General features: G+C 36.3%; 101 protein-coding genes, 1 tRNA gene and 2 pseudogenes (2 of these 104 running past the window's edge). 47 read left to right on the forward strand and 57 right to left on the reverse strand.

Features of this window, described 5'->3' with window-relative positions:
- Both EDF66_RS11590 and EDF66_RS11595 read right to left on the reverse strand, forming a co-directional pair.
- Positions 1-235, reverse strand: the 5' portion of a protein-coding gene (locus tag EDF66_RS11590; RefSeq protein WP_132842798.1) for a SusD/RagB family nutrient-binding outer membrane lipoprotein. Its footprint begins 1,265 nt before the window's first position; 235 of the gene's 1,500 nt are visible here — the first part of the coding sequence; its start codon is at positions 233-235; its stop codon lies beyond the left edge, outside the window.
- A 13-nt stretch (positions 236-248) separates the two neighbouring features.
- Positions 249-3,476 (reverse strand): SusC/RagA family TonB-linked outer membrane protein, encoded by a 3,228-nt coding sequence (locus EDF66_RS11595; RefSeq protein WP_207898612.1) that lies wholly within the window; start codon positions 3,474-3,476, stop codon positions 249-251.
- A 220-nt stretch (positions 3,477-3,696) separates the two neighbouring features.
- Here EDF66_RS11595 and EDF66_RS11600 point away from each other — a divergent pair, with 220 nt between their 5' ends.
- The 13 genes from EDF66_RS11600 (at position 3,697) to EDF66_RS11660 (ending at position 24,461) form a co-directional block, all read left to right on the forward strand.
- Entirely contained in the window at positions 3,697-5,091 is a 1,395-nt protein-coding gene (locus EDF66_RS11600; RefSeq protein WP_132842799.1) for an aminopeptidase P family protein, read from the forward strand.
- A gap of 22 nt (positions 5,092-5,113) precedes the next feature.
- Positions 5,114-7,282: a S9 family peptidase gene (locus EDF66_RS11605; RefSeq protein WP_132842801.1), complete on the forward strand. Its 2,169-nt coding sequence runs from the start codon at positions 5,114-5,116 to the stop codon at positions 7,280-7,282.
- A 361-nt stretch (positions 7,283-7,643) separates the two neighbouring features.
- The gene (locus EDF66_RS11610) at positions 7,644-10,826 is read left to right on the forward strand and encodes a SusC/RagA family TonB-linked outer membrane protein (RefSeq protein ID WP_132842802.1); all 3,183 of its coding nucleotides are present in this window, start codon (positions 7,644-7,646) and stop codon (positions 10,824-10,826) included.
- A gap of 4 nt (positions 10,827-10,830) precedes the next feature.
- On the forward strand, positions 10,831-12,378 hold the full coding sequence (locus EDF66_RS11615; protein WP_132842804.1) for a SusD/RagB family nutrient-binding outer membrane lipoprotein: 1,548 nt from the start codon (positions 10,831-10,833) through the stop codon (positions 12,376-12,378).
- Between the two features lie 291 nt (positions 12,379-12,669).
- Positions 12,670-13,269, forward strand: coding sequence for a TetR/AcrR family transcriptional regulator (locus EDF66_RS11620; RefSeq protein ID WP_132842805.1), 600 nt, complete (start codon positions 12,670-12,672; stop codon positions 13,267-13,269).
- 77 nt (positions 13,270-13,346) lie between these two features.
- A complete protein-coding gene (locus tag EDF66_RS11625; RefSeq protein WP_132842807.1) occupies positions 13,347-14,543 on the forward strand; it encodes an efflux RND transporter periplasmic adaptor subunit in 1,197 nt (398 codons plus the stop codon).
- 20 nt (positions 14,544-14,563) lie between these two features.
- On the forward strand, positions 14,564-17,752 hold the full coding sequence (locus EDF66_RS11630) for an efflux RND transporter permease subunit (protein ID WP_132842808.1): 3,189 nt from the start codon (positions 14,564-14,566) through the stop codon (positions 17,750-17,752).
- A gap of 25 nt (positions 17,753-17,777) precedes the next feature.
- A complete protein-coding gene (locus tag EDF66_RS11635; RefSeq protein ID WP_132842810.1) occupies positions 17,778-19,202 on the forward strand; it encodes a TolC family protein in 1,425 nt (474 codons plus the stop codon).
- 244 nt (positions 19,203-19,446) lie between these two features.
- Entirely contained in the window at positions 19,447-20,289 is an 843-nt protein-coding gene (locus EDF66_RS11640) for an ATP-binding cassette domain-containing protein (protein ID WP_132842811.1), read from the forward strand.
- Positions 20,273-21,082: a hypothetical protein gene (locus EDF66_RS11645; protein WP_132842813.1), complete on the forward strand. Its 810-nt coding sequence runs from the start codon at positions 20,273-20,275 to the stop codon at positions 21,080-21,082. Before EDF66_RS11640 ends, EDF66_RS11645 begins: the two co-directional genes overlap by 17 nt.
- Positions 21,083-21,084: 2 nt before the next feature.
- Complete coding sequence (locus EDF66_RS11650) at positions 21,085-21,438, forward strand: GntR family transcriptional regulator (RefSeq protein ID WP_132842814.1); 354 nt, start codon at positions 21,085-21,087, stop codon at positions 21,436-21,438.
- Between the two features lie 5 nt (positions 21,439-21,443).
- The gene (locus EDF66_RS11655; protein WP_132842816.1) at positions 21,444-22,187 is read left to right on the forward strand and encodes a hypothetical protein; all 744 of its coding nucleotides are present in this window, start codon (positions 21,444-21,446) and stop codon (positions 22,185-22,187) included.
- 30 nt (positions 22,188-22,217) lie between these two features.
- On the forward strand, positions 22,218-24,461 hold the full coding sequence (locus EDF66_RS11660) for a S41 family peptidase (protein WP_132842817.1): 2,244 nt from the start codon (positions 22,218-22,220) through the stop codon (positions 24,459-24,461).
- Positions 24,462-24,584: 123 nt separating this feature from the next.
- Here EDF66_RS11660 and EDF66_RS11665 read toward each other — a convergent pair whose 3' ends face one another.
- On the reverse strand, positions 24,585-25,163 hold the full coding sequence (locus EDF66_RS11665) for an NAD(P)H-dependent oxidoreductase (protein ID WP_132842819.1): 579 nt from the start codon (positions 25,161-25,163) through the stop codon (positions 24,585-24,587).
- A gap of 43 nt (positions 25,164-25,206) precedes the next feature.
- Positions 25,207-26,232 (reverse strand): saccharopine dehydrogenase, encoded by a 1,026-nt coding sequence (locus EDF66_RS11670; protein ID WP_132842820.1) that lies wholly within the window; start codon positions 26,230-26,232, stop codon positions 25,207-25,209.
- Between the two features lie 286 nt (positions 26,233-26,518).
- Here EDF66_RS11670 and EDF66_RS11675 point away from each other — a divergent pair, with 286 nt between their 5' ends.
- Complete coding sequence (locus tag EDF66_RS11675) at positions 26,519-27,268, forward strand: lysophospholipid acyltransferase family protein (RefSeq protein ID WP_132842822.1); 750 nt, start codon at positions 26,519-26,521, stop codon at positions 27,266-27,268.
- A 53-nt stretch (positions 27,269-27,321) separates the two neighbouring features.
- A complete protein-coding gene (locus tag EDF66_RS11680) occupies positions 27,322-28,251 on the forward strand; it encodes a DUF6268 family outer membrane beta-barrel protein (protein ID WP_243656036.1) in 930 nt (309 codons plus the stop codon).
- A gap of 197 nt (positions 28,252-28,448) precedes the next feature.
- Here the strand turns inward: EDF66_RS11680 and EDF66_RS11685 are convergent, their stop codons facing one another.
- Positions 28,449-29,015, reverse strand: coding sequence for a Crp/Fnr family transcriptional regulator (locus tag EDF66_RS11685; RefSeq protein ID WP_132842824.1), 567 nt, complete (start codon positions 29,013-29,015; stop codon positions 28,449-28,451).
- Positions 29,016-29,195: 180 nt separating this feature from the next.
- On the opposite strand from EDF66_RS11685, the gene EDF66_RS11690 reads away from it, so the two are divergent.
- Positions 29,196-29,975, forward strand: a complete 780-nt coding sequence (locus EDF66_RS11690) for an alpha/beta fold hydrolase (protein ID WP_132770860.1) — start codon at positions 29,196-29,198, stop codon at positions 29,973-29,975.
- 409 nt (positions 29,976-30,384) lie between these two features.
- Here the strand turns inward: EDF66_RS11690 and EDF66_RS11695 are convergent, their stop codons facing one another.
- From EDF66_RS11695 to EDF66_RS11710, 4 genes are all read right to left on the reverse strand, one after another.
- Positions 30,385-31,347 carry a helix-turn-helix transcriptional regulator gene (locus EDF66_RS11695; protein WP_132842825.1) on the reverse strand — a complete coding sequence of 321 codons (963 nt, stop codon included), beginning with the start codon at positions 31,345-31,347 and terminating at the stop codon, positions 30,385-30,387.
- Between the two features lie 66 nt (positions 31,348-31,413).
- Positions 31,414-32,223, reverse strand: coding sequence for a heme ABC transporter ATP-binding protein (locus EDF66_RS11700; protein ID WP_021187834.1), 810 nt, complete (start codon positions 32,221-32,223; stop codon positions 31,414-31,416).
- 23 nt (positions 32,224-32,246) lie between these two features.
- Positions 32,247-33,278, reverse strand: coding sequence for a FecCD family ABC transporter permease (locus tag EDF66_RS11705; protein ID WP_132842827.1), 1,032 nt, complete (start codon positions 33,276-33,278; stop codon positions 32,247-32,249).
- A gap of 5 nt (positions 33,279-33,283) precedes the next feature.
- A complete protein-coding gene (locus EDF66_RS11710) occupies positions 33,284-34,144 on the reverse strand; it encodes a hemin ABC transporter substrate-binding protein (RefSeq protein ID WP_132842828.1) in 861 nt (286 codons plus the stop codon).
- A 299-nt stretch (positions 34,145-34,443) separates the two neighbouring features.
- Between EDF66_RS11710 and EDF66_RS11715 the strand changes: the two genes are divergently transcribed.
- The 10 genes from EDF66_RS11715 (at position 34,444) to EDF66_RS11760 (ending at position 45,658) form a co-directional block, all read left to right on the forward strand.
- On the forward strand, positions 34,444-36,822 hold the full coding sequence (locus EDF66_RS11715; RefSeq protein ID WP_310438266.1) for a TonB-dependent receptor: 2,379 nt from the start codon (positions 34,444-34,446) through the stop codon (positions 36,820-36,822).
- 105 nt (positions 36,823-36,927) lie between these two features.
- A complete protein-coding gene (locus EDF66_RS11720; protein ID WP_132842832.1) occupies positions 36,928-37,683 on the forward strand; it encodes an HmuY family protein in 756 nt (251 codons plus the stop codon).
- 449 nt (positions 37,684-38,132) lie between these two features.
- On the forward strand, positions 38,133-38,870 hold the full coding sequence (locus tag EDF66_RS11725; RefSeq protein ID WP_132842833.1) for an HmuY family protein: 738 nt from the start codon (positions 38,133-38,135) through the stop codon (positions 38,868-38,870).
- A gap of 43 nt (positions 38,871-38,913) precedes the next feature.
- Entirely contained in the window at positions 38,914-39,900 is a 987-nt protein-coding gene (locus EDF66_RS11730; RefSeq protein ID WP_243656037.1) for a hypothetical protein, read from the forward strand.
- A 63-nt stretch (positions 39,901-39,963) separates the two neighbouring features.
- A complete protein-coding gene (locus EDF66_RS11735) occupies positions 39,964-40,533 on the forward strand; it encodes a hypothetical protein (protein ID WP_132842837.1) in 570 nt (189 codons plus the stop codon).
- 117 nt (positions 40,534-40,650) lie between these two features.
- Complete coding sequence (locus EDF66_RS11740) at positions 40,651-41,220, forward strand: hypothetical protein (RefSeq protein WP_132770869.1); 570 nt, start codon at positions 40,651-40,653, stop codon at positions 41,218-41,220.
- A 70-nt stretch (positions 41,221-41,290) separates the two neighbouring features.
- Positions 41,291-42,259 (forward strand): hypothetical protein, encoded by a 969-nt coding sequence (locus tag EDF66_RS11745; RefSeq protein ID WP_132770870.1) that lies wholly within the window; start codon positions 41,291-41,293, stop codon positions 42,257-42,259.
- A 32-nt stretch (positions 42,260-42,291) separates the two neighbouring features.
- Positions 42,292-43,410: a cytochrome-c peroxidase gene (locus EDF66_RS11750; protein ID WP_132842838.1), complete on the forward strand. Its 1,119-nt coding sequence runs from the start codon at positions 42,292-42,294 to the stop codon at positions 43,408-43,410.
- A 282-nt stretch (positions 43,411-43,692) separates the two neighbouring features.
- Entirely contained in the window at positions 43,693-44,973 is a 1,281-nt protein-coding gene (locus tag EDF66_RS11755; protein ID WP_165902427.1) for a S41 family peptidase, read from the forward strand.
- Between the two features lie 121 nt (positions 44,974-45,094).
- Entirely contained in the window at positions 45,095-45,658 is a 564-nt protein-coding gene (locus EDF66_RS11760; RefSeq protein WP_132842840.1) for a biliverdin-producing heme oxygenase, read from the forward strand.
- A gap of 271 nt (positions 45,659-45,929) precedes the next feature.
- Here EDF66_RS11760 and EDF66_RS11770 read toward each other — a convergent pair whose 3' ends face one another.
- The 6 genes from EDF66_RS11770 to EDF66_RS11795 all read right to left on the reverse strand — a co-directional run bounded on the left by EDF66_RS11770 (position 45,930) and on the right by EDF66_RS11795 (position 50,625).
- Positions 45,930-47,435 carry a polysaccharide biosynthesis C-terminal domain-containing protein gene (locus tag EDF66_RS11770; RefSeq protein ID WP_207898616.1) on the reverse strand — a complete coding sequence of 502 codons (1,506 nt, stop codon included), beginning with the start codon at positions 47,433-47,435 and terminating at the stop codon, positions 45,930-45,932.
- A 156-nt stretch (positions 47,436-47,591) separates the two neighbouring features.
- Positions 47,592-48,032, reverse strand: coding sequence for a hypothetical protein (locus EDF66_RS11775; protein ID WP_132842843.1), 441 nt, complete (start codon positions 48,030-48,032; stop codon positions 47,592-47,594).
- An 86-nt stretch (positions 48,033-48,118) separates the two neighbouring features.
- Positions 48,119-49,027 (reverse strand): NAD(P)/FAD-dependent oxidoreductase, encoded by a 909-nt coding sequence (locus tag EDF66_RS11780; RefSeq protein WP_132842844.1) that lies wholly within the window; start codon positions 49,025-49,027, stop codon positions 48,119-48,121.
- 291 nt (positions 49,028-49,318) lie between these two features.
- Positions 49,319-49,720 (reverse strand): glyoxalase, encoded by a 402-nt coding sequence (locus tag EDF66_RS11785; protein WP_132842846.1) that lies wholly within the window; start codon positions 49,718-49,720, stop codon positions 49,319-49,321.
- 11 nt (positions 49,721-49,731) lie between these two features.
- Positions 49,732-50,181, reverse strand: coding sequence for an SRPBCC family protein (locus EDF66_RS11790; RefSeq protein ID WP_021187851.1), 450 nt, complete (start codon positions 50,179-50,181; stop codon positions 49,732-49,734).
- Positions 50,182-50,199: 18 nt separating this feature from the next.
- On the reverse strand, positions 50,200-50,625 hold the full coding sequence (locus EDF66_RS11795; RefSeq protein ID WP_132842847.1) for an SRPBCC family protein: 426 nt from the start codon (positions 50,623-50,625) through the stop codon (positions 50,200-50,202).
- Between the two features lie 137 nt (positions 50,626-50,762).
- On the opposite strand from EDF66_RS11795, the gene EDF66_RS11800 reads away from it, so the two are divergent.
- Positions 50,763-51,740 carry a GlxA family transcriptional regulator gene (locus tag EDF66_RS11800; RefSeq protein ID WP_031286881.1) on the forward strand — a complete coding sequence of 326 codons (978 nt, stop codon included), beginning with the start codon at positions 50,763-50,765 and terminating at the stop codon, positions 51,738-51,740.
- A gap of 58 nt (positions 51,741-51,798) precedes the next feature.
- On the opposite strand, the gene EDF66_RS11805 is transcribed toward EDF66_RS11800, so the two are convergent.
- Positions 51,799-52,305 (reverse strand): GNAT family N-acetyltransferase, encoded by a 507-nt coding sequence (locus tag EDF66_RS11805; RefSeq protein WP_132842848.1) that lies wholly within the window; start codon positions 52,303-52,305, stop codon positions 51,799-51,801.
- Between the two features lie 347 nt (positions 52,306-52,652).
- On the opposite strand from EDF66_RS11805, the gene EDF66_RS11810 reads away from it, so the two are divergent.
- Both EDF66_RS11810 and EDF66_RS11815 read left to right on the forward strand, forming a co-directional pair.
- On the forward strand, positions 52,653-53,060 hold the full coding sequence (locus EDF66_RS11810; RefSeq protein WP_132770880.1) for a helix-turn-helix domain-containing protein: 408 nt from the start codon (positions 52,653-52,655) through the stop codon (positions 53,058-53,060).
- 68 nt (positions 53,061-53,128) lie between these two features.
- Complete coding sequence (locus tag EDF66_RS11815) at positions 53,129-53,893, forward strand: SDR family NAD(P)-dependent oxidoreductase (RefSeq protein WP_132842850.1); 765 nt, start codon at positions 53,129-53,131, stop codon at positions 53,891-53,893.
- A gap of 117 nt (positions 53,894-54,010) precedes the next feature.
- On the opposite strand, the gene EDF66_RS11820 is transcribed toward EDF66_RS11815, so the two are convergent.
- The 3 genes from EDF66_RS11820 to EDF66_RS11830 form a co-directional block, all read right to left on the reverse strand.
- Positions 54,011-54,280, reverse strand: a complete 270-nt coding sequence (locus tag EDF66_RS11820; protein WP_031286882.1) for a hypothetical protein — start codon at positions 54,278-54,280, stop codon at positions 54,011-54,013.
- A 453-nt stretch (positions 54,281-54,733) separates the two neighbouring features.
- Positions 54,734-55,567 (reverse strand): ferritin-like domain-containing protein, encoded by an 834-nt coding sequence (locus EDF66_RS11825; RefSeq protein ID WP_132770882.1) that lies wholly within the window; start codon positions 55,565-55,567, stop codon positions 54,734-54,736.
- A gap of 19 nt (positions 55,568-55,586) precedes the next feature.
- Positions 55,587-56,306, reverse strand: coding sequence for a ferritin-like domain-containing protein (locus tag EDF66_RS11830; RefSeq protein ID WP_132842851.1), 720 nt, complete (start codon positions 56,304-56,306; stop codon positions 55,587-55,589).
- A gap of 437 nt (positions 56,307-56,743) precedes the next feature.
- Here EDF66_RS11830 and EDF66_RS11835 point away from each other — a divergent pair, with 437 nt between their 5' ends.
- Both EDF66_RS11835 and EDF66_RS11840 read left to right on the forward strand, forming a co-directional pair.
- Positions 56,744-56,962, forward strand: a complete 219-nt coding sequence (locus EDF66_RS11835; protein WP_021187858.1) for a DUF4287 domain-containing protein — start codon at positions 56,744-56,746, stop codon at positions 56,960-56,962.
- A 47-nt stretch (positions 56,963-57,009) separates the two neighbouring features.
- Complete coding sequence (locus tag EDF66_RS11840) at positions 57,010-57,735, forward strand: AAA family ATPase (protein WP_132842853.1); 726 nt, start codon at positions 57,010-57,012, stop codon at positions 57,733-57,735.
- 43 nt (positions 57,736-57,778) lie between these two features.
- On the opposite strand, the gene EDF66_RS11845 is transcribed toward EDF66_RS11840, so the two are convergent.
- The 3 genes from EDF66_RS11845 to EDF66_RS11855 form a co-directional block, all read right to left on the reverse strand.
- Entirely contained in the window at positions 57,779-58,276 is a 498-nt protein-coding gene (locus EDF66_RS11845) for a YdcF family protein (protein ID WP_132842855.1), read from the reverse strand.
- Positions 58,277-58,392: 116 nt separating this feature from the next.
- The gene (locus tag EDF66_RS11850) at positions 58,393-58,998 is read right to left on the reverse strand and encodes a hypothetical protein (protein ID WP_243656038.1); all 606 of its coding nucleotides are present in this window, start codon (positions 58,996-58,998) and stop codon (positions 58,393-58,395) included.
- Positions 58,979-59,800: a metallophosphoesterase family protein gene (locus tag EDF66_RS11855; RefSeq protein WP_132842856.1), complete on the reverse strand. Its 822-nt coding sequence runs from the start codon at positions 59,798-59,800 to the stop codon at positions 58,979-58,981. Before EDF66_RS11855 ends, EDF66_RS11850 begins: the two co-directional genes overlap by 20 nt.
- An 813-nt stretch (positions 59,801-60,613) precedes the next feature.
- Here EDF66_RS11855 and EDF66_RS11860 point away from each other — a divergent pair.
- Positions 60,614-61,489, forward strand: coding sequence for an SIR2 family protein (locus tag EDF66_RS11860; RefSeq protein ID WP_021187864.1), 876 nt, complete (start codon positions 60,614-60,616; stop codon positions 61,487-61,489).
- Between the two features lie 72 nt (positions 61,490-61,561).
- Here EDF66_RS11860 and EDF66_RS11865 read toward each other — a convergent pair whose 3' ends face one another.
- Positions 61,562-63,619 (reverse strand): heavy metal translocating P-type ATPase, encoded by a 2,058-nt coding sequence (locus tag EDF66_RS11865; protein ID WP_132842858.1) that lies wholly within the window; start codon positions 63,617-63,619, stop codon positions 61,562-61,564.
- A gap of 60 nt (positions 63,620-63,679) precedes the next feature.
- On the reverse strand, positions 63,680-64,102 hold the full coding sequence (locus tag EDF66_RS11870) for a Fur family transcriptional regulator (protein WP_132770887.1): 423 nt from the start codon (positions 64,100-64,102) through the stop codon (positions 63,680-63,682).
- A 509-nt stretch (positions 64,103-64,611) separates the two neighbouring features.
- On the opposite strand from EDF66_RS11870, the gene EDF66_RS11875 reads away from it, so the two are divergent.
- A complete protein-coding gene (locus tag EDF66_RS11875) occupies positions 64,612-65,958 on the forward strand; it encodes a MutS-related protein (protein WP_132842859.1) in 1,347 nt (448 codons plus the stop codon).
- Between the two features lie 82 nt (positions 65,959-66,040).
- Here EDF66_RS11875 and EDF66_RS11880 read toward each other — a convergent pair whose 3' ends face one another.
- Positions 66,041-66,433, reverse strand: coding sequence for a group III truncated hemoglobin (locus EDF66_RS11880; RefSeq protein WP_132842860.1), 393 nt, complete (start codon positions 66,431-66,433; stop codon positions 66,041-66,043).
- A 129-nt stretch (positions 66,434-66,562) separates the two neighbouring features.
- Between EDF66_RS11880 and EDF66_RS11885 the strand changes: the two genes are divergently transcribed.
- Together EDF66_RS11885 and EDF66_RS11890 are read left to right on the forward strand one after the other, a co-directional pair.
- Positions 66,563-66,919, forward strand: a complete 357-nt coding sequence (locus EDF66_RS11885) for a cupin (protein ID WP_243656039.1) — start codon at positions 66,563-66,565, stop codon at positions 66,917-66,919.
- A 50-nt stretch (positions 66,920-66,969) separates the two neighbouring features.
- Positions 66,970-67,407, forward strand: coding sequence for an RrF2 family transcriptional regulator (locus tag EDF66_RS11890; protein WP_021187868.1), 438 nt, complete (start codon positions 66,970-66,972; stop codon positions 67,405-67,407).
- Between the two features lie 139 nt (positions 67,408-67,546).
- On the opposite strand, the gene EDF66_RS11895 is transcribed toward EDF66_RS11890, so the two are convergent.
- Together EDF66_RS11895 and EDF66_RS11900 are read right to left on the reverse strand one after the other, a co-directional pair.
- On the reverse strand, positions 67,547-67,978 hold the full coding sequence (locus tag EDF66_RS11895) for a nuclear transport factor 2 family protein (protein ID WP_132842863.1): 432 nt from the start codon (positions 67,976-67,978) through the stop codon (positions 67,547-67,549).
- 185 nt (positions 67,979-68,163) lie between these two features.
- Entirely contained in the window at positions 68,164-68,586 is a 423-nt protein-coding gene (locus tag EDF66_RS11900) for an NUDIX hydrolase (protein ID WP_132842865.1), read from the reverse strand.
- A 195-nt stretch (positions 68,587-68,781) separates the two neighbouring features.
- Here EDF66_RS11900 and EDF66_RS11905 point away from each other — a divergent pair, with 195 nt between their 5' ends.
- Entirely contained in the window at positions 68,782-69,108 is a 327-nt protein-coding gene (locus EDF66_RS11905; protein ID WP_132842866.1) for a winged helix-turn-helix transcriptional regulator, read from the forward strand.
- Here the strand turns inward: EDF66_RS11905 and EDF66_RS11910 are convergent.
- Complete coding sequence (locus EDF66_RS11910; protein WP_132842867.1) at positions 69,105-69,560, reverse strand: VOC family protein; 456 nt, start codon at positions 69,558-69,560, stop codon at positions 69,105-69,107. The genes EDF66_RS11905 and EDF66_RS11910 overlap by 4 nt on opposite strands.
- Before the next feature lie 180 nt (positions 69,561-69,740).
- On the opposite strand from EDF66_RS11910, the gene EDF66_RS11915 reads away from it, so the two are divergent.
- Positions 69,741-71,081, forward strand: a complete 1,341-nt coding sequence (locus tag EDF66_RS11915) for a DUF389 domain-containing protein (protein ID WP_132842869.1) — start codon at positions 69,741-69,743, stop codon at positions 71,079-71,081.
- Positions 71,082-71,180: 99 nt separating this feature from the next.
- On the opposite strand, the gene EDF66_RS11920 is transcribed toward EDF66_RS11915, so the two are convergent.
- Positions 71,181-71,525, reverse strand: a complete 345-nt coding sequence (locus EDF66_RS11920; protein ID WP_132842870.1) for a winged helix-turn-helix transcriptional regulator — start codon at positions 71,523-71,525, stop codon at positions 71,181-71,183.
- Positions 71,526-71,617: 92 nt separating this feature from the next.
- Here EDF66_RS11920 and EDF66_RS11925 point away from each other — a divergent pair, with 92 nt between their 5' ends.
- The 3 genes from EDF66_RS11925 to EDF66_RS11935 all read left to right on the forward strand — a co-directional run bounded on the left by EDF66_RS11925 (position 71,618) and on the right by EDF66_RS11935 (position 73,563).
- Positions 71,618-72,256: a peroxiredoxin-like family protein gene (locus tag EDF66_RS11925; RefSeq protein ID WP_132842871.1), complete on the forward strand. Its 639-nt coding sequence runs from the start codon at positions 71,618-71,620 to the stop codon at positions 72,254-72,256.
- Positions 72,253-73,056: a DNA alkylation repair protein gene (locus EDF66_RS11930; RefSeq protein WP_132842873.1), complete on the forward strand. Its 804-nt coding sequence runs from the start codon at positions 72,253-72,255 to the stop codon at positions 73,054-73,056. The genes EDF66_RS11925 and EDF66_RS11930 overlap by 4 nt, the downstream gene beginning before the upstream one ends.
- A gap of 114 nt (positions 73,057-73,170) precedes the next feature.
- Positions 73,171-73,563 carry a DUF1801 domain-containing protein gene (locus EDF66_RS11935; protein ID WP_132842875.1) on the forward strand — a complete coding sequence of 131 codons (393 nt, stop codon included), beginning with the start codon at positions 73,171-73,173 and terminating at the stop codon, positions 73,561-73,563.
- 144 nt (positions 73,564-73,707) lie between these two features.
- On the opposite strand, the gene EDF66_RS11940 is transcribed toward EDF66_RS11935, so the two are convergent.
- From EDF66_RS11940 to EDF66_RS12005, 14 genes and pseudogenes are all read right to left on the reverse strand, one after another.
- Positions 73,708-74,307: an HdeD family acid-resistance protein gene (locus EDF66_RS11940; protein ID WP_132770903.1), complete on the reverse strand. Its 600-nt coding sequence runs from the start codon at positions 74,305-74,307 to the stop codon at positions 73,708-73,710.
- 388 nt (positions 74,308-74,695) lie between these two features.
- Positions 74,696-75,982, reverse strand: coding sequence for a sensor histidine kinase (locus EDF66_RS11945; protein ID WP_132842877.1), 1,287 nt, complete (start codon positions 75,980-75,982; stop codon positions 74,696-74,698).
- 550 nt (positions 75,983-76,532) lie between these two features.
- The gene (locus tag EDF66_RS11950) at positions 76,533-77,324 is read right to left on the reverse strand and encodes a DUF1080 domain-containing protein (protein WP_132842879.1); all 792 of its coding nucleotides are present in this window, start codon (positions 77,322-77,324) and stop codon (positions 76,533-76,535) included.
- Positions 77,325-77,351: 27 nt separating this feature from the next.
- Positions 77,352-78,509, reverse strand: a complete 1,158-nt coding sequence (locus tag EDF66_RS11955) for a Gfo/Idh/MocA family protein (protein WP_206368406.1) — start codon at positions 78,507-78,509, stop codon at positions 77,352-77,354.
- 20 nt (positions 78,510-78,529) lie between these two features.
- Positions 78,530-79,567, reverse strand: coding sequence for a TIM barrel protein (locus EDF66_RS11960; protein ID WP_132842881.1), 1,038 nt, complete (start codon positions 79,565-79,567; stop codon positions 78,530-78,532).
- A 24-nt stretch (positions 79,568-79,591) separates the two neighbouring features.
- Positions 79,592-80,803, reverse strand: a complete 1,212-nt coding sequence (locus EDF66_RS11965) for a hypothetical protein (RefSeq protein WP_132842883.1) — start codon at positions 80,801-80,803, stop codon at positions 79,592-79,594.
- A gap of 24 nt (positions 80,804-80,827) precedes the next feature.
- Entirely contained in the window at positions 80,828-81,892 is a 1,065-nt protein-coding gene (locus EDF66_RS11970; RefSeq protein WP_207898618.1) for an aldose 1-epimerase family protein, read from the reverse strand.
- Positions 81,893-81,894: 2 nt separating this feature from the next.
- Complete coding sequence (locus tag EDF66_RS11975; RefSeq protein ID WP_132842887.1) at positions 81,895-84,576, reverse strand: c-type cytochrome; 2,682 nt, start codon at positions 84,574-84,576, stop codon at positions 81,895-81,897.
- A gap of 44 nt (positions 84,577-84,620) precedes the next feature.
- Complete coding sequence (locus EDF66_RS11980) at positions 84,621-86,102, reverse strand: RagB/SusD family nutrient uptake outer membrane protein (protein ID WP_132842889.1); 1,482 nt, start codon at positions 86,100-86,102, stop codon at positions 84,621-84,623.
- Between the two features lie 10 nt (positions 86,103-86,112).
- Positions 86,113-89,400 (reverse strand): SusC/RagA family TonB-linked outer membrane protein, encoded by a 3,288-nt coding sequence (locus tag EDF66_RS11985; RefSeq protein WP_132842891.1) that lies wholly within the window; start codon positions 89,398-89,400, stop codon positions 86,113-86,115.
- A gap of 551 nt (positions 89,401-89,951) precedes the next feature.
- Positions 89,952-90,332 (reverse strand): hypothetical protein, encoded by a 381-nt coding sequence (locus tag EDF66_RS11990; RefSeq protein ID WP_132842893.1) that lies wholly within the window; start codon positions 90,330-90,332, stop codon positions 89,952-89,954.
- Positions 90,333-91,054: 722 nt separating this feature from the next.
- A pseudogene (locus tag EDF66_RS26615) lies at positions 91,055-91,212 on the reverse strand (IS982 family transposase); the annotation flags it as partial.
- Positions 91,213-91,600: 388 nt separating this feature from the next.
- Positions 91,601-94,102, reverse strand: a complete 2,502-nt coding sequence (locus tag EDF66_RS12000) for a tetratricopeptide repeat protein (protein WP_132842895.1) — start codon at positions 94,100-94,102, stop codon at positions 91,601-91,603.
- Between the two features lie 492 nt (positions 94,103-94,594).
- A tRNA-Pro gene (locus EDF66_RS12005) sits at positions 94,595-94,671 on the reverse strand.
- 342 nt (positions 94,672-95,013) lie between these two features.
- Here EDF66_RS12005 and rplS point away from each other — a divergent pair.
- The 7 genes from rplS to EDF66_RS12040 all read left to right on the forward strand — a co-directional run bounded on the left by rplS (position 95,014) and on the right by EDF66_RS12040 (position 103,559).
- Entirely contained in the window at positions 95,014-95,361 is a 348-nt protein-coding gene (rplS, locus tag EDF66_RS12010) for a 50S ribosomal protein L19 (RefSeq protein ID WP_021189535.1), read from the forward strand.
- 156 nt (positions 95,362-95,517) lie between these two features.
- Positions 95,518-96,618 (forward strand): carbohydrate-binding family 9-like protein, encoded by a 1,101-nt coding sequence (locus EDF66_RS12015; RefSeq protein WP_132842896.1) that lies wholly within the window; start codon positions 95,518-95,520, stop codon positions 96,616-96,618.
- Positions 96,619-96,799: 181 nt separating this feature from the next.
- Entirely contained in the window at positions 96,800-97,924 is a 1,125-nt protein-coding gene (locus tag EDF66_RS12020; protein ID WP_132842898.1) for an acyltransferase family protein, read from the forward strand.
- Between the two features lie 163 nt (positions 97,925-98,087).
- Entirely contained in the window at positions 98,088-99,722 is a 1,635-nt protein-coding gene (locus tag EDF66_RS12025; protein WP_132770917.1) for a CTP synthase, read from the forward strand.
- Between the two features lie 15 nt (positions 99,723-99,737).
- Positions 99,738-101,549, forward strand: a complete 1,812-nt coding sequence (gene yidC / locus EDF66_RS12030; RefSeq protein ID WP_021189531.1) for a membrane protein insertase YidC — start codon at positions 99,738-99,740, stop codon at positions 101,547-101,549.
- A gap of 131 nt (positions 101,550-101,680) precedes the next feature.
- Positions 101,681-102,469: an META domain-containing protein gene (locus EDF66_RS12035; RefSeq protein WP_132770918.1), complete on the forward strand. Its 789-nt coding sequence runs from the start codon at positions 101,681-101,683 to the stop codon at positions 102,467-102,469.
- A gap of 202 nt (positions 102,470-102,671) precedes the next feature.
- Complete coding sequence (locus EDF66_RS12040; protein WP_132770919.1) at positions 102,672-103,559, forward strand: helix-turn-helix domain-containing protein; 888 nt, start codon at positions 102,672-102,674, stop codon at positions 103,557-103,559.
- Here the strand turns inward: EDF66_RS12040 and EDF66_RS12045 are convergent.
- The 14 genes and pseudogenes from EDF66_RS12045 to EDF66_RS12110 form a co-directional block, all read right to left on the reverse strand.
- Positions 103,556-104,359 carry a DUF2490 domain-containing protein gene (locus EDF66_RS12045; protein ID WP_132842900.1) on the reverse strand — a complete coding sequence of 268 codons (804 nt, stop codon included), beginning with the start codon at positions 104,357-104,359 and terminating at the stop codon, positions 103,556-103,558. The genes EDF66_RS12040 and EDF66_RS12045 overlap by 4 nt on opposite strands.
- A 106-nt stretch (positions 104,360-104,465) precedes the next feature.
- The gene (locus EDF66_RS12050) at positions 104,466-105,362 is read right to left on the reverse strand and encodes an urea transporter (protein ID WP_021192444.1); all 897 of its coding nucleotides are present in this window, start codon (positions 105,360-105,362) and stop codon (positions 104,466-104,468) included.
- A 50-nt stretch (positions 105,363-105,412) separates the two neighbouring features.
- Positions 105,413-106,204: an urease accessory protein UreD gene (locus EDF66_RS12055; RefSeq protein WP_132770922.1), complete on the reverse strand. Its 792-nt coding sequence runs from the start codon at positions 106,202-106,204 to the stop codon at positions 105,413-105,415.
- A 1-nt stretch (position 106,205) separates the two neighbouring features.
- On the reverse strand, positions 106,206-106,844 hold the full coding sequence (gene ureG, locus EDF66_RS12060) for an urease accessory protein UreG (RefSeq protein WP_045755017.1): 639 nt from the start codon (positions 106,842-106,844) through the stop codon (positions 106,206-106,208).
- 14 nt (positions 106,845-106,858) lie between these two features.
- Entirely contained in the window at positions 106,859-107,548 is a 690-nt protein-coding gene (locus tag EDF66_RS12065; RefSeq protein WP_132842901.1) for an urease accessory protein UreF, read from the reverse strand.
- Between the two features lie 5 nt (positions 107,549-107,553).
- Complete coding sequence (locus EDF66_RS12070) at positions 107,554-108,051, reverse strand: urease accessory protein UreE (RefSeq protein ID WP_132770925.1); 498 nt, start codon at positions 108,049-108,051, stop codon at positions 107,554-107,556.
- 2 nt (positions 108,052-108,053) lie between these two features.
- Positions 108,054-108,644: a hypothetical protein gene (locus EDF66_RS12075; RefSeq protein WP_021192447.1), complete on the reverse strand. Its 591-nt coding sequence runs from the start codon at positions 108,642-108,644 to the stop codon at positions 108,054-108,056.
- A 61-nt stretch (positions 108,645-108,705) separates the two neighbouring features.
- Positions 108,706-110,427, reverse strand: a complete 1,722-nt coding sequence (ureC, locus tag EDF66_RS12080) for an urease subunit alpha (protein ID WP_021192448.1) — start codon at positions 110,425-110,427, stop codon at positions 108,706-108,708.
- Between the two features lie 65 nt (positions 110,428-110,492).
- Positions 110,493-110,798, reverse strand: a pseudogene (locus EDF66_RS12085) (urease subunit beta); the annotation flags it as partial.
- 21 nt (positions 110,799-110,819) lie between these two features.
- On the reverse strand, positions 110,820-111,122 hold the full coding sequence (gene ureA, locus EDF66_RS12090; RefSeq protein WP_021192450.1) for an urease subunit gamma: 303 nt from the start codon (positions 111,120-111,122) through the stop codon (positions 110,820-110,822).
- A gap of 177 nt (positions 111,123-111,299) precedes the next feature.
- Positions 111,300-111,686 (reverse strand): hypothetical protein, encoded by a 387-nt coding sequence (locus tag EDF66_RS12095; RefSeq protein ID WP_132842903.1) that lies wholly within the window; start codon positions 111,684-111,686, stop codon positions 111,300-111,302.
- Between the two features lie 124 nt (positions 111,687-111,810).
- Positions 111,811-114,249 (reverse strand): TonB-dependent receptor, encoded by a 2,439-nt coding sequence (locus EDF66_RS12100; protein ID WP_132842905.1) that lies wholly within the window; start codon positions 114,247-114,249, stop codon positions 111,811-111,813.
- A gap of 79 nt (positions 114,250-114,328) precedes the next feature.
- Complete coding sequence (locus EDF66_RS12105) at positions 114,329-114,892, reverse strand: GNAT family N-acetyltransferase (RefSeq protein WP_021192453.1); 564 nt, start codon at positions 114,890-114,892, stop codon at positions 114,329-114,331.
- Positions 114,892-115,343 carry the 3' portion of an ABC transporter ATP-binding protein gene (locus EDF66_RS12110; RefSeq protein WP_132842907.1) on the reverse strand. Its footprint extends 328 nt past the window's final position, so 452 of the gene's 780 nt are visible here — the last part of the coding sequence; its start codon lies off the right edge, out of view; the stop codon is at positions 114,892-114,894. The genes EDF66_RS12105 and EDF66_RS12110 overlap by 1 nt, the downstream gene beginning before the upstream one ends.

The following is a 115,343-nucleotide window of genomic DNA, read 5'->3' on the forward strand; positions in this document are numbered from 1 at the left end:
TTTGGTTGGCATTTTCACCATCTGTTTGCACAATCATTTTTAATGCATATAAAGGCGAAGTTCCATGCCAAGTCCTAAAGGCATCCCATTCAACTTTTGTCAATAGCGCCTGCGGATGTGTTGTAGATGCTTCATTTGGATTAATATTGACATCTGTCAATTTTTTACATGACTGCAATCCTATTACAGTAAGCAGACCAAACCCTAGTATTATATGTTTGAAAACAAGTTTCATCTTATAGAATTGTTTAAAATTTAAAATCAAGAGATAAACCAATATATCGTGTAGATGGATCTTGCAGATTACCGTCATTCCCCACTCCAAAATCTGGATCTAGGTATGGTACTTTTTTCCACATGGCTAAGTTGTAACCAAATACAGACGCGTCTAATGTTTTCAGATGCTTTAATTTAAATAGTTTATTAACATCATAGCTAATCGATACTCGACGTAGTTTGACAAATGAACGATCAAATACATTGGCAAATAGTTTATTTTCGGCTTCTGAGACACGAGCTTGATAAGGGTAATTTTGACTCCATGCCTGCCAATCTACTGCTCTGCTATTTTGAGCATAGGTACGTGTATCAGAGGTAATATTACCATTAACATCTCTAGTCAGCTCACCGCCGGTTACAACAACACCTTCAGGTACATAAATAGGTTTTCCAGCATCATATTCTTCTTGTCTGTACAATACTGAAGAAGGGTGTTTTCCTCCCCACCACATCTTTTCAATAGTAGTCGAATTCATAACCCCTCCAATTGATCCGTCGATATCTATATTGACCGTAAAATCTTTAACCTTAAATCTGTTCGCAAAACCAAATTGCCAATCGGGTTGAAAGTATCCTAGATACTGGGGAAACGGATTACGAATTGGCATACCTGTATTGGCATTAAGGACCAATTGTCCATCAGCTGATTTCTCCCAGACTGTTGCATAGTAGCTATCGGCACGATCACCAATTTTTAAGTTACCCATTTTAACCTGGTCTTTATAAATCTCTTCCAGTCTCTTTACTGCTCTCGACCAATTAACTGTTGAAGTCCATGAGAACTCTTGTTGTTTTATAATATTACCGGTTAAAGAGATCTCTAAACCTTTAGTGCGAAACTTGTTTGCATTAACTTTACGGGATGTGAAAGCTGAAGCTGCAGAAATACTTAAATCAATAATTTGGTTTTTATCAATAACCTCATAATATGTTACATCTGCTGATAATCTATTTTTAAATAATGCAAATGCGGCACCTATTTCTAAAGAATTAGATTGCTGTGGTAAGATATTAGGATTCACAATTCCTGCAGGATAAGTCACTGAAGGTGTAGAACCATAAGTTACATCTTTTTTATAAGTCGCTAAAATGCTATACGGATCTAAATCGGATGAAACTGATGCCCAAGAACTATATAGTTTAATAAAATCAATTTGCTCAGGTAGTTTAAAGTAGTCCGACACTACGGAACTTAGTGATACAGAAGGATAGAAAAAGGATTGGTTTTCTTTTGAGAAGGTAGATGACCAGTCATTACGTCCTGATAAATTAAGATATGTTGATTTAAATAAATTAAAATTTACAGTGGCATACGCACTTCTGACTATTTTTTCACTAAATGCACTTTCTGCTTTAACAGGTCCTTGCGTATTCCCTAAGCTGTATATAAAAGGTACTACTAATCCATCGGTCGTTTGATATAACTGACGGTATGTTTTTTTGAAAGTTGAAGCACCCGCATTGACGGTAAGCCCAAATTGATCTGAGAACTCCTTATTGTAAGTTGCCAAAACATCAGCATCAAAATTTAACTGATTACTATCCCAGTTTTTATAATCTCCATTTCTTGAATCACCATAGTTCATATAAGACTTAGGGCTTTGCATATCCTGAAAAACATTTTTTTGTCTGGCAGAAGCACGACCTTTTATTGTAAAATCGGGTGCTACTTTCCAAGTTAATGCTGTCTGACCTTGCAACACGTCCTGGTCATATATTTGATTAAGTTCGTACGCTGCGAAATAAGGATTATTATACCATGCATAATTATAATTTGCTTGACGATATCCTTCTTGATCAGGAATATAATGATGTTCGTTAAGCTCTTTGCCATTGACATCATTACCCATCCACAATAAAATGGTATACATATGATTTTTGGGACCATAGTTATACCGAGGATAATTAGGTGATTTAACTTTATTATAAGAAAGATTCAAATCCAACTGCACTTCTGGTCTAAAACGAAAAGATGTGTTTAAATTCAGACCTCCGGTCGTCAATTTTGTATTCGGCACCTGCCCTTTTTGAAAGGCATATTTTCCAGAACCAAATATGCTTACTTTTTCAGAGCGGTAAGATACCGTAGCATTATTTTCTGTAATCAATCCTGTTCCTAAGAAGTCTTCCAAGTTATCGTGTGACACCCAATCTGTTGGTATTCTTTCATAGCGTGATTTATCGTCGTATTTTGTACCTTTTACGTCGCCCCACCATGGTGTCACTTCACCTGTAACCTTATCTCGGATCGGACTATTCCATTGCGGTACTTTAAGTCCTGCATTTAGCTTTGGACCCCAAGCCATATCACCATCAGAAATACCCCCGTCTGCTCCATCCCAAAATTCGTATTTTCCATTTGATCCACTTCCAAATTCCTTTTGTGATTCAGGAAAAACGGTAAATCCTGCAGAAAACATGTTGGTGGTACCAAAAGAAAACTCTAAGCCTTCATTTTTAGCACTTTTTGTAGTAATTAATATGGCCCCATCCTTACCTCGTAAACCGTAAAGTGATGAAGCAGCTGTACCTTTCAACACATTGATGTTCTCAATATTTTGACTTGGTATATCAAAAAAATCTGTTTCCACAGGAATACCATCAACCACGATCAATGGGGGTTTTCCACGCAATTGAAAAGAGGGTGCTTGGAAGATCCCCGTAGGATTATTTACAATCAAACCTGATACCTGCCCTGTTAGCGCTGTACCGATGTTCATGGTTTTCGACTCTTTTAAGACATCGACCTTCACCTCTTGTGTTGCATATCCAATTTGTTTTTTCTGTTGCTTGATACCAATAGCTGTTACAACTACTTCATCTAATTTTGATGCATCTTTTTCCAAGGTTATCTCTAGAGTAGCGTTTCTGATCTCTACAAATTGAGTCTTATACCCCAACGAAGAAATTCGAAGTCGATCTCCAACTTTTCCCTTAATAGAAAAATTCCCATTAAATTCTGTCCTTGTACTTTGTTTATTGGCTTCGTTTATGATGGTTCCCCCGTCTACAGGATTACCTTGCTGATCACGAATTACTCCTTTAATGAGTTCTTGATCCATTACTATTCCAACAGGTGAAACAGAAGCAATTTTGTTTGCCCAAACCACTTCTGTCTGCACAGCATATAGAAGTGCTACACAGAGTGTCATTTGGGTACTTTTCTTAAATAATTTTAATGAGTATGGTTTCATCATGCTAAGCGATTTGGCGCAAAGTAATGATCTACATATTAAAGAAAAATGAAAGCAGTATTAAGTTTAAAAGGATAAAATTAAAGCAACGATAGGTTAACATACCAACCGATTTTTAACATTTAACAACCGTAAAATAGCACAATCAGAAAAATAGGTGTCTTACATGTTTTTGTTCAAGTCTATTTTCATAAATTTATACTTTATTAAAAAGCATTCCATCATGTTTGAAAAAGAAATATACGTCCACAGAAGAAGAGAACTAAGCTCTAAATTTTCATCAGGTGTTCTCCTTTTTTTAGGAAACATTGAAAATCCTATCAATTTTGAACACAATACCTATCCTTTCCGTCAAGACAGTAGTTTTTTGTATTATTTCGGGATCAAGAGTCCGAAATTAGCGGCTGTTGTCGATATCGATGCCGGAGAAACTCTTTTATTTGGTGATGAAATGACCATTGATGATATTGTATGGATGGGTCAACAACAGACTTTAAGAGAAAAAGCGCAATGGGTAGGAATCGCAGCAGTTCGACCTTTTCATGAACTCCAGCCGTATTTGGAAAAAGTGCTTAAAAATAGTAATCAGGTACACTACCTACCACCTTATCAAGCGCACAACAAGTTATTACTTCAACATTTATTAGGCTTATCCATTGACCAGATCAAACCATCTGTCGAAATGATCCAAGCCGTCGTAACACAGCGCAATATAAAAGCAACAGAAGAGATCGCAGAATTAGAAAAAGCGGTGGACGTAGCTGTGGATATGCATCGCCTAGCAATCAAAATGACAAGGCCGGGTATGCATGAGTATGAAATCAGTAATGCTATTCAACATCTTGCACAAAATAGAAAAATGTCATTTTCATACCCTCCCATTGTGACCAAACATGGGGAGATATTACACAATCATATCCAATATCATAAAATAAAAGCTGGTGATATATTGCTAAATGACTCTGGTGTTGAAACTGCGCTAGGATATGCATCAGATTTAACACGTTCATTTCCTGTAGGAAAAAGATTTAACCCGCTACAAGAAGAATTATACGCTGTTGTTTTAAATGCATTTAAAACTGCTGAAGCAGCATTAAAGCCAGGAGTTGCTTTTAAAAACATCCATTTAAAAGCCTGCGAAGCACTTGCTGAAGGATTAATCCAAATTGGTTTCATGAAAGGAAATGCGCAAGATGCTGTTGCGGCACATGCACATGCTTTATTCTTCCAATGTGGTTTGGGTCATATGCTAGGACTAGATGTACACGATATGGAAGATCTTGGCGAACAATATGTGGGATACACCGCAGACGAGCCAAAAGACACCGAAACCTTCGGTATAAAATCCTTACGATTAGGAAAAAAATTAGAGGCAGGTAACGTCGTGACAGTAGAACCCGGTATCTATATCATACCTGAACTCACTCAAATGTGGGCACAGCAAAATTTGCATCACGAATTTATTAATTATGATCTGCTCAATAAGCACCTGGACTTTGGAGGTATACGAATCGAAGATGACTATGTTATTAAAGATTCTGGATATCATCGTTTAGGAAAATATCTAGAACGTGAACTCAATGAGATCTATGATCTCAAAGATCAAGGAACAGATTAGAAGCACCTAAGTAAAAATATACATGAAAAATATACGTATTATAATACTATTACTAATAGTATGCTACTTTCCAAATCTGCTATTGGCACAGCGATTTTGGGCAGAAGATGATGGACAATATTATGAATTCTCTGAAAAGGGTATTGAACTCATCAATCCCAAAAGTGCTCAACGCACGCTATTTCTAGCAAATAAATTGCTTGTACCTACAGGTAAAACTAATGCATTAGAGATAAGTCATTTTTCCATTTCGAATAATAAAGAACGTATTTTATTGTACACCAATAGCAAAAGAGTCTGGCGTGAGGAAACGAGAGGCGACTATTGGGTCTTTGACAAGAAAACAAACCAGTTGACTCAACTGGGCGCATCTTTCCCTGTGTCTCAACTGATGTTTGCTAAATTTAATCCACAAGGTACCAAAGTAGCATATGTGGTTAAATCCAATCATAATATTTATGTTGAAGATCTTGCAACAGGGGCAATAAAACAAATTACGACAGATGGTACTGATCGTATTATAAATGGAACATTTGATTGGGTCTATGAAGAAGAATTTGGATGCAAAGATGGTTTTAGGTGGTCTCCAGATGGAAATGCTATTGCATACTGGAAACTCGACGCACGCGCTATTCGTAATTTCTTAATGATCAATAATACCGATAGTATCTATTCTTATACAATACCTATTGAATATCCAAAAGTGGGTCAAGCACCTAGCGCATGCACCATTTGGACTTACCAATTAGCTACAGATGCGACGACACAGATACAAGTTCCTGGAGATGCTATTCAGCACTACATTCCAAGGATGGAGTGGAGTCTAGACAGCAAACAAGTCATCTTACAGCAACTTAATAGAAAGCAAAACGAAAGTAAAATTTATTTAATAGATGTTGCTACTAATAACGCTAAAAATATCCATAGTGAAAAAAATGATTCATGGATAGATATTAAATCACGTTGGAACAATAACGATCCAACCGGATGGGACTGGATTCAAAATGGCAAAGCTTTCATTTGGGTTTCAGAAAAAGACGGTTGGCGTAAGATCTATCAAATCGATCTTCAAGGCAATGAGAAATTAATCACGCATGCAGACTATGATGTCATCGATATTGAATTGTTCGATGCAAAAAGAGAAATGATTTATTTCAGTGCTTCACCAAATAATGCAACACAAAAATATCTTTATTCGGTATCAACCAAAGGTGGAGCTCCAAAAAGACTTACACCAGAAGCATTTTCAGGAACTTGTGAATATGATATTGCCAAAAATGGACAAATCGCGATCTTCAATTTTAGTAACAACAAAACAGCCAAGAGCAATGCTTTAATTGAATTACCAACCCACAAAACTTTAATCGATTTTAGAGGTACAATAAGTAAAAAGCCTGAAGATGGGGTAACTGAATTTTTCAAAGTAACAACAGCAGATGGTGTTAGTTTAGATGGCTGGATGGTCAAACCTTCGGATTTCAATCCCAACAAGAAGTATCCCGTAGTTTTCATGGTGTACGGCGAACCTGCTTCACAAACTGTATTGGACAATTTTAGAGCTGGTATGAACAGCTTATATAGTGGCAATATGTCTAAAGACGGTTACATCTACATTTCACTGGAAAATAGAGGTGCACCTGCGCCCAAAGGTACAGAATGGCGTAAAAGTATCTACCGCAAAATCGGACAGCTCAATATCAGAGATCAGGCATTGGGAGCAAAAGAAATACTTAAGTGGTCTTTTGTAGATAGTTCGCGGATCGCAGTATGGGGCTGGAGCGGTGGAGGTTCCAGTACTTTAAATCTATTGGGACAATATCCCGAAATCTATAAGACAGGTATAGCTATTGCTGCTGTTGCCGATCAATTATTGTATGATAATGTTTATCAAGAAAGATATATGGGTTTACCACAGGAAAATTTAGAAGATTTCCAGAACGGTTCACCACTAAAATATGCCAAAAATATCAAAGGTAATCTTTTGTACATTCATGGTACTGGAGATGATAATGTACATTACCAAAATGCAGAAGTTCTCATCAATGAACTCGTTAAAAATAATGTGCAATTTCAGTTCATGTCTTATCCAAATCGAAGTCATTCCATCAACGAAGGAGAAGGAACTTCTCAACATCTGAAAACTCTGTTTACAAATTATTTAAAACAGCATTGTCCTCCAGGTGCAAGATAAAATAGATAAACTGAGTATAAAAAAACATTTGAAAAAGTCGATATCTTGAGATATCGACTTTTTTTATAAATCATAAATAATGGTGAAAAAGATTACATAATTAAATCCAACCAATTTTATCAAAGTTGCATTTAAATGCAACAAGAGCACATTTTAACATTTTTTTAACAAAAAATACAAAAACAAAGACTACTTATCAGGTGGATTTTATATATTTGCATCATTAACAAAAAATAATGAAAAAACACACTACCTGTATGTACATAAAACGAATGCTTCTAGGAGGTACTTTAGCTTAATGATATACAATTATCTCCTATAACAAAAGACTCCCTAACTTCATATATTACATTTTATCAACATGACAAAACATACAACAAATTTTGTCGTCGCAGCAGCGCTTTGCCTTAGCTCAAGCACACTGTACGCACAATCTACCATAAAAGGAAAAGTAGTTGATGAGCACAATACTGCCATTCAAGGTGCTACGATTACTGATATTTCAAGTAAAAAGCAGGTTCAAACAGATGTAAATGGTTTATTTGAATTTCCGTCAAACGAAAATACGGTTACACTACAAATACAATACATTGGATTTGAAACTAAAACGATTCAAGCAAATATTTCAGGCTTAAATACGATACAGTTAATTCCTACAAGTTCACAGCTTAACGAAGTTGTTGTAACTGCATTAGGTATATCAAGAGAGAAAAGATCTTTGGGATATGCTGTACAAGAAGTAAAAGGAACTGAGTTACAAACTCGTCCTACCAATGCGTTAAGTGCATTATCAGGAAAGGTTGCTGGTCTTCAAGTTACAACTTCAGGTGGAAATATGGGCGGCTCATCCTCCGTCTTGCTGCGCGGCATCAATTCAATCTCAAACAATAACCAGCCTCTCTACGTAGTTGATGGTACGCCTATTGACAACACAGACTTTAATTCAAGTTCTACGATCAATGGTAGCGCGGGGAAAGATATAGGTAACATGATTCAGGATCTTAATCCAGATGATATTGAAAATATCTCTGTATTAAAAGGGGCGACAGCAGCGGCACTATATGGATCGAGAGCAGCAAACGGTGTTATTATGATTACTACAAAACGTGCATCAAAGGGTGAAAAGGTTGAAATATCTCTTAATACTGGTATTGACTTTGAGAATATTACCCGATTGCCCAAAAGACAACATCTTTACGGCCAGGGTTATTCGACCAATTTTCAAACTCAGAACATTAATGGAAAAGATTACAAGATTGTCGATTATGCTTCCGATGAAAGCTGGGGGCCAAAACTAGATGGAACACCGGTGTTACAATGGTATAACCTCAACCCTGAAGATGAAGCGAATTATCTGAATCCAACACCTTGGCTTTATCCAAAAAATGATGTTAGTTATTTTTTCAGAACTGGAATAGCTAATACCAACAATTTTGCCATTGCAGGTAACAGTGGGAGCACCAATTACCGTTTTTCATACACCAATAAAAATGTAGAAGGTACCACCCCAAATTCAAGTTTGACAAGAAATGCATTTAATTTTTCTGGTGGCACACAATTGGGGAAAGTCAAAATAACCTCCAATTTCAATTACATCCGCAACTCTTCTGTAGGCCGCCCATGGACTGGTGCTTCCAATAGAAATATTATTCTTGAAGCTTTCCAGTGGGGTGCGGTACAAGTCGACTATAAAATACTTGAAAACTACAAACGTGCAGATGGAACACCATTAGCTTGGAACCGTACAGGCTGGCAAAATACACCTGCTGCTGAAGCAACTCGTTTTATCGACAATCCGTACTGGTCAGCATATGAATCTTACATGGAAGACAGTAGAGATCGTTTCTATGGAAATATCGGAGCCGAATACAATGTGAATAGCTGGTTAACCGTGGGTGCAAAAGTACATGGTGATATCTATTCATTGCAAGCACAGGACCGTATTGCCGTATACTCGCGAAGCACATCGCAATATGAAGAAACAAACAATAAACTCAATGAGTATAATTATGAGTTTATAGCGACTGCTAAAAAGAACTGGGATAAATTTTCACTTGTGGCATTTGCTGGTGGAAATATCCGAGACAAAAGCTGGCAAAATAACTATGCTATAACCCAAGGAGGATTAATTCTACCTAATTACTATAATTTAAAAAACGCAAATTCTGTTAAAATAGATAATTTCAAGTATCACAAACGCATCGCTTCAGTTTTTGGAAGTGCTTCGTTTGGGTATAATGATTTACTCTATTTAGATGCTACAATCCGCAATGACTGGTCTTCAACACTTCCTTCTTCTAATTGGTCCTATATTTATCCTTCATTAGCGGGAAGTTTTGTTTTTAGCAATTTAGAACCATTTAAAAATCTACCATGGTTAAGTTTTGGTAAAGTTCGTTTGGGTTGGTCTGATGTTGGTAATGATACAGAACCATATCAACTTGCAAAACTGTACGAGGCTGAACAATCTTTTGAAGGCTCCCCTTCTTATACAGCACCAGCAATAAAACCAAACGATCAACTGGTTCCGGAACGGACAGGATCATGGGAAACAGGTATCAACTTTCAGTTATTCAAAAACCGTCTAGGTTTGGACGTTACGTATTATAACAACACAACAAGAAATCAAATTTTCCCAGTTCCAGTATCTTCGTCTTTTGGATATGAATCCAAATATCTTAATGCAGGTAAGATGAATAATAAAGGTATTGAAATTGTTCTTAATGGTACTCCGATCAAATCAGAAAACTTCAGTTGGGATGCATCGGTAAACTGGGCAAAAAATAAAAACAAAGTTGTTAAACTAGACGACCAAGTCAATACTTTAAACTTAAGTAGCGGCTTAGTTCAATTGGTAGCAAGAGAAGGAGAATCTTACGGTCAATTTTTAGGAAATGATTTCGTTTATGCGCCAGATGGCCAACGTGTCATTCAAAATGATGGTACTTACATGAAGACCTCACAATTAGTCCCATTAGGATCTATTCTTCCAGACTTCACCTTTGGCATTCAAAATAGTTTCCGTTATAAAAACTTCAATTTAGGATTTTTAGTATCTGGTCGTGTCGGTGGTAAATTCTTCTCACAAACCTATAAGGTCGGTATGTATTCCGGTATCTTGGACAAAACAGCGGCTAACAATATCCGCGAGACAGGTGTTGTACTTGATGGTGTAAAAGGAGATGTTGCATTCAATAGTGATGGAACGTATGATGTAACGAATATCCAACAAAACACCACCAATATCACCGCTCAACAATGGGCACGTAATGAATACAATGGTCCAACCACATTTTCCATCTTTGATGCTACTTTTGTTAAATTAAGAGAAGTAACATTAGGTTATAACTTCAAATTGACTAACCCCAAGGTTATTAAAAATATTGGCGTCAATGTCTATGGACGTAACCTTTGGAATATTTATACCAAAAGTAAATACATTGATCCCGAGTTTACTTCCAGTGGCGGTAATGTCCAAGGCATCGAAGGAGGAAATATTCCTTTGCCTATAACCTATGGTTTCAATTTGAATCTTAAATTCTAAAAAAATGAAAATAATTAATATATTATATACTTCAGTAATCGGTATTTCACTTGTTGCATCTTCATGCTCAAAGTCTAAATTTGCAGAGATCAATACCGATCCCAATCGTCCCACTTTTGTAACAACACCGACATTATTGGTTACCGCTGAAAAACAATTAGTAAATGCCTTGCGGAGTGAAGATATCAGCTTAAGAGGAGCACAATTATTTTCGCAATACTTTGCACAAAATATTTACACCGATCAGTCACGTTATCAAATACCAACCAGCTATTCTGATAATTATTGGACAGCAACATATAAATCACTCAATAACCTGAATGAAATTATTAAACTCAATTCAGATGAAAAAACAAAAGCAACGGCATCGGCAGGAACGGCAGGTAGCAACGTCAATCAAATTGCCGTTGCCCGTATTTTAAAATCTTATGCTTTCCATTCATTAACTGATGTGTTTGGTAATATTCCATATCAATCCTTTGGTAACGCTGATCCAGATTTTGAGGCTTTGCAACAGAACCCGGATAACTTGACTCCGAAATATGCTAGTCAAGAAAAGATTTACAAAGATATCTTAACTGAATTGCAACAAGCTGCAGATACCTTGATCAAATACCAAGGAGATAAAACATTTGGTACTGCTGATGTTATTTATAAAGGTGATAATGGAAAATGGGCTAAATTTGCCAACTCTTTACGTTTACGTTTAGCAACACGCATCAAAACTAAAGATGCCAACTTAGCGAACACTCATATTACTGATGCGATCAAAAAAGGCATTTTCACCTCCAATAGTGACAATGCGACTTTTAAGTATTCCAAAACTTCACCTAATGAAGCACCATTATACCGTGCCACTGTTACGGCAAATCGAAAAGATTTTGCGCTTTCCAATGTCATAGTAGAAGCATTACAAGGGAAAAGGGGGCCATTTACAATCGTAGATCCTAGACTACCTAAATATGCAAAACCAACAACTGAAAATGGCAGCTATTTTGGACAGCCATATGGATTACCTTTAGCTGCCGGCAATTTATTTCCACTAGAAAAAATTTCTTTACCAGGAGATATAATCAATGCGGCCGATTATGCTGAGGTATTATTGGAGTACGCAGAAGTAGCCTTTTTGCTATCCGAAAACAACAATTGGGATCAAACTCAATATATCAATGGTACCCGTGCATCTTTAGAAAAATGGGGAGTAGTTGCCACAGACGTTACAGCATATTTAGAAAAGCTACCTGCAGCTAATAAAGAGCACGTACTATCACAAAAATACCTAGCTTTATTCAATCAAAGCATTGAATCTTGGTCTGAAGTGAGACGTACAGGATATCCGTTATTCCTGATCAAAAAAGGAGATGTGGTCTGGAGTGGAACTGTGGATGGAAAAACAGTAACTTATACTTTCAATCCTGAAATAGGGAATGCTATCCCTAGTCGTTTGGTTTACCCAATTAAAGAGCAGAGTACCAACAAAGCTAACTATCAGGCTTCGCTAGCACAACAAGGCGATGATGTAATCACGAATAAATTATGGTGGAACAAATAAGCAATTCATAATTTTCTTAAGACAAAGCCATCCTTTTAAGGTTGGCTTTGTGTTTTTTAACAAGTTTTCTAATTATTTCTCTATGAAATCTTGGCATTTTCAGAAATAGGTTTTTCACTAATTTTATACAACCTTTCTCATAACATCAATAAATGCTGACAAAAACAGGTTTACCTTAAATCAACGATGATTTACTACTATTTTTTATTTAATGACTTTTAGATGTCACAAATGAAAAGTAAAAATCAGAATTTTGTCCTAACACTGTTAAATCATTTATGCTAATAAAGCATGGCTAGTAAAGATCGCATACAACGTCTTAAGGACGAAAATAGAAGCAATATTCTTGACGCCTCTCTTCAGATTGTAAAAGAAGAGGGATGGCAAGCATTGAGCATGCGTAAGATCGCCGATATCATAGAATATACGGCCCCCATGATTTATGAATATTTTGCAAACAAAGATGCTATCTTAACAGAACTTGCTAACCAAGGCTATAGATTACTTGCAAAGAAGGTAAAAGAAGCGAAATCGAAAGAAACTGATCTTGAAAAACAATTAGAAACCATGTGGTTTAGCTATTGGGATTTTGCCTTTGAAGAACGCGAACTTTATCAATTAATGTTTGGTGTTGGAACCGCCTGCTGTGGATTTGAAAAAACTTATAAATGTGCTGAATCACACGGGAAGATGATCAGTGACGTTATCCGAGAAATTATGAAAGAAAAAAATCCTTCGGAAGAACTGATCTGTAGAAAGTACTTTACATACTGGTCTATTATACATGGATTAATATCGATAAATCTGGTGAATCAAGGTAATGGAGATGTTACCAACCAACAAGTTTTAAAAGACGCGATTTACGGAATTACACGTTCGCTTACTGATTAGTTTTTTTTACCTTAAATAATACAACGTTAAAGGATTTAACAGCGTTAAATATACCATACCTCAATTTTTAATATAACATGAAAACACATCTATTACTAGATTTTAAGAGAATTTACGTCTTATCACTTAACAGTGTTAAACAACTTAATGTAGTAAAGGCGCTTTATTTTTTACCTGCAATTTTCCTGTACAGCTGTACCACAGGAACTAGCAAACCAGCACCTCCTCTCCCTGCTAACTTACCGGTAATGACCATATCAAACGGTGAGGAAACAGTCTATCAGGAATATCCTGCTAGCATCGAAGCATCGGCCAACATTGAAATCAGACCTCAAGTAGAAGGTATTTTAGACCGCATTTTTGTTGATGAGGGAGCAAAAGTCAAGAAAGGTCAGGCGTTATTTAAAATCAACGACCGCCCGTACCAAGAACAACTGAACCAAGCCCAGGCCAATTTGCTTTCTGCGCGAGCTGCGCTAGAAAATGCCGCTTTAGAAGTAGAGAAAAAAACACGTCTCGTCAACAACAAAGTATTGACCGATTTCCAACTCAAAACAGCAATTAGCGCCCGAAATGCAGCACAGGCAAACGTGCAACTTGCTATTTCAGCAATTGAATCGGCTAAAATCAATGTAGGATATACCTTAATTCGCGCTACAACAGACGGTTATATCGGAAGATTACAGAAAAAGCAAGGAAGTTTAGTTAGCCCATCTGATGCACAACCATTGACCGCTTTGTCCAATGTACAAGATCTGCATGTTTACTTCTCTCTTGGTGAGAACGATTTTATCGCATTCAAAAACAACACTGCTGGCAGTAATTTGCAACAAAAATTGAATAATCTTCCTCCGATCAACTTAGTCCTATCCGATCAAAGTATTTATGATCAAACCGGCAAGATCGATATGGTAGATGGTCAATTTGACAAAAACACCGGAGCCATTACGCTACGTGCAACATTCAAAAATCCAGAAGGCATATTAAGAAATGGAAATACTGGACGTGTCAGATTACAGAAAAAATATGACAATATGCTCCTTGTTCCTCAAATGGCAACCCTTGAGATGCAGGACAAAATTTTTGTTTATACGGTTAGCAAAGAAAACAAAGTGGTGCAACAGCCTATCACGGTCATCGGCAAAAGCGGAGCCAATTACTTAGTGAGTAATGGCCTCAAAGAAGGAGACCGCATCGTCTACAAGGGAATCGATCTGCTTCAAGATGGCCAATTGATCACCCCACAAGCACTACCGAAAGACAGCATCAACTAAAACATAATACGACAAACAAAATGTTTAAAAAATTTATAGAAAGACCCGTACTTGCTACAGTTATCTCCATTCTGCTCGTCATATTGGGGATCATCGGGATCCTAAAACTTCCTTTACAACAGTTTCCTGATATTGCTCCACCCGCAGTACAAGTGACGGCACTTTATCCCGGAGCAAATGCCGAGACAGTACTTCGTGCAGTAGCCCCTTCTTTAGAAGAATCTATCAATGGAGTTGAAAATATGAGTTACATGAGCTCCACAGCCAGTAATGATGGATCTCTCATGATTACCGTTTATTTCAAGTTAGGAACCGATCCCGATCAAGCAGCAGTCAATGTTCAAAACCGTGTATCCCAAGCCACCAGCCAACTTCCAAGCGAAGTCGTACAGGCAGGGATCACGACTGCAAAACAGCAAAACAGTTTGATCATGGTACTAGATCTGTATACAGAAGATGAGGGTAAATACGATCAAACCTTTATCACCAATTATGCGCAAATCAATATTATTCCAGAACTTAAACGTATCCCCGGAGTAGGACAAGCTTTGCCTTTTGGAGGAAGTAAAGATTATTCGATGCGTGTATGGCTCAAGCCTAATCAGATGGCGACTTACAAACTGACACCAGAGGAAGTAATGGCTGCCATTCAGGATAAAAACGTCGAAGCTGCTCCGGGTAAATTCGGTGAAAGCAGTAAAGAGGCTTTCGAATTTGTTATCAAATATAAAGGAAAACTTAACCAGCCAAGCGATTACGAAAACATCATTATCCGCTCTAATACAGATGGATCTGTATTAAGACTTAAGGATGTTGCCCGCGTTGAATTGGGTTCTTACACCTATGCCAGTCACACACGCATCAATGGTAAACCTGGACTTAATATCGGTGTAATGCAATTGGCGGGATCCAATGCCAATGAGATTCAGATTGCCATTCAGGAATTTATGGAAAAAGCATCTTTAAGTTTTCCAAAAGGTGTCAAGTACTTGGTGCTTTACAATACCAAAGATGCTTTAGATCAATCCATCGATCAAGTTAAACATACTTTGATAGAAGCTTTTATACTGGTATTTTTAGTTGTATTTCTATTCTTGCAAGACTTTAGATCAACGTTGATTCCTGCCATTGCAGTTCCTGTAGCGATTGTTGGAACCTTCTTCTTCATGCAGTTATTTGGTTTCTCGATCAACTTGCTGACACTATTTGCACTTGTCCTCGCTATCGGTATTGTGGTCGATGATGCTATTGTCGTCGTCGAAGCCGTACATGCTAAGATGGAGAATGAACATCTGTCTCCAAAGCTGGCAACCACATCAGCCATGAGTGAAATCACAGGAGCCATTATTTCCATTACATTAGTTATGTCGGCGGTATTCCTTCCCATTGGATTTATGGAGGGATCAACAGGTGTATTTTATCGGCAGTTTGCTTTTACTTTGGCCATTGCCATTGTTATTTCAGCGATCAATGCTTTGACTTTGAGCCCGGCACTCTGTGCACTCTTTTTAAAGCCTACGCATCATAATCAATCTGATAAAAAGCAACTGAACTTTAAAGAACGCTTTTTTACAGGATTCAATGTCGGTTTTGATCGATTAACTAAAAACTACATCGGTAGCCTGCGTTTCTTAATTCGTTACAAATGGATTGCATTTAGTGCCTTGGGCGTTATTTTACTCCTTACTGTTATCATGATTCGCAAGACTCCAACTGGTTTTATTCCTTCGGAAGATCAAGGTTTTATTGCAATATCTCTTTCAATGCCAGCGGGGGCATCTTTAGACCGTACATCAAGTGCATTAGCCGAAGCAGAACAACAGTTACAACATGCTGATTTTACAAAAACATTGAATGTTTTAGCTGGTTTTAATATTTTGACACAGTCAACAAGTCCATCTGCTGGGGTCGCTTTTATCCTTCTCAAGTCACATAAAGAACGAGGTGCTATAAAAGATATCAATGCTATTATGGCAGATGTTAACCAGAAATTATCCAAAATTAAAGGTGCAAACTTTTTCGTCTTCACCTTCCCTACTGTACCTGGATTTAGTAATGTTGATGGACTCGATATGGTTTTACAAGATAGAACCGGCGGTCAACTTGGTAAATTCAGTACTGTAGGACAACAGTTTATTGGAGAACTGATGCAACGTCCTGAAATCATGATGGCCTTTACCACATTCAAGGCCGACTATCCTCAGTACGAACTGCAGGTAGATGACATCAAGGCTGAACAGCTCGGTGTAAGTACCAAAAGCATTCTGCAGACTATGCAAGCGTACTTCGGAAGCTCACAAGCTTCAGACTTTAACCGATTCGGGAAATATTACCGCGTTATGGTTCAGGCAGATGTAAAAGACCGTACTGAACCCTCCTCTATGGATGGAATTTTCGTTAAGAATCGTCAGGGAGATATGGTACCTATCAATACGCTGGTTACCATGACACGTGTATATGGTCCGGAAACAGCATCACGTTATAACCTATTCAACTCTATTGGTATTAATGCGATTCCAAAACCTGGATACAGTTCAGGAGACGCTATTCGTGCGGTAGAAGAGGTGGCAAAACAGCATCTCCCTACAGGATATACTTACGAATTCTCAGGTATGACCAAAGAGGAAATTGTTTCAGGGGGACAGTCTACTCTTATTTTCATCTTATGTTTAATATTTGTTTACTTCCTGTTAGCTGCGCAATATGAAAGTTATATCATTCCGTTAGCGGTTATTCTATCTATTCCTACAGGAATCTTTGGCGTATTTGCAGCAATTAGTCTAACAGACATATCCAATAATATCTATGTTCAGGTTGCCTTGGTTATGCTTATAGGCTTATTAGCCAAAAATGCCATTCTTATCGTTGAGTTTGCCATTCAGGGACGTAAACGTGGGCTTTCGATTGCAAGTGCTGCTCTAAAAGCTGCAAAATTACGTTTGAGGCCGATCATTATGACCTCACTCGCCTTTATTGTAGGCATGATCCCGATGATGACAGCAGTTGGTCCCTCAGCACAAGGAAATCACTCCATCAGTATTGCCGCAGCAGGCGGTATGCTCAGCGGAGTCGTACTTGGTCTTTTTATCATTCCGGTCCTCTTCATTTTCTTCCAATACATACAAGAAAAAGTAAGTCAAAAACCTACTGGAAAACAAGAATTTGACCAACCGGAAGTTGTTAGAGTAACAGCACATACTAACGTTTAGTGAAACAATGACAAAATTGAAATACATGAATATAAAAGTAAACATACTGATGGCTTTCATCTTGCCCCTTGTTGTATGGTCTTGTAAAACCGAAAAACTGATCAGCAACAAGGATCTTGCTCCTGCCCTTCCTACACAATTTCGTGATCAGGAAGAAGGAGCAAAAGAAACGAGCATCGGTTCCATTCCATGGCAAGACTTTTTCAAAGATCCCATTTTACAAAGCCTCATCGATAGCGCTATTCATAAGAATGTGGATATGCAGCTAGCTATCAAAAACATCGAGTCATCACAATTGATGTTAAAACAGGCAAAAGCTAACTATTTGCCCAATCTGCAATTACAGATCAAAGCCAATAGTACCAATCCATCCAACAACAGTATGAATGGGCTGAGTCTAGGACAGTTCCTAGGTCAAAATCATGTTGAAGATTATTCCGCATCATTAGGACTATCATGGGAAGCCGACCTATGGGGAAAGATCAAAAGTCAAAATACAGTAGCATTGGCTTCTTATTTACAGACCGAAGAAGCAAAAAAAGCAGTGCAGACCCAATTAATTTCTCAAGTAGCACAGGGATATTACCAATTGCTGATGCTTTATCAGCTACATGAGATTGCACAGCAAAATCTACTACTTAGTGACAGCACCTTACGCATTGTCCAACAACAATACGAGGTTGGTGACATCAGTATGTTAGCTGTAGAGCAGGTGGATGCACAACGTCTGGCGGCGGCCAGTCTCATTCCAGATTTCGAACAGCAGATACATTTACAAGAAAATGCCATTCAAATTCTTAGTGGTCGATTACCACAGGAGATAAAAATAAAAGAAAAATTGGCAAATATCCAACTTCCAGACAGTTGGTCTGCTGGAGTTCCTGCCGATTTATTGAGCCGTAGACCTGATGTTAAGCAAGCAGAACTTGCTGTTACAAGTTCTAAAGCCTATCAGCAATATGCTAAAGCTAGGATGTATCCATCCTTAGTGATCAGCGCCGAAGCTGGAATCAATGCTTTCAAAAGCAGCAATTGGTTCAATATACCAGCTTCCCTATTTGGCGCTATCGCTGGTAGTATCACACAGCCTATATTTCAACGTCGTGAACTCAAAACACAATATGAAATCGCACAAATTGATCAAGAAAAAAATGTTATCCGATTTAGACAAACAGTGATCACAGCAGTTGGTGAAGTTTCTGATGCTTTAATTTCAATACAGAAATTAAAAGAAAAGCAACGCATCACTTTAGAAAGAACCAATCGATTGAAGAAAGCTATCAAACATGCCGATCTGCTTTTCGAAACTGGCATGGCTACTTACTTAGAAGTTATCACAGCACAAAGCAATATGCTACAAAGTGAACTGGAACTTGCACAAGTCAAGAAAGCCGAACTTGCAGCTGTTGTAGATTTATACCGATCACTGGGCGGTGGTTGGAATCAATAATAATACATACAAGTATAAACTAAGCTAACGACAGCCAAAGATTCAATAAAAATATACGTTAGTAATAAAGGAGCTTAGTATATATTCAAACAAAGCCTGAGACCACTAGTGGTCTCAGGCTTTGTTTATTTCACGAAAAGTCATCTTAAAAAAAATTGATGTAATTCTTTAATAATGAATTGTTATTAAAGAATAAATTTCTATCTTTGAGTGTACTACTGTTACGATACACCAAAACTTAAATATGATTACAATAAACCAAGTTAGCTTTAGCTATAAAAAAAATGATCTGGTTTTACATGATTTAAACTTTGATCTCAACACCCCTGGTGTTTACGGATTATTTGGCAAAAATGCAGCTGGAAAATCCACATTGATGAAATTGATGTCTGGTTCATTATTTCCTACACAAGGATCTGTCTATATCCAAGGTACATCTACAGAAGATCGGAGTGTAGCAAGTCTACAACAGGTATATTATCTTTCCGAAAGTATCGAATCTCCAAATTGGACAGCAAAACAACTGGCAGCTACTTATGGTAAGCTTTATCCAAATTTTGATATGACATTATTCTTTGAAATATTATCTTCATTTGAAGTAAAGCCAGATATCACCCGAAAAAACATGTCCATGGGACAACAAAAGAAGTTGGAAATTTCCTTCGCCCTAGCGACGCAAGCCCCATATCTATTTATGGATGAAGCGACAAATGGTCTCGATATTCCATCTAAAAAGCAATTCCGAAAATTAATTAATCTTTACATCTCCGAAGACCAGACTCTCATATTATCTACCCATCAATTTCGGGAGATTGACCAGATTATTGACCATATCATGGTACTTGACAATAAACAGCTTGTCCTAAATTTATCCACAGCAAAACTCAATCAACATTTTATCTGCACTAACCAGCCTTTGACAGGAGAACAGCTCCTTTACAAAGATGCAGGATCTCCAGGGAATTATGGTTTATATAACAATCCACACCACCGTGAGTGTCAACTAGACATTGAACTACTATTTACAGCCATTTCCACTGATTCACAAATTTTAAAAAACACAACCATCTATGAAAATGAATATTAGTATCGCTCGTCTCTCTATAGGCTTAAAAGCATTCTTTTTTGAATACCGGAAAGATATAAAAACCATACTACTCATCGTATTAGCCTGGTTTATCGTGACCAACATCTACCCTACAAGTGTACTTTATCAATATTTTTTAGCTGAGGATCCAAAAAGTGTGATGCCACAGTTGGCAGAAAAACTTGTTTTTGGCAACTATGCATTCACACGTCAAATTACCTTTTTACCTATATTATTTTTATTACTGATCATCTATAATTTTATTTCAAATCAGACATCCCGTGTTTCCAGAAATCTATTACCATTATCCCCTTGGGAAAACTGTCTGGCGCTAACTATTGGTAGTATTGGCATCACGCTACTTATATTTATAGAAATCTACCTGCTAGACGCTGCGACAACTCAACTTTACCGATCCTTATTTTATAAGGAGACATTAGCTATCCTACAACAAAAAGGTCAGCTTTACCCCTACATTACCACTTTCTCCTATTTTGAACAGATTCCATATAATTTCTACAAAACCACAGGTACCTCCATATTTAATCTGTTTTTAATATTTACTATAGGTCTCCTATATTTTAAAAATCAAAGTTTCCTTAAACTGTTTATAATTATTTTATTGGTCGGATTCATCATGATATTCACCTGGTATTCTTCGAGCCGTACTTACAATCAGGGCATAAGCATATTACCCAATGGGTCGTTCCTATTCCAGTACTTTTACCAATTTCTATATTTTACTTTAGGTTTATGGATCATTAAAAATCTCTTTCAGGAAAATCAAGTTTAAATATGTTATTCACATCCGACAAACCCATCTACCAGCAGTTAGTAGAACTGATTCAGATCGATATACTAGAAAACAAATGGCCCGAAGGTGAACGGGTACCTTCTGTCCGCGAACTGGCAGGCAATCTGGAAGTCAATCCCGGAACAGTAATGCGTGCTTATGAGCAACTGCAAGAAGAACAGATTTTATTCAACCTCAGAGGACGTGGTCTCTTTGTCGCTGAGCACGCAAAAGCGATCATTTTAAAGAGTCAGCAACGCTATATGATTGAGTTGGAAATGCCAAATTTTATTAAAAAGATGAAACAACTTGATATCAGTATTGAAGAATTTATCAAACAACATAACCAATCGTAAAAAAGATGAAAAAATCAACAAAACTACTATTACTAGCGTTAGCTCTGTTATCCGTACGCTTGTGGTTTCCACAACTATTCGGTCAAATACGATGGAAAACATATGACAATAAACCCGCAGATCTCCTATCCCAATTTTGGGGACAATTCAATTCGACCATCAGATTAATGCAAGATACTCCACAAGATATCAAGTTCATCAAATTTTCAAACGGTTCAGAATTCAATCATTTGGTATTTATAGCATCCGATAGTCTCAAAGTTATGAATCCCTATCCTGAGAACTTTGATCTTATCCTAAATCAGGATACCCTTTTAGTTGAACTCCATCCCAATTACTATAAGCAAGAGTCCTACTTTTGGATCAAACCCGATGTACAGTTACTATTTGAATCATGCGATGCAACTGTTAAGATGGGGAAAAACGACAAAAATTCCAGTTATGCAACTCAAAAACCAATTCTCGCTAGTCAAAATTCTCATGTGCAATTTTTGAGTTCCAAAGACAGTATAATCACTCCAAATACAAATCTAGAAGTTCATATTTCAGATCGTTCTTATGTGATCTTATATCACTTTTCCTTAAATAATCTTCAAGTAAAAGTTGACAATAGCCAACTAGATTACGGATTTGTCAATATCAATCAAATTGACGCAGAAATCAAAGGACACAGCATTATCAATAGTATAAACAAAGATGCAAGTATAAATACAATCGGAAAAATAAATAAAATACAAATCAAAGATTAAGTTCCAATCCAAAAATAAACCATTAAAATTATGAAACCAGTAACGCATTTTTTGAAGTATTACCTACTTCAAACGCTCTGCTATTGTCTACTCACGTTGAATGCATTAGCACAAAAGACACATACGCCCTTAGATTTAAACTTGGACTTTGAACAGGTAAATAAAGGTATTCCTCTCAACTGGAGTCTCTCTTTAAACAATAAATATGAAAGCAAAATAGACTCAATCAATGTGAAACAAGGCAAATATTCAATTTCTATCAAACACAAAGAAGGAAGTGGTGGATTTGGTCTTTTTTCATTAACCATTCCTTTAAGCTATCCTGGAAAAAAAATAACTCTTTCCGGGTACATGAAAACCGAAAATGTTGAAGATGGATTTGCTGGACTTATGCTGCGGTTAGATCCACAAGTAGCATTCGACAATATGAATAAAAAATCTATCAAAGGCACAACAGATTGGACTAAATACGAGATTACGCTAGACCTTGATCCGGAAAAAACGACAGCAACTACTATTGGGGGAATATTAGTTGGAAAGGGAAAAGTATGGATGGACAATCTGACTGTACAGATCGATGGTAAAAATATTAGCACATTAACGCCAATCTTAAAAAAAACATATCCAGCCGAATCCGATCACGAATTTGACTCGACATCAAAGATCATCCCATTCGCATTAGATAAAAACAAGACCAAAGACCTGCAAGATCTAGGACTTATATGGGGATTTTTAAAGTATTATCATCCACAGATAGCTGCAGGGAATCACAATTGGGACTATGCATTATTCCGCATTCTACCACAAGTCATTGCATCTCCCAGTCAACAAATCAGAGATCAAATATTGACTACATGGATTAAATCCTTAGGCGATTTTGAAATAGACAGCTTGCTGACATCAGCAGGTACAGAAGATATCAAAATAGTACCCGACCTTGATTGGATACAGACCTCTGGATTTTCTCAAAATCTGCAAAAAGAACTTCTTCGTGTAAAAAAAGCCAAGCGTAAAGGTGACCATTTTTACATCAGCCAAAACCCCACAGTGGGAAACCCTGTAATCAAAAATGAAAATCCATACAGGAATATTTCGATGACTGATGTCGGTTATCGTATCTTGAGTCTATATAGATACTGGAACCTAATACAGTATTATTTTCCATATAAAAACCTTATTGATCAAGATTGGAAAGAAGTACTGCACGATTATATTCCCAAAATGATTGCAGCAGATGATGTACAAGCGTATACGTTAACCACGTTGCAACTCATTGGAAACATTCATGATACCCATGCAAACATTTCGGGTAATAGCGTATTGAACAATTTCAAAGGCACTAGATATGCACCCCTAGAAATTACATTTATTGAAAATAAAGCAGTGATAACAGGATTTCATGATCAACAAAAAGGAGTACAAACAGGACTTAAAATTGGTGACGTACTGACCACAATCAATGGAATTGCAGTCGATCAAATCATCAGAGCAAAATTAAAATATTATCCGGCCTCTAACTACTCAACACAATTACGCGATATTGCAAATGACCTTTTACGTACTAATGACACACTGGTGCAAATAGGATATCTCCAAGATCATAAAATTGCAAATCAAACTATTAAAACTTACAGCACGGACGAAATTAATATCTACAAGAAATATCAATTAAAAGATGTTAGCATTCGCATGATCTCCCCGGAAATCGCTTATATCAATAATGGAAAACTAAATCGTACATCTCTACCACAAGTAATAGAACAGCTAAAAAATACTAAAGGTATGATTATCGATTGTCGTAACTACCCCAGCGATATACCTATGATCTATGAGTTTGCTAAATATTTATTACCAAAAGCTACATCATTTACCAAATTTACAGCCGGTAGTCTTACAACACCAGGAGAATTTACTTTTATTAATGATATATATGTCGGTATTAAAAACGATGATTATTATAAAGGCAAGATTATGATTTTGGTTAACGAGACCACGCAAAGTGCTTCCGAATTCTATGCTATGGCCTATTCCATACACCCAAATGCACAAGTTGTTGGCTCGACAACAGCTGGTGCAGATGGCAATACATCATCTTTTTTCTTGCCAGGTGGTATTAACACTGCTTTTAGCGGTGTTGGTGTCTATTATCCTAATAAAACTGAAACGCAGCGTGTCGGGATCAAGATCGATATCGAATCCGCACCGACTATTAAAGGAGTAAAAGCAGGAAAAGATGAAGTTTTAGAAAAAGCCCTATACCTCCTCAAACAATAATTTCATCCGAAATCGATCAACAAAAAAGCCTTATGTTTTATATATGGCTTTTTTGTTTTTATTATGCTTAGCTATCCATCAAATTTATCTTTAGAGCATTCAAAAAACCATCCAGACAAATCCTCAGTTCTCTCTTCTCCCCATACCCTTAACTTTTTCGATCCACTTTCGCCGCAAATTTTCATTTGCAGTTTTTACGATACCGATGTAGCTTACCTTTACTGGAGTAACACCGCAAAACTGTAGTGTTGATTTTTTCAACTGATTGACACTTGGCCTTCCATAGATAAGACGGTAATACCAGCCCGGCTGATCCAATGTCGTAATGATATGCCCAGTCTTACCTTTCAGCAGTCGATCCCAAAATATCGAGTCAGGTCGATACTTAAAAGCCATACCCGGTAGAAACAAACGGTCTATAAATCCCTTCATTAAGGCAGGCAATCCGCCCCACCATACCGGATGTACCCATACAAGATGATCTGCCCACAAAATAATTTCCCAAGCTTTGATTAAATCTGGTTCTAGGTCCATACGTTTGTGATAACCATATTGGAGATTAGGATTAAATTCCATATCTGCTATTGTAATCTCTTTTATTTCGGCTCCTGATTGTTCGGCTCCTTCAATATAGGCTTTTACAAGAGCAAAGTTTAGCGCATCTTTATTAGGATGTCCATTGATAATTACTATATTTTTCATTAGCGTCATTAAATTTGTAAACACTACATTTTAGCCACATCCATTAATATATTTTTACACTGATGGTTTTATATTCCACTAATTGTTGCTGCAAGTCCTGTTTTGTATGCAATTCATGCGCAAAATAGATACGATTATTAAAAACATTTTTGCAAAGAGATTCAATATGTATAACTGTTGATAAGGCAGTCAATTCAGCCTGCCCTTTCTCACTGAGCACACTAATTTTCTTAAATTTTCCATCATTAGTTGATAAAGTAATTTCGAAGACTGCTAAATCTCCATTTCCACTCGATCCGAAAACTTTCTTCCTAGTATTAAGAGACAGGCTATTAAAAATTCCAAATTGTTGCATCGTCCCTAATAACCAGGTTATAAATTTAGAATTATAGGTCATCTTGACAGAGACATCTGAGATTTTTTCAACTTTATTGAGGATATACAAATCTGGTACGTCGAAATTATAAACTTGCCGACGGCCGATTCCGAACCCAAAATTAAAATAATCGGTATCCAAAAAATGTTTAATCTGTACGGGCTGATTGTTCTGGTATCGGACAAAAGGTTTGGCAACATTTTCTGCCATAAAATGAGCTGAACTTTCTCCTGCAAGATCTTTAACAGAGTAGTAAACGGCTACATCAACTTTTTCAATATCAGTCATGCTGTTTACATTCGTCTTGATCAAACCAGCAATTATTCCTCCCATCCAACCCGATGAAAATACAATTCGGCTATTGATATCATGACCTAAGAGCGAGTGGTAGGCTTTCATCAATGCTGGAGTGGGTTTTGTAATATCAATATAATCCAAATGGTGTTTTACCGCAAAATGTAAAACATTGTCTTCGTTATCATTTACACTCAACACAATAATATCTATTTTTTTATCTAAAATAGACTGAAAAGTATCTGGTTGGTTGACATCAATAGTTAGTTCATTATTTTCCATAGCAACTTTCCGACTTCCCACGAAGAGATCAGCATCAGGATTTCTGGATTTAAGTATCCGATAAATAGTCTTCCCTACTAATCCTTTACCTCCAATAATTAAGATATTTTTTTGCATATTTTTTTTATACAAAAATATCACTGAAAACTTAACCTCTACAGGACATATGTCTAAAAGGTAATTGTGACATAAGAACATGTTCTGACTATAAAGATTAATTTTCTGGTTAGTATTATATTAATCTCCGACCTCTTCTTTTTTCAAAAATTAATAAGGGTAAGGGAGCATCCGGTTGTCAGATATAAAAAGGGATACTTGTTGAAGTACTGAAATAACAGGATTTAGTTCTTCCACAAATTACGGCATAGTATTAAAATTTCTCGGAACATTAAAAACAATCAATATGTTAGGTTATTTCATTGGAAAGATTTGTAAATATCGGCTAAGCGTATGCGTACAAAATCTCGCTCGCGCCTTCCCTCACTTGTCCTATCAGGAAATTAACATACATCGTCATAATTTCTACCAAAATCTTGCCCGTATTATATGGGAAAATTTTCATCCTCGTCCGGTAAAATTACATTTATCAGAATCAGCCCTTGAAACGATCAATAGGCTCCAAAAACAACGAAGTCAAGCTATACTATTATTAGGTCATTACGGAAATTGGGAACTGATAACGAAAATACCACAATTTACCAACATGCCTACACAAGCTCTATATAAACCTTTAAAAAACAGATTTTTAAATTATTTAAGTTATAAAAAAAGGACCAAGCATGGTATGCGCCTGTTGCCTGCTCAACATGCTTTAAGGATACTTTTACGGGAAAAACAAACTCCTTCCATTACATTTTTTATTGCAGATCAATTTCCTGGACATGACAATGGAATTGCTGTTGAGTTTTTACAGCAAACTACCTTCATGTTTTCTGGTGCAGAAAAGCTAGCAAGGCAACTAAATACATCTGTAGGATATGTTTCCTTACAACCTTTAAATAAACTAGAGTGGGAACTTGATATTATACCGATATGTGATCATGCAGCAGCAACTTCAGAAGGATTGATAACTAAGCAATTTGCGTCCATGCTGGAAAAAAGCATACAAAAAGACCCTAGTTGGTGGTTGTGGACACATCGCCGTTGGAAATAAAAATAAAGGGTAAAGTACCTACCAATTGTCTTAATAAAAATTAAATACTTCATATGATCAGAAATTTTGAAATTAAAAAAACAGTGCTTTTCGCATTTATAATGGTTATTTCCTGCCAATTTGTGGATGCACAAGTACAAATAGAAATGAAAACCGAATATATTGGAAAATCGGACTACCGAAAATCAGAGAACGAAAAAAGCGAAAAAGTAGGTGATAGCCAAGGTGCTGCTATGGTTCACCAGGCTAACATTACGATTCCTCTATCTTTAAAATTGAACGAAAATAAACGTCCCACACTCTGGGCTATAAGTGCGAATGGTGCTTATGCAAAGCTGGACAATAAAAACTTTACAGCGCCCTTAGTCGTAGATGAAATATTAAATATTGGGATGAATCTAACTCATTTGAGACCTTTGAACGACCGGTGGTCTATACTAGCGACTATCGGTGGAGGTATTTTTATGTCTAATACTGATTTTTCACAAGCAGGATTCAAAAATGTACTTGGCAATGTCGGAACTGTTTTCATTCGTCACTTAAAACCAAATTTGGATTTAGGTGGTGGTATTATGGTCAACAATTCTTTTGGTTTCCCAATGGTCTTCCCCGCCCTTTATCTCAACTGGAAAACTGAGGGGAAATATGCTTTAAAGATAGCTCTTATGCAAGGATTAGAGATGTCGGTAGGATATGATTTGACGAAAAATTTCCGATTAAATCTTATCGCAGAAATGAATGGACAGACAGCACTACTACAGCAAGAAGGAAAAGATAAAATGTTTTCACATTTATATATGATTACGGGTTTTCGCCCAGAAATAAAAATAGGAAAAAACATATCAATACCGCTAACCGTTGGAATGAATGTTTGGCGACCAGCTCAGATCACAGATAGAACATTGAAAAGTATGTTTCAAGATAAAGAATATTATTACAGAGCATCTGCCTATGCATCTGCAGGCTTAAAGATAAATTTATAATAAAAACAAAACGAGCCAGATATTATCACTATAAATCTGGCCCTTTAACATAAGATAAGAGGTAATCTATATTCAAAGATACAAGACAAGGAATAGCTATAATAAGTTTCTAAAAATTATTAATATACCTATCTAAACCTTAGTGATTACTTTTTATTCACTAAGGTCACATTGATAAATCAACATCACATTGGTGACTAAAAAGTAATCTCTTTTCGTATACGACTCAGATGTCTTTGCGTAATACCAAGGTAGGAAGCGAGATAATGTAATGGGATTTGCAAGATAAATTCTGGTTGATTTTTGAGCAACGATGCATAACGTTGGGCGGCAGTTTCCTTCTGCAATTGAAAAACTCGTTTTTCCAATTCTAGATATTGCTGTTCTGCTATAATCTTAAGAAACATAGTCCATATCGGCTTCTCAAGAACCAATTGATCAAGTTTATTTTTCTGAATCACATATAATTCTGTCGGCACAATAGCCTGTATGGCCTCTACACTTGGACCACCAGTTATAAAAGAAGAATAGGCAGCCATCAAATCATTCGGAAATCGAAAACAATAGGTAATATCGTCACCATTTGGAGTCGTATAAAAGGAACGAAAGATTCCCGATTGAATAAATGCAACTTCATTACTTTTTTCGTGTTCACGTGCAAAATAATCTCCTTTACTCAACTTTCTGATCGTAAAAAGTTGAATAACTTGTGCTATATCCTCTTCCGAAAAAATTCCAAAATCACGAAAAAATGCTGTTATCATTTATGCTCTATATCTAATGTCTATAAGTTCTAATAAAACTATTCTTACAAAGCTACATTTAATCTTTTGCAGATAGATATATTCATTCCTTATAGGTATTCCTATCACATTTAAGCCTATAAAATTTATTTTTTGTAATTTTGAATCAATAACAAAAGACTCATTAAAACAGAATATACATTGGAAGAACTACAGTACAGCAAGATATATGGAGCAGAAAACGCGGGTATCCCGTTAGTAGTTATACACGGCTTATTTGGCATGTCCGATAATTGGGGAACATTTGGCCGCAATTTTGGAGAAAAAAGACAAGTGCATCTTTTGGACCTTCGTAATCATGGGCGCAGTTTTCATAGTGAAGAGATGTCTATCGAAGTTATGGTTGATGATCTATCTGCCTATATCGCATCCATTGGAGCGGATCAAATTGATCTTATTGGACATTCATTAGGTGGTAAAGTTGCCATGCAATTTGCTATAGATCATCCTGAAAAAGTAGCTAAATTGATTGTAGCTGATATTGCCCCTAAATCCTACCCTCCGCATCATGAAGATATATTCAATGCACTAAGTGCCGTTAATATTGAAACTGTCGAAAATCGTAAAGATGTACAGATAGCACTTGAGCACTATATTAAAGAACCAGGAGTTGTCCAGTTTTTATTAAAGAACGTGTATATCAAAGAAGACCGAAGTCTAGGGTGGCGCTTCAATCTAGACGTTCTGAAAGGTAAATACACTTCGTTTATCACAGTAGGTGTCAAATCAGGTATATTTAAAGGACCTACTTTATTTTTGGCTGGTGAAAAGTCACAATACATCCTGCCCGAAGACAAAGCAACTATCGAAAAGCAGTTTCCAAAAGCCATAATAAAAACAATCCCTAATGCAGGACATTGGGTGCAGGCAGAAAACCCACAAGCATTTGATGCTTTTGTTGCCGAGTTTTTAAATCAATAAAAAGAAGTTTCTTATAACTTTCTTTTCTAAAAAAGGTTTCCAAAACAGGAAATTCTAGTAAAATATAAAGCCTCTTGAAAAAATCAAGAGGCTTTATAGTATTATTCTTCATCTCTTCATCAAGTATACACCTAAAAATTTAGTCTCTTATCAAAAGTACTCCTTCTTGAATACCAAAATCATTCTTCTGGTCTGATTTTAATATTGTTAGACACGCATTAAGATATACTCCTATTTAACTAAGACTAGTGAAGTAATTATACAGATATTACATAGAGATAAAATAGAGGATATATAGAGCTTTACCTCTACGAGCCCTCTAGAAACCCTCTATTATGACTCAATAAAATCTATATAAGATATAGATCAGCTCATCACATGTGTACAAGAAAGTCTAGCTGAAAAGTGCTTACATTTTTAATTCTCCGGGAGAAATACCGTAATATTTTTTAAATGCGCTACTGAAGTTATTTTGATGTCCATACCCCGTCAACAATGCTACTTCATATACTGTCTTTTTATCCGCTAACAAATAATTTTTAGCTTTTTCCATACGTACACGTGTTAGATAATCATGAATAGTTACTGAGAAATATTCTTTAAAATCTTTACGCAGTTTACTTTCACTGGTTAACACTTCTGCAGCCAGTTCTTTTTGGGTCGGTGGATTTGCGATACGTTGCTCCAGGATGTGTCGTGCCATTTCAAGCCGTTGAATATCTTCCTCATGAAACAAGGAATCGGTATTTCCTTTCTGTTCGTTGTACTGTTCAAATTGGTACATCAGCAATTCAACAATCCGAGATTCGGTATGTAATCTTCTTATTTCTCCTTTTTTCTTCGATTCAATTAATTCAGAAATGGTATGTTGCATTTCGTAAGTAGCAACAAGATCTTCTTCAGAAAATGAAGCATATTGCCCTTTTTCGATCTCATGCACAAACTGTTGATGGAGCAATGAATCTCTCTTAATTAAATTGAGGTAATATTCTTTAGATATAACTGCTATAAAATAAATATATTCAATACCAGGTTCTACTTGATGGGTCGTTCGCACAGAAGGAATGTAACGAATATTATGTCTACTCATGCCATAGGGCATTTTTGCATCTTTTGGTTTAAAAAATATAAATTGACTTGTAATCGTTTCACCTTCTATTTCAGTGAGGATCTGTACAGGTCTATCAAAGTTCATTTTAGAATGTAATATAAAAAGACCAGAAGTTGAAAGTTGAAAATTCTCCATATGTACAGGCCCCATTTCAATAATGGTTTTGTTTTCAACCAGTGGTTTCTCTGGCACATAACCGTCCGGGATTTCTTCCTCAAAAAGCCAATCTTCCAACTCTACTATTTTACTTTTCACTAACATGATTACAGTTTAAAATAAGCTTTGCGCAGTTAAAATTAATGAAATAAGCTGGAATATTAAAATTATTTATAATCTTTCTAAATAACTATCAAATTCAACATGCATTTCTTCAAGTTGAACATAAGGTTTCAAAGTTCTTGGATTCATCGTCACATTTGATTCGACTGAAAAAATAGTATAGATTTCTTTCTTATTCAAAACCTCCACTGGCGTACCATCAAATAGCTTTCTGCCATTTTTGAGCATCATAATGCGATTGGCATATGTAGCTGCAAAATTAACATCATGTACGATCAAAATAACCATGAGTCCTTTGCGCGCCAATGCTTTGGCAATACCTAAAACTTTCTGCTGATAATGTAAATCCAATGCTGAAATAGGCTCATCTAAGAGCAAGAGTGCATCTGGATTATCCCATATCTGTGCTAAGACCCGAGCTAAATGGACACGTTGCTGTTCACCTCCTGATAAACTTAGAAAATCACGGTCTGCAAATGATGCTACACCACAAAGTTTCATTGTTTCGGCTACAACTTCGAGATCATGCGCTTGAGGTACATTTTTATAATGCGGATAACGACCCATTAATACAATTTCATCGACTTTAAAACTTAAAGTCATTTGCTGTTGCTGACTCAATAAAGCTCTACATTGTGACAAAATATATGGAGTATAATCCGACAGTAGCTTTCCATTTAAGTGAATGCTCCCTGAGCAGGGTTTCTTTTCTCCGCAGAGTAATCCCATCAAAGTAGATTTTCCTGCGCCATTGGCACCTAACACAGCCAATACCTCTCCCTTCCGTACTTGAAAAGTAACATCTTTCAGGAGTTTTCTTCCCTTGATTTCGTAATTAAGTTTCTCTACACGTAACATAACAGACCCTATATTTGAACTAATTATTTTTCCTTTATCAAAATATATAAAAACAAAGGAGTTCCCAATAGGGCGGTGATCACGCCAATTGGAAGCTCTATTGGAGCAACCGAAACCCGCGCTATAACATCTGCTAGCGTCAACACCAAAGCGCCAAACAGCAACGATCCAGGTAAAACAAATCGATGATCTGCCCCACCCATAAGACGAATAATATGAGGAACAATCAAGCCTACAAAACCGATAATGCCTGAAACTGCTACAGAAGCCCCTACAGCTAAAGTTGAAAGGACTACAACCCATCTTTTGATACGGTCGGTTTGTACACCTAATAAATCGGCCTGCATTTCACCGAGAGCGAACGCATTTAATGACTTTCCAAAAAAAGGTAAACAGATTAAGGGAATAATTATAAACGGAGCAACTGCCAACAAATTTTCCCAAGTAGCTCCTCCCAGACTACCAAGCAACCAAAATGTAATGGTACGTAATTGCTGCTCGGTCGAGACATAGGTCATCAAGCCCGTAAGTGCTCCTGCAAAAGCATTAATTGCAATTCCAGCCAATAACATGGTTGTTACGGATGGCTTACCATTTTTACTAGCTATACGATAAACCAAAAATGCTGTTAAACCTGCACCTGCAAACGCTCCAAAAGCTAACACATAGTAACCGATCCAAGCTGAAATTGAGGTGAAAACCAGTGCTTCAAAAGCAATGATCATGACCGCAAATAACGATGCGCCAGATGATATACCGATGAGTCCGGGTTCTGCTAATGGATTACGAAATATTCCCTGGATAGCTGCACCAGAGATACCTAATGCTGCACCTACAAGTATTCCCAGCAATAAGCGTGGTAATCGAATTTCAAAAATGACATCCTCATGCATACTGTTGATGGGTGTTGCTGATGCTAAATGCGTTTTTTGCATCAACAAGGAAAAAATATCTTTGGGGGGAATAAAATAAGCCCCTAATCCCAAGGAAATTATACACACGACAATTAAAATTGATACAAGTGCCAGTAAAATTAGCTTCTGTCTTTTATACACATCGATTACTTTGAATCCATTATTCTTACAAAACCTCGGTGCAATTCCAAAATTGCGTCAGGTAGCCGATTACTAAAATTGACTAATAAAGAAGCATTCATTGTAAGAATACGTTTATTTTTTCCTGCATTGGTAATTCTCATACCGGGTAACTTCAAAATCGCTTCTTCACCTCCTAAGCTACTTGCTCCAAAATCAAACAGCAATATAATATCAGGATTAGCTTGTACCAGAGCTTCCGTCGTATAAGGTTTAAAATCAGAAAACTCTTGAATAGCATTCTTTCCTCCAGCTAAATGGATGATTGCATCTAAACTACTCCCCTTACCGGCGACACTCATAGTGCCCGTACCGCGTGCATAAATAAAAAGAACTTTTGGAGGAATTTTACCCTTATTTTCACTTTTAACCACTTCAGTAATACGGTTCAGACTTAACTTTGTTTGGGATACCACTCCTTTTCCGAGCTCAGGTTGACTAATGGCATCAGCCACTTGTTGGATATAATTTAAAGCGCCTGGAATTGTATAGTTGGGTTTTAAGGCTATATATTTTACACCAGCTGCGCGTACTTGTCGAATGATTGCTGCAGGAACTTCACCTTCATTTGCTAAGATGATATTCGGTTCAAACGAAAGTAATCCTTCTGCTGAAACTGAACGATTTTTACTTACACGTGGCAAAGCTGCGGCAGCCATAGGTGAGACACTGGTCACGTCGGTAGCAACAACACGATTTCCCACACCTAATCCAAATATCGTCTCAGTAATGGAACTGTTCAATGTAATAATCCGTTGCTGTGCATGTACGCTAAAAGGCAAACATGTGAAACAATGGATTATTATAATAAAGCAAAATCTACTCATTCTTTTTTCTTTAATTCAAGTTAAACGCATCATGACAGGAAAACTTATCTAACGCTTTTCAACACAAAACAAATCAATAATCAGTCTAAATACAAATTAATTTAAATTTACCTTTTGCTTGTACTTTAGATAAAAACAAGTCAAACACCACTATAAATCAGTCAAATACATCAATTAAAAAATTATTATAGGATATAATCAAATCGAATTAAATAGAATTAATGCCAGTTTTCATAGAGAAAAGTTCAATTCAATTGCCTTTTTTTGTAATATTATTTAGATTGATTAAAAATAACCTAGTGTTTACAACAAGATCCTTACTACGAATAAGTTCTCTCCTGATATTTTGTGCATGCAACTTAATAGTAGCTCATGCCCAAGATAAATTACAGATTAGTGGCACTGTAAAAAACGAATCTAACAAAGCGATACCAAACGTAACGGTTTATTTATATCCTGATAAAAAGGCTATAAGGACAGACACTTCGGGCCATTTCTATTTTAAGCAGCTTTATGCAGGTAGCTATGATTTAGAAGTTCAAGCTCTTGGCTATAAGAAGTTCCAACGAACCATTGATCTAGAAAATAAAAAACAACATCTGAACATTGTATTGGAGACCGATAACCGCCATATTGATGAGGTACAAGTAAACCGTAAACTGGAAGCGGTAGACAATCTTATTAAAGCGGAAAATGCAGCTATGCCTGTTAAGATTATTACCAAACGTGAAATCGAATTGATGGGTAGTCGCCGACTGGATGAAGTACTGAAAGAACAAACAGGGATAGCCATAGTCAATGACATTGCTGGGGGATCAAGAGCTGTCGGCGTACAGATACAGGGTTTTAGTAGCAACTATGTGATGGTATTGGTCGATGGACAGCCCATGTTGGGGAGAAACAGTGGAAATTTTGATCTATCAAGAATTTCAGTTACAAATATAGAACGAATAGAAATTATTAAAGGGGCTTCATCTTGTCTCTATGGCAGCGATGCTTTAGGCGGTGCTATTAATATCATTACACGACATGGTGCAGTGACGCCACAGCTACACAGTTCATTTCTATATGGCACATTAAATACGGTAGATGCAACTTTAGAAGCTGAAACACCTTTTGACAATCAACGTGGAAGTATTGTTTTATCCGGGAACTACTACCGGACTGATGGATTTAATACCGACAAAAACTATCTGCAGTCAAATAGTACCACTTATCCCCCATATACCAATTACAGTTTTCAAGGACGCACACGTTATCGTATCAGTAAAAATGGAACAATGGGTATTACGGCGAGGTATGCTGGCCGAGTATCAAAGATGATCAATGCCTGGTCTGAACAGACCATATTGAAAGATACCCAGAAAGATCAGGACATCAACATAGCAGCAAGTTATGATCATAACTTTGAATCAGGGATTCGGAGTATGTCTCGCTATTATTATTCTCGTTTTCACTCAGAAATTGCGGCACAGTGGCTACAACAAGGAGTATTGGCCGGCGCTGAAGAATTTGGTCAAGATGTACATCGCATAGAACAACAATTTGCTTATAGTCCAATTACAAAACTAAAATTTACTGCCGGTATCGGTGGAAGTCTAGAGGTAATGGATGATCAAAAACTGGATGCTAAAAGATCGCTAAATACCGGTTTTGTATACCTACAGACCGAATGGAAACCGGTTGACAGGCTACTGACCACATTGGGACTACGCTATGACCAAACGAATGTATATAATGGTCGTCTCAGCCCAAGTCTTGGTTTACAATACCATATTAATTCAACTCTTGTTGCCAAAGCAGGTTTTGGGGCAGGATTTAAAGCTCCTGATTACAAAATGCGTTATCAGGTATTCTACAATCCAGCGGCAAACTATATGGTAGTTGGTACTGAACGCGTGGCAGATGTTATTTCAGCAATGGATGTGGCTGGTGAATTGAGCTATAAAAACAGTTATATGTTGAATTTAGTCGCAGGAAATCTAAAAGCGGAAACTAGTCTGTCTAATAATATTGGTTTAACATGGAATGCTAGTCAAAAAATTCAAGCTGATATTTCCGTATTTTATCATCGCATCAATAATCAGATCAATACGGTCAGTGTCGGGAATGGGACGAATGTTGCTCAGATCTACAGTTACCGCAATCTGCCGAAGGCGATGAACAAAGGTTTCGAAACTTCAATTACTTATCAAGCAAACAAAGTTTTACAGTTCTCTGTAGGCTATCAATATTTAATAGCAAAAGATTTAAGTGTCTTAGACAGTATAGCAAGCGGAAACTTTCCCTACAATCAAATCAATAATCCTGAAACAGGAGAATATCGACAAAGTAAAAAATCAGACTATTGGGGTATTGAAGATAGATCAAGACACATGATCAATTTTAAAACCCAGTACGCATATAAACCTTGGGATATGAATATCAATGCAAGAATTAATTTCAGAGGAAATACGCCATTTCAAGAATACAATGGAAATCAATTCATAGACAAGAATGATATTTTCATTCCATACCATACGCTTTTAAATATGACCGTTGAAAAAAGTCTGATGAAAGGAAAACTCACTTTTCGTCTCATTGGAGATAATCTGTTTAATTTTACTAGCCGCTATTTACTCGGACAACCAGGTCGTGTCATCATGGGTGGACTGAGTTATCGTTGGATCAAAGAATAAATTTTCCAAAACCACATAACATGTAGACATAGGAGAACTGCAATTAAGTTTTAAATGCTAGCTAGCTCTCCTTTCAAGATGTTTTATAATTAAAATTGCTACAAAATGAATACGATAAAACTAATAATAGCTGAATGCAGCATATTGATTTCTTTTCATAAAATAGGTCGTTGTATTTTCTCTACAGTTATCGTATTTCTTATTGCCTCATGTGGCAAGGATAAGGAATACAATATTGTACTTGAAGATGGTAAGAGTATCGTCATTAAAGATCTTGCAGGGGATACCGATGCTTCTATGGGGGATGGTACAGAAGGTAAAGAAAAGCGCAACTTTTATACTTTTCTATTTCGTTTCAAGGATCAGAAACAAATTTGGATTAAGACAAAAGCAGATTCGACTCAATGGCTGAAAACGAAAGATTGGGACTTAGCTTTTACTGGCCCCTATAATTCTGAAGTTTTTGTCAACAATTCGCAATACCAATATAATCCAGGATATCAAGGAGAAGCAAATAATACCGCAGTCATCTTAATTAAACAGCCCTATCAAAGTATCACCGTCGCACCTTCGGATGACGAATTTAATAAAAGTGAAGTTAACAAAATCGGATGGGCATCATCAGAAGGTTCAGATGGGTGGTTTCGTTATAGCCTGAACAATCACATTATGCAAGCGCTACCTAACAGAACATATGTCATTCGACTTCCTGATGGAAAATATGCTAAGTTACAACTTATCAATGCCTACAAAGGCAATCCATTTGCCGTTACAAATATGAACTGGCCAGCTCCCTATTATACATTCAAATACTATGTACAAGAGGATGGTAGTAAGGCGTTAAACACAAACACGCTCTAAAAAATGAAAATTAATTATCCGTTAATAGTATATTCTGCCATAAATTTTATCAAATAATATTTATGGTAAAGTAATTTTCATAGATGCTGATCATATCATAAAAATAAAAACGCAATTATACCATAGTGTATTAATGAGTAAATGATTCCAAATCTCTTAATAATCCACAGGCTAGTGATTATCCTTAAAAAAATATTAAACTTCTAATTAATAGCTATTTAACAAGAAGTATTTGTTGATTATTACAACTAACAAATAAGCTTAAAAGCTAAACTCTAAAAAGCAAAAAGCATAGATTAAATATCATTTTTAATATACAATGGATAAGCTAAACTCATTACCTTTACTATTATTTAGAATTAATATAAATAAAGATAGCAATCAAATAACCTGATCATATAACCACAGGAATAATTGAAATTATAGTATTACAATATATAACACTAAAAATGAAAATAACAACAAGCAATAACCTCTTAAAATTCATCGCAATATTTGTTTTTTTAACACTACTAGGGGCCTGCAGCAAAAGCGATCCTAAAATAGAACCAGAACCTAATCCAGAAATTTCAGAAGGAATGTTCAATCGCTTAATTTCAGTAAAGAACTTTGGAGAGGACTTACCAACGGGAACTTTACCCACAACGAAGCAATCGCCTATATATTATAGTTTAGAACAGAATAAGGCTATTACGCCAGATTATAGGCTGACAACACGTTGGGATATTTCTTTCGCAGAGATATACAGGAGTTTTGTCAATTGCAATAATAGTTCAAATGGATACGGAGTAGGTGGACCTGGTAAAGGTGGAATTTACCTAGTCAAGAAAAAATTTGAAGATGTTATAGATATTCCCTCCGATGCTGAATTCCGTAGAGGAGAAAAGGCCTATGGAACAGATGACTCTGGAACTTTTGGAGAAGGTCTGGGATGGTATCTATATGATTTTGGTGGAGACATCAAAGGTGGTGGAGCCGAAAACAAAAAGCATGTTTGTTATCCAATTGAAGGGCATACCTTGGTAGTACGCACAGCTAATGGCAATTATGCAAAAATCAAAATTCAGAGCATCTACAAAGACTTATTAGATCCAAAAGATTGGTATAAAACTTCACCCACACCATTCTTTACTTTCCAATATGTATTAGTGAAATCCGGGAGTACCAAATTTGAAATCAAGAATTAAATAATAATATCCATAAAATACGATAGTTCAATATTTAGATAAAATGAAAAGAATATACACTTTTATAAGCATACTATTCCTAGGGTTACTGTTTAGTAACTGTACTAAAACGGAGGATCTGCCTTTACTTCCCAGCGACAAAATACTGGAATATAAGGTGACCAACCTCCCGAATGACGATGTTATCTATGGTGCTATAGATAATGGGGAAAATACCATAACGGTTTACTTACCCTATTATTATGGATTATTAGTAATTGATCCTACAATCCAGGTATCATCTGGAGCCAAAATCGTGGAAGAGATTCTGCCCGTTAAAACGGATGAAAAGGATAAAACATATACTGTAAAATCCGCAACAGGAACAGCACGTACTTACAAATTAAAGATTGAATTACAAAGTACACCTTCTTTTGAAGCGGCTTTTGCATCAACATCTTCCATTGCGCTGACACAAGGACCAGGAACCGCTTTCCCTGCAATAAACGGAACTTTCATGCATACAAACTCTACTCTAGTCAGTATAGTACTCATCAACCAAGAGACGAAGCAACGTGTTCAGATGCCAACGCCGAATAGTTTAAAAGTTTCTCCTTTAGGATATCAACTATCTTATTCTGGCACAGAACGGGAAAATCGTATTCCTTCGGATATCCTAGCGGGCATATACGATGTCGAAGTGACCAATCTTAATCATACCATTAAATTAGCCAATCCGCTCAAGATTACTTATCGACAACCAGATGTGGCTTTAACATTATCAGGTTTAAAACTAGCTAAAAACACGGATTGGACAATCAAAGCCTATTTAAGCAAAGTAATACTTGATCCTACAGCAGTTATTATGACACTTAATGGCAAAGATTATCCGCTTACAATCAAATCCCATACCCGTAGCGAAATGCAGGTTTCGTTACCGGCAAACCTTCCAACAGGGAATTTCGAAAATGTTCAGATCAAATTCCAGTTCAAAGACTGGACTGATATCGTGAAAACACAACAAAATTCAAGTACGATAACAGAATCATAAATATGCATTCACAGTATGCCAAGGTGGCATCAACATTAAAAAAATAAAAAACAGGAGGTCAACGTGAAATTAAACATTAAAACAATCTTACAATCAGCAATGGCTGTAACAGTGCTTTCGGCAACAGTGTGGGCAACAACTCCAAAAACAGAACAGGCTACAGCTGCTTTGCCTCTTACTCAAACAAAAGCAAATACCAACTTCACCGTAATAGGTCAATGGTGGACTCCTTCAGATGTTGCAAACTGGCCTGTTATTTATTTAGATCTTACTACAGGTAACCAAAGCTTAAGTAATGGTGGACAAATCATATTATCCCGTTTTGTCAATGCAACTATTCGTGCCAATGCAGGTTTCGAAATTAGAACAGTAATGGCAGACATGTCGGCTGTTTCGGCATCTGATTGGTCTGCTGCTAATGTAGTAACATCACTAGAAAAAAACGAGTGGTATGAATTTGATTTATCAACAATTAGCATCCTACCAATTCAACCAATTACTGTAATGGTTGGCAACAGTTCTGGAGCGTTGTATGCATTAACTCTAAATAGCTTCAATGATATACAACAAAAAATAGTTAATGGCCAAATTCAAATGAAAACTGATCTAAACATTGAATATAAAGTTTTATAAAAAACTTTATATTATTAAAATGTATTTTTCAAACATATGGTTTAAATAGTAATAACATGCATTCACAGTATGCCAAGGTGGCATCAATATTAAATAAATAAAAAACAGGAGGTCAACATGAAATTAAACATTAAAACAATCTTACAATCGGCAATGGCCGTAACAGTGCTATCGGCAGCGGTATGGGCAGCAGCGCCAACAACAGAACAAGTAACAGCGCCTTTGGCACTTACTCAGACAAAAGCGAATACGAGCTTGACGATCAATGGTCAATGGTGGAGTCCAAGAAATGCAGCAAACTGGCCTGCTGTTTATGTAGATTTTACAACAGGTTCTCAAAGTCTAGGTAACAGTGGACAGGTTGCATTCTTTAGCCATGTCAACGGATCGATCAAAGCCAATGCTGGTTATGAAATCAGAACAGTAGCTGCGGACATCTCGGCTGTTTCTGCATCCAATTGGAGTACCGCTACACCAGTAACATCACTAGGAAGTGGTACTTGGTATGATTACGATTTATCAACCAATGCAAATGAGGCAATTCAACCATTAACTGTTTTGGTAGGTAATTCTTCAGGTGCCTTATATGCCGTAAAACTCAATAACTTCAGCAATGTAGGTCAACAAACAGTTGCTGGTCAATTGCAGGTAAAGGCCGATGCTAATATCGAATATAAAGCGCTTTAAACAACAATAATTTCTTAAAAGATGTCGCAACCGGTGAATGGGTTGCGATATCTTTTTATAAAAAAAAATCATGCTACTTTCAATATCTAAAAAACAAATACGTACATTCCAATTGTTGGCTATTTTCATGCTGACTATGGTATCTTGGTCTTGCAAAAAAGAAACCCCCAATCTACCATATAACGAAATCGAATCGTTTAGCATCAAAGATGCCTCGGGCAAGACCTTGTCGGCAAGTATTGTGGAAGACCGTATTATCCTATACTGGCCACCGCTGGTGGACCAACCAGAAAGCATCACACCGACCGTAAAGATTTCTGACCTAGCCACTGTGACTCCTGCTTCGGGTACGCCAATACAATTAAAGTCTGACAAACCCATTATCTATACCGTAAGAGCACAGGATGGTTCCAGCAAAAACTATACATTATCTTTTCAAGTCAACCAACCCTTATTACAGGTGAAAATTAACTTCCTTTCGCCTTATCGTCTCTATTTACCAGGAACAAACCCATTTGTTTTAGTTGGAGAAAACATTATACCAAACGAAGCTCAAACTAAAGGGTATATCGTAGATAATGATGGTAAAGAAACCTTACTTTCTTTTAACCAGCCCCCAAGCACTTTCGCAGTTAATTTTACTCGTCCAGATGATCTTAAGCCTGGCACATATCGCCTGAAATTGGTATCGGGTCGTTATACTGTATTAACTGATCCCTTCGATGTATTGTTACCCGAGTTCTACAACTTAATCAAATTGGGCAACTACACCGTAAAAAAAGGAGAAAATCTGGTGATGCCGATTGCAAATAAATCAATTTATGAATTATTCTTCAAAGCAGATTTTGATCATTTTATTGCTATTGATAACCTCAACAACACCTACAAATTAAACAATGCAATATTTGACGTAGCAAAAATGACTGTTACAATACCGATACCAACAACTATACAAGGTAACCAGTTAACAAGATTGAAAATAATAGATAAATCTGACAAAGTAATGACTGAATACGAACAGTCCATTACATTAAATTAACATCTTATAATAAAGCTTTTTTGATGTTGTTAATGAACTTATACTTGCCAAAACAGGTAATCCTTGCAACTTTACTAACCACTTTTTTATACAGCTGTAGTAAGGGTAAGTCATCGCCGGAGGAGCCGACAATTACACCTACCCCAGAAGAAACGCTACGAGAAAAATACAGTAAAAGTAGCGCACAGTGGCCAGTCGCAGAATGGTATAAAAATATTGAGATACGAGAACTAGCAGCATTGCCCAAAAATCCTTCAAATGATAAGGTTGAGCTTATTGCTTTGGGAAAAGCGCTTTTTTTTGATCCCCGTACAGGTAATGGCTTGAAGACCTGTGCTTCGTGCCATAATCCGGACACCTACTGGATCGATCAGAAAACAACAGCTGATGGTATAGCTTTACATCACCGTAACACACCATCCATGGAAAATGTCTGGTACTTGGAAGGGAATCTCTTTCACGATGGGCGTGCGAAAACCTATCGTGAACAAATCGCAGAAGCTATCAATTCTCCAATTGAAATGGGTGGAAATACGAGTTCTTTATCTTCCAAACTAATGTCCATACCTGGTTATGTAGATCTATATGAATCGGCTTATAATAATAAGAATATGACAATAGAGGGGTTACTTGATGCAATTGCTGCTTATTCTAGATCCATTAATAGTGGACAAACCGCATTTGATCGGTTTGTCCAAGGTGAATATAAAGCTTTAAATGACCAACAATTGGAAGGGTTGCATCTATTTCGTACGAAAGGAAAGTGTATTAATTGTCACAACGGCCCGTATTTTACAGACTTAGATTTTCACAATCTCGGATATGCCGTAACGAACAAAGGTGCATTGGACAACGGACGTTTTGAGTCTTCTAAATTAGAAATTGACAAAGGTAAGTTTCGTACACCCGGATTACGGAACATTTCAAATACTGCACCATATATGCACAATGGTAGTATTGCTACTTTGAGTGAATTAGTCAACTTACTAAGCCAAGGAATGCCTCAAAAGACTGATCAGCAGATTAATGGCATATTATCACCACATATACAGAATTTAAGACTCAGCAGTAAAGAGCAGGAAAATATCATTATCTTTCTATCAAGCTTATCAAGTGAACCGATAAAAACTGAAAGACCAATATTGCCGTAACAAAAAAATCCCAAAGGAGGTCGCCTTTGGGATCTTTGAGCATCCAAAGATGTGGAAGCATCAATATTAAATAAATTGGTACAAAAATAGAAATTTAAAAGGAAAAATAAAGTTAAAAAAAACTAAAGATTGATTAACTTCTCATTTATAGCCAGTGGGACAGCAAAATTAAATCAATTGATTCTCAAGCGGATTCAACATCAGTAGTATAAAGTCTATTTGGCGTAAAAGAATCATTTAAGTAAATATATGGGCAAATCAACTAAATTTATTAGGAAACAAATGAAACTATTGGGTCATGCCGCTCCTATTGGTATTTGTTTATTATTACTCTTAAGTGCCTGTAGAGACCATGGAAATAAAACTATAACACAAGATGAGAGGCTAAGTCCTGACATTGGAACAAAAAAAGAACTGATTCTCGATTCAATTTTTTTGTATGCTCAACAATTATACCGGTGGCAGGAATCACTTCCCTCCTATACAGATTTTACTCCTCGTAAGAAGTTTGGAAGCATTAGTCCCGAACAGACTGCTTATGAACGTGAGCTTTTCGCAATAAGTCAATACTCATTGGCCCATAATGGCAAACCATATGAATGGTCTCCAATTGAAGGAAAACCCAAATATTCGTATCTTGAGCGCCGTAGAAACACAAAAAAAAGTAGCGGGCATCTTGCAAGCATGGAGCACCAATATAAATATGCTACACACCTGTCCTATTGGACTTCAGGTAAAAAATACATAGCCTACCTTTACATTGCTTCATTTCCCGAATTAGCTATCGTTAAGACAGAACTCGATAGACTTTTTAAAGAGCTTTCGAATAAACAAGTAACTCATCTGATTTTAGATCTTCGTCACAATGGCGGCGGATATGTTGAGACAGCGGAATATTTGGCCAATTTGATTGTACCTCAAAAACTGGATGGGAAAATCATGTTCAGTGAACAATTTCATCCGAATGTCCAAAATGGCAAGGCTACTCTTTTAGGTAAACAACCCTATTTAGATGCAAATGGAAATCCTGTACAATATAAAGGCCGTTCCGCAACTTTGGCCGATGTAGACTATAGTGAAAAAGCCAATACACATTATTTCGTCAAGAAAGGAGTATTCAACACATTACAACACTTATCATTTATTGTATCCGGACGTACCGCATCAGCTAGTGAACTTCTTATTAGTAGTTTTAAACCTTACTTTCCGGTGAGACTTATTGGTCAGAAAACTTTTGGAAAGCCAGTAGGATTTTTCTCTCTTAAAATTGATGCTTTCGACATTTATTTTGCATCATTCCTGATTCGTAATGCTAATGGTTGGTCGGACTATTTTGATGGAATGTCTGTCGATATTTCCCTAGCCACCCCAAAAACAGACCTACATATAGGTAATCCGAAGGAGCCTTGGCTAGCATCTACACTGCAAGACATTGTTTCTATTACAGACTCTAAGCTGGAAAAAGGTGTTGATAATATTAAAGATAATCCTCCTTTCGTCTTTTGGCCAGAAACAATAGGTGAGAATCTGCTGTTTAAAACAAATTTTCAATTAAAAAACTAAAAAAATTATGTACAATTTAATTCAGATCGTTTTTCATAGATGATAAATCATTATACAGCATAAAGGTTTTAAAATAAATACGAATATTTGTATAGAATAATTATAACTAAATACTAGAAAAATGCTTAGTCAACATATTAAAGAGCAAACACATGCTGCTCACCAAAACGTAGAAGGTACAATCGTACGTCAATTAAAAAGTATTCGTTCAGATGCAGATTACGCAAAGGTTCTAAAAGGTTTTTATGCCTATTTCCGTGCTGTTGAAGATCGTATTGCACCTTTTGTAACTTCGGATATTTTGCCCGATCTAGCAGATCGTCGTAATTCTTCTTATATAAAAAAAGATATCGAAGCATTGGGCGGAAGTGTAGAAAATCTTCCAGAAGCTAATGCTCCTCTAGTTAACAATGTGTTAGAAGCCCTAAGCTCACTTTATGTTCTTGAGGGATCCATTATGGGGGGGCCATACATTGTGCAGATGCTGAATAAATATGGAATCACTAAAGGCACTTCGTTTTTTGAAGGGTATGGTGAAAACAGTCGTGAAATGTGGGCAGGATTTACGACTGTCTTAAATAAACATGCCGAAGATCCTGCAAGTTATGAGCTTGCGACAGAGAAGGCAAATCAAACTTTCTACAATTTTGGAAACGTATTTTCCCCAATTGTAAATGTAAACTAAAACACAGCATTATTGTTTATATTTACGAATGGAGCAAAAAAATGATAAAACAAAATGGTTAAAACGCTTAGGCGTAGGCGCTTTTCTCTTTTTCCTTTTTAAAGGTTTAATTTGGTTAGCGGTATTCTTCTTTGCCGCAAAATCTTGTAACTGGTCGTTCTAAACAAAACCTGCTCATATCATTTAATGATACATGTTAGTCTCGATTTTTTATTGGGACTAACAAATTATAAATTTTTGTGAATAGTGAGTCTGGCTAATAATTACCAGATTAAATATACTTGCCTATTAATGGTATATTTTTTAATTCCTTCCTCTCCATTTTTACTATAAAAAAAACATAAAGTATCATCAGAATAAAAGCAACAGGAATACGTAATAAAAGTTGCATATCTTGAGTCCAAGAATCGGAATATACATCAATGCTCCTTTTCATAAAGAAACATAGCAACATTGCCAATAGATATATTCCTATTTTTTTTACAGGATAGGGTATATAGTAATAATTTTGACCAATGAAATAAGTCACTAACATCATGCTCGCATAACAGATCAAGGTAGTCCATGCGGCTGCATACATGCCCCAATAGGGAATAAAAAAATAATTACCAACGAGCGTAATAACAGAACCAAATATCGTGATATACAAACCTATACGCATCCGATCAGTCAGTTTATACCATACTGAAAGATTGTAATATATTCCCAAGCATATGTTAGCACATAAAAGTATCGGTACGATGCCCAAACCGGAACGATAGGAAGCCCCGACCATATATTTCCAGACGTCAAGATATAAAGCAGAAAAAAGAAAAGCTAAAGAAAGTGTGATTACAAACCATTTCATCACATTTGCATACAGAGCTGGTGCATTTTTGTCTTTGGATTTATTGAAGAAAAATGGTTCTGCAGCCATTTTAAATGCTTGTATAAATAACGTAATAAAGATCGCTAATTTATAGTTTGCTGAATAAATCCCAACGACACTTTGCGCATCGACATCCTGTGGCAGCAATTTCGCCAGCATTTGCCGATCCATTACTTCGTTTATCATGCCCGCTAACCCAATAAAAATCATAGGAGCGCAATATTTAAAAAGCTGTTTCCAAAGACTGAAATTTATCTTAAACCTAAAACTCTTCCATTCTGAAAATAATAATAAGAATACAAAGAGATTTTGGAGCACATTTGCTAAGATTAAAAACCCTATCCGGTTATTATTAATGAACCAATGTACAATAGCATCATCCGGATGATGCACCGCATATTTGGGCAACCATATTAAGAAAAATAAAGTAAACAGTATATTGATAATAATACCAGATAATTTTACAAAAGCGTATCTTTTGGGACGGTTTTCCTGTCGTAGTTTAGCAAATGGAATAGCAGTTATTGCATCTAATCCAACCAGATAAAGACACCACAAAATGTATTCTGGATGTCCATCAAGCTTCATAAAATTGTTAATTGGAACAGTAAAAAAAGAAATAAACGTAATGAGTAATGCGGTACTGAGCAATATTGAACCAAACGCTGTTTGAAAAAGTGAGTGTCGGTCTACACCTTGTGTATTTGAAAAACGAAAATACCCCGTTTCAAAACCATAGGTAAATATAATGTTGGCTACAGCAATCCAAGAATACAATAAACTGTAACCACCATAATCTCGTACACCTGAAGAATCTATCATCAGGTAAGTAAGAATAGGTGTCAGTAAATAGTTTAGAAATTTTGCTCCAATGTTACTTACACCATACCACAGGGTTTGTCCTGCCAATTGTTTTATAGCCGTCAATAAATTATAGATTTTGACACAATATTAGTGAAACTTTCTTAATTGCTATAATACAAAACGAAAGCATATGGTAAGATAAAAAGCTGGACTAATACTAACAATAATCAACTATTGGCCACGCCATTTAAAGTAAAGATCTTATTTTGACAGCCCATTTATAATTCGCACCTGATAAGCTCCGTTATAATGATCACCAACCATAAGATTCTCACTAACCGTAATATAATATTGGCCTGTGTCTTTAAATCGATATTCCAGGACTTTTCCGAATGGACCATCAGCACTCCCGTTTGGAGAAAAAAGCTGACCAATACGGATATTTGCCGTATTGGTTGGACTTTCAAGTATAATATGAGCGGAATCCGGTTTATGGACAGATATAAAAATAGTGTCTGTAATACCTGATTTTTTCTCCATTTTATGAGTAAGACCTCCCTCTAAAAAAGTAATTCCGGACTGCCGATGCAATTCGGTATCCTGAGACTTGTCTTTCACAGCTGGCCTCTGATGAGAGGTATTTGGTTGGCATGCAACAAAAGTGAGAAATATAAAAGAAGTAATGACGAACAATCTAGACATAGTTTTATTATTATAAACAAATAAGAGAATAAAATAGTTTACACCCAATTATTTGGTTAAAGTAAATCGTCCTTTAAGATTCATCATCAAAACTCTTCCTGTGTTAATTCCATATTGACCATCGCTCCAGCTGTATTTCCAGTACTTACAGCACTTGCTACGGAGCGCATCATTGTGGTGGAGTCACCACAGGCAAAAACACCTGGAATATTGGTTTTCTGAAAACTATCAACTTTGATATGCCCAGCCTCAGTAAGCTCACATCCCAAACTCACCGGCAGGTCTAAATGCTGCACGAAGGGAACTGGAGCATACACAGCATCAAAAGTTTCTGTTCGACCATCATCAAACACCAATTGCTTAACATATCCGTCTTTATGAACAATTTCTACTATTTCAGTTTCAATTATACCAATTTGATTTTTAGCTAATTTATCTTTTTGTTCTTCTTCAAAATTTGCGTCACCTCTTGTCAAAACCTGTAATTGATCAGTGAGATTATGAACTAATGAAGATAGATGGATTGCCTTATCCCCTTTTCCAATAATACCGGTTTTTTGATGTTTAAATTCATAACCGTGACAGTAAGGGCAATGAATAACTGAAATCCCCCAGCACGCAGAAAAACCCTTTATATCAGGAAAAATATCCTTAACTCCAGTTGCAAAAATAAGTTTCCTACCGATGTAAATATTCCCTTCTTCAGTACAGATCTCAAAACCTTCTGACGCAAACCTACCATCTGTCACGACACCATTTTCAAAAATAATGCTTTCATATTGCTCAACCTGTTGCTTTGCTATGGTAGCAATCTCCAAGGGTGTCTTACCATCTTGTGTCAAGAAATTATGGGAATGTGGCGTCTGTCGATTGCACGGAATTCCACTATCAATTACCAACACATCTCGCAAAGAACGTCCTAGTGCCATGGCTGCAGAAAGACCTGCATAGCTACCTCCAATAATGATGACATCATAAATTCTATTTTCTTTCATAATAAACCTTTAATACACCATCCAACAATTACTTTTGTGGGATGATGTATTAAAGGTAATAACTATTGCAACTTAATTGCAATAACATTGACAGATATTATTATTTCTTACTCTTTCATGACAGATGCATTTCTATCAAAATTTGGATGGATAAATTAACATGCCTACAAACCATATAATTTCAATTATTTTACAAAATACTTGAAAACACTACTCAATAAAAAAGGCTATCTTAAATTTTAAGTTAACCTTTTTTCATTTTTGCAATACGAATAAATTAGAACCTATCTTCTAAATAGCCAATATCCAACGCACATCAAATGCATCCGTTATTTCAATCAAGCTTTGTTTAATTTCATCTGGAGTATAAGTAATCTTTCTATTAACTTTCAATTTATGAATTAATAATTTGCGATCTCCCGCATCATTACAATGCAGAAATATAGATAAATAATTTCCGACCTGACGACCTTCATTATGTACCAAATCTGAACCATGAATTACAATCATATCAGAAATTAATGAGCCAATAACTATAGGTGACTCCGGATAGTTATTCATCTCATTTTTAAATGCTTCAAAATACAACCTACCACCAAAACAAGTTTGGTAAAATTGAAGTGCTTTCTTACAATTTCCTGAAAATGTAATAAAAACACCATTCATCATTTTATCGGTTCTCTGAAATAACATATTGCTATAAATTATGCATCAGGTATTTCAGGTTCAACCAATCTCTTCATTTTATCTAATGATTCCTGCCAACCTAAATAGCACATTTCAACAGGTATTACATCTGGAATATTTTCTTGCACAATTTGAAGTTCAGTACCACAGGACACCTTATTCAGTGAAACTGTCGTTATCATTTCTCCCGGAAGATTAGGATCATCAAAACGATCACTATATTTAATTGATTCATTCGGTAAAATCTCTAAATATTCTCCACCAAAAGAGTGCCCGTTGCCAGTGCTGAAATTTATAAAAGTCATTTTAAAGTTACCACCTACTTTAAAGTCCATTTGTTGCACTGTACATATAAAACCATAAGGAGGTAACCAGGTGGCATGTGCTATTGGATCAGCAAAAGCACGAAACACTTTTTCAGGACTGGCCTGAATAATACGATGTAAGGAAACTGTATTCTTTTTCATGACATTAAATTTTAGGAATTAATAATTTTTTGATTCTACATATTTTACAAAACTATTCAAGATGGCTTGCCATCCTTGTTTTTGAACTTCAACCTCATTTTCGCTCTCCGCATCAAAAACTGTCGAAAGAGTTGTTTTACCATCCTTTTCCGTAAATACGGTACGTACCTTTCTTCCATCATTCATGCTGTAAGCCAACTCCTTAAACAATTCGACCTTATCATAAATACCTTCAAAATCAAAGCCAAAACTACCATCTTTAGCTTCCATTCTATTTTTAAATTTTCCATTTACCCGGACATCATTTTCACTTGCAGGACAGTGCCAATTTGGATCTGCACTATTCCATTGCATGATATCACTAGGTGTATTCCAAGCGTCCCATACGATCTCGATGGGAGCATTTACTATTGCTGTAACGTTAATTTTTGTTGATTGTATCATTCCTCTTTTCTTTATGTTTATAATGCTTATACAAAGATGGAGATCATTTCAAAATGTCACATGTTGTAAAAACGACAACTATAGGGGTGGATAACGACAAAAACTATTTGTACATTTATCTAACTAAATTAAGAGATATGCAAATTTCCATTTTCGTCCCACAACATGGTACAATAGAAGGCATTACACCCGCATTTCGTACTTTTCAAACCGCCAATGAATTTCTTACCTTCTTTGGCAAGAGACCCATTTTCAATGTCGAATATGTTGGCTTAAATGAATATATCACCGCAAATAACGGAGAGTATACCATAAAAACAAACCGCTTATTATCTGAAGTTACTAAAACAGACCTCCTCATTATCCCTCCAACATTTGGAGATATGGATAAAGGGATAAAAGCAAATGAAGAGGCTTTACCCTATTTCAGAAAACTTCATTTAAAAGGAACAAGCCTTGCAAGCTTATGTGTAGGAGCTTTTTTACTAGCAGAAACAGGATTATTAGATGGAAAAAAGTGTTCCACCCACTGGGCATACATAAACGAGTTTAAACAAAGATACCCTGCAGTCGAGATCGAAGATGGAGCTGTGATCACCGAACACGAGAATATCTATAGTAGTGGCGGTGCAAACAGTTTATGGAATTTAATACTGTATCTGGTCGAAAAATATTCAGATCGAGAAACAGCTGTCATGATATCAAAATATTTTGCATTGGATATCGGAAGAGATAACCAGTCTCAATTTGCAATTTTTAGAGGTCAAAGAAACCATAACCACACTGATATCCAGAAAGTACAGGATTATATAGAAAAAAATTACGAAGAAAAGATTACTGTAGAAGATTTAGCAAAACTCATCAATATTGGTCGTAGAACGTTTGAAAGAAGATTTAAAGATGCTACAAACAATACACCTATCGAATACATGCAACGCGTACGCATAGAAGCTGCAAAAAATCATTTTGAAGCCTCACGAAAGAATGTCTCCGAAGTTATGTTTAACGTAGGTTATACCGATACAAAAGCGTTTAGAGATATTTTCAAAAAAATAACAGGCTTAACCCCAATAGAGTACAGAAACAAATTTTCAAAACTTGGAGATGAAATATAAACCTAAAAATTATAAACCAATCCAAAGATCACAAATCACTATTATCGATTATTTACATTTATAGCCATAAGCAATACATCAATTCCTCAGCCAATAAACCATCCGGCCATCGTGATTCTTTTGAATAAGTATACACAAAACCACATCGCTGATTCGCCGCTTTTGAAGCTTCATTACCCGCCCGATGTGATACAATAACCTGAGCACACTCCTTTTGCCTAGCCCATTCAATTCGTGCTTGAAAGAATAATTGAGAAAGTCCTCTGCCACGATAAGCCTCTTTGATGAACGAAGAAATTAAAATGGCCTCAGATTGATTATCTCTATTCAGCACTACACCACTTAAACCAATCAATAAATCAAAATGATATAAAGCAAAAATTGCCCGTGCATCATTTTCCAGTAAAGCAATCCAATCATCCTGACTATACAATACTTCTTTTGCATATGAACTACCAAATAATTCAGGATTTGTCTTTAAAGCCTCAAGTCTGATTAACTTATAATCTTGCCATTGAGATGGGGCTATCCGCTCTAGCTTATAATCACTTAAATTAATATTCATTTTTCATTAACTAGTTTAATTTTTCATTTTTCGAGAGAAACAAGTTACTGATGGAAATTTTAAGTTTGATATGTAATCCTATAATCCACCTTAGTAAGCAGATCAATATAACAATTTTCTAATTATTTTTACTTTTCACAACTCATTTAAGACCATTAACAACAACGTGAAAAGTCAATAAATTTGACGCTATCTTAAAAAGATCTAAGTAATTACAAACATACATAAAAAAAAATTTTTATTGCTACATTTAGATTAGCAAAATTTACATTCGAGCTCAACAGTACTTTTATTATTTTAAAACAGAAAATAAGGGATACTTTTATTAAAATTACATTTTCGAAGACATGAAAATTCCAAAAAAGTTTTTAAGCCGTCAACATGAAATAACTGCTGATTTTTTAAGAGAAGTAGATAACCATCTGACAGATATATTATCGGGCAAAAAGGATCAAATGTTTGAGATTAGAGATTTTGCAGCTTTGCTTTACATTCACCCTATTCACCTCAGCAATACAATCAAATCCGCAACAGGGTATTCACCTTGCTATTTCATGGAAAATAGATTAACAGAAATATCAAAATCACTCTTACAAAATAGCGATATGTCAATTGCCGAAATTGCGCGCACATTAACCTATGACCCCTCCAACTTCACCAAATTCTTTAAGCGTTTTTCAGGAAAAACTCCAAAGCAATATCGGGTAGATTATTTCCAATCATTATCATCCGAAGTTAATAAGATAGCGATATAATACTTAAACTGTCACCATTTTAATCAACATTTGTCATTTAACTTTGTTTTCAATAAAAAAAGGAACAAATGGAAACAAAAAATAAAATTGCACTTGTAACCGGTGGTAGCCGTGGACTAGGAAAAAATACCGCTCTCAAAATCGCATCAAAAGGAATTGATATCATCTTAACCTATCAGTCACAAAAAATTGAGGCAGAAAACACCGTACTAGAACTTAAAAACTTAGGTGTAAATGCTGTGGCTTTACAACTTAACGTTGCGGACAGCAAAACCTTTGACAGCTTTTTCACTGATATCCAATCGACACTTGTATCGGTATTTAATACCGATAAGTTTGACTTTCTAATCAATAACGCAGGTATCGGTATCCATGCTTCTTTTGCAGAAACGACTGAAGAACAATTTGACAACTTGGTAAACATTCATTTTAAGGGAGCCTTCTTTCTAACGCAAAAAGCTTTGCCACTGCTACGTGACGGCGGTGCTATTATCAATGTATCGTCAGGCTTAGCTCGTTTCGCTACCCCCGGCTATGCGGCATATGCAGCAATGAAGGGAGCAATGGAAACTTTAACTAAATATCAGGCAAAAGAATTAGGAGTAAGAGGTATTAGATCCAATATAATTGCACCAGGAGCAATTGAAACTGATTTCGGAAATGGTTTAGTACGAGACAATGAACAAATTAACGAAGCAATTGCTTCACAAACAGCACTGGGAAGAGTAGGACTTCCAGACGACATCGGAGGTGTAGTTGCTTTCATGTGCACAGATGACGCAAGATGGATCAATGCACAGCGAATCGAAATTTCAGGTGGCATGTTCTTATAGAGGAATAAAAAAATTCAGCTACTAAAACCTGCGTATTCAAATATCATTTTGAAACATGCAGTATTAGAAATCATTAATTTAATACCATTTTAAATTAATGATTTCTTTTTTCTTAGTCTAGTCAACTTCAAAATCAACAAAAACAGCTCCATCAAAATGTTGCTCTTTAATATTCCTAAGGGCATCTTCGATAACAATTAGTGCTGGTTCCCCAATTCCAGAAGTATAGTCCAAGCGAACGAGATAATCCCATACATCAGAAACTTGGATTGGATAGTAACTTGGATTTTCATGATCAATACCTTGCGCAGAGGCTAATATATTGTAACCTCTAATTTGCAATTGCAGTAATAGGTTCTGATTAACAGGTAAAAATTGCATAGTCATTTAATAAAACAAAATGTATTAAGCTTAATCAAATCAAAAACACATCTTTTAAAAGAATTCTTACAAATACTTATTGAGTGAACCTATGAAATAAACTATTTAAAGACATATCCTTCTAGCTTAACTAAGTTTTTATCAGATATTTTTTGTGAAATATCCTAACTGATTCGATCGCTACATAATAAGTTACATCCAGCACAAGATAGCATTTAATCTGATTTGTAATGTTTTTATAGTTAAACAAATAATTAGAATAAAATGTTTTAAGAATCAAATTGAAAAATACAATTTTTATGAATTTATACAAGGCAAAAAAGCGGCACCAGAAAAAATCATAACCAATACATTAAACCTCATATCTGTTAAGTTTCTCACTTCAGAGCACTGAAAATAGTATCAAAAAAAGCTCCCTGTTCATAACAAACAAGGAGCCTCACTTCAAAGCATTATACACTAATTTTTAATAAACAGACTTGCAATATTAAGAACAGCCTCAGCTCCTAAAGGCTCATCAAAAGATTGAGTAGCCGCAGCCAAAGATAAATTACCTGTAACACCTTTCAAAGTTGTAATATCAACATTTGCTTGAACTTTATTATCTTCCCCCATATAAACTGGATCTACAACAGCACCAATTCCACTATCATTTGCACCTGTTATCCAAGGTTTTTGATTTGCAGCAGCACCCCCTCTTGCTCTACGCATCTGACGTATATGCGAAGCATGACGAGCCTCTACCGAATGTATCTGTAAAGCGGCGGTTAGCACAACTTTATTTCCGAGCAAAATACCTGCCTGTCCCTTATATGCACGGACACCAGTATCTTCAAAAGCTTGAGCAAGAGCTAAGAATGTATCATAATCACTAAAAACATTTCCAAAGGTACCTCCAGCTGTAAAATCAAAAGTAGGTTTAGAAACTGCCTTATCCCCTAATACCTGCTTAAGAAATTTAACATGCGCATTTTCATGATCACGAATGGTTGTAATAGCTCCCAAAGGTCTACCTGAAGGAATTAGATTGGGGGCAGCAACCCCTTTAGTATAATATTCCGCTTCAAGATATTCCAACGTTAACGCATAATTCAACACACCATTAACATCTGTAGGAGCTGTCGCGCCATAAGCTTTCTTAAAAAGATCACTTATAAGGAAGGGTAATGCGGCCAAAGTAACCTTTTTTCCAAAAGAAGTCATATTTCGAATAACTTCTCTGCGTGGACTAATGCGATCAGTGAATTCTGGATCAACATTATTTATTTCGTCAAAAACATTTAATAGATTCATAACAATAAGATTTAGAAGGTTAATAAGTAGGTAAATCCTTTACATCAATTTTAGATTTGATAAATGGGGAAGCCGCCTGAAGTACCATTGTGGGGCTTTTAGCAACATCTAAACCATTTGAATCAATAACTTCCATATTCGCAAAACTTCCGTTATCGATCAAATCTCTGATCAATGCAGCATGCCTAGCTTCAACAGATACAATTTTACCTGCTAAGGCAAGATAGTTGACATCTTTGATCAGCCATCCAGCACCATTATAGGCAGAGACACCCAGATCTTCAAATGTTTTGGCGGTGCTAAGCACACTTTCTCTACTTGAAAAGTTAATACCGGAAAGATTAAATTCTAAATTTGAAATAGCTTTCCCACCTAAAGCTTTTTTAAAGAATTCGCGATGCGCAACCTCATGATCTCTGATATCTGTTAAGTAAGTCTTTTCCAAATCTGATATACCAGAGTATGGACTATTTACAACCTGAATATAAAAAGCCGCTTCAAGTTGCTCAAGTGCGTAGGCATAATTTAAAATAGCGATGTCACCACTGCCAAAATAAAAACCATCTGCCCCCATATCTTCATCATGGCGGTCCTTTTTACAACCAGTTACCCCAAGTAGGGCAAGACTTGCCACGCCTGCACCGGTAAATTTTAAGAAATCCCTTCTCCGAAGGTCTTTTTTATCGAGATGTTCGTTTCCTTCTACTAAACACTCTTTTTGAGATGACATTTTTTCCATAACATATTCGTTTTTAGTGTATAATTTTTTAGTTTATGAATTTATATACGACAACTTTTTATGAGTGGATTGGAAGATTTTCTTTTTTTTCAATATTTTCTCAAAACAAGTATATACCACATATTACAAGCGTATTAATTCACCCTGCTTTATTTTATGTAAGCTTTAGAAAATATATGATACTATTTCGATTCATAAAAGAGGATACTACTCCTAGATTCTCATCCCCTATTAGTAAACCTGTGCAAACGATACTTCCTGCATAAAAAAATAAAGTATCGTTAATCTCCGATAGAAAATCAATGCTTATTTTTTAAAAAAAGGCAAAATTGTGGTATAATTTTAGCTGCGATATAATACAGATCCAACAGCAAAATATAAAAAAGCTAGTTGATAAATGTACCAGTAATTAGAAACCGAAAATTAAATTTAATAGCATGTCTTTTCACACATACCTAAAGAATATTGAAGAAAAAACCGGAGTAAGTCCCGAAGCATTTATAGACTTAGCAACCCAAAAAGGATTTATAGAAAACAATAAAATTAAAGCTGAAATAAAAGCTAATCAGATTATCAATTGGTTAAAAGAAGATTATCAGCTAGGACATGGTCATGCACAAGCAGTGTATGCTTATATCAAAGGGAAAAGAGATTAATTCGCATTAGCACTAACTTAATATTTGTTTTTATATGATTGATCAATATGTTATACCTAAAAAGTGTTGAAAATACTAAGCCACATGTGGATCGTATATCTTACCCATACAACATTCCATCCATCCACAGTTTAGATAAGCTTACTTTCCGTAGCCCAGTCACTTTTATCGTAGGAGACAACGGATCAGGAAAATCTACTTTTATCGAATCAATTGCGATTAAGTCAGGATTTAATGCCGAAGGTGGAAGCTTAAATTTTAACTTTTCAACGAAAGAATCACATTCGAGCCTTTATGAGGACATTAAACTGATCAGAGGTCCATACCGCTTTAGAGACGGTTATTTCTTAAGAGCGGAGAGTTTTTTTAATGTTGCCAGTGAAATAGATAACCTTTACGAAGGCGATCAAGCGAAATTAGAAGAAGCATATGGTCAATCATTACATCAATGTTCACATGGAGAAAGCTTCTTAGCACTGATGCATAATAGATTATCAGGAAAAGGGTTTTATATTTTTGACGAACCAGAATCAGCACTTTCATTTGACAGTCAACTCAATATGATGATTCGGATAAAAGAATTGGTCGATCAAAACTCTCAATTTATTATTGCAACACATTCCCCTATTTTATTATCCTATCCCGATTCAGAAATATATAAAGTAACAGATAGCGGACTTGAATTAACGCATTATGAAGAAACAGAACAGTTTAAATTGACCAAGCTTTTTATTAATAATTATCGACAAATATTAAATGAACTGGGACTATAAATTTCCCATAAAAATAGAAATGGCTTAATCCCTTAATTTTAGACTAATATATTTTAAAATTATTTTTCTCTAAAGCCTTAATAGCGTTCCTTTCATGTTCCTCAAGCATCACTAATTGCTGTGTATCCAAGCTTGAAACTGCAGGGATAAAAATAATCGGAAATCGCTTAGGTGCTATAATATCCCATAAAATTTTTATACGCTCCATGTGAAAATCTGAGGTGACTAACATCACCAGGTCTGGTCTTTCTTCCTCCAATATTGGTAAAGCCTTCCTAATATCATCAACTGAATGCGCCGAAAGGGCAAAAGGTAAAAAAAAATGATTTGGGATTCCTTTTGAAACGAGATATGCTTTGCTGTATGTTGCATGTGGAAGATCTGTAGGATTAAAACCTCCAAATCCGCCTGAACATAAAATCTGGCAGGAATCATTATACCTGCAGAGTTCAAATACACAATTAAGTCTGTCAGTTGCAATTTGACTCAGATTTCCCCTTTCATCATTTGGCGCACCCAAAACCAAAATTACTTTCTTCATGAATTAAACTTAAAAAAAGTATCTGAGATTTTATAATCTAATAGCGACACCAACATAAAAACGACTGAAAACACCTACTAAAATATTCAGAAACAATCCTTTTTTAGTTTAAAAGATTAAAACTTAAATCGTATACCTACCCCAAGCTGAAAAACATCAGCAAGAGAAAGTGCTTTTATATTCTGAAAATAATTAATAATATAATAGTCATTTGAATTGAATTCAGTATAAATTCCAATCTTTTCTATTCCGATTTCCTTCCATATTTTATTCATATTGAGTTCAATTTCATTAGATAATGAGATGTGAGGTCTCAAAGCAGGAGACCAATAATAATAACCGGATGGATATTCCGATGAATTAAATTTAAATGATAAATCATCATGAAAAGTATAACTGAGAAATACACCTGGATTAAGCGGATACAATTTCCCCCAATTATTTAACTTAATTTCAAAAGGCTTGTAAGCAAATTTTGCGGTTATCGAATGTAGCTCTCCTCCCTTAGAAACAGGTACATAACCATAATTAAAATCAATGTTACCTCTCTTATTTTTAAAAATATCATATCCTGCGCCAACACTTATATAACCAATGCTTCCAGCATATTGAATAATTGCCACATCTGGGATTAAAAAGTTCTTTTTCTGTGCATTACTCGGATTGACTGTGCCAATTAAAAAAAGGACTAGTATGCTTAATTTAAAAAGATATTTGTTCAAAGCTCAGTTTATTATTTACAATTTCGACTAATAAAAATTCATTTTTTCCAATTGCACTCGTGACCACAAAAGGTGTTTCAAAGTTTCCAACAGTAAACTCCTCAAAAACATGATTATGAGCATGAAAGGATGTGAGAAAACCTCCGGCGTTGCTAAATGTTGAAGCATAATCGTATTCCAGATTTTGATCAAAATCTGGAGAAGTAGGTGGAACATGAGAAATAGCCACATAACTCTCTACATGAGGCTGTGGCTCTAGCTCCTTTTTAAGCCAGGGTATATTAGGTACCTGACCATTAAAATTATACTCCCTACTGTTCGTATCATGACAGATAAATTTAACTCCCCCATATACAAAAGAATAATTGAGCTTTCCATACATATGCTGAAATGCATCTCTGCCACGTGAAGTAAGATCATGGTTGCCAATAACCGCAAGAAATGGTCTATTCAGCTTAGTAAGGTTTTCGGCAACCCATTGCATTTCTTTAAGATTACCAAACTCAGTTATATCGCCAGCCACAATCACAAAATCAATCCCTGTCATCGTATTTACTTTCTTATAAAAATTTACTGTTTCATTATGTGACCGCTGCGTATCTCCTGTTATTATAAACCGGACAGTATCATCTTGCTGACCATCCCCCAACTTATTTAAATTGATTGCGTTGAGATCGCGATATGAATTTTTACTAAAAATCTGATTTGGACTATATTCAAAATCACTACAACCGGAAAAAACCGAAATGAATAATATAAAAGTGACCTGAATTGCCAACCTGATTGCTTTTTCTCTAATCATTGAAAAATAATTGAAAGATTAAATAAGAAATAAAAGCACATTAACACCATTTGTGAAAACGATGAATCACTATGCAGTTTCGAATATTATAAGATATTGAAGGCATTTGTATGTCGCCATAATATTTATTACGTTTCGAAGTAATACAAATATTAAAATATAAATTGACCTTTTGACTTAAAAAATCATAAATAGTTTTATTGAGACTTTTAAATGACAAAAATGACCTTTAAAAGAAACAACGAGAGATCGTTCTTCATACTTTTATTAAGTAGCTTTTCGATATGAGTAAAACTGAAATAAATGAAACATTAGAATACTAAACAACTAATAAATCAAACTTAATATTAATACATAAAACTATATTATTGATTTATAAATCATAAATTAAATAAATGACACCAGCTACCTTACGAAATAGTTGTTAATAGCAAATAGTATTTACAGATTAAAATTTCTTGTAATTCGATCATCAATAAGTTTTAAAAACGCAATAATGGTTATATAAAAATGACCGATTAAAAATCTAAAATTAAACTGACCATATTGGACATATATAGGAAATATAAAATTTTACATTAAATTATTGATGCATTAAATACAGTAAAAATACCACAATCAACCCATCGTACATTCCTCATATGGCTCAATTAAAAAATTTAGAACACGCTAAATGCTTAGGCAAATACCATCTTGGATGAAAATCTTACAGTGCAATAAAATATGCGTCGCTGAATATAGATTAGAAGAAAATAACGATATTAGATTTAATAAAATGCAGTAACCAAGCGATTATCAAGACCCTTAAAAACTATGACTCATATAGCACTGCTTATTGGCAATGACATCAACAATATCAACAAGGGAACAAGTTGGAATGATCTGTTAATGAGCATTAAAAAAAAATACCATGTTCAATCCTTAGAAAATGGTCAAAAACCATTCCCTATGCTTTACGAAGAGATATTCCTGAATGCCATAAAACAAAAGCATGTGGATGAAAAAGAACTTAAAACTTTCATTGCAGATGCCGTTTCTGCCATACAACAAAATGAAATCCATGAATTGATCAGAACATTACCTATTCAAAATATCATGACAACCAATTATGATTTCAGTCTAGAAGGCATACATCCGAAAATAAAAACAAGTTTAGTGAATGAAACGACCTATAGTGTATTTAGACAATATCAATCTTTAAACAAAAACTACTGGCATATTCACGGAGATTGCAATAATCCGTTTTCTATTAACCTTGGCTATGAACATTATTGCGGACAATTACAAAAAATGCGTGAGTATGTTGTCAATGGACCAAATTATGCCCCGAGCACAAAAGTATATAAAACATCCCTTATTAGAAGATTACAAACAGGCAGACAAATGGTTTTACAATCATGGGTTGATCTGTTCTTCACAAATGATCTACATATTTTCGGTCTCTCCTTGGATTTTGTCGAGATCGACCTATGGTGGCTTTTAACCTATCGAGCAAGAAACAAGTTTTACAAGAAGAATACCTTTATCAAAAATCAGATTTATTATTATATTCCTAAGAAATATGTAAAAGATTCGGCAGACAAAATACAGCTTTTAGCCGCCAATGACGTTAAAGTAAAGATCGTTGATGATGAAAACAAAATCAAGTATTACAAAGCCGTTGTAAAAAGTATTAAGGATAAATTGTAGGATAACAGTCTAAAAACTAAAGTACACAAAAAGTGCTCGCTTTACATCAAATCACGAGCACTTTCAACAAATTTAAAACTTCATTTTCTGAATTCTTACAGCATTCAGTATAGCTATCAAAGATACACCGACGTCAGCAAAAACTGCTTCCCACATTGTTGCTATCCCCCCTGCACCCAAAATCAATACAACTCCCTTGACCACAAAAGCTAAGGTAATATTTTGCCATACGACGCGCTTAGTTTGCTTTCCGATCCGAATTGCAACTGGTATCTTGGACGGTTTATCGTCCTGTATAACCACATCAGCAGTTTCGATGGTCGCATCGCTACCTAGACCTCCCATTGCAATACCTACATCACTTAGAGCCACAACAGGAGCATCATTTACACCATCACCAACAAAGGCAACGCGTTGATTTTGTGCTTTGATTTCTTTAAGTTTATTGACTTTATCTTCCGGCAATAAATCTCCATATGCCTGATCAATTCCCAATTGATCAGCCACATACCGAACCACTGTACTTTTATCACCACTTAGCATAGTTGCTTTTACATTTAGTTTGTGTAATTGCTGAATGGTTTCTAATGCATCAGTCTTAATGCTATCTGCAATAGTAATATATCCGACAAACTTACCGCCATATGCAACAGCGATCAAAGTATACACAATCGTAGCGGGATCAACATCATAACGGATATTAAACTTATCCATTAACTTAAAGTTGCCGACCAATAATTGCTTTCCGTCCACGGTAGCCTGCAATCCATGCCCTCCTATTTCTTCCACTTGATCTAAGCGAATATTATGATCAACCTCACCTACATATTGATGAATAGCTGTAGCTACAGGATGAGTACTGTTACTCTCCAAAGCATTCACCATCTTTAATATTTCAGCTTGATCAAAATTAGTATCAAAATTAACCTCTTGCACCTGAAACACACCTTCAGTCATCGTTCCAGTTTTATCCATGACCACATGCTGAATATTCGCTAGTGTATCCAAGAAATTACTTCCTTTAAACAAAATTCCATTGCGGCTTGCAGCGCCAATTCCTCCAAAATAACCCAAAGGAATAGAGATTACCAGAGCACAAGGACAAGATATAACTAAAAATACCAATGCCCGATACAGCCAATCGCTAAATACATAATCTTGCACAAACAGCGCAGGCAATAAACAAATACCGATCGCCAGAAAAACTACTATTGGCGTGTATACTTTAGCAAATTTACGGATGAATAATTCAGTTGGTGCTTTTTGAGCAGTTGCATTCTGTACCAGCTCTAGGATCTTACTTAATTTACTATCTGTATAAGCAGTTGTTACTTTAATCAAACTAACCGTATTCAAATTAATCATTCCAGCAAGAACCGTCTCTCCTTTAGATTTACTATCAGGTTTACTCTCCCCAGTTAAAGCGGCCGTATTGAAAGATGCGACATCAGATAACAATTCACCGTCCAAACCCAGTTTTTCACCTGGTTTTAGCTGAATGATTGAGCCGATTTCTACATTTTCAGCTTTTATGATCTGGGGTTGATTATTGATTAGAACAGTCACCTCATCTGGACGTTGATCCAAAAGTGCTTTGATATTCCCTTTAGCCCTTGATACAGCTAAAGTTTGAAAAACTTCCCCAACAGCATAAAATAACATGACCGCCACGCCCTCAGGATATTCTCCGATAGCGAACGCACCGATAGTAGCTATAGCCATTAAAAAGAATTCGGAAAAAACATCACCTTTCCGTATACTGACTATTGCATCCTTAATGACCGGAAAACCTACCGGAATGTATGCTATTACATACCATACAGACCTTATCCACCCTTGAAACCAACTCTGTATTACCCAGTTATCGAAAGCAATAGCAAGCATCAAAAGAACAAAAGATATAATCGCAGGAGTAAACAGCTTCAAAGGGCTACCTTCTACATGAGCGTGATCGTGTCCATCATCATCAGTATGTTGAGCTTGACCATCTCCATTATGATTATGTCCTTCACATTTACCCTGATGACCGGTGAGTTCCTGAGCACCAGCCTGATTATATATTTTTGTTGTCTGTGTGCAGCAAAGCTGCGTACCAGCTTCGTCGTACTTGTGTTTATGTTGTACAGTCATTGTATAAGATTCTTTAACTTAATTAATAATATCAAAGATAAGCGCTCATGCTATGCAATACTATTGCATAGTTTCATTCATACAATTTTCGCAAATACCTTTAGCAAAAAGTCGGACCTCATCAATTCGAACCGAATTATTATTGGGCGCAGAAAAATTAATATCTGTCCGGCAAGTGGTATGCTTACAGATCTTACAGTAAAAATGAAGATGCCAGTCTTTATGTGTTTCCTCATTACAATCATCATGACAGAGGATATATTTGCTCGTATTATTTTCCTGTATACTATGAACAATACCTTTTTCTTCAAAAGTTTTGAGTGTACGGTATAGGGTTATACGGTCTGCTGGATAGAAGTGGGCCTCCATTTCAGATAAGGATAAAGCAATATGTTGAGAGGCTAAAAAATCGTATACTAATATCCGCATACTTGTTGGCTTTGTATTTTTATCCCGCAGTTTATTCTCTATTTCATTATTCATGCACTTGTAATTTAAGCGAATATTCTATTTGTTCTCATTAAAATAACAATTAGAAATCCTTAACAGCACTTAATATCTTGTATTTTTATCATTGATTTCAGCACAAATAAGTATTAAAAACTTCTATTATCATACCAAAATATACACATAAATATATGAAATTTAACTCCAAAATAAGTTTAATTTCTCTCGAAATAAGATTAATGAGGTATCAAGAACAATAAAGAGTCAACTTCTACAACTACAATACTGACCATAATTTTACATTTTACTAACTATTTTTAAGTGGCAAGGATAACGGACTGCATAATGTAATTCATCATTTTGGGAATACAGGCCCACTTCTATAAAAAATAACTATTGTACTACTCAAACTTATTTTATCCTGCGTAACTTATTAAATTTTAGCACACAAACTGATTCTATTAACCACATTTTGTATCTTAGTTTAGATTCAGCAGTAAAAAAGAAACAATTCGACAAACCATTAATAAACAATTTCTAAAGATATGTTCACAATTGATAAGCAAACCCTCAGTGACTTAAACGCTATTGATCATAGAGATTTTAGTTTATGTAATTTCTTTGACAATACCAGCACTTTAGGCGGACGGTCCCTATTATACAGCTACTTCATTAATCCATTAAAAGATATAAAAGAAATCCAAGACCGAAACGAAGCAATCGAATACTTATCAAACGTAATGGATAATCATCCATTCGATAAATATATGTTCCAAGATTTAGAAAAATATTTAAGTATTGGAGTAGAAACTGATTCAGCAAATCTATTTCGTTACTACTCAGAAAAATTATCTTTCAATTTCTGGTCCGCAGAAAATCAAATGGAACGCGTATTAATCAAACGCTCTATTGCCGAAATCGCCATGTTAATCACATACTTGACAGAATTATTAAATAAAGCAGTAGAACAGGAAAAACCAGTAAGACGACTCAGGGAGATGCTTAAATCTTTAAACAAATTAACATCAGATTTTGATCTATCCGAATTAAAAGTAATAGCAAGTAAAAAAATATCGCCCGCTTTAATTCTCAAATATGATTATAAATTCAGAAATTTAAATAATCACAATATTAAAAAGATTTTTACTATTATCTACGAACTAGATATCTATCAAGGAATTGCAAAATCAATGATGCAAAATCATCTTATTTTTCCCACATTTCACAATAAAACCGATGTAGATCATATGTTAGAGATAAAAGGAGCCTATAATCTATTTTTAAAAAAGCCTATAAAAAACGATATCATAATATCACAAGAGAAAAACATCTGGTTTTTAACTGGAGCAAACATGACTGGTAAATCGACCTTGTTAAAAACCCTAGGAGCATGCATTTATTTAGCTCACTTGGGCTTACCTGTTCCTGCAGAAAAAATGGATACACTTTTTTTTGATGGCCTTTTAACGACAATCAATCTTGGTGATGACCTTAGCTCTGGCCGCAGCCATTTCTACAATGAGGTACTTAGAGTAAAAAAAGCAGCTGAACTACTTGCTTCAAAGAAGAGAATGATTATTTTGCTGGATGAATTATTTAAAGGAACAAATTATGACGATGCTTATCACGCTACTTTAACATTAGTAGAAAGATGTGAAGAATTAAACAATTCTATTTTTCTGATATCCTCTCATATAACTGAACTAAGTACGAAATTAAACAAAAATCATGTTGAGCTAAAACATTTAGAAACATTAATTAATGAAGAATCACATATTACCTTCACTTATCGATTAATCCCAGGTATCTCCACAGAAAAGCTGGGTATGCGTTTACTCGAGAGAGAAAAAGTATTTGAATTATTTAAATCAATTCCATCTCAAAGATCTTAATTTTAACAATACCACACTAAGGTTCAAATATTTTAACGAAATCCGATTGATCAGTACTAACACATGTATATAGTAATAAAGTTCAGATTAATGGTTTGGTATTTAAATTATTAAAATAAGTGATTTTAGATAAAAACATAGTTGCCATTTTATCTCCTCTATGAATAGCTTCATCAGCCTTCTCTCCTTCAAAAAATTCATGGACCGTACTATACCAAAGCTTTAGCCAAGTGTCAAAATGAGCATCAGTAAGAGCCATAGTAGCATGTGGTGGAAATGGACTTCCAAAGTAAGTATGCTTTTCCAACAAGATAGTTTGCCAAAAACTATACATTTTTTTCAAATGATCTTCCCAGCGGCCAGCCAATAGATTATTGAAGATAGGGCCAATGAGAGCATCCTCACGTACCCTGCCGTAAAACGTATCAACAAGTAATTGAATATCTGCTAATGAAGTTATATCTTTCTTTTCCATATTCCTAATACACAAATTGATAAAGGGTTATTTTTAAAATTATATCGACAAACAAATATAGCCATAATTAAAAGAGTTAAACATCTTTTATAACTATATTTGTACTAATCAAAAAAAACTGACATGGAAATGAACAAACAAAACACTCCGGTATCACTCTATAAAGAAGTGTCATATAAAGAAGAAAAACCATCAGTAACAGTCTTATTCGAAACATCATCGACCAAAGAGATTCGAATATGTCTAGCAGAAGGAGTAATTATGACCGATCACAAAAGCCCATTTCCCATTGTCATACATATCCAAGAGGGTTCCATAATTTTAAATGTAGCAGGAGTTATACATAACATGGAAAAAGGAGATCTCATTGGCTTAGAAGGTGCCATCATGCATAATCTTACAGCAAATAAAAACAGTATCATAAGACTTTCTATACACAAGCAGGATCATGTCCAACGCGTGCAAAATGTTATAAATATCAATTAGAACAGTATCTTTGCACATAAGATTACAATTAAAGAAAATATAATTTAAAAATGGGTGTTTTTTCTAAAACCTGTGAATATGCCATGCGTGCAGTCTTTTACATCGCTCAAAGTTCTCATGAGGGTAGAAAAGTAGGCATTAAAGAGATTGCTGAAAAAGTAAAGCTACCAGAACCCTTTCTAGGTAAGATCCTTCAGAACCTCAGCAGAGTAGGTGTAATACAATCTTCGAAAGGACCTAATGGCGGATTTTACATTGATCCTGCAGGGTTAAAAAAACCAATTGCCGACATCGTTTTAGCTGTAGACGGCGAGCAGATCTTTATCGGATGTGGCATGGGATTAGATTATTGTTCTGAGAAAAACCCATGTCCACTGCACAACGATTTCAAAAAGGTAAGAAATCACCTTAGTGCCATGCTTAAAAATACAACAATTGGTCAATTTAATCTAGAACTCATAAAAGGTAGCTTAACATTATCTAAATAATAATTAACCTGAATTCTTAATAACAAGAAAACAAATGCCTTCATAATATCAGTAAAAGAATCAACTATTATCGGAAAACAAAAAAGTCCTATCTTTCGACAGGACTAACATAAACATATGATACTTAATTAAACATTTTCTATTGATAACAATTAATAGATTTTGAAACTTTCCAGGCTCCGCCGTCATTAACTAAAGTAACCAAATCTGTTTTAGTAAAATTTTCAAATTGCATAGTAACTTTCGCTACCATATAATGTGCAGACTGTTCTAAGATCAAAGTTGTCGTTTTACAATTTAACTTTTCTCCTTTTTGTTTTTTCAAAAAACTGATAACGTCCGAACGGCTATTTGTTCTTGCAATTTTACCCTGGACTTTCTGATTATAATCAGCAGTAAATAACTGCTCTAAACCTAGTGACTGCCCTTCAGTCATTACATCTATATAATGATCGATTGCAAAATTTGCAGTTGACAAATTGATTGTCTTTTCAGGATTTCCCGAAGCCATTGTAAGTGTACTGATTGCAACCAATACTGCTACAGTGAATGTTTTTACTAGCGTTTTCATAATGTCTTTATTTTATAAATTTAGTTTTCTTGAGTTATCAGTTAGTCAGTTAAATACCCCATTCTTAAAAAGTATTTCTTTTAACTTTCTGACTCAAAATTAAGACAAGGAACACGCTCTTTTTATTACATTTAGATCAACAATATAAAAAACTCGGTGAATAGCAGGAAAATAAAGGTAAAGTATCAGATCTCTATTAGCTTGTCTGCTTCAAGTTTATCAAAAACCATTAAAACACCAATCACTTGAAACTGCTCTTTCATATATGATGCTCTCGAAAAATACTGGACCGCCCCGATTTCATTGCTAGGATTAATTTCTTCTCTAAGATCATATATAAAACAATCCTGCTCCATAATAACCACAGGATTTTCGCCATATGCAGGAGCAGTTATGTGACAATAAAAATCCAATCTATCATCGTTCAGGTCAATCATCAGTTCCTCTCTAATCTCCCGCTTTAAAGACGTTAATGAACTCTCTCCACGATCAACCTTACCGCCAGGCAAATACCATGCTTTTTTATTATTACTATAGGCCAACAAGAGTTTATTATCTTTTAAAGTGATTAAACCTGCTGTAAGAAGACTTGAATTAAGCGTAGCCATATCAAAAATTTTAAACGTATATAACGCGTAATCTAATAATTTTTAAAGAAAAATCAATACTCAGATTTACTTATTAAAATGTGCATAAAGGAAAAGCATCATTTTCTACAGGTATAAAAGCATCAAAAGAATTTCCGTTAAGGGGAAATGAATAATTTATCCATAACTTGTCCTTCTCATCGATCAATATCAACTATGCGTAAAGAAAATTCAACAAATTCTATAAATGAAAAATCCCTATTAGAGTTTTGCAAAGCCCATAAAGCACTCGCTCAAATCAGTGGTAGATGGAAATTATCTTTACTATTTGCTCTCCATGAAGAAGATTTATATTACGCAAGTTTTAAATCCATACTTCCAGATATTTCCGATCGGATACTCACCAAGCAACTGAAAGAATTGGTCGAAGATCAAATTATAGATAACAAAAAAGATAAAGTCAAATCGCTTTACATCCTAACCGAAAAAGGAAGGAAAATTGTAGCCGTATTGACCGCCTTAGGTGCTATCGGTGAAAACTAGAAACTCACCTGTTCTAAAAATTCTATAACCTCACCATTTGGACTATAAACCAAACTATTATGAACACCGACAGATTTAGATTTATTTTTCAACTGAATAGCAAGCACTCCGTTGCTCAGGTCTATAGCTCCAGCTTTTAACGCTTCCACCCTTGCTTTAGCCGCGTCCTTCACAACAAAACAGATATGAAGAATAGAATTTTCGACCATTTCCTCCCCAAACCTTCTCTTTCTTCCCTGAGCAGGCATATCAGCATCACCATCGCATATTTCAACATATACATTAATCTGTTCATGATACATCATGACACATTTTTCGAGATTAAAATCAGGTAATGACCAAGAATGCACAATTACAAATCCCAATTGTTCGTAGAACTTTACTGTTTCATCAAATTGAGGAGCCTTTAATGAATAATGATGAAAACCGACAATATTTTCTGATAACTTCATAATACATATTTTAGACAAACCTATGAAAGCTTATCGCTGAATAAAAGAACTTACAAAATTGTTCGTTGGCCGCATCATAATATTTAGAAAAAAAACACATCAAGGATATAAATAAGAATATCCTAACATTTATCAAACGATTTTTAACAAATACTGTTATTGAGTAATAATAGAGAAATTATGGCAAACTCCAAATTCATACGATTTTTCAATTTACATACTGGCGAAGACAAAAAGGAAAATGTCTTAGAAAATGTCGTAAATAATATTTCATTTCGAGGAGCTAATCTTTGGATACTAGCCTGCGCCATAGTCATTGCCTCCGTAGGTTTGAACGTAAATTCTACAGCAGTCATTATAGGAGCTATGCTTATTTCACCTTTAATGAGTCCAATAGTAGGAGCCGGATTCGCATTAGGAGTTTACGACTTTCCGCTGTTAAAAAAATCATTAAAAAATCTTCTTATTGCAACCTTTGTAAGTTTATTGGTTTCTTTCTTATATTTCACATTAAGTCCTTTCAAAGATGCACAATCCGAACTCTTGGCACGCACCTCACCTAATATATACGATGTACTAATTGCCTTCTTCGGTGGTCTCGTTGGTGTTATTGCCATCACCCGTGTCGAAAAAGGAAATCCAATACCTGGAGTTGCTATAGCAACAGCATTAATGCCTCCTTTATGTACTGCAGGCTATGGGCTAGCAATTGGCAATCTTTCTTATTTCGCGGGAGCATTGTATCTCTATATGATCAACTGTTTTTTCATATGCCTTTCTACTTTTATCATTGTCAAATACCTCAACTACCCAAAGGTTAACTTTGTAGATGCAAACCGTGAAAAGAAAATAACACGTGTCATTTCACTGATTATTCTCATACTTATTATTCCCAGTGTCTACTTCGCATATACATTGTTAGAACAAAAACAATATTCACAAAAAGTCAATAAATTTATTCAGACAGCGTTTACAGACAAAGGATATACAGTCGTTTTTGAAAGAACGAACTATAATTCTAATCCTAAAAAATTAGAATTAGCATTCTTAATCAAAAAATTCAGCAAAGAAGAGGTCGACAGAATAAAAAGAGAAATGGAAGATTATGGAATTAAAAATACAGAACTAGTCATCCGTCAAGACAACAATGATCTTAAAGCAGATATTTTAAACGAAATCAACAAAAAAGAGCAGAATCTTTCTGAAAAAGATATTAGAATAAAACAATTAAATGCCGAATTGAACAAATACCAGATCAATACGCCAAATTTACAAGAGAATATCAAAATCTTATTTCCGCAGATAACGAGCTACAGCATAGGTGTACAGAATAAAATAATCACTGCGGATAGCGCTATCAATACCATTTCTTTAATTTATATAGCAGATAAAAAACTAAGCGAAGAAGAATTTATCAAGCTCCAGAATTGGATGAAGATCCAATTTCCGGAAAGAGAAGTAGCTGTTATTGCAAACCAGAACAGTGATTTTGCACTGCCACGAAAGGAATTGACAAAGTAAGCTTTCCATTTCCCTACAGGGAAATGGCTTCAATCATGGTTAAAATTGTTCCTTTATATCGTGAAGCGACGCTTCATCAGTTCATTATTAGTGAACCTATCACTTAAAATCCGATTTTTCCTGCAACAGTAATTCTCCCCAAGCATTTAATTTCCATAGTACCTCCACCAGTTTTTCACCGAGAGGTGTAAGCGTATATTCAACACGAGGAGGTAACTCATTAAAGCTTTTTTTACTTAAAATACCATCTTCTTCAAGCTCCTTTAATTGTTGATTTAACACGCGGCGATCCACCTTAACTATTCCCCTCAACATTTCACTAGGACGCTTTTCACCTTCATTGATCCGCCAGATAATCGGAATTTTCCATTTACCACTTATCGTATTCACCGCAAATTCCAATGGACATATTTTTTCAGATATAGCTTGCACCTTTGATTTCATAAAATTGACTTTTTTATCCCATAGGGATAATAATATGCGGTATTGTCATTATGAATTTACTTTTAAATATTTGCAAAAACAAATCATATCGCATGACAAACTTAGCAAAGAAAATAGATGAAATTAATAAAAACTTAGCCGCACAGTTGCCGGCTGACATTATCGAAGTTTTTAGTCAATCTATTCAAGAATTAAAGAGCAGTAAAATTGAAGAAAATAGCACACAGGTCGGTAATAAATTCCCCAATTTCAGCCTAAAGAATACCAGTAATCAAATCATCCACTTAAATGAATTACTAAAAAAAGGCAAAGTAATTGTAGCTTTTTTTCGTGGTAGCTGGTGTCCCTATTGCAATGTAGAATTAAAGGCATTACAGGACCATATAGAATTTTTTAAAGAAAAAAACATTTCGTTAGTTGCTATAGCTCCACAATCGGAAAGTTATAACAAAGAATTAGAAGTGAACCACATGCTCCATTATGATATTTTGACGGATCAGGATAATACACTAGCCAAACAACTCGGCATTTCATTTGAGCTACCAAACTACGCCGTCACCACCTATGAAAAGTTAGGGATTAAACTATCAAAATATAATAAAAATGATCATAACGAATTACCAATACCAGCAGTATACATCATTGATACAAATTATAACATAACCTATCAATTTGTTGATAGCAATTATATGAACAGAGTAAATATTCAAGACCTTATCGACCAATTATGATCGAAGTAAAAAGAAAAGGAGCAAGATCAACTAAAGATCTATCTCCAGCTATTTTAAAGCAATTAAATTGTGGAGAAGTCGAAACAGCAAATCTGGTTGAGTGGTTAGCAATTGATCAACGATCTTTACTGGTACACATATTAAAGCAACATAAACGCATAGCATATCTAAAACCCGTTTTAGTGGCTATTGATGAGCTAAAAAAACAAACAGTCAAAACGATCAATGAAGCTATCGGAACAGCGCTCTTTGAGCAGTCATTCAAAAATGGAGATCAGCAATTTCTAAAAATATTATCCCAACATCAGGCCGATATGGCTCGCTGTTGGGCAACATACACAATTGGCAGAAATCATGAATTGAGCATTGAGCAGACGCTAGAACAGATTAAGCCATTTGCTGCAGACACACATTTCGGAGTAAGAGAGATCAGCTGGATGGCGGTAAGACATAAAATTAAAGACAATTTATTTTCCAGCATCAGCATCCTTTCCAACTGGACTTCGCATGAAAACAAAAATGTAAGAAGATTTAGCAGCGAGGCTACAAGACCACGCGGTGTATGGTGTCAGCATATTGATCTACTCAAAAACAAACCTGAGCTAGCATTAGAAATTTTGGAACCACTTCGATCCGATCCAGATCGTTATGTACAGGACAGTGTTGGCAACTGGCTCAACGATGCCAGTAAGACAAAAGCAGATTTCGTGCGCTCACTTTGTGAGCGCTGGGAAAAAGAAAGTGGTACAAAAGAAACAAAATATATCATCAAAAAAGCATTAAGAACAATTGGATCATAAATAACCAAATACTATTTTTCTTGTCATTTGCAAAGTAGAAACTAGTGAAAATTATTGTAAATTCAGTCCGAAAGACCAAGAATTATCAAACACATAAAATTATTCACATAAAATATGGATCCCTATATTAGAATCTACAATAGTCAACTGAATCAAGAAGACCAAGCCATATGTGATATGCTAGCTGAGGAAATTTCCCAACATTTACCAGATGCTGAAAATAAAATATGGCATGCACATCCTGTATGGTTTATAGAAAAAAATCCGATTGTAGGATACAGCAGACAAAAAGCTGGAATAAGACTGATGTTTTGGAGTGGTTCCGATTTTGAAGAAGAAAAATTAAAGATTATAGGAGCTAAATTTAAAGACGCATCGATTTACTATAATTCCATTTCTCAAATCGATAAAAACGATTTAAAACGCTGGTTAGAGAAATCAATGAAAATACAGTGGGATTACAAGAATATTATAAAACGGAAAGGAATATTGATCCGATTGAAGTAAAGCCATAATTTCAAAAGCCCACAAATAAAAATATGTGCAAAAACATTTCACATCAACATCTTAACACAACCAACTCCCTTATTTACAATAACTACTGGCTTAAAACAAAAAGCGCAATATAATTTGCACTTTTTATTCCAAAATCTAATTTATTTCGCTATAGCGATTGTCTCTATTATCCAGATTTTCATTGATTTTCTTTAATCTTCGACCAATAAGGCTTAATACCACATGCATGACCCCTACCGTTATTAATCCTATCCCCATCCAGATACCAATGGTAATACCTGCTATTAAGGGGTTCCAAAGCAACAAGAATGAAAACAAAACTCCCAAGATACCGGTAAACAAGATCCAGCCCCAATTACCAATTCCAGCACGTTTGATCTCAAATGCATTAGCTATCGTAGCAATAGATCTAAATAATAACCAAACTCCAATAAATACCGATAACATCAATGCTGTCAATCCCGTATTGGCAATAAGCAATACACCAATAAACAAATTTAGCATACCACCAACCAAATGCCAACCCCAATTATCACTGTTCTTACGGTTCGATAAGGCATAAAACAATTCAAATACGCCACTGATCAAAATCCCGACACTTAAAAATATACTCAAAGCCAGAAAAGAGCTAAAAGGTGCAGCCGCTGCATAGACACCCACTATAATATACAATATGCCAGCAATCAAAGGTAAATACCAGAATTTTAAAACCTTTTGAACAATACTTTTCTCCATAATTCGTGTGTTTTTAAATGTTAAATATAAATTGGTAGATCATTACTTGTAGATCTACACTGACTATTTACATTAGATTTAGTTATTTTGTTTTAATGATTAAAAAAAACTTTTTAAAAAAAAGTTCAAATACTAAAAATTTTATTTTCATATCTCAAACGAATAAATACTCAATTAACCTTAAAAACCTTTTTTCCATATTGAAGATTTTCATATAACTAGATTCCTTAAATAATAAATTTATACATTTATTCTCACAAGAGAGAAAAAATGCAAGTTAATAAACCCCAGTTATTCAAAAAATGGAAAATGAAATTATCGCTTGAAGTGGTTTTATATGTCAATAAGTCTCTATTTAATATATTGATACCCCATTAAAAAAGGACTACTAACTATTTTTAGGTAATGAAACGGCAAATACTGAACCTTTATTCAACTTACTTTCTACCCGAATATTTCCTTCATTCAATCGGATAAATTCAGCACAAAGAATTAACCCGAGACCAAACCCCCTTTCTCCTATCGTCCCTTTTGTAGATAACTGAGAGGAGGTAAACAACATATTTATTCGGCGGTCATCCATTCCCATTCCCTCATCTTTAATAAAAATATCAATCATGTTGCCTTTAACATCGGCAAAAACCTTTACACGTCCGCAAACCTCACTAAATTTGATCGCATTGCTCAATAAGTTTCTTAAGATAACAGCCGTTTGATCATAATCAGCAAAAAGACTCATGGACTCAGGTATATTTATATCAACCGTAAGTTGTTTTTGTCGTACAAGGAAATCAAAAAAATGGAATAATTCCAGCACTAAAGGCCGAAGTAAAAAAGTAACTTTTATAGTTTGAATTCCCTGCATCCCCCGCACACTCCATCGTAATAAATTGTCCATAACCGAGCCCAATTGGGAGACTTGATCTTTCAAAAGACCGATAGTTTCGATTCTTTCATTATGCGTCAGCAAATCCTCATGAAACATCTGCAGTAAATTTTCAAGTGTTACCATAGGACTGCGAATATCATGTGCCAAAATTGAAAACATCTTTTCTTTATCCTTATTTAAAGAAAATAAGGCTTGACGCTGTTTTTCAATTTCTTGCTGATAGGTACTCTGGATACTTTTAAAGAAACTCACCACACCGACTATCAATAGAATCCCTACAATCATATTAGCATAAGCCTGTTCTGGAGGAACGGGAGATCCCAGTAAAGGTGGTTGAGGAAATAAAATCACGGCCCCACATGCTATAAAAATTAAAAAACATAAAGAAAACCTGATCCATTTGTTATCAATCATCAAGCTGGTCGTGATCAGCAATGCCACCAAAAAGTATTCGCCACCGTTATGAAAATACAATCCAGCCACAGTATAGATAATTAATCTTGAGATCACCATTACTAGTCGTGCACTCAGATACTTTCGATACTTATTTAATATAAGCACTGTTGTCGCATCGCAAACATTCAATAAGTTTAGAAAAGAAAGAAAATAACGTTCATTACCGAAATTAACAATAGCATAACTAAGCATACAGCACATTCCTATCCAATTTAAGATATTGATCAGCTTAGTATACTGAGATTCAACATAAGACATTTCAGGGTCAACCCCTACATTACTAAGCCGATATAGGATATTCTTTACATATACAGATAACGTATTGGCCATTAATTTTTGATGGTTAATTTGGATATTAAATCTAGTACAATTTTCTATTTAGGTATTTTCCTGCTTTATTAAAATAGATATGAAATACTCCCCCATTACAAGAGAACTTCATTATCCGAATTCATTCAAATAGAACATCTACTAAACTAATGAAATACTTTCCGGGTATGATCTCTTCATTTGAATGGAGAAAGTAAACGAGATTCAGAATTTACGAAACAAAACTAGTAAAATTTATAAGGTCTTTCCAACTTTTTATAACTGAACTAAAATTCGACAAAAACACTTCGTATTAAGAGATAAAGAGAGCTAGTCCTATTTCAATGGCCTATGAGAGGAACCTAAAAAATGAGAAACACAAATAAACAAAAAGCACAACGTGAAGTTGCGCTTTTTGTTCTTAAACCTAATTTCAAATCCATTGGCAATTAAGGTAAATTAACCAAAAGATTGTTATGCATAAAATCTATTTAAATATGCGGCATATAACACAGATCATAATGACCATATAATCATTTTTTAAAAAATTATTTAAAATGATTATGATAATTTAGTCCAACATTTTAATTTTCATATCCTTATATTCGATTTTCATCGGTGGTCCCACATGGACCTGCACACCGATCAATCCACGCTGCTTCCGATGTTGCTCATCATTATCCACAACTTCAGAAATCAATTTTCCATTGATATAATGGGATAACTTATTGCCCTTTGCAACAATTTCAATTTCATTCCAATCGCCCACTTTAACCGCATCCGCCAATTCTTTAGCAGTCGCCAAAGTATCTCGCACGATCAGGGTACTCCAGGCATTTCCTTTGGAAGCGCCGGGTTCATCTACCGTTGGATTCGGTATCTCTGTCTGCTGTCCACGATAAGCTAGCGTAGTACGATTACGTTCCTCATAATTCTGACCTGTATAATGATGTTGACCATCAATATCAGCCTGATACCCCTTCAGTGCATAGGGTAATTCCGTAAGACGTTCACTACGATAATTGATACCACTATTGCCATCAGCAGAAATTCGGAATTGGGATTTCAGTACAAAATCCCCCGGTTCACCACCTTTCCAGATTAAAAAAGTATTATTCTTTAAAGGTTCTGCATCAGATTTAATTTCACCAATCAATATACCACTCTCCATACGCCAATAGCTACTGTCTCCCTCCCATCCTTTCAATGTATTAGAATCAAGCATTGCGACAAACCCTTCTTGTACTGAACTATCAAGAACGGTATGCTGCCCCTGATCATGTTTCGTATTTCCGGCATTGCAGGCCAGCATGAAAAGCGAAGCTGTAGCAGTCAGATATCCATATTTTATCATCTTGTTCATTGTTATGAGCTAAAAGTTAATTTAACATTAATTGTTCCAATCTACATCAGTGTCCGCCCAACATTTGTTTTTAGCAGACAATAAAACGGCTTCACACACCTTTTGGGTCTCATAGGCATCTCGAAAATTAGGATGACATTCTTCACCAGTTTCTACACTTTTTAGAAAATCTGCTACTTGATGAACAAATGAGTGTTCATAACCGATGGATAATCCCGGTACCCACCATTTATCCATATAAGGTTGATCACCATCGGTCACATGAATCGAGCGCCAACCTTTAACGATTGACTCATCCGCATTATTAAAATATTCCAATTTATTAAGATCATGCAGATCCCAACGTAATGAGCCTTTTTCACCATTAATTTCAAATGTAAAGAGCGCCTTATGTCCTCGAGCATAGCGGGTAGATTCAAATAATCCCAAGGAACCATTATCAAAATGACAGTGAAATATACAAGCGTCATCAATTTTGACATCTTCCATTTTCCCAGTCTCCTCACGTAGACGTTGCTTCACAAAAATTTCTGTCATTGCAGAAACATCTTTAATACCACCATTAAGCCACATGGCCAAATCAATACAGTGCGCTAAAAGATCTCCTGTCACACCAGAACCTGCAGCTTCGGCATCCATACGCCAAAAAGCTCGGCCTCCCTGTGGTAAATTTTCATTTATAGTCCAGTCCTGCAAAAAGTTCGTCCGATAATGAAAAATCTTACCCAACTTTCCACTTTCCACTAGCTGTTTAGCTAGAGTAACAGCTGGCAGCCTGCGGTAATTGTACCATACCGTATTCTTAACTTGACTTGTTTCCACAGCCTTGACCATCTGCGCCCCTTCCTCAAGATTTCTAGACAAAGGTTTTTCACATAAAACCATTTTTCCTGCCGCTGCCGCAGCTACAGCTATTTCCATGTGCATATTATTCGGAGTACAAATATCAACAGCATCAATATCATCACGACTGATTAATTTTTTCCAATCCGTTTCATAAGATTCATAACCCCATTGCTCAGCAAAAGCGATAACCTTATCCTCACTTCTAGAACAAACCGCTTTCAAAATAGGTTTGTATGCTAAATCAGGAAAGAAATCACCAACCCGCTTGTACCCATTGGAATGAGTTCTTCCCATAAATCCACAACCGATCAATCCTATTCTAAGTTCTTTTTTCTTCATAACAATTAGTCTATAACCTTTTACACCGACCATCCATGTGCATTTCGCACTTTAATCATGGTTTCCAGAATTGAATTCCAGGTCTCTTGTTTATGCATCACTTCATTTGGAAACATACAGCCATCCCAACAAATGTGGTCGAAAACTTTGTTTGGGTTACCATTCTCATCGCGCAACCAATATCCAGCATCCTTTACAATATCCAGCTTACCATTCGGATCAGTCGGCAAACAATGTCTTCCCGTTTTATCATGCGAACCCGAGCCAAATACGGTTCCATCATTCTGAGCAACATGAAAATCTATCGTCCATGGACGAAGCTTATCTGTCAAGAATTGAAGACCACGTTCCAGCTCGGCTCTATCTTCCCATTGAAAATCAGTTTTAAGAATCCGGTCCTTAGGTTCATTATACCCCAGTAGATATAAAAAAGTATGAGACATATCTGCCTGAAACCCCATATTATCCCTATCCACCATCTCCAGCGTTTCCAGCATCGTTCTCCAACTTTGCATGCCACCCCAGCAGATTTCCCCTTCCGCGGCAAGTCGTTCTCCATACGTAGCTGCTACGTCACATGCACGTCTAAATGTTTCCGCAATTATTTTGGTATTTTCAAGAGGATTTTTAGCCCATTCACCTACGCTTGTAGCCGAGTCGATCCGGATCACGTTATTAGTTCGAATACCTTGTTTTCTTAGTTTATAACCAAACTCACTTGCCTTTTGCACAACAGCTACAAAGCGATCTCGATCTGCTTGAGTACCCATTGCAGAACCACCATCTGGCGACCAGATGGGTGCCACTAAAGTACCGATTTCTAAATCATAACGACCCACTTTATCTACTAACCAATTTACATTTTCATCTGTAGGATCTAGTTTAACATGTGCACTGAAAAGACCTAAATCAATACCGTCAAATTTGACACCATCAACATTAGCATGAGCTGTTTTTTCTAAAAGCTCATCCAAAGAAATAATAGGTTCATGATCGCCCTTGCCTACAATACCTGGCCAGGTTGCATTGTGCAATTTTGGAAAATTGTTCTTGCTCATCTGTACGTTTTTTATCTTTAGTAATTAAGACTCCATTATCAAATCCGGATTATCAGGTCCAAAATGTTTCAACATGACTATCGGATCTGTTTTCGAATCATTTTTAATGATGACACCTTTCATCGCAGCCGATTCTGAAACAAAATATTCGTCGTAGGTCAACTGCCCATAGCGGATCAGAGCCGGTGTTTCTAAAGTCCAATCATTTAACTTTCCGTAACCCTGCATCATAATCAATCCATAAGCCGCACCATCAGTGATCGTAACAGTTTGACCAGGAAAAACGGTCAATTCTTTTGCGCTAAATGCTGTCGATTTATAGCATATCCATTTCTCACTATAACCAGATTGCTCCATTTCAGCAATTGCCTTGACCGGTTTAGGGTACATAAATCGGTTCTCCATCATATTGGGATCGACATTTAGATCCCAATCTATAATGTCCATTAAAGCATCATAATCACCCTGCTTATTATCAGGAACTCCTTTCCATAACAATTCCTCTGGAATGATCGCCTCATTAACCAAGGATTGATACATCGCAAAAACATCAGAAGCTTTTTGTGGTTCATAGGTACACATACTACCTGGAGCATGCAATAATCCAGGAGGGACATCCCAGCCGGTTCCCGGTTCTAAACGGTAGGCTTGCGAGTAATTTGTGATCTTATTATCTCCTTTACTGAAATTTTCCAGGCATTCTTTGATCTGTGCTTTTGAGGTTCCGGGCGCTATACCCATAAAAGTATAAGGAAAATCGCCTCCATGGTTATTTAGCTGTGGAGGAAAATAGTACGCTTCAGGTTTGCCCGCTTGCCCAATCAAAGCCGCTTTCTCATCGTTATGGTGAATATGGTGAGGTAGTGGCCCCATGTTATCAAAGAATTTGGAATACATAGGCCAGCTTTGGTAATCAGACCAGATACGATTTCCAATCAATCTTTCTTTGAGATAAGAAACGCAATCCGACAACAAAAGTTGTTTAATCTCACCTTCATGTTCATACACCACGAAACTAAGACCTTCAAATTCACCCGTCAAAGGACCATTTTTCGCAGGAGTTGTAGAAGACAGCCACCGCTCATCAATACCGCCACGTTCACCACCCAGCACATAATAATCGTCTGGATGAAGTTTTATCCTTCTTCCAGGTACACAAAATGACCTAGGCACCCAGTTTGGCGCCAATCTAAAAATCCCTTTACCTTGTTCAAAAGCTTTTTCTATATTTTCCATTCCTTCGTATTTATGTTTTATAATCTACATGTTATCCTTAAAATCCTGAATTTCTTCACGTGTATCTAATATGTTCAAAGAAAGTTGGTATACTTTTTTTTCCTTAGGTTTAAGAAAAATCAGTTCTTTACTTTCACGCATCAACTTTTGCCCCAACGGTGGATTTGTACCGGGCTCTAATCCTGTCACATATTCTCCCGGACCCCAGTGTTGCCAATTGGTCAACCAAGGAAGTTGTTCCTTTTTAAAAGTTAGCGCAACCGCAAAACCCAGCTTTTCATTAAACAGCCCACAATGGCTATTTCCTTTCTGATCGCTTTTAGGAGATATAAACACCGCTTCTTCTCCTGCCCCCCGATGATCTTCACGAGGTTCTTGACAGGTTTTAAAATCAAGACCTGCTTTAAATATTTTATTAGACTCACCAGATTCCCGAGGTTGCCATTTTCCATTCCACAGTAATTCAGTACCAGCATCCACAAGGGGCCAACCAAAGTTAAAGTGATAGAGCAGCATATGTGGCACATCCATATTACCAACATTTTGGACCACATCTTCAATATGTATTGTAGGATCCCCGAGGTAACATCGGATTGTCCGAATCAACTCAATATAATATCCAAGAGGATGTCCCTGTAGTATCCTCCCAGTGATCGATATTTCAAGATCTCCATTTAACAAATCCGGTTGTTTTATATGAATAATTTCTGCGGGAATATTACTAATCTGATCATGTAGTCCTCGACTTCCAAAAACATCCGCTTCAGGACCACCAACATGAGTAAGTCCACAAGTAACCAACAATCCACCACCAAAAGTGCGTAACCAATCTGCTCCCTTATCCGAAAAAGGTTGCGGTGCAGTTACCCCCAACTTACTGATCCAGCTCAAATTAAATTGGTTGAAATAAGCATCCGCAATATCCATAGCTCGATCTATAACAACTTTAAAACGCAATCCCGTACCTGTATTTATCCAGGCAATACGGGTACCACGTCCCCTTCCATTATCCAAAACCGAAGTCTCGATACCACCGACCTGTGCCACGTGCGACACTTTTTCCAACCAATCTTTCTTTGAAAAATCCACTTTTATTTATTTTTCTTTTTATAAACGTCATTATTCTCATTCCCTCCCGACATGAGGTATGCCATTAAATCACGCAGTTCCTCTGGATTCAAGACATTTAATGTTCCGGGAGGCATAATGGAAACTTCGGAGACTTTGATGTCCTGAACATCTTTTTTTGCAATTTCCTTCGTTAACTGCGGTGCATAAGGATTTTGCGAAATGGTATAACTCTTTTCACTTTCACCCATCAGTCGTCCCATTTGCTTAGTTCCATCTTTCAGATGAAAAACTTTAGATTCATATTGATCAGAAATCACTTTGCTGGGTTCAATCATCGCTTCCAACATATCTTTAGGAGAGAAACGTGTTCCCAGTTGAGTAAGATCAGGTCCAACCGAACCACCCGAACCTTTCATAGTATGGCAAGAAGCACAGCGCAAGGCAACAAAAAGCTCACCCCCTCGTTTGAAATCACGTATCTCAGTATTATCATTAATATATTTGAGCGCTGTATCGATCTTCCAATCTCTTCCTGGCCCTTTGGCATTCTGAACTTTTTCGGCTAGTCTATTACCCGATTGATTAACCAATGAATCACCAGAAATCTTACTGTAATAGGCCAATTTATCCTTATTTACATGACTCAGTGCAATTTTTCGGGCTTTATCAATAAATCCGATGTAGCTATTGCCTCCTTTGTAACCAAAACCTTTATAGAACCACTTGAAATATTCATCATGCAATTCTGGGGTCCAACCCGTATGTGCAGAACTCAACATCGTTGCTAAAAATATCTGTTGCGCAGGAGGAATATTGGCCAACATGTCAGCGATATCCAGACCATACTGTGGATTACGCAAAATAAGATTAGAAGAACTCATAAAACTGGTATTGGTCGAATCATCCTTTGCTGAGTATAGTAATGGTACAGTCTTAGGTACAACACTCGCATCGCCAATAGCTACCAATACTTTTCCCAGTTCACGATTGACAAGGTTTATCTTCGAAGGATATAAACCCGCTAATCGCTCCGAAAGTAGAATACGTTGCGATTCAACAGGTGTCCCCATTCGAGCTATACTGACCTCATAAACACGCAACAGATTTAAAAGCATCTGTTGCGGAAGCTTCCTGATGTCAATAGTTGCCAGCTTATTAAACATGTCTGCTTGTAATGATTTATCTCCATTTCTTGCCAGAGCCAACATCGCTTCGGTAAGACGGAGTACATTTTTTTCCTGAAAAACAAGATGCTTCCATGTATCCACGGGTTGATGCTCCACTGCAATACGTGCAGCATAACGGATAAAACGATCTGGATCACCAAGGTATTTCCACACTTTCTCAGCTGTGCCTGGTGCAGAAGGTTTATGAAATTGTTCAATCTCGCGACGCAAGGCAATCCCCTTAGGAATTTCATTTTTTGTTTTCTTAGCCTCAATATCAGCATGTCCCTTATAATACACGCGATAAAGATCAGACTCCAACTTTCTCCCCCCTGTCAAAAAGTATAAAGCACCATCAGGCCCAATCTCTCCAGATGTCAATGCAAGTGGAGATCCCGATATAAATTCTTCCGCTTTTGCCTCATAAGTCGCTCCTTTTGGTGTTAACTGAACAGAATAGATAATACCAAAACTCCAGTCAAATGCCAGAAGACTATTTCTATACTTATCAGGAAATTTCGCTTTGCTTGCATAGAGTAGATTCGTTGGCGAGCCCTGTCCAATATTCAACGTACCAGGTAGGTTATCTGGGTAACTGGGATCCCATTTGGCATTACCAGTCCTCCATCCGTACTCAGCACCACTTGTTACATGACAGATCCGTGTTGGACGATACCAAGGCATCCCAAAATCCCATTCCATATCCGAATCGTAGGTGAACATTTCGCCATCATCATTAAAAGTAATATCAAATGGATTTCGATACCCACCACTAATCATCTCCCAGTGTTTACCCTCAGGATCGGTTTTAGCAATCCAGCCACCCGGTTCTTTACGATCGGTGGCATGACCCTGTGGATCTACGATATGAGGTAACAAATTATCGTGATGCCAGTTTAAAGGTAAACGATAGGCATCCATCTTGGGCAAATCAGTATGATTACCCGCAATTAAATATATAGCAGAATCTGGCCCAAGTACAACACTATGCGGCCCATGCTCACCTTCACCATTTAAGACCAATAATTGTGTTATCTTATCCAATTTATCATCCTGATTTGTATCCTGTAATCGGTACAAGCCACTACCTTTCGAAAACTGCTCATCAGGATTATGGTTTACGACGACATAAAGACTATTGTGCGCCCACAACAAACCTTGAGCAAATCCAATTCCTACTTTCGTTGAACTGGTATCAGCGGGATTATCTAATGGAAAATCCAACTTTTCAATCTTAGGCTTCATCGTAGTATCCGATCCTATCGGTGGCAGTTCGATACGGAACAATGCTCCATACTGATCCGAGGTAATCATCCTCCCCTTATCATCAAAGGTCATCGCGACCCATGATCCCTGTTTATTATCCGACGGGCTATAGATATGATCTACAGCAAACCCCTCAGGTAAAACAATTTTCTTAGTCTTCGGATTCTCATCCTTAGTACCTTCATCTTTAATTTGTTCACGACATGCCCCCGCCAAAATGAGCAGGAAAATGGCAAACAACACGAGCTGCATGTTATTAATTTTTCTCATTGTTATTTGTTAAGCTGATATATTGTTTTGATTTAGATCATGGATTAATACCCCGTGTTTTGTGAAATTCCATTGGTTAGCACTTCACGCTGTGGAATAGGAAACAATAACTTAAAGGGCTGCACATTATAGGAAGCCGAGCTTAAGCGCGAAAGACGTTTTTTCTCTGCCGCTCCGTGAGCATTTAAGACTTCCTCTGCCTTTCCCATACGTAACAACTGGTACCATCTATGGCTCTCAAAAGCAACCTCGACACGCTGTTCCTTTGCAATAGCATCCCGTAAACCTTCCTTGGTCAAACCTGATAAAGGTTCCAATCCTGCTCGTTTACGTACCAAGTTTAAGTTTAGATAAGGATTTCCGACTCCAGACTCATTTTGCGCCTCTGCCAACATCAATAAGACATACCCATATCGGTATACTGGCCAGTTCTCATTGGACCGTCCATCTTCAATATAAGGTGCATGATAAAATTTCTTGATGAAGGGCATTTTTCCACCAAAAGCGATTGCCTCTTGATAGGACGCATTTGAAGGATCATCGAACAAGGCTATTGATTTATCCTTCCGCAAATCCCCCGCTTCATATAGGTTATATATACTTGGCGTTGGAATATTAGATCCACCAAGATTTCCAGAATACCCCACTAACTTCAACTTGCCATTTCGGGGTCCGAACATATAAATAAAATTACTGTTCTCACCTTCAACAGATTGATCATATTGCACTTCGAATATTGACTCCTCATTGTTTTTATTATTTGGGCTGAAACAATTCGCATAATCAGGCAATAAAGCATAGCCCAGTTGTGTAACCTCCTGAAAAGTAGAAGCTGCTTCAGCAAATTGCTTTCTTGTTAAGTATACCTCACCCAATAGCGTTAAAGCAGCGCCCTTAGTAATACGTCCGGCATTATTCTTATCATAACTATTTGGTAGATTAGTAATTGCATCCTTAGCATGTTGCACAATCACCGCATACACTTCTTCGACCGATGCCTTACCTTTGATAAAAGCATCCGTTGGATTCGCAACTTCCTTCGTGTGTAATGGAATTTCTCCGAATAAGCGTACCAAATGAAAGTAGGTGAAAGCCTGTAAAAACTTCACTTCACCTACATATCGCTTTTTCAAACCTTCGTCGGCAAAAGAAACCTGATCAATTCGGCTAAGGATAACATTAGACTCTTGTATAACACTGTATAATGTTGCCCATACAGTATTGATATAATTATTTGAAGAGGTTATCAAAAATTCATCTATCTCTTCCCTTTGTTGCGCCCCTCTATCGGTTTCATCATATTGATAGTTGGTATTATCAGCAACCATTTCAGTCATCGCCCAAAAATCACTGGTATACAAACCTTGTAAGCGACCATAGACCCCGTTCACAGCGCGAAGGACTTGTCCTTCATTTTCATAATAATTATCACCGCTGGAAAATGTATATGGTTTAACATCTAATAGGTGATTACATGAGGAAAGGATAAGTAGTCCCAAACTCAATAAAATATATTTTATGTTCATAATAGTAGACTTAAAAATTGAAATTTAATCCGAGTGTATAGATTCTTGGAACTGGATAAGCAGAGTAGTCAAGTCCTTGCACCAATGGACTAATATCACCTCTATTAATGTTGGTCCCTTCTGGATTACCATCATACCCCGTAATCAAGAAAGGATTTTGAATATTTCCATAGACTCGAATGTCCTTGATCACTCCCTTTATACTTTTAGGAAATGTATAACCGAAATTGATATTACGGATCCATACATAATCCGTTTTCTCTATAAACAAGGAATGCGTATCGCGATACATAACACGACCCCTGCCTGTACCATTTGTCGTCGGAACTAATCCACTACCAGGATTTGCTTCAGACCTCCAACGATCTGCGACCTCCTTACGTACATTAAAAACCCCATCAATATTATCCGTGTAAAAACGCGTGGCATGCAACATCTCTTGTCCCATTGATCCGACCATCAGCACACGCAGGTCGAAATTTTTATAAGAAAATGTATTGGTCATACCCCACGTAAAATCAGGATACGGATTGCCTATGACGTCAAAATCATCGTTCGGTGTAATCTCTCCATCACCATTCACATCCCGCATCCGAAGATTGCCTGGAATAGCCCCTGGAAATGAAGCATATTTCTCTAGGTCAGCTTGATTTTGATAAATTCCATCAACCACATAGCCGATGATCATACCAACAGGCTGTCCGATTCGGGTAACATTAGTAAAGTTTCCTTCCGAACTTGCCCCAGAGAAAATCGGGTCAGTGCTTCTTCCTAAAGCAATCACTTTATTCCTATTGAAGGAAATGTTGAAATCGGTATTCCATTTAAAGTTATCATTGGTAATATTGATGGAACTCACGGAAAATTCAAAACCGGTATTTTCAACATCCCCTCGGTTTTCTGTTACAGAAGAAAAACCAGAGGACTGGGGAATCGGCGTATTTAACAATAAGTCTAAGGTATTACGCTTGTAATAGTTTGCTGCAATTATCAGACGGTTATTTAAAGTCGCAAAATCTAAACCTATATTTAACTCTTTCATCTTTTCCCAACCTAAGAAACTATTACCTAAACTGTTCATAATACGACCTGGTGCCAAACTACCACCAAAGACATAATTACCCGTTCCAATACTACTTAATGGCGCATAATTAGAAATATTGAAATTACCACTTCTACCGTATGATGCTCTAAGTTTCAATTCATCAACCCAAGTCGCATCTTTTAAGAATTTTTCTTCTGACAGCCGCCAGCCTAGTGCAACAGACGGAAACGACCCCCATCGATTATCTTTACCAAATCTCGAAGAACCATCCGAACGGAAAGATGCGGTCAGGATGTATCTATCTTTAAAAGTGTAATTTACACGGGCCAAGTAAGAGATTAATGCCCAATCTTCAATGCCCGTACCACCTGTGATCCTAGCCGCTGCATTTAAGGTTTGAATATCGTCATCCGGGAATTGCGACCCATTGAACCCTGCTGACTTATCTTTTTGGGACTGAATGGAGTAACCCGCCAGCGCACTTATTGCATGACCATTATCCGAACTGTAATCATAGGTTAATGTATTCTCATTTGCCCAATTGATATATTGACCACGTGTATAATTTCCACTGGGAATCGACGGTCCTGGAGCATTTTGATTTGCTAGAGTTGAAGGTCGAAAGTATTCACCACTTTCATCCTGATAATCAACGTTAAAAGTTGTCTTAAATTTTAGTTTAGGAAGAATGCTATACTCCGCATAGGCACTCATCAACATTTTCATTTTGCTGCTTTTATCAACACGTTCATTCAAGAACATAACTGGATTAGGATTCCCAAAAGTACCCGGTGAAACGATATATGGATTGTAAGTACCATCTGCATTATAAATGGTAGAAACGGGTGTGGAAATTTCGAAAAATTCATCCCTACCCTGCCCACTAACACCTCCTTTGAGATAAGATAATGTAGGTGCAATATTCATCCCCAATTTTAATTTATTAGAGATATTGGCATCTACATTACCCCGGACGGAAAACCTTTCAAAACCAGTGTTTAACATCACCCCCGATTGATTCAGGTAACCTGCCGAAACAAAAGAGCGTATCTGTTCATTTCCACCACTAAAACTCACATTAAAATCAGACATTGGTGCAATTCGGGTAACTGCATCATACCAATCTACACCAGCTCCTAAAGTCTCAGGATTACGATATTCTTCCGGAATATCATTTAATGTAGGTTCTCTACCTTCCTCATATCGGATTTTATCTTCTATAGCCTCTTTACGAAACTGAGCAAATTCCATAGCATTCATCATATTGGGACGACCTTTTTTTGGTACTTCCTGAATACCTGAACTCGCCGCAACATTGATCTTCAATTTTCCAACTGTACCCTTTTTCGTATTGATCAAGATAACACCATTAGAACCTCTCGATCCATAAATTGCTGTTGCAGATGCATCTTTTAATACAGTCATAGATTCGATATCACTGGGGTTTATTGCCGTCAAAGGATTTGAGCGTTCGCTTGAAGAAGACGGAACCGGAAATCCATCAATAACATATAATGGCGATCCTCCTGCTCCGATAGCACCAATTCCACGTATACGAATCCTAGGACCACCTCCTGGTGTTCCATTGGAGGTACTTACCTGCACACCTGAAATTTGGCCAGTTAAGGCTTGATCAGGACTAGCAATAGCTTGCCCCCGAACATTACTCATCGATACCGATGCGATAGATCCAGTAACATCCTTTTTCTGTTGACTACCATATCCCACCACCACAACTTCATCTATATCTTGTGACATACTGATCAGTGTAATGTGCTGCTCACCTGCTTTTGTAATCACAATTTCTTGGCTAGAATAACCTATATTCCGAAAAGACAAACTTTGGCCTTTCTTTAAAGTTATGACATAGCGCCCGTCCTCAGCAGTAGATGTGGCAACATCTGTACCTTTGACCTGTATAGTAACACCCGGGATAGGAAGTCCCTTTGCATCACGTACGATACCGCTAACAGTGATTTGCTCTTGGATATTGCTACGGGTAATTCTAGCTGAATTATTATTAAAAAGCATTCCATGATTTTCCTCCAAATCAAAGACAGGAGCCGAATACCCCACCACTGAAGCTTGAATCTGAGATAGTTGAATATAAAATATTCCAGACAATAATAATGATGCTTTCAAAAGACTAGAACGTCCTAGTAGCGGATTTGAAAATTTTTCAGTCTGCGTTCTACATAAATTTTGGACTGTAAAATTCTTAGTTATTTTTTTGTTAAATTGATCATATTGCATAACTTTGCAAGGTTTGATGGTTTTAAAATTAAGAGTTTAGACGCTCTCTATTAATTTAAAATAAGGCCTTAAATGCATACCGATGGTGCTAGAACACTATCGGTTTTTTATTCAAGCTCGTTCTTAGTACGATTCTTCTCCCATACCTAAACCTCCTTTTTTATTAAAGTTTTTCATTCTATATTCTATTAAAGATATTAGGACCCAGGATAAAAGGCACCTATAAGTTGTTTATAATCAAAAGTATAAGGGTTGCTTTTTTTAGCTACCTCAAATATAAAAATCCGATATAGCTTAAGCATCCTGCACTATCCTGACTGCTAATAAAAAAGTAAAAGCAATTTGTTAAAAAGGGCTAATCAACGAAAGTAGAAGCATGTTTTTATAGAGAATCACCCATTTTCATTTCACAACAGGTAGATTGATGACATACTAAATATGGTTCTTTTAATGTCACAAATAGCCACATAAGATTTCTGTAGGGCTACATTAATCTTTTTGATGGATTCCATATTGTTACTTTAAGCTTATGTGGAGAAAAGATGGATAATCTATCGAATAGTTACTTGAGCAGTCTTTGACCCTTGTGAAGGTGCAACATAGGTAATATCCTCAAAAACCAGGTTTTTAACAAAGAGAACTACTTGCCACTTATCTCCTGCAAGTCTTTCGAAACTATAGAAGCTATCAATAATAAGTTCACTATCTAGAGGATTATCTACTATATATTTCAACATTTTATTCGCGTCATCTAGCTTAAATACATTGGGAGATCCCAATAGTTTTTTTTCGCGCGATCTACCATTTGATTCCATACTATTACTTGTTAAAACTTCCTGTTTCAGGGAGTCACCTTTGTTTGCTCCTCCGGGATTTTGACAAGCCATAAATCCCAAGGTAACGACATACATCAAATATTGCACGTTAATCATAACAGTCCAGTTTTATTTTTAAAATCAATTTCTTGATATACTAAAAGTATTTAAAATAGCAGACGCTTTGGTATAGTAACTTGTCGAACCAATTGCTGCTATATAACCGGTCCAACACTATCAACTTCTGTACTTATTTTTGTTACACAAAAGTAGGTTCCTCTCTTTAATTTTTAGGTGCAGCAAACGAAGATCAGATGATTACCAAATTATACTTTTTAACATTACTTCTTCAGTGTTTGTTCAGTGCTTGCTCAGTGATTACTCAGTGTAGACTGTATCAATATTGACTGATTACTGTCTAAAAATTGATTAAAAATTGCTATTAGCTAAAATTTGGTATTAGGATGTTCCCGTTTTAATGTTTATCTTGATTATCTATAAACTAATCAGGTAATTATGGCAATCATCAAAAATGGCGTTAAGGGGACTGTTTCCTGGAAAGCAGGTTCTGTGGTGTTTGTCTTAAAGAAAACAGGAAATTATTTGCGTTCTCTTCGTCGCGTTAAAAAATGAGCACCTACACCTGAGTAACTACTGAGTAGAGCACGCTTCAAAATTGTTAGGTCGCATATTAGTATGTTAAATCCCATTATCAATATTGGTTATAAGGCATACAGCTATCCTAAGCGGGTATATGATGTGGCGATGTCTTATAATTTGAACGAAACACTTAATACTTTTACTTGGTATAGAAATTTAGTAATAACCCGTTGTGCATTTTAAATAATACTGATTTTTAAATTATTGATATTTCTGATGAATATATTTTTGCCTATGTATTAAATGATGTTATAGCTATAATCTTGGTCAAGATTCTGGTTTTGAATCCATCGAAAGATTTAGCATAATTAAGCCTTATCATGAACTGATCACACATTTAATGAAGGTAAGCGTAATTGGATAGCAATGTTATAACAATATGCTAACTTAGCTATATGAAAAAGATAACTTTAATACCTTGTTTATTTTTGTTTCTATTTTTGTTTTCTTGCCAAAATGAAGCTAAAAAAAACAGTGATGTTGCTATACAGTGGCATTTGTAAACCTACTATTCACTTGCTATTCACTTTATAAGTCCTCATCGCACTTTCAATTTGACTCTCTTCTGTTATGTCAGGATATAAAAATAACTCGGCACCTGAATGCTATTCACACCGGACACTATTTTCAGTCCTACTGCTATTGGTCCTTTGGGAAACATAACTATACTTGTTACGTCTACCTTTAGAAACGAAATGAATTTTTTTTTATTTCACAAGCGAAGGTTACTTATTGTTCAATTTCTGTAAACGTTCTTTTGCTGACGGGATGATATCATCTTTTTCTTCATAATTTTCAATTACACTTTCTAACGTACTCTTAGCCTGCAAAGCATTGCCTTTACGCGCATAGCTATCAGCAAGCAATAGGAAACTCTTGGCTTCCCAGTATGCATTTTCTTCCTCACTATTAATCACCTCAAAGGCAGTTTCAATGGCTTTGTCGTATTCCTTGTTATCATACTGCAGTTGCCCAACACGGTATCGCGCTTCTGCGCCAACCGCCTTTTGGCTCTTCAGAGCAGCCAGATTGAGTTCCTTCATGGCAGACACGATGTTCTTTTGTTGTAGTAATACCCTTCCACTGTATAAATGAGCTTTAGCAATTTCCTCCTGCGATGCGCCATCGTAATCCTTTATCAACTTCGCATACTTGGCCATCTGCTCCATGTCGCCGAGTTCAAAATAACAAATCATCAGGTTACTTATTGCGTAACCATAGTTCTTTTTATACTCTGAATTGAGTTCCAATTTTTTGAGGTGCACAATTGCCTCGTTGTATTCTTTTAGATCAAGATATAGCGCAGCCACTGTCAGCAAGGTGTTTTCCGTATACTTGCTTGTCCAGTCGTTTAGGATGATATTCAGATCGTGCAGTGCTTCCTTTGGATGCCCAGTGCGGTACGAACTCACCCCGCGGATGTAACGGGCATATTTTTCTTGTTTGGGTTTCGGAAATTTATCAAAATACGCATTGATGGCTTCCACCGAAGCTGCGTATTGCTGCTTGGCAAACAGAGATTGGGCTGCTTGAAAAGCCATATTATCTTGCTCCGCAGGGCTCAGGTTACTGACATTGGTGCCGATTGCGTAATGAATATAGCTCGTAGCGTCCCCTTGGTCTAGGTAGATGTTTTCAATAAAACGCATCGCTTGCTGTGCCTCATTGGTTTTGGAATATTTCTCCACAACACTTTTGAAAGTGGCTTTCGCCGCTTCGGAATCATCTTTATTATACTGCACGAGCCCTATGGTCATCAATGCGCGGGGCACATAGCTGCTGCGCGGGTACTTTTCGATCATCCGTTGCAAACCATCGATAGCGCGATCATAATCTCCCGTAGTGAAATAGGTATAGGGGATCTCAAAGGCGGCGTCATCTGCATAATTCGAAGCCGGAAATTGTTTCAAAACAGACTGCAGGATCTTTAGCTTGGTTTCATGGTCTCCCTGCAATCCAAAGATAACACCTCGTTGGAACAACGCATAGTCCTGATTGGAAGTTTTACTGTTGATAAGCTGATCATAATATTGGTTGGCACGGTCGTAATTGCGCATAGACAAATACGAATCGCCCAAACGTGCGATTACGTCATGACGTATATTTTCATCTAACGAACTTCCCTCGACAGCCAAAAAGCGCTCAAAATAATCGGCCGACATACTAAAACTGTTATTTCTGAACGCGGCATAAGCCAGCCCATAATTTGCATAATTATATACGTCGGTATTTTTTGCAACAGGCAACCGTAAGAACCGGGAGAAGTTTTCTACCGCCTCCCCATATTTGCGCACTTCATACATCGCTTCCGCTTTCCAATAAGTAGCCAGCGCGGCCATTTTTGCATCGATCGGGAATTTTTCAGATCTCATGAATGTCGATATGCTATTTTCGAAAGCGCGCTCGTTATAAAACTCCAATCCGCGATAGTAAGTTGCTTTTTGATAAGTAGCATCGACTTCCCGCCCTCTATCTTTCAACGACTCCAACAGACTTACTCCAGTATGGAAGTTACTCGTCCCCAACAGGATTTGAGCCGATAATATTTCCGCACTTTCCTGTGCTTGAGCGCCTAGTTCACGACCCCCATATTCTTGAGCAATATATTTTTCCAGAACTTGCTGAGCGGCTTGGATGGAGTCCATTGCATACAAGATTTTGGCATAGTTAAATTGCGCATCTGCTTTCAATTGGGGGTCGAAATCTAGTCTCATCGCTTTGACAAATGCATTTCGTGCGCGTTGCTTATCGCCGGTTTCCAGTGCAATATGACCCAAAGTTATGATCGAACCCTGATAAAAGGCATCCGAAGCTTCCAGCGACTCCAAAATAGAGGCCGCTCTTGGATATTCACGTGCCTGGTAAGCCAGATAGCTGATACGGTAACTATCAATATTGCTGCGTGAAGCGTTTGGATGCTGTTTAAGCAATATCGTGTAATAAGCTTGTTTGAACGTCTTATTTGCAAAATAGGTAGCTGTGGCTATTTGACGTAGCTCCGTCTCAATGGCTTCCCGATTGATATGACTCATATCTGGGCTCCTGCGAACCTTTACGGCATCGGCCAGAACAGGTCGGTAGTCGCGTACGACATCAATGGAATCCATCGTTTGCACTTGCTCTGCATTTAGTTGCTTCTCTACTTCCTGCCCATAACCCGTAACCACCAGAGCGGAAAGCATCCCGGTAAACAGGTATTTGAAGCCAATTATTTTTTTCAATATCATTATTCGTCCGTATTTCTGAGTTTTTCCAAACGTTCCTTTGCCGAGGAGGCAATAGTGTAATCTTCCTTAGCTAACAAGCCAAAACTAAATAATTCCAACCATATTGAGTAAATCGTCATGGAAAAAATTGAATCCTAAAAGTCAATTTATAGATCATCACCATCTCGTTTCCGCGATTTCCAATTTCTTTGATTGCTATCGGCAACTGAATTGACACAATAATGGAGCCAAGAAGACAGATCGAGGGAAAGAGATCACTTTGTGACAAACAGCACAAAAACGAATGTTAATTGTTGAGCATATTTCAAAAATCAAAGATTAGTATAGAAAATGAGTAACCGAATTGGTCATTTTCTTAAGGTTTGAAGTATATTGATCGGGAGGCTAGAATACTTTAAGCCTGTTGGTCACAAGCTTATTCCAAAAGATGCTGCGATTCGAATCTACACGTAAACAAAAAAGCCCTAACTTTCGTTAGAGCTTTTATTTTCTTGGTCGGGGTGGCAGGATTCGAACCTACGACCTCCTCGTCCCAAACGAGGCGCGATACCGGGCTACGCTACACCCCGAAAAGGTATCCCCTTTTGTTTACTGTGATGCAAATATACAGCGTTTTTTCAATCTGTCAAGTATAATTTTAACATTATTAAATAAAAGCCTGATTTATTGATAAATAAAATATCAGCATTCAATTCGATAGCATTTAAATTCACATCCTAACCTCGATGTGTAAAACTTTTTAAAATATATCGTGAGCAAGGGTCTAAATATTAAAAGTGTTTTTCTATCTTTGCAACAAACTAAGGCAGCTCAATATTTTTTGAAAAAAGTATTTCTTAAAGTAAAAAAAAAGCTGTAATATTGCATTCCGATTTTTACAGGCTAATAATCGTATTTAATTACTCATAATCATGGATTTAGTAAAATTTGTAGAAGAACAAGCGGTAATCAGAAATGAAGTTCCCGCATTTAAAGCAGGAGACACCATAAGCGTTCATTATAAAATTCGCGAGGGAAATAAAGAGCGTATCCAAATTTACCAAGGTGTGGTTATCCAATTGAACAGCGAAGGTGTTAATTCAACTTTCACTGTACGCAAAATTTCAAATGGCATTGGTGTGGAACGTATCTTCCCTATAAATTCGCCAAACATTGAAAAAATTGTAGTAAACAGCTACGGTAAAGTACGTCGCGCTAAATTATTTTATTTACGTGGTCTTACTGGTAAAGCTGCTCGTATTAAGTCTAAAAGAATCTAATTACGACTACACAAGTATAAAAAAAGGCATTGAATTCAGTTTCGATGCCTTTTTTTATTGCCATAAATCCCCAATATAGCAACATTTTCTTTACAAGTCAAAAATTTCTTCCATGCTAAATCTTTTTAGTTTATCTTATGACCTGAAAAGTATTATATGAACAAGTCTATTTTTACCCTCGTATTCCTGTGCTGTTTCCTGAACAGCTATGCCCAAAATTCAATTCAAGATTTTTTAGCACTACAGTCCATTCCAAAAACATATCCGATACTTAAAATCAGTGAACCGTTAATAATTGACGGTAAGGACGATGAAATTAGCTGGACAAAAGCAAAGACAATTAATAATTTTGAAGATATTCAAGGTGCCGAGTACAAAAAACCTTTGTATAAAACCGAAGTAAAAATGCTTTGGGATTCCACCTACCTATATGTGTACGCAAAACTGTATGAACCTCATATTTGGGCAGATATCTACAAGCACGATGAAATTGTTTATCTAAACAATGACTTTGAAATATTTTTAAAACCCAATTTATATCAAGCAGAATATTACGAAATAGAGGTCAATCCATTACATACCATTTTCGATCTTATGTTACCAAAACCATATCGATTCGGAGGACAGGCCATTACACATTGGGATGTTAAAAATCTAAAATCCGCAGTACATATCAACGGCACCCTTAATAATCCCCAGGATATAGATGCATACTGGTCTGTTGAATTTGCAATTCCACATCAATCATTATATGCTTTCGGTAAATCATCAATGCCTAAAGCAAATGATTACTGGTTATGTAATTTTTCACGTGTACAATGGCAACATGAAATCACAAATAATCATTACAGTAGAAAAAAAGAAAATAATAAGCCTTTAGCTGAAGACAATTGGGTATGGTCACCGATCGGTTTAATTAATATGCATTATCCAGAAAGATGGGGATATATACAATTTGTAGAACAAGCGAAAAAGCAGGAACCAACGCTTCCAAATAGTTATGCCGTAACTAAACTAGCTTGGAATATTCATTATTTACAACAATTGTTTAAAAAGGAAAATCGTCGATATAGCGATCAATTAACGAAACTTTCATTATATAATCAATACCTATTACCCGCTTTGAAAGATTATCAGGTCACTTTGGAACTAAATAAAGACAAACAAAGTTATAGTATGAAGATCAGGGATAAACAGTCAAAAAAAATTCAAGTATCCTTAGATCATAGAGGTAACTTTGATCTTTACAACCAGTAACTCCACCATAGCTTATCTGAACGTTTGCATCAATCCAAAAAAAAATACTATTCATACAACATTTATTTGAGCTGATAGAGTAATCCGGCTCAAATAAATAATATTTTAATACTATAACAATAATTTGTAGAAACAAAATAACGCAGAAAAATAAACTAATATTGCTATTTTTACAGCAACAATGTATAAGAACATATCTTTTTTTCCAAATCTAAATGCGTTCCGTTTTTTTGCCGCACTCCTCGTTCTATTTCACCATGGAGAAGTGATTCGCACAAAAAATGATTTCATCACCTATGAACATTTTAGTTTTTTTCAAAATGGAACTACTGCTGTCAAATTTTTCTTTGTCTTAAGTGGTTTCCTCATCAGTTATTTGTTACTGAAAGAACAAGATCAGAAAAAGACAATATCCATTAAAAATTTCTACCTGAAAAGAGTCATTCGCATCTGGCCTTTATATTTTTTATTAGTCGCCATAGGCATAGTTATCTTCCCTTTTCTATTTCAGGTCTTACATATTAACTATTCATTCCCATATACCATAGGACAGGTCTGGCTGTTATTTGTTTTATTTTTACCCAGTATCGTCACCTTTACCTATGGCTCACATCTCCTAGAGCCCCTATGGTCTATCGGCGTTGAAGAATGGTTTTACATCATTTGGGCACCCCTATTTAAATGGATAGACAACAAATTTGCACTTATTATAGGTATATTTTTACTTAAAATCCTATTACTGATACTATGTTTTAACAACATCATTACAAACGTACTTGTTGTGCATCTTATCAAAACTTTTGCTTTCGAATCAATGGCAATCGGTGCACTGGGAGCTTATTTTCTATACCACACCAACATAAACTTACTGGCTTGGTACAAAAAATATGCAACGGTCAATTACCTTTTATTAGCCGTATTATTTTCAACCTTATTCTTCCGAAGTACATGTATAGCATTTATTGGATCAAATATTTTTGATCATTGGATCTTTTCATACATCATCCTAAATGCACTCTTTCTCAATCTCATTCTTTTTATCGGTATCAGATTAAATACAAAATCATTTTTCAACAATACTTTTTTAGACTACGGAGGCAAAATCTCCTATGGAATTTACATGTATCATATGATCGTGATCTTTGCCGTTATTCATTTAGCGAAAAAACATTTACTAACACTTGATCCCTACTTAAGTTCTCTGATTTTCTACAGTTTAGTTATAGCAGGTACATTTATAACAGCACATTTATCAAAAAAATACTTTGAAGATTTTTTCATGAAGTTTAGATCTAAATTGAATTAGCAAAGGTCAAACCCCGTGCAAGCGTCATGTCAAAAAATTAGCATTTTAAAATTAAAGACAAAAAAAAACGTCGTCTTCCACAAATATTCTTATCTTTGTATCCCGTACATAAAGCAGATATTTAGGCCATTTTAGGCCTTATATTTTGAAATCCATTATTGATATGACTAAATATATTTTTGTTACGGGCGGCGTTACTTCGTCGTTAGGGAAGGGTATTATTGCATCCTCTCTTGCTAAACTTCTCCAAGCACGTGGCTACAAGGTTACGATTCAAAAATTTGACCCTTACATTAACATTGATCCAGGAACATTAAATCCATATGAGCATGGTGAGTGTTACGTAACGGAAGATGGTGCTGAAACAGACCTTGATTTAGGCTATTACGAACGTTTCTTAAACGTACCTACTTCACAAGCTAATAACGTGACGACAGGTCGTATTTATCAATCTGTTATTCAAAAAGAACGCGCAGGTGAATATTTAGGAAAAACAGTTCAAGTTGTTCCTCATATCACAGATGAGATCAAAAACCGTATGCGTTTATTAGGTGAAACAGGAAAATATGATATTGTCATAACAGAATTAGGTGGTACAGTAGGTGATATCGAATCTTTACCTTTTATCGAAGCAGTTCGTCAGTTAAGATGGGAATTAGGCACTCATGATTCTGTAGTTATTCACTTAACATTAGTACCTTACTTAGCAGCAGCTGGTGAATTAAAAACAAAACCAACACAACATTCTGTTAAAACATTATTAGAATACGGTATCCAACCTGATATTTTAGTTTGTCGTACAGAACATAAATTGACGCAAGAAATTCGCAAAAAATTAGCATTATTTTGTAATGTCAATATTAATGCTGTTGTAGAATCGATTGATGCTCCTACTATTTATGACGTTCCTTTAAATATGCTGAAAGAACAATTAGACAAGACTGTCCTTGCTAAATTGAAACTTTCGAATAAGAATGAACCAGATTTAGATAGCTGGAAAGCATTTTTAGGAAAATTAAAAAATCCTACTAATGAAGTAAATATCGGATTAGTCGGTAAATATGTTGAATTACCAGATGCATATAAATCTATAGTCGAAAGTTTTATCCACGCCGGAGCGGCCAATGAATGTAAAGTAAAATTACAATATATTGCCGCGGAAAGTGTAAATGATCAAAATGTCCAAGACAAGTTGAGCGAAATGGATGGCGTACTTGTTGCTCCTGGTTTTGGTGAACGTGGATTAGACGGTAAGTTAGCCGCTATTAAATATATACGTGAAAACAATATTCCTTTCTTTGGAATTTGTTTAGGCATGCAATGTTCAGTAATTGAATTTGGCCGTAATGTATTGGGATTAAAAGATGCAAATAGTACGGAAATGAATCCAGATACACCACATCCAGTGATCAACTTAATGGAAGATCAAAAAAACATCACTAACATGGGCGGTACAATGCGATTAGGTGCGTACGATTGTGATATCAAAAAAGGTACAAAAGCATTCAATATATACGGAAAAACAAGAATCTCCGAACGTCACCGTCACCGTTATGAGTTCAATAATGCTTATTTAGAGCAATATGAAGCAGCTGGAATGATTACTTCAGGAATCAACCCAACTTCAGGATTAGTAGAAATTGTTGAGTTGAAAAACCATCCTTTTTTCGTAGCAGGACAATTTCATCCAGAATTAAAGTCAACTGTTGCAAATCCTCACCCACTTTTTGTTAGCTTTGTAGCCGCTGCTTTGTCGAATAAGAAAAATAAGATACAAAAGCAGGAAACAATTAAGTAAGTTTAATTTAAAAAAATGGATAGAAATACCCTTATTGGTTTACTTCTGATGTTCGGAATTATAGCCGGTTCATTTTACTTAATGAAACCGTCCGACGTAGAAATAAAAAAAGAACAAGTTCTACAAGATTCGTTAGCACGTGTTAAAAAAGGTCTAGCACCTTTAACAGACTCGACAAAAGCGAATACACAACTAGGAGCAACACAAGAGGCCAAGCCTCTTGACTCTGCAGCATTGAAACTTCCTTTTGGAGCTGCGAAATTTGGCACAGAAAAAATCATTACAGTAGAAAATGATAAAATCATTGCTAAAATAAGCTCTAAAGGCGGTCGTGTAAAATCTGTACAATTAAAAGGTGAAACAAATTTTAATGGTAAACCATTAGTATTGTTTGAAGGTGACCACAATAGATTTGGATTGAAATTTAATGTCGCCGGTGAAAACATCAATACCAACGATTTGTTCTTTACTTCTGAAGATGCTGATGTAAAGATAACAGGCGAAGATTCAAAATCGATTAAATTACAATTAGCTTATGGAGCTGATCAGTATATTGAATACGTATATACCATCAAAGGTAATGGTTTCAATTTAGGTCTTGATATCAACACAAAAGGTATTCAAAACAAGATCGATCAAAAAACGATTGCTTTAGATTGGGAAACGATTTTACTACAGAAAGAACAAAATATTGATTCTGAACGTCAAAAATCTACCATCTATTATAAAGAAGCAGGTAATGTAGACCATTTGTCAGAAGCAAAAGATGAAGAAAAAGAGTTAAAAGAAAAAGTAGAATGGATTGCATTCAAGCAACACTATTTCTCAAACATTCTTTCAAGCAAAACAGGATTTACAACAGCAGATGTAAATGTAAAAACAACAATCGAATCCGATGTTGTTAAACTTTATGCGGCTACAGCACGTCTTGATTATGCAACTCAAAAAGACAACAGTTATTCGTTAAACTTCTTTTTTGGCCCTAATCAATACAAAACGCTTAAAGCAGAAGGTCATGATTTTCATAAAATCATTAATATGGGATGGGGACCAATGCGTTGGATTAACCAATTTATTACAGTACCTGTATTTGATTTCTTAGACAATTTCCATTTGAGTTATGGTATAGTTATCCTTGTTCTGACATTATTGTTAAAACTGGTATTATCACCATTAACATACAAATCTTACCTATCAATGGCTAAAATGCGTGTTTTGAAACCGCAATTAGATGAAATCAAAGCTAAAGTAGGTGAAGACAATGCAGTACTGTTACAGCAAGAACAGATGAAATTGTATAAAACAGCTGGAGTAAACCCATTGGGAGGTTGTCTTCCATTGGTATTACAAATGCCATTTACAATTGCTTTCTTCTACTTCTTCCCGAATTTATTCGAGCTGAGAGGTGAAAGCTTCTTGTTTATGAAAGATATGTCAACATACGATACCTTATTCTCATTCGCACCGATTTTCGGAGTGAATCACGTATCATTGATGTGCGTATTAATGACTTTAACAACATTATTGACCACTTGGTACAACAATGCGACTTCAGGAGCTACAGGACAAATGAAATACATTGGTTACATTATGCCTTTAATTTTCTTTTTCGTCTTGAATAGTTTCCCTGCAGGATTAAACTATTATTACTTCTTAAGTGCAATCCTAACATTCTTAACACAGTTGATCATCCGTTCAATGGTTAATGATGATAAGATCTTAGCGAAATTAGAAGACAATAAAAAGAATCCAAAGGTGCAAAAGAAATCGTCATTCCAATCAAGAATGGAAGAAGCGATGCGTCAAGCACAACAAAATAAAAAATAACAGCAATTCTATAGTGCTGATTAAAAGAGGAAACCCGAATAGGTTTCCTCTTTTTTTGTATAAAATGTAGCATTCACTCAAACCAAACGTTCTAATTATTGTTAAACAATCATATCAAAAAAAGATAAAAGATGAAATTTAATCAGATTTTAATCATGGCAACGCTGATCGTTGGATTAAGCAGTTGTTCAGTTTTCAAAAAAAATACGAACAAAGAGCATTCGACTACAGAAACTATGCAGCTAAAAGGAAACAAGTGGCAACTGATCGAAGTAGATGGAAAAACAGTACCAGCACAGGTAAACGGACGTGTCCCCTTCTTACAGTTTGAAGACGATAGATATGCTGCAAATGCAGGTTGTAATACTTTAGGTGGAGCAGTAAATATCACGGGAAAAAACAAAATTAAATTTGAACAAGGTATTTCCACAATGATGGCTTGTCCTGAGTTCGAGATAGAACAGGCGTTATCAAAAAACATTATAGCAGTAGATACCTACACAATAGAAGGAGAAGTATTGAGTTTAAAAAAAGGTGGAAAAACATTAGCTAAATTTACGCTTATCAAAGCAGAAAAAGGTGAGCAAGCACTAGCAGGTACATGGGAATTAGATTATGTATCTGGACCACGTATTGCATTTGAAGGTCTATATCCAAATAAAAAGCCTACGATCACCTTTGATTTGACAGCAAAAAAAGTATCTGGAAACAGTAGTTGCAATAATTACAATGGAACTTTCAAAACCGAAAACAACCACATTAGTTTTGGTCCACTAGCATCTACTAAAATGGCCTGCGAAGGTTCAGGAGAAAGTGTATACTTCAGCACGCTGGAGAAAATCACTTCCTTCGATGTCAACGGAAATACATTGACTCTGATTATGGGCGATATTGCGATGATGCGCTTCCAAAAAAAATAATAACAATAAAAGATTAAAACTAAACATAGAAAAGCTCCAAATCGGAGCTTTTTTTATGTGATATTATGACGAAAAATTCCAGTTAAAAACAAATTTTATCGATAGGATTACACTGTAAATTAGGTCGCTAAATCGTATATTTGTACATACACAATCTCTTTCATCAACATCACATGAAAAGGTTTTTTAGAGAAATAGCACTATGAAATCGTCGATTAAGATTATCAACAATTACGAATACAAAAAGCTTTTTTTGCCTGATGTAACAGATCATAATCTATTCAATGAAAGCAAAATACAGGTATACCGCATCGAAAATTACCTACGAAGTATTCTCATGCCTGTCATTCCTTACCGTACTACCTTCAATTTCCTAATCTTTGTTACTAAAGGAACTTTAACACAACATCTGGAATCAGGGGCATACACCTTAGCTGAAAATCAAGTGATTAATGTCAAACAGGGAAATATTACTGCTACTTTGGCGATTTCAGATGATGCCGAAGGTTTTTTTGTCGTTTATGAAAACGAAATCGTTACAGATATTGAATTAGGCATCAATGATATCCGGTTTTTCAATTCACATCCCTTTACCCCCTTGTCAGAGCACGTCTCTGTATGGATTCAAAAAATGCTTGAACTCTTGGAAGAAGAGCTGTTTACCGAAGGAAAAGTTATGGAGATCTGTGTATCAATGCTACAATGTATACTGTTAAAAATAATTAAAACAGATTACGAAGTAAAAGCACCGATGAGTAGACAATTGGATATTGCATTTCGATTTAGAGAATTCGTACAAAAATTTCACACAGATCACAAGAATGTTTTATTCTATGCCAACTTATTACATATATCCGAAAACTACCTTAACAAATGTGTGAAGGAAGCAACCAATAAGCCTCCTAAACAGTGGATCAATGAAATCAGCATACTACATAGTCAAATTTTATTACAGGACGCTACAAGAGATATTGCAGGCATTGCATTCGAAATGAAATATAAATCCCCATCCTACTTTACACGTTTATTCAAGAAAGTCACCGGTTATTCACCCAGTGATTATCGCAAACATAAATTTCTTTCCGATTAATGCTTCTTTTTATAAGGCAGATTCCAAATCAGATCAACAGCAAGATAGTGAACACCAAAGTCCGCTTGACTATAGCCTTTAATTAAATCATTCATATATCCAACATCAAGGTGCAAGGGAGTATGCGCAATATCCGTCATGTAATATAAAGCGAAACGCGCTTCCTTATAAGCAAATTTTGACCACTCATCTTTCGGCTCATACATTTTGCTTACTGCAAACAGACCCTCAGCACTAAATGCAAGTTCCTGTTTATTTCTATCCGAGAGTTTCAGATTCATCTGTGTTTTAATCCTAGTCCGCAATTGAAAATTCTCCTCAGCTTTATTAAAATCTGCTGTAAAAAATTTACGAAATTCCTGTCTGACTGTATTTTTCCATTTCCAGCGCTCACCGAATCTGAAACTATAAGCATAGCGCCCATACAAGCGAAACTCCTGCTCTACCCCTTCACCATGATAAGGAGCATCTGCATCATATACATTTTGACGACGATAGCTCAAAGCATAACTATATTGCTGGTTCTTAGCAAACTTATGATATACCTCGTGATTGAGGACAAAAATAGCTTGTTTATGAAAAGGATTGGAATCATCAGGTGTACTTTTGGTTCCTAGGCCGAGGTAAGTTAAAGCTTCTTTCGTACCAGTACTATCCAGTTGTCTTTTAAGACCAATGGCAGACCAAGAAGCCGTTTTTGCTTTTCCCAATCCAGGAGGACTAATCTGAGCATGAAGTAATAAAAATGGACTGATAACAAGAAAGAGTAAGGATAATATTTTATAAAGAGTATTTTTCATCGATTATATAGTTTTTTATGACCACTGGTCTGTTATATACCAGTACAAACTGATCAATGGCCACTCAACCATTGATCAGTTTGTATAGCATCTAAGTTTTATTGTTTTAGGACAATCGGCTTTTAAAAGTTTCTTCAAACCGCCCCACGATCCATTTATCCAGACGTTTAACAGGTTCCATTGCCCACATAGCCACTACAAACGGAAAAGTCAATGTCGTCCACCCATAGTGCACAAGCACATGATCACAATAAGTAGCAATCACGACAGCAATAAGGACATATAATCCATCCCGCACACGAGTACCGCTTAAAGCAATGCCACAGAGTACAGCATTAAAGCTAAACGTTCCGTTGCTGATCATAGTTTCCGATTCATGACCATAATGAGATAGGTAAATGCTGATAATCACAGCTGCGAAAGCATAAAGTGCAGCCATCGGATTGCTCATAAATACCCCAAGGAAAAAGATCAATCCCGCAATCAGGCTTCCTTGAAAGATCACTTGCCCGAAAGCATGTCCCTCGATCAAGAAATCATCCATTTCTTGGATATCAACAAAATGTTGTGATACAGTAGGCATTGCAAGCTGTGGGATACTCAGGATATACAGTGAAATCCAGGTAACAGCTATGAAAGGAAAAGTAAAAGCAGGTAAATTTCTTTTGAGCGCAAAACCCATCATAAGAGTGGTTAACATGGAACCAAGAATCAATGTCATCCAGATCCAGATATTCGCTTCAAAGTAAAAAACAAGCGCTACACCAAACAAAGAAGCATTAAAACCAAATAATCCATTATCAATATGATCTTCATCATATTTCAGTATTTTAGCTGTTGCAACCCCTACAACATTAGCCAATATACCCGCAAAGCCCATTAAGGTCGAGTCATATAAAATAGCACCAATAAATAATATGCCTGTCCAAGCATTACCTTGCAACATGATCTGTCCGAAACCTCTAAAAAAAGCTTTTATATAAGCTAAAACTTGATCCCTCATTTTGAGATAAATTGATAAGATAAGACTAAAATATAGTCTCATTAAAATGATTAAATAAGGAGTTCAGCATCCCACAGTTCCTGCTGGATCTCCTGAAAAATAGTAAACAACTGCTCGGCACCATAACCCAATATTCGGATCATAAACCCATCATACTGAAGCGCACTGATTCCAAATTCGATATCCGTGACATGTTCATACTGTTGATGGAATTTTTCAATCCAGCCCCCAACAGCTTTCCCAGCAGAATTGAGATAAATGAACGTTCCCTGATGGGTAAAACCTTCCAATATCCCGATATCCTGTATCGGCAATTTATCAGGTTGCAACAGTACATTATCTTTCAATATCAGTCGGCCATCCACATAACATTGAGTCAGATTCTGAAAATGATTATACTCAAAAATCTCTCCCGACAGTTTCCGTCCACAAGTCACAATATCACTCAAGATGAGGTGACAGTTTTTTTGCATGTGGATAATATTATGGCTGAGAAAATGAGAAGAATTTTGAGGAACAATAGGGTGCGGAACAAAAGAAAACACCGCACCTTCGCCGAGCGTAACTTCCGTTTTTTGTACCGATTTACCTTTCATATGAAAAAGACGCTGATACGCTTGAGTCTGCAATTGCAATTTAGCACCAGGATCTATCGTAATTTGGATACGATGATCATCACCATCCAATAACCCCGGTGATGAGCTCATAATCATCAAGTATGCCCCTTTATCCCTCCTGTATTGTCCTACTGGAACGATACGAAAAGGCTGTGTGACATAAGCATCCTTGAGATAAGACTTGCCTTCACGATGGGCAACGTTGATATTTAAAGAACAGATCATATTAACGCAATAAATTAGGTTCAGCTACATCATGCAGTAATGCATATTTTTTGATCCATCCAATGATTTCATCCAATCCCGTTCCTGTCTTCAAATTCGAAAATAAAAACGGTGCCCCTTTTCGCATTTTCCGAGCATCATGCTCCATCACCTCCAGACTAGCACCAACATAAGGAGCCAAATCCATCTTATTGATCAACAATAAATCTGATCGGGTAATCGCCGGTCCACCTTTACGGGGCATCTTTTCACCCTCACCCACATCGATCACAAAAATGGTGATATCCGCAAGATCAGGACTATAAGTTGAAGTCAAATTATCACCGCCACTCTCAATCAAGATCAATTCAAGATCTGGAAAGCGTTCAGCAAGTTCTTCCACAGCCTCTAGATTCATGCTCGCATCCTCACGGATAGCCGTATGCGGGCAACCACCTGTTTCTACTCCAATAATACGATCAGGAGACAACGTACTGTTTTTAGCCATGTATTCAGCATCCTCCTTCGTATAAATATCATTGGTAATAACCGCTAGATTCAATTCATGTTTCAAACGTTTACATAAACATTCCAACAGTGCAGTTTTTCCAGATCCAACCGGACCACCCACACCTATCTTAACATATTTTCTATTTTCCATTTGTTCGTATTTAATTAAGAAATGTAAACCCGTGTGTACAATCGTTCATGTTGCATACACCGGATATCAAATCCAACATTACATAAACCGATCAGATCACGATCCACCTCCAAAGTCTCATCACACAAAGTCATCAGGTCATCATGCAGATAAAACAAGATATCCTGCCCATCCAACTGTCCGAGAGGAACTAATTTTACAGCATTAGTCACCATCGTGATAGCAGCATTGTAATAGTAACCATGCAAAGCTTCCCGAATCGGGATGTCTAATAAAGCAGCCAACATACCATACACCAAACAATAATGACTATCCACTTTCTTCTGTTTAATCAACTCACCCCAGCAAATCAATATCGGTTGCTCCTGATATCGCGAAAAAATCTTATACAAGCGTACACCCAATTTCTTACTCGCTTCACGGATTTCCTTCGGACTCTTCAATGCCGTACACTCCTCATCCAAAGACCGCAACAAATCCAAATCATCATTTCGAGTAGCATCATAAGCAAGACGCATCAAAGCTGCATCATTAAACTTCAAGTTGTACCACAAATTGTGTCTCACATACGACTCTGCAGTAGCTTTATTATGTACGATCTCCTTCTGCACATAGGTCTCTAATCCATTCGAATGGGTAAACCCACCGATTGGTAACGTCGGATCTGACAAATGAAGAAGCTTGCCTAGAAATTTATTTTCCATATATTTTATGCTTTAATAAATAAAGGGATACCCTTTGTCGAAAATTTGAGCTCACGATGATAATTTGCATCGACATTAGCATTCAACTGACTTAATAACTGACGAGAAGCAAGCGTGTAGGGAATCCCCTGCTTATTCAGCCAGCTTTGCATCGTTCGCTCAAAAGGGATAAGCAATTCATTCCCCTCAATAAATAGAGGCAAATGCTTATTTCCTATTTCACAACTAATAAAAGCAATCTCCAAAAAATTCAACGATTCTATACAGATTACATCACAACTACGAATAGCAATTACAACAATTTTGTCAGCATCCTCATATAGAATATCCCCATTATGCAATTGAGAAGTATTCCCCAATAATTTAAAGGCGATATCCATGCCCTCCTCCGTACGCAAACGTTGAATACGTTTCGTAGATTCGTACCACTCAATAATGAGCAGATCACAACGCTTACTGACCACCTCATTTTTGATATTCCTTGTGATTTCTGTAATAATCATTATTATCCCTTAATAAATAAATTTTTTGATATCCCTAGACCAACCGTAGAACCATTGATTCCAGTGATAATTTCATGATCATTTGCGATAGAAGCATCTTTACTGTGTTTTTTCTTATAAGAAAGCTCTGCAACTTTTGCTTTAAGTGCCCAACCTTTACCTAAGCTAATACCAACCAGAGGATAGGCTCTCAGTAAGTAACCGTTATAGCTACCATCAGCCATCACATTAGCGGCATTGACAACATGCTCATTTCCCCATATATAATGAGCCTCAACCTGACCAATTAAATTAAAATGTTTACCTAAAGGCCAAGTATTGCTGTAAAATGGCCCGACCTCATGAAAATGATCAGTAAAATCCAATGCCTTATTTTTCGAAGTATTGAAACCATAGTTCAGCCCCACATTCATATTATCATTAAAAAAATAACCGACCCCCAATGGTGCCGCACTTAGCTGATGACCTGCTTCAGTTTCATGGTAATTAAATGAACCATAAAGCATAACACCACCTTTTTGTGCGTAGGCAGATTGTATCGAAAAGCATGCTATTGCTAAACAGCTTGCTAAAAATAGTTTCAAATTTTTCATTATTATTTATTCACAATTTATGGTGTGACCTAGTGTCACACCATAAAAATTAGCGATCATATTAAAACAAGAAATACAATTGTCCCAAAGCAACCTTATCAATCGGTTCACATTTGATCACCTCACCATCGACACTCACTTCATAGTTTTCTGGATTAACGATGATTTCTGGAGTAGCATCATTGTGAATCATATCTTTTTTGGAGATATTACGGCAGTTTTCCACAGGTAGTAATGTTTTACTCAATCCGTACTCCTCTTTGATTCCCTTTTCAATCGAAATTTTAGAAACAAAGTTGAAACAAGTCTCTGTCAATGCTTTACCATAACCACCATACATCGTACGCAAGATGATCGGTTGAGGCGTAGGAATAGATGCATTGGCATCTCCCATTTTCGAAGCGATAATCATTCCGCCCTTAATAATCATTTCAGGCTTAGCACCAAACAAAGCAGGACGCCAGATCACCATATCCGCTATTTTACCCTGTTCTATAGAACCCACGTATTTAGAGATACCGTGTGCTATCGCAGGATTGATCGTATATTTAGCAACATAACGTCTAGCTCTAAAGTTATCATTTCCAGTACCTTCATCTTCAGGAAGCGCACCAGTCTGTTTCTTCATCTTATCAGCAGTTTGCCATGTTCTGGTAATAACCTCACCTACACGGCCCATTGCTTGAGAATCCGAACTCATGATACTGAAAACACCTCGATCTTGTAGAATATCTTCCGCAGCAATCGTTTCAGGACGAATACGGGAATCCGCAAAAGCAACATCTTCAGGAATATCTTTACTTAAATGGTGACAGACCATCAACATATCCAGATGTTCATCAATCGTATTTTTAGTAAACGGACGAGTCGGGTTTGTAGACGCAGGCAATACGTTCGGGTACATCGCCGATTTAATGATATCTGGGGCATGACCACCACCAGCACCTTCAGTATGGAAGGTATGAATGACGCGACCATTGATCGCTGCCATAGTATCTTCTAAAAATCCAGCTTCATTCAACGTATCCGTATGAATTGCGACTTGTACATCATATTGATCAGCCACAGAAAGTGCACGGTCGATAGTCGCAGGAGTAGCGCCCCAATCCTCATGAATTTTCACCCCCAGTACACCAGCCTCGATCTGCTCCACGATCGGTTGTTCTGTCCCCACATTACCTTTACCGAAAAAACCAAAATTCATAGGTAAAGCTTCAACAGCCTGCATCATTTTGCGGATATTCCATTTCCCTGGTGTTACCGTTGTCGCATTCGTACCATCAGCAGGACCAGTACCACCACCGATCATAGTCGTAATACCACTGTATAAAGCAGTTTCCGTCTGTGTAGGACTGATGTAGTGAATATGCGTATCAATACCTCCTGGAGTAACAATAAATCCAGCACCACCATGAACTTCGGTCGAAGCACCAATAATCATATTTGGTGTGATATTATCCATCGTATCCGGATTACCCGCGCGACCTACACCAACAATTTTTCCGTCTTTGATCCCGATATCACCTTTTACAATACCCCAGTGATCAATGATAATCGCATCTGTGATCACTAAATCCAATGTACCTTCATCACGCGTATGCACCGAAGATTGACACATACCATCACGAATAGTTTTACCGCCTCCAAACTTTGCCTCATCACCATAGTAAGCATAATCTTTTTCAACTTCTATGATGATTTCTGTATCTCCTAAGCGAACTTTATCTCCCCCTGTAGGTCCAAATATCGCCGCGTAATTTAATCTACTAACCTTTAAGCTCATGATTTTTTATTTTTAAAGCCATTTGCATCTGCTTTTTTCAAAGCGTTCATTTTTCCTACCTCTGTTTCAGTATCGCCATTCACCAGATCGTTGTGACCATATACTCTTCTCGCTCCAGCATATGGAACCAATTCTACAATCTTGGATTCCCCAGGTTCAAAACGAACAGCAGTACTCGCGATAATATTCAATCGTTTCCCAAAGGCTAATGCACGATCAAATTCCATCATTTTATTGACCTCAAAAAAATGATAATGGGAGCCCACCTGAATCGGTCTATCTCCCGTATTGACAACTGTCAATGTTGTTACTTCTCTACCTTCATTACAGATGATATCGCCATCTTGAATGAAATATTCTCCAGGAATCATATTTTCAATGTTCTTATTAAATTAACGAATAGGATTATGTACCGTTACCAATTTGGTACCATCAGGAAAAGTTGCCTCGATCTGTATATCGTGAATCATCTCAGGCACACCCTGCATCACATCTTCACGGGTCAACAAAGTCGCCCCATATTGCATCAGTTCTGCAACAGTCCGACCATCTCGTGCACCCTCCATAAGCTCACTGCTGATATACGCAATAGACTCCGGATAATTTAATTTGACACCTCTGGCCATACGCTTTTTTGCGAGTTCACCAGCTACATGAAGCAACAGCTTCTCAGTCTCTCTAGGTAATAAATGCATCTAATTACTATTTTATATTAACTTATATGTAAGAATTATATTACTATTATTTGATCCACAACGAAATCTTTTGATGTTTATAACAAACAAAAAAACATGCAGATAACGCCCGAAAGTTTATGGCACAACCTTACCGGCTTGCATAACTCTTGGCAGAATAAAGAAATTATATTAAAACTAAATTGGAATTTTGATACACTTGAATAATATGTATCGCGGATTGAGGATTACTCCTATGTGTTCAGTTGGGAAACTAAAATCCTGCTTCCTATCATACATTACCCCCATTGCCGATAGCCAAACCGGAATAATAGTAAAATAAAGCAATTGATCCGGCTCATTGAGTTCTTGCGGATCGTTACACTCCCATGCATCGAGCATACCTGAAAACAGCGTCAAATGATGGACATTGGAACTGATTTCAGGTAACTCAAATGATGAATAATCTGTTGATAAAAACTTTACCTGTTTCGAAACACTAGCCTCCTGATGTAAATACGTATTCCCTTTGGCCGTAACCAAAGCAAACAGCATTACAAAAAGTGTCAATATATTCCGAAACATTACTTTCATTTTCATCTAAATTTCCAAGACAAAAGTACCAACTAAAACAAGTTTTAAATAGCACAAATCTTGAATAAAATAGTCTATATTATATCTTAAACTAAGATTTAGCTGTTTTTTTTCATTAAAAAGCATAACCTAATGAAACCATCACGTTGCGCGGTGCTCCAGGAAATGCACGTGTATAATCAAAGCCACCCAAAAAGTAGTACTTATCAAACACATTATTGACATTAACAGCCATCTTCAATGCACCGATATGGTAATATACCGCGGCATTCACGGTAGTATAAGAAGGCCAGTAACCCCACATAGCTTGACCATCACTATCTTTACCAATACTATTATCCATACGACGGCTATCCACGTAATAAACCCCTGCACCAAAACCAAGACCTTTCAAAGCATGTTGTGAAAACACATATTTTAACCAAGCACTTGCCATATTTTTAGGAGCTCCCGGTAATGATTGCCCAACCTCAGAAGCGATCGATGATGCTTTCACATCAGTATGATTATAAGTATAGTTTGCCATAATCTGAAATTCTTTGGTCAACTGCCCACGGAGATCCAATTCAACACCCTCAGAAATTGCTTTTCCAGATTGACGATATTCAGAAAATCCTGAATCTAATATCACACCAGTTGCGATCATCATATTTTGACGTTCTATACGGAATAAGGAAAGATCCATCTGCAACTGATCTTTAAAAAAACCAGTTTTAAAACCTGTTTCTAATTGAAAACTGCGTTCCGGAATAAAAGGTTTATCTGCACCATAATCTTGGTAATTTTGAATAAAACTTGCACCTACCGGGACGAAACCCTGAGAATAGCTCGCAAAATAGTTGATCTGCTTATTCAATTCGTACGTTAATCCCGCTCTAGGTAGCCAGGCATTTTGTGTAGCTTGATAACGCTTCTGCCCGTCGATAGTCTCGGAAGCATAATGTTCGTGACGTAATCCTACGATAACTTTAAGTTTATCAGCAATCGACATCTGATCTTGTATGTATTTTCCTGTAGTTTTATAAGGACTTAAAAATGGATAAGCTACATGCTCTCGCCAGACGTAAGAAGTTAGATCATGTGTCGTATAAGTTGGATTGTTCAAATCAAATGTCAGAGGTACAACCTGTCCGTTCACCGTCTTTTGTCTAGCTTCCCGCAACTGATTTTCCTGATCACCTCTATACTCCGCAAAATCAACTCCTGCTACAATGTGATGATCTATAACAGCACCATAATGGTCCCATTTAAAATAACCAACGACATTATCTGTATAATCTTTACCATGACGATCAAAAAAACGCATATTCATGATCGTATTTTTGGGAGCATCAGCAAATGTATTCAACGTCCGATGTTCATTGACATCTTCTTCATACACAGATTTCATATAGCTCAAGTGAAAGCTTAAATTCTCCGTAAGCTGTTGGGACAACCTACCGCTCAGTGAAAATGTCTTCGAATTATAAAAATCGGAAGGTTGACTTAACGTAAATGATCGAGGTAAAGCATAAAAATCATTTGCTTTAATTCCCATCCCCCGATCGAGATAACCATTAAATTGGTTATAAACCACATCAACGTCCACCTGCGTACCAGCTGCAGGTTTAAAAGTAAAAGATGGTGCAACAAGAATTCTTTTTTGACGATTGACATCACGGAAAGTTTTAGTATCCTCATACCCCGCATTGAAACGGTACAAAACACGCTTAGCGCTATCCAAAGGCCCTCCCAGATCCAGTGTTGTACGCATCGTCTGAAAACTTCCAGATGCAAAACCGATATTCCCCTTAAAACTGTCCAACGGTTTCTTTGTGGTCATATTAACCGTACCACCTGGTACCACATCACCAAACAAAGAAGCTCCTGGACCTTTCAAGACTTCAAGACTTTCCAAGTTCAATGTCAATGGTGTATTGTAGTAACTATTACCATAACCATAACCCGAACGTAAACCATTGACCAAACGCACCCCCGTTTCATATCCACTTTTAAAACCACGGATAACCACATCATCATAAGAAGAAGCTTCCGTCACCCCTGCCAGATCTTGAAACAATGCACCTGTTGTAAAAGCTTGCTTATCTTCGATAAACTCCCGGCTTAAAACAGAAACAGATTGCGGTAGATTCTTTAATTTCCCAGAAAACTTACCCCCCAATTCCAGATCATTGGTGAGATAAGATTTGTTACGTCTCCCTGTGATCAATACCTCATCCAAAGTTTTATTATCTTTAATCAAGACAAGAGATAATCCTTTTTTTACATTCCAGTTACTCGCCGAAAGTGTTATTTTTTGATCGATATAACCAATTGCAGAAGCATGGATGACAATTGGAAAATTAATCGCTTCAGAAAAAGTAAATTCCCCTGACTCGTTGGAAGTTGTCACCTGCTTTGAACTGTTTATTGTCAATGTTACGCCAGAGACGATATCTCCAGCCTCATCATAAGTTTTTCCAAAAATTGCTGTACTATTCTGCGCATGTACAGCCACTGGGAAAACAGTACCTAAGGCTATTGCAAAAGCCAAGGTCTTTATATTATATTTCATTGGAATACAATTATCTATTGTTTGTTCAATTATCTGTTATGCATAAATGCATAGTCTTTATTTTACAGAGCTTGCAAGCTCAAATTGTGGAGTGTTTTTCCTGCTCCAAAATGTTCTCCAATATCACAGCACTTTCCGATTCATTAACCATCAGTTCCATGTGTATAGTGAGAAATCCAGATTCATCACGGTATTCTATCAATTGAAACCCCTGCTGCAACCAAAATTCATATGCACCCTCCAAAAATGGATGGGTATGTAAATAAAGTCTTTCAATCTGTTTTTCCTGCGCAACCACGAGTAAACTTTGAAACAGCTCTGTTCCCAGTCCAGTCCTACGATATTTGGGATCCACAAATAAGCGGGCTACTTCAACGGTCTTCTTAGCATCAATATCCAAGTGAGGGAACCGGTAATCATAATTAAGCATACCGATCACCCCGATTAATATGCCATCCGCGGTTCTTGCCTGTAGAAAAGTACCAGCGCGGTTCTGTAAATAAACCTGTTCAAACGCCTTTAAATCTTTAGGCACCTGATTCGGATCCAACATCGGAAATAGTTTTCTTCTGAAATCCAGAACATAAGGCAGAACTTCTACCACATCTTCTGATCCAACATGATATATCGAAATATTTTTCATTATTGATTTTCATTAATCATCGGAATAAACATCCATTTTCCTTGCTTCTCTATACTCAACAAAGACAATTCATAAGTTTCTTCCAACAAATTTTTCACTTCTTCGCTCTCCAGACCATTAATATCAAGAACACTTTGATCACGCATTAGGTAAAATTGGTCACCAAACATATAAGCCAGATTAGGATCGTGCATAACACATAAAACTGTCGTCCCCTCCTTAACCAGCTCTTTCGCTGTTCGCAAAACAGCCATTTGATAGTTTAGATCCAAGTGATTAGTAGGTTCATCCAACATGAGGACATCAGGTTGCTGCACCAGTACACGGCATAATAAGATCAACTGCCTTTCTCCTCCAGACAATTCGGTATAAGGCTTATCACGAAGATGTTCAAGATCAAACTTTTTTAAAATCGCATGTACAGCTTCATGATCTTCTTTACTTGGTGAGA

It is taken from the genome of Sphingobacterium sp. JUb20 (genome assembly GCF_004342035.1).
GTDB classification, from domain to species: Bacteria; Bacteroidota; Bacteroidia; order Sphingobacteriales; family Sphingobacteriaceae; genus Sphingobacterium; species Sphingobacterium anhuiense.

Coding starts and splice junctions, on each gene's coding strand:
- EDF66_RS11595 (WP_207898612.1), bottom strand. CDS start 3,476: ATGATGAAACCATACTCATTAAAATTATTTAAGAAAAGTACCCAAATG.
- EDF66_RS11600 (WP_132842799.1), top strand. CDS start 3,697: ATGTTTGAAAAAGAAATATACGTCCACAGAAGAAGAGAACTAAGCTCT.
- EDF66_RS11605 (WP_132842801.1), top strand. CDS start 5,114: ATGAAAAATATACGTATTATAATACTATTACTAATAGTATGCTACTTT.
- EDF66_RS11610 (WP_132842802.1), top strand. CDS start 7,644: ATGACAAAACATACAACAAATTTTGTCGTCGCAGCAGCGCTTTGCCTT.
- EDF66_RS11615 (WP_132842804.1), top strand. CDS start 10,831: ATGAAAATAATTAATATATTATATACTTCAGTAATCGGTATTTCACTT.
- EDF66_RS11620 (WP_132842805.1), top strand. CDS start 12,670: ATGGCTAGTAAAGATCGCATACAACGTCTTAAGGACGAAAATAGAAGC.
- EDF66_RS11625 (WP_132842807.1), top strand. CDS start 13,347: ATGAAAACACATCTATTACTAGATTTTAAGAGAATTTACGTCTTATCA.
- EDF66_RS11630 (WP_132842808.1), top strand. CDS start 14,564: ATGTTTAAAAAATTTATAGAAAGACCCGTACTTGCTACAGTTATCTCC.
- EDF66_RS11635 (WP_132842810.1), top strand. CDS start 17,778: ATGAATATAAAAGTAAACATACTGATGGCTTTCATCTTGCCCCTTGTT.
- EDF66_RS11640 (WP_132842811.1), top strand. CDS start 19,447: ATGATTACAATAAACCAAGTTAGCTTTAGCTATAAAAAAAATGATCTG.
- EDF66_RS11645 (WP_132842813.1), top strand. CDS start 20,273: ATGAAAATGAATATTAGTATCGCTCGTCTCTCTATAGGCTTAAAAGCA.
- EDF66_RS11650 (WP_132842814.1), top strand. CDS start 21,085: ATGTTATTCACATCCGACAAACCCATCTACCAGCAGTTAGTAGAACTG.
- EDF66_RS11655 (WP_132842816.1), top strand. CDS start 21,444: ATGAAAAAATCAACAAAACTACTATTACTAGCGTTAGCTCTGTTATCC.
- EDF66_RS11660 (WP_132842817.1), top strand. CDS start 22,218: ATGAAACCAGTAACGCATTTTTTGAAGTATTACCTACTTCAAACGCTC.
- EDF66_RS11665 (WP_132842819.1), bottom strand. CDS start 25,163: ATGAAAAATATAGTAATTATCAATGGACATCCTAATAAAGATGCGCTA.
- EDF66_RS11670 (WP_132842820.1), bottom strand. CDS start 26,232: ATGCAAAAAAATATCTTAATTATTGGAGGTAAAGGATTAGTAGGGAAG.
- EDF66_RS11675 (WP_132842822.1), top strand. CDS start 26,519: ATGTTAGGTTATTTCATTGGAAAGATTTGTAAATATCGGCTAAGCGTA.
- EDF66_RS11680 (WP_243656036.1), top strand. CDS start 27,322: ATGATCAGAAATTTTGAAATTAAAAAAACAGTGCTTTTCGCATTTATA.
- EDF66_RS11685 (WP_132842824.1), bottom strand. CDS start 29,015: ATGATAACAGCATTTTTTCGTGATTTTGGAATTTTTTCGGAAGAGGAT.
- EDF66_RS11695 (WP_132842825.1), bottom strand. CDS start 31,347: ATGTTAGTGAAAAGTAAAATAGTAGAGTTGGAAGATTGGCTTTTTGAG.
- EDF66_RS11700 (WP_021187834.1), bottom strand. CDS start 32,223: ATGTTACGTGTAGAGAAACTTAATTACGAAATCAAGGGAAGAAAACTC.
- EDF66_RS11710 (WP_132842828.1), bottom strand. CDS start 34,144: ATGAGTAGATTTTGCTTTATTATAATAATCCATTGTTTCACATGTTTG.
- EDF66_RS11720 (WP_132842832.1), top strand. CDS start 36,928: ATGAATACGATAAAACTAATAATAGCTGAATGCAGCATATTGATTTCT.
- EDF66_RS11725 (WP_132842833.1), top strand. CDS start 38,133: ATGAAAATAACAACAAGCAATAACCTCTTAAAATTCATCGCAATATTT.
- EDF66_RS11730 (WP_243656037.1), top strand. CDS start 38,914: ATGAAAAGAATATACACTTTTATAAGCATACTATTCCTAGGGTTACTG.
- EDF66_RS11740 (WP_132770869.1), top strand. CDS start 40,651: ATGAAATTAAACATTAAAACAATCTTACAATCGGCAATGGCCGTAACA.
- EDF66_RS11745 (WP_132770870.1), top strand. CDS start 41,291: ATGCTACTTTCAATATCTAAAAAACAAATACGTACATTCCAATTGTTG.
- EDF66_RS11750 (WP_132842838.1), top strand. CDS start 42,292: ATGAACTTATACTTGCCAAAACAGGTAATCCTTGCAACTTTACTAACC.
- EDF66_RS11755 (WP_165902427.1), top strand. CDS start 43,693: ATGAAACTATTGGGTCATGCCGCTCCTATTGGTATTTGTTTATTATTA.
- EDF66_RS11760 (WP_132842840.1), top strand. CDS start 45,095: ATGCTTAGTCAACATATTAAAGAGCAAACACATGCTGCTCACCAAAAC.
- EDF66_RS11775 (WP_132842843.1), bottom strand. CDS start 48,032: ATGTCTAGATTGTTCGTCATTACTTCTTTTATATTTCTCACTTTTGTT.
- EDF66_RS11780 (WP_132842844.1), bottom strand. CDS start 49,027: ATGAAAGAAAATAGAATTTATGATGTCATCATTATTGGAGGTAGCTAT.
- EDF66_RS11785 (WP_132842846.1), bottom strand. CDS start 49,720: ATGTTATTTCAGAGAACCGATAAAATGATGAATGGTGTTTTTATTACA.
- EDF66_RS11790 (WP_021187851.1), bottom strand. CDS start 50,181: ATGAAAAAGAATACAGTTTCCTTACATCGTATTATTCAGGCCAGTCCT.
- EDF66_RS11795 (WP_132842847.1), bottom strand. CDS start 50,625: ATGATACAATCAACAAAAATTAACGTTACAGCAATAGTAAATGCTCCC.
- EDF66_RS11800 (WP_031286881.1), top strand. CDS start 50,763: ATGCAAATTTCCATTTTCGTCCCACAACATGGTACAATAGAAGGCATT.
- EDF66_RS11805 (WP_132842848.1), bottom strand. CDS start 52,305: ATGAATATTAATTTAAGTGATTATAAGCTAGAGCGGATAGCCCCATCT.
- EDF66_RS11810 (WP_132770880.1), top strand. CDS start 52,653: ATGAAAATTCCAAAAAAGTTTTTAAGCCGTCAACATGAAATAACTGCT.
- EDF66_RS11815 (WP_132842850.1), top strand. CDS start 53,129: ATGGAAACAAAAAATAAAATTGCACTTGTAACCGGTGGTAGCCGTGGA.
- EDF66_RS11820 (WP_031286882.1), bottom strand. CDS start 54,280: ATGACTATGCAATTTTTACCTGTTAATCAGAACCTATTACTGCAATTG.
- EDF66_RS11825 (WP_132770882.1), bottom strand. CDS start 55,567: ATGAATCTATTAAATGTTTTTGACGAAATAAATAATGTTGATCCAGAA.
- EDF66_RS11830 (WP_132842851.1), bottom strand. CDS start 56,306: ATGGAAAAAATGTCATCTCAAAAAGAGTGTTTAGTAGAAGGAAACGAA.
- EDF66_RS11835 (WP_021187858.1), top strand. CDS start 56,744: ATGTCTTTTCACACATACCTAAAGAATATTGAAGAAAAAACCGGAGTA.
- EDF66_RS11840 (WP_132842853.1), top strand. CDS start 57,010: ATGTTATACCTAAAAAGTGTTGAAAATACTAAGCCACATGTGGATCGT.
- EDF66_RS11845 (WP_132842855.1), bottom strand. CDS start 58,276: ATGAAGAAAGTAATTTTGGTTTTGGGTGCGCCAAATGATGAAAGGGGA.
- EDF66_RS11855 (WP_132842856.1), bottom strand. CDS start 59,800: ATGATTAGAGAAAAAGCAATCAGGTTGGCAATTCAGGTCACTTTTATA.
- EDF66_RS11860 (WP_021187864.1), top strand. CDS start 60,614: ATGACTCATATAGCACTGCTTATTGGCAATGACATCAACAATATCAAC.
- EDF66_RS11865 (WP_132842858.1), bottom strand. CDS start 63,619: ATGACTGTACAACATAAACACAAGTACGACGAAGCTGGTACGCAGCTT.
- EDF66_RS11870 (WP_132770887.1), bottom strand. CDS start 64,102: ATGAATAATGAAATAGAGAATAAACTGCGGGATAAAAATACAAAGCCA.
- EDF66_RS11875 (WP_132842859.1), top strand. CDS start 64,612: ATGTTCACAATTGATAAGCAAACCCTCAGTGACTTAAACGCTATTGAT.
- EDF66_RS11880 (WP_132842860.1), bottom strand. CDS start 66,433: ATGGAAAAGAAAGATATAACTTCATTAGCAGATATTCAATTACTTGTT.
- EDF66_RS11885 (WP_243656039.1), top strand. CDS start 66,563: ATGAACAAACAAAACACTCCGGTATCACTCTATAAAGAAGTGTCATAT.
- EDF66_RS11890 (WP_021187868.1), top strand. CDS start 66,970: ATGGGTGTTTTTTCTAAAACCTGTGAATATGCCATGCGTGCAGTCTTT.
- EDF66_RS11895 (WP_132842863.1), bottom strand. CDS start 67,978: ATGAAAACGCTAGTAAAAACATTCACTGTAGCAGTATTGGTTGCAATC.
- EDF66_RS11900 (WP_132842865.1), bottom strand. CDS start 68,586: ATGGCTACGCTTAATTCAAGTCTTCTTACAGCAGGTTTAATCACTTTA.
- EDF66_RS11905 (WP_132842866.1), top strand. CDS start 68,782: ATGCGTAAAGAAAATTCAACAAATTCTATAAATGAAAAATCCCTATTA.
- EDF66_RS11910 (WP_132842867.1), bottom strand. CDS start 69,560: ATGAAGTTATCAGAAAATATTGTCGGTTTTCATCATTATTCATTAAAG.
- EDF66_RS11915 (WP_132842869.1), top strand. CDS start 69,741: ATGGCAAACTCCAAATTCATACGATTTTTCAATTTACATACTGGCGAA.
- EDF66_RS11920 (WP_132842870.1), bottom strand. CDS start 71,525: ATGAAATCAAAGGTGCAAGCTATATCTGAAAAAATATGTCCATTGGAA.
- EDF66_RS11925 (WP_132842871.1), top strand. CDS start 71,618: ATGACAAACTTAGCAAAGAAAATAGATGAAATTAATAAAAACTTAGCC.
- EDF66_RS11930 (WP_132842873.1), top strand. CDS start 72,253: ATGATCGAAGTAAAAAGAAAAGGAGCAAGATCAACTAAAGATCTATCT.
- EDF66_RS11935 (WP_132842875.1), top strand. CDS start 73,171: ATGGATCCCTATATTAGAATCTACAATAGTCAACTGAATCAAGAAGAC.
- EDF66_RS11940 (WP_132770903.1), bottom strand. CDS start 74,307: ATGGAGAAAAGTATTGTTCAAAAGGTTTTAAAATTCTGGTATTTACCT.
- EDF66_RS11945 (WP_132842877.1), bottom strand. CDS start 75,982: ATGGCCAATACGTTATCTGTATATGTAAAGAATATCCTATATCGGCTT.
- EDF66_RS11950 (WP_132842879.1), bottom strand. CDS start 77,324: ATGAACAAGATGATAAAATATGGATATCTGACTGCTACAGCTTCGCTT.
- EDF66_RS11955 (WP_206368406.1), bottom strand. CDS start 78,509: ATGAAGAAAAAAGAACTTAGAATAGGATTGATCGGTTGTGGATTTATG.
- EDF66_RS11960 (WP_132842881.1), bottom strand. CDS start 79,567: ATGAGCAAGAACAATTTTCCAAAATTGCACAATGCAACCTGGCCAGGT.
- EDF66_RS11965 (WP_132842883.1), bottom strand. CDS start 80,803: ATGGAAAATATAGAAAAAGCTTTTGAACAAGGTAAAGGGATTTTTAGA.
- EDF66_RS11975 (WP_132842887.1), bottom strand. CDS start 84,576: ATGAGAAAAATTAATAACATGCAGCTCGTGTTGTTTGCCATTTTCCTG.
- EDF66_RS11980 (WP_132842889.1), bottom strand. CDS start 86,102: ATGAACATAAAATATATTTTATTGAGTTTGGGACTACTTATCCTTTCC.
- EDF66_RS11985 (WP_132842891.1), bottom strand. CDS start 89,400: ATGCAATATGATCAATTTAACAAAAAAATAACTAAGAATTTTACAGTC.
- EDF66_RS11990 (WP_132842893.1), bottom strand. CDS start 90,332: ATGATTAACGTGCAATATTTGATGTATGTCGTTACCTTGGGATTTATG.
- EDF66_RS12000 (WP_132842895.1), bottom strand. CDS start 94,102: ATGATATTGAAAAAAATAATTGGCTTCAAATACCTGTTTACCGGGATG.
- rplS (WP_021189535.1), top strand. CDS start 95,014: ATGGATTTAGTAAAATTTGTAGAAGAACAAGCGGTAATCAGAAATGAA.
- EDF66_RS12015 (WP_132842896.1), top strand. CDS start 95,518: ATGAACAAGTCTATTTTTACCCTCGTATTCCTGTGCTGTTTCCTGAAC.
- EDF66_RS12020 (WP_132842898.1), top strand. CDS start 96,800: ATGTATAAGAACATATCTTTTTTTCCAAATCTAAATGCGTTCCGTTTT.
- EDF66_RS12025 (WP_132770917.1), top strand. CDS start 98,088: ATGACTAAATATATTTTTGTTACGGGCGGCGTTACTTCGTCGTTAGGG.
- yidC (WP_021189531.1), top strand. CDS start 99,738: ATGGATAGAAATACCCTTATTGGTTTACTTCTGATGTTCGGAATTATA.
- EDF66_RS12035 (WP_132770918.1), top strand. CDS start 101,681: ATGAAATTTAATCAGATTTTAATCATGGCAACGCTGATCGTTGGATTA.
- EDF66_RS12040 (WP_132770919.1), top strand. CDS start 102,672: ATGAAATCGTCGATTAAGATTATCAACAATTACGAATACAAAAAGCTT.
- EDF66_RS12045 (WP_132842900.1), bottom strand. CDS start 104,359: ATGAAAAATACTCTTTATAAAATATTATCCTTACTCTTTCTTGTTATC.
- EDF66_RS12050 (WP_021192444.1), bottom strand. CDS start 105,362: ATGAGGGATCAAGTTTTAGCTTATATAAAAGCTTTTTTTAGAGGTTTC.
- EDF66_RS12055 (WP_132770922.1), bottom strand. CDS start 106,204: ATGATCTGTTCTTTAAATATCAACGTTGCCCATCGTGAAGGCAAGTCT.
- ureG (WP_045755017.1), bottom strand. CDS start 106,844: ATGGAAAATAGAAAATATGTTAAGATAGGTGTGGGTGGTCCGGTTGGA.
- EDF66_RS12065 (WP_132842901.1), bottom strand. CDS start 107,548: ATGGAAAATAAATTTCTAGGCAAGCTTCTTCATTTGTCAGATCCGACG.
- EDF66_RS12070 (WP_132770925.1), bottom strand. CDS start 108,051: ATGATTATTACAGAAATCACAAGGAATATCAAAAATGAGGTGGTCAGT.
- EDF66_RS12075 (WP_021192447.1), bottom strand. CDS start 108,644: ATGAAAAATTTGAAACTATTTTTAGCAAGCTGTTTAGCAATAGCATGC.
- ureC (WP_021192448.1), bottom strand. CDS start 110,427: ATGAGCTTAAAGGTTAGTAGATTAAATTACGCGGCGATATTTGGACCT.
- ureA (WP_021192450.1), bottom strand. CDS start 111,122: ATGCATTTATTACCTAGAGAGACTGAGAAGCTGTTGCTTCATGTAGCT.
- EDF66_RS12095 (WP_132842903.1), bottom strand. CDS start 111,686: ATGTTTCGGAATATATTGACACTTTTTGTAATGCTGTTTGCTTTGGTT.
- EDF66_RS12100 (WP_132842905.1), bottom strand. CDS start 114,249: ATGAAATATAATATAAAGACCTTGGCTTTTGCAATAGCCTTAGGTACT.
- EDF66_RS12105 (WP_021192453.1), bottom strand. CDS start 114,892: ATGAAAAATATTTCGATATATCATGTTGGATCAGAAGATGTGGTAGAA.